Below are 115,343 nucleotides of genomic sequence, written 5' to 3' on the forward strand. Positions count from 1 at the left end.
GTAGCGGAATCGTAATTCAAATGATTAAAGCGCTTACTACATCCGGAATACCTGTAATGGCACATCTTGGACTGACCCCGCAAACTGTCGGTGTATTAGGTGGATATAAAGTTCAAGGCAAAACTGCAGAAGCTGCTAATCAATTAATCGAAGATGCCTTAAAGTGTGAGGAAGCAGGTGCATTTGCCTTAGTTTTAGAATGTGTTCCGAAACAGTTGGCAGATAAAGTAAGCAAGCGTCTTTCAATCCCTGTCATTGGTATTGGGGCAGGTGCCGATGTTGATGGTCAAGTGTTAGTTTTTCATGATTTGGTTAGATTAGGTGTAGATCGAGTGCCGAAATTTGTAAAAACTTATGCAGATGCAAATGAAATGATAAATCAAGGCTTAAAAAAGTATGTTCAAGAAGTGAAATCGTTGCAATTTCCGGAGGAAAAACATAGCTTTACGATGAAACAAGAAGAATTGTCCGCTTTATATGGAGGAAAATAAAATGAACGTAATTACTAACAGAGTAGAAATGAATCAAATTGTGAAAAATTACAAATGTAACGCGAAGACAATTGGATTTATTCCGACAATGGGATTTTTACATGATGGTCATCTCACTTTAGTAAAGAAGGCGAAACTGGAAAATGACATTACAATCATGAGCATTTTTGTAAACCCTACTCAGTTTGGACCGAATGAAGATTTCGAATCATATCCAAGGGATTTTGAACGGGATGAACGTTTAGCGGAAGCAGCGGGCGTTGATTATATATTCGCTCCATCTGTAGAAGAGATGTATCCAAATGAAATGGGGAACCAACTGTCAGTTTTAAAAAGGACAAATGTTCTCTGCGGGAAAAGTCGTGAAGGGCATTTTGATGGAGTCGTAACTGTTTTATCAAAATTATTTCATATCATTACCCCTGATAAGGCTTATTTTGGGATTAAAGATGCACAACAAGTAGCGGTTGTAAAAGGTCTCGTACATGATTACTTTTTTCCGATTGAAATTGTAGCGGTTGAGACTGTAAGAGAATTAGACGGATTGGCGAAAAGTTCAAGAAATGTGTATTTATCAGATAATGAAAGAAAAGAGGTACCGGCATTATATAAAAGTTTATTAATGGCGAAAAGCGAAATAATGAACGGTGAAAAGGCGCCAGAAAAAATAATTGCAAAAGTAAAAGAGTATATTACAAAAAACACAAGTGGGATCATTGATTATATAGAAATATATTCGTATCCTACACTTGAAAGATTAGATAATATGAATGGTAAAATTATCATCGCTATAGCTGTGAAATTTTCCAAGGCTCGGTTAATCGACAACATCATATTGGATGTATAGCAATAAATAAAGGGGGAAACATCATGTTTCGCACAATGATGAATGGAAAAATCCATCGTGCAACCGTTACGGAAGCAAATTTAAATTATGTGGGAAGTATAACAATTGATGAAGATATACTAGATGCAGTTGGCATGGTCGCAAATGAAAAAGTTCAAATTGTTAATAATAACAATGGGGCTAGATTTGAAACATATATCATTCCGGGTATGCGCGGAAGTGGTGTCATATGTTTGAATGGGGCTGCAGCAAGATTAGTTCATGTTGGAGATATTGTCATTATCATCTCATATGCATTCGTCCAAGAGGAAAATGTAAATAAACATCAACCAAAAATTGCTTTACTTGATGAAAGTAATCGGATTACACAAATGATTTCCTATGAACCTGAAGCCACTATTTTATAATTTTGAGAAAGCCGTATCAAAATAATTTTTGATACGGTTTTTAACTTTAATAAAAGTGTATTGTAAAGCCTTTTATGGTAGACTTATAAAATAATGTTTGAGACGTAAGGTGATTTTAATGACAAATCGTTTTGTAATAATAGATATAGAAACAACAGGAAATTCATCAAAAAAAGGCGATAGGATAATTCAAATAGCGGCTGTTATCATTGAAAACGGGCAGATTGTTGATCAGTATAATACTTTTGTCAATCCTTGTACAACGATTCCCGTATTTATTGAGGAGTTAACAGGGATAAATGATGAAATGGTAAGGGATGCTCCTTTATTTGAAGAAATCGCTGATGATTTGTTGAAAATACTAGATGGAAGTATTTTTGTTGCCCATAATGTTTTATTTGATTTATCTTTTTTACAGGAAGAATTTAAAAGGGTTGGGCGTTCGGAGTTTATTGGATTAACTATAGATACAGTGGAGCTGTCGAGGGTATTATTTCCATCTTCTGATAGCTTTAAGCTTTTCGATCTAACAGAAAGTTTTTCAATTCACCATGAAAGGCCACATCAAGCAGATAGTGATGCATTCGTTACGGCGAAGCTTCTTCTGCACTGCATTAATTATGCCAAAAATTTACCGCTCATAACACTTGAACAATTATCATTACTTGCTGTTGGTTTGAAAAGTAATATAGAGGTACTATTTGAAAAAATCCTCCGAAGGAAAAAGAAGCATATTGAAAATTTACCGGAACATTTAGAAGTATATAGAGGCATTGCATTACGCAAAAAAAAGAAAAAACATATTCAAAGAAACTATCGTGAAAAATACGAATATCCGATTACTCCGGATGAAAAAGAAAAATTGATGTCTTCAGCTATAAAGAAATTTGAAGTTAGAGATGGACAGTTTGAGATGATGGATACCGTATATGAGTCTTTGCGTTTAAAAAAAGCAGCATTGATAGAAGCAGGCACTGGAGTAGGAAAATCTCTAGGATATTTACTTCCAAGCCTATATCAAAGCATACGAGAAAATAAGCCGATTCTTATAAGCACTTATACGGTTCAATTACAGGAGCAATTACTGCAAAATGAAGTAAAGAAATTAGAAGAAATGCTTCCATTTGATTTCAAAACTGTTTTATTAAAAGGAAGACAGCATTACATAAATTTATTTTTGTTCGAACAAACGTTACATGATGTGGATACACAATATGATGAAATACTTTCGAAAATGCAAATTTTAGTATGGCTTACAAATACTGAAACGGGCGATATAGATGAGATTAATCTATCCAGCGGGGGCAAGTTATTTTGGAACCGAATTAAACATGATGGTTGGCATTTGAAAGATAAGGATCCATGGATTTCAAGAGATTTTTATTTATACGCAAGGAGAGAGGCGGAAAATGCCGATCTAGTCATTACCAATCATGCCATGATGCTCATAGACTTTAAACAGGAATCATCTCTTTTTCGTACATTTGATTACGTTCTTATTGATGAGGCCCATCATTTTGAAAAAGCTGCAAGAAATTTTTTCGGGAAAAAAATAGAATATATTCCCTGTAAATATTTATGCAGTAAATTGGGTGCCTTTGATAAAAGACAAGTTTTTTTCCGGTTAGAAAAGCTTATTAGTTCAAAAAAAATTACTCCTAAAACACCATCATTTGAACTCGATTTCTCTATAATTGAACTGGAAAGATGTATTGAAGAATTATTTATAGGTATAGCGGATAGATTAACGTTGGAACGAAAAAAACGTGACAATCATCAAAAAACACAACTACGTTTAGTAAATAAGTGGATGGATGATGAAAAGTGGGAGCAAGTTATATATTGTGCAAAGAAAATAATTGAAACAATTATCGAAATAAATTCGTCTATAAATGAGCGCCTATCGAGTTTAAAACAATTAAGTGATAAAAAATTAAATGAAAAAGATAAGGCGTTTGTTGAAGAGTGTTACAGCATTATGAACGAATTTTATGAATTACAGGAAACAATATATATGCTTTTAGTTCAACAATCAGATGATCATGTCTACTGGATTGAAGGAGACGTTAAAGCAATTCCTAATAGTATAACGATCCAATCACAACCAATTTCTGTGAAAAATCAGTTAGGTACTGAATTTTTTTCAAAAAAGAAGAGTGTTATTCTGACATCAGCAACATTAACAGTAAATAATTCATTTAGCTTTTTCGAAAATGAATTAGGGCTAAACCACTTGGAGAATCTTGTGAAAAAGCAAATATCATCTCCATTTCACTATAAGGATATGACCCAGTTGATTATTCCAACTGATATACCAGAGATTCTTCAGGTATCACCAACGGAATATACAGAATCAATCGCAGGTCACTTAATTGGAATTGCACAAGCTACAAAAGGAAGAATGCTTGTCCTATTCACTTCTAATGAAATGTTAAGACAAACCCATAATTTAATGAAGGAAAGTGGGCTGTTAGAAGATTTTATCCTAATTGCACAGGGAATAACGGCAGGAAGTAGAACTAGACTAATCAAGAATTTCCAAAAATTTGAGAAAGCAATTTTATTGGGGACAAATAGTTTTTGGGAAGGTGTAGATATACCCGGAGAGGATTTATCCTGCTTAGTCATCGTAAGATTGCCTTTTTCTCCTCCTGAAGAACCATATATTTGGGCTAAAAGCAAAGCATTAACGGAGGAAGGGAAAAATCCTTTTACAGCTTATTCATTACCAGAAGCCGTCATTCGTTTTAAACAAGGGTTTGGAAGATTAATTAGAAGAGACACTGATAAAGGAATTGTTATCGTTTTTGACCGAAGGATAGAATCAACAAAGTATGGCAAGGCATTTTTGAAATCAATACCAAAAATTCCCGTCAAACACGCCTCGTTAAAGGAAATTATTGAAATTGTTGAAAAGTGGTTTTAAACGGAACAAAAAATACGCTGAAAGACAGCGTAAAAGTGGACTAGAAAAATTTTTTAAAATCGTAAATGTAATGATTTTTACAAGTTATTTATTGATATAATGATCATTAGCGTATTTATATTGTGGCTTTAATCAGCTATGATATTTATAACAATATTTGTTTATTTGTAGGGGGATTTATATGGATAGTAAGATTGAAATATTATCAACGATAAAAATCGATTATCAATCTGATTTATATAAAATTGTTGATGCCTTAAATCGAACATTAAAGCAAAAAGATTTAATGTTTGGTTTAGCCCTCGATTCAGAGGATAAAAGTAAAGCGGTTTTTACAATTTATCGTACATAATAGGGGTTTAAAATGAAAAAATGGATTATAAGTTTCTGTTTATTGCTACTAATCGTTTTAGGATTTTCCGTAAATATTTATTATCAATCAACAAAACCGATCAATAAAGCGGAAAGTTTCGCAAAAAAAACGGCCAAGGAAAAGGCAAACCTTGTTTCAATGGATCAGTTTTATTTATATAATGGTAATGAAAGCTATTATATTACAGTTGGAAAGAAAAAAAATGGTGAAAAGATTGCTGTATGGATTCCTGAAAAAAATAATGACCAAGTTATTGTTGAAAAAATGTCTGATGGACTATCGAAAAAAGATGCAATTAAAAAACTAAAGGAAAAAGAAACACCTGCAAAAATTTTAGGTAGTAGGTTAGGAATGCTAAATAATGAGCCCGTATGGGAAATATCTTATCTTGATCAATCATCTCATTTAAACTACGCCTATATTTACTTTTTAAAGTCAAATAATAAAACACCATATATGATTTATAATATTTAAAAAAGGTGAGGAGAAATTATGGCCATACAACTAGCCAATCGTGTAAGTGCCCTTACACCATCATCTACATTAGCAATTACTGCGAAAGCAAAAGCTATGAAGGCAGAAGGAATCGATGTTATCGGTTTAGGTGCTGGGGAACCAGATTTTAATACGCCACAACATATTATAGATGCTGCAGCAGAATCAATGAATAAAGGATTCACAAAATATACAGCAACAGGTGGATTACCTGAATTAAAGAAAGCAATAATAAATAAATTTAAGCAAGACCAGCATATTGATTATCAAGCTTCTGAAATTATTGTTACTAATGGAGCAAAACACGCTTTATACACCCTTTTTCAAGTTCTATTAAATGCGGGGGATGAAGTAATTATTCCTATTCCATATTGGGTAAGTTACCCGGAACAAGTAAAACTTGCTGGAGGAGAGCCTGTATATATTAATGGTCAAGAAGAAAATAATTTCAAAATTACACCTGAACAACTTACGGCTGCCATTACAAAAAAAACAAAAGCCATTATTATAAATTCACCAAGCAATCCAACAGGAATGCTTTATACGAAAGAAGAATTAACTAAATTAGGTGAAATTTGTTTAGAGTATAATATATTAATTATTTCGGATGAAATATATGAAAAATTAATCTACGACTTCCATCAGCATGTTTCAATAGCCGAAATTTCGCCAGAATTAAAGGATCAAACAATTGTTATTAACGGTGTCTCCAAGTCACATTCAATGACTGGATGGCGAATCGGTTATGCAGCAGGTAACAGTGAAATAATTAAAGCGATGACAGACCTTGCAAGTCACTCTACATCAAATCCAACGACACCATCTCAATATGGAGCAATCGCTGCATATAACGGTACACAAGAAGCCGTTGAAATGATGCGTGAGGCATTTGAGAACCGATTAAATATAATTTATACTAAATTGATTACTATTCCAGGCATTAGCTGTCTTAAACCTCAAGGTGCTTTCTATTTATTTCCAAACGTTATAGAAGCTGCAAGAAAGACGGGGTTTAAAACCGTTGATGAATTTGCAACAGCATTGCTAGAGGAAGCTAATGTTGCAGTTATTCCAGGATCCGGATTTGGGGCTCCTGACTATATTCGTTTATCCTATGCCACTTCATTAGAAAATCTAGAAGAGGCAGTTAAAAGAATTGAACGATATATTAACCAGAAATTAAATTAGCTGGTTAATGCATAGAAAAGCCATGCATATTTATGGCTTTTTTATTTTGATTTTTGTTTAGAACATTTCAGATAAAAGGAAAATCATATGACAGATTTTCCTTATTCCTTTTTTGCTAGGCATGTTTTATACTTGTTATGAGGTGTACGGTATGGAAAAAGAGATTATTTTAGCTTGGATAGAAGAGGGGAGCATTCAGATTCCTCAGTTATTAATGGCTAATTATAAAAAAATTGGTTTGAATGAAACGGAAGTCATGCTAATCCTGCAAGTATATTCCTTTTTAGAAAAAGGAAATGACTTTCCGACCCCAGAAGAACTTTCAGAACGGATGACAATACAAAATAGTATGTGTTCTTCAATCCTGCGAAAACTTGTTCAAAATCAATATATTAGTATTGAAGAAGGTGTCACAGAAGATAATATTCGATTGGAAAAATACTCTTTAACCCCTTTATGGAATAAACTTATTGAAAATATTATTTATGATAAAAAACAATCAGAGCTAGAAAAAAATTTATATGAGGAAAAAAACCTCTATACTATTTTTGAAAATGAGTTTGGCCGACCACTTTCACCACTGGAATGTGAAACATTGGCAATGTGGCTGGATCAAGATCACCAATCTACAACAGTCATTATTGCTGCATTAAGAGAAGCTGTTATTTCAGGAAAATTAAACTTTCGATATATAGATCGTATTTTATTTGAATGGAAGAAAAATGGGGTTCAAACGATAGAACAAGCTAGAGACTTCGGCCAAAAGTTTAGACAACAACAACGCAAAAAAACTCAATCAGTACAAAAAAGCTCGAACACTGTGCCATTTTACAATTGGTTAGAACAATAGGCACTTTTTTTGTTCGAAAACGTAAGGTGGCAATAAAAATGTTAAATTTACAGCAGATTCGATTTTGTTTGGATGAAATGGGAAAATTATTCCCACATGCTCATTGTGAACTAAATCATTCTAATCCCTTTGAATTGGTTATAGCAGTTTCCCTTTCTGCACAATGTACAGATGCACTTGTAAATAAAGTGACGGAAAATCTTTTTAAAAAATATAAAACCCCAGAAGACTTTTTATCTGTTTCTCTTGAGGAATTACAAAATGATATACGATCAATTGGTTTATTTCGTAATAAAGCAAAAAATATTCAAAAGCTATGTCAATTGCTTATTACTGAATATAATGGAGAACTTCCTAGAGATAGGGACGAATTAACGAAACTTCCCGGAGTTGGTAGAAAAACAGCAAATGTCGTTGTTTCAGTCGCTTTTGGAATTCCAGCAATTGCAGTCGATACGCATGTGGAAAGAGTAAGTAAACGTTTGGGAATTTGTAAGTGGAAAGATTCTGTGCTAGATGTGGAAAAAACATTGATGAGAAAAATTCCAGAAGAAGAGTGGTCCATTACACATCATCGAATGATATTTTTCGGAAGGTATCATTGTAAGGCACAAAACCCTAAATGTACTAGTTGTCCTTTACTAAATCTATGTCGAGAAGGTAAAAAGAGAATAAAAAATAGAGGCTGACCATTGGTCAGCCTCTATTTTTTGTATTGCTAAATTTTTATTGTCTATATTAATGATTTGAGCCATCATCGGAATGACCCGGCGTAGTTTGTTCACCACTATCTCCATTATCATTTCCTCCACCGTCGTCATTCCCGTTGTCATTCCCGCTTCCATTATCGTTACCATTGCCATTCCCGTTGTCATTACCATTACCATTCCCGTTGTCATTGCCATTCCCGTTGCCGTTGTCATTACCACTACCATTCCCGTTGTCATTGCCATTATCGTTACCATTGTCTTTGCCATTGCCGTTATTATTTCCATTATCATTGCCGTTCTTATCTTTATCCTTATCTTTTCCTTTGTCCTTATCTTCTTTATCTTTAGACTCGCCTAATTTGATCGTTATGCTCGCAGGTTTACTTCTTTGATTGCCTAGTACAGCTGTTACTTCAATTCGGTATGTGCCGCCTAAGTTTGGATTTGAAATGGATAATGTTGTGTCTTTCGTACTTCCTAACGATTGTTTTGCCTCATCATTAAATGATGCTGATATTTCAAAGGAAACACCTTCTTTTAATTTTGGGTGATACCAATTAATGACAATTTCATTTGAAGCTTGGTTGTATGTTCCTTTAAGTCCAGTTGGTGCTTCTAATTGATCATATTTTTGTGAAACCTGTGACGGTTCTTCATGTCCTCGTACAAATAATTCATACGCAATATTGCCACTAGGTGTATATGGACTTGGTTTTTGAGCAGGATTTGTTCCCGCCTCTACTGGTAATTTAACAACACTTTGCGGCATTTCAAAGTCAGGTGTATCTTTACCTTGAGATACATGTGACATTAAATTTTTAAATATTAGCTGTGATATTTTTTGTTCACTAGATGTTAAATAGTACTTAAATTTGTTATTCTCATCATATTTGCTATCGTATCCCGTCCAAACTGCTGCGGTGTAATTTGTTGTATAACCGACAAACCAGGCATCTTGGCTTGCTCCCTTAGGTATACTGTATTTTTGTACCTCATCAGCAGGGAAGTTAGTTGTTCCTGTTTTACCCGCTGCATGTAAGCCTGGTACATTCGCTGCCCTACCTGTACCAATTGTTAACACGTCTTTAAGCATATCGGTAATCATATAGGCAGTATAGTCTTTCATTGCGATCTTTGGTTCAGGACTTGTTTTAATTACTGTATCACCGTCATGAAGAACAATTTTTCTAACAGTATGCGGTTTTGTATATATCCCATTATTACCAAATGCCGCATAAGCTCCTGCCATTTGAACTGGTGAGACACCAACACCGCCACCTATTGAATAGGCTTCATGCATTTCCTTGAATTTTATTCCAAGATTTTTGGCGAATGCTTTTGCATTGTCTAGACCCGCCTCTTGTAAAGCTTTTAAGGCAGGAATGTTTCTGGAATTATATAACGCTTTTCGAATAGAAATTTGTCCTTGATATCCGAAATCCCAGTTGTTAATAGGTGTTCCATCAAAATATTTATACGGTTCATCTTTAATTTGATGATAAGTAGACCATTGTTTATGTTCAATTACCGGACCATAATCAAGTATTGGTTTAATTGTTGATCCAGGTGAGCGCTCAATATCTGTTGCATAGTTCATGCCGCGTGCTACTTTCGGATTTCTTGCACCGCCGATCGCACGAATTTCGCCCGTTTTTGTATCTAATAATGTAATTCCGGCTCGGAATTTATCATCAGGATACTGAACAATATCATTTGAATTTAAGACTTTTTCCGTATACTCTTGTGCATCTGGATCAATAGTTGTATAAATTTTTAAACCATCAGAGAAAATATTATAGCCCATTGCTTCTACTTCATCGATTACTACATCAACAAATGCATCATATTTATTTTGAGCTGGTTTTTTTCTATCCTTTTTCTTTACAAGACCTTTAGTAACGGATATTTTTTTTGCCTCTTCCATTTCTTGCTTTGTAATTTTTTTATGTTGATACATTAAGCCTAGTACAACATTTTTGCGTTTTTCTGCAAGATCAGGGTGATTAAAGGGATTATAATTATTTGGACTTTGCTGTATTCCAGCTATAAGTGCCATTTGTGGCAAAGTTAATTTATCAAGACTTTTATTATAATAATATTTGGCCGCTGTTGAAATTCCATGAACTCCATCTGACATATAAATTTTATTAACATACATTTCAAAGATTTCTTCTTTTGTATACTGTCTTTCTAATTGTAAAGATAACCATGCTTCTTGCGCTTTACGCTCCAACGTCTTTTTCTCAGTTAGAAAGGACATCTTCACTACTTGTTGGGTGATTGTACTTGCACCCTCAGATCCAAATCCACGTTTAAAGTTTGCTAACACGGCACCACCCAATCGTATCGGATCAATCCCATGATGTTTGAAGAAGCGAATATCTTCAGTAGCTAAGATAGCATCTTTCATCCGATCAGGTATTTTATCATAGGCGATATAATCGCGATTAACTGAACCGACAGTTTCGATTAATTTATTGTTCATTCCATATATTTCTGATGCGATTGGATCTTTTAGCATTTTTTTATCTAACTTAGGTGCTTTACTTGCATAATAGGCGAACGTTCCAGCACCAGCTAAGAAACCAATGATTCCGATAATAACAATTGTCAAAATGATTTTCTTGAAAATTGACTTTTTTTTCTTTTTTTTATTTTGTTTATTTTTTCCGGTTTCTTGCTGTTTCCTACGCTCTTCACGCGTTTGATATTTTTCTGTCATAATAATATTTCCTCTCTTTCCTAAACCAAAGCGAGTGATTTAGAAGTATAACACAACGGTTGAAATTCTTTAACCATTTTTAATGATTTTTTTAATAACTTGTAAATAATCAATTCTGGGATAAAGCCCTATAGGTATAAGATGTCCATATTGTATAATTTCTTCTTTTTTTATCGATTTTCTTCCTCCTGAAGCCATCCTACTCCAAAAGTTAAATAAAAATTGACTCTCTAATAAAAAAATCTCTTCCGATTTAGCAAATCGAAGAATAACAAAGGAAATACCATTTTGTTGAACAACTTTTTTCATATGATCAATTTGATGTTCATGGAAATTTTGTAATGGAAAGGATGTGGTATTATTCGTTTCCTTTGCTTCAAAATCAATATATTTTCCTTGAAACACACCGTTATAATCAGTTGTTGATGGTTGTTTAAAATAAGCCTCTTTAATGACAGCAGTACTTCTAGACTTATAATCAACATGAACAATTTGTACAGGGGTGGGCTTCTTATGAATGACAGCCAAATCATTTTGTAAATAATATTGGTTTGTTATATTTAAGTCTTCTTCTAACGTCATTCCTCTATTACTGTATGAAATACTATTCGATGTTTTTCGTGGATTTTTGTCCTTTTTGTCGAGAATGTACTTTTTCCCATTAGGGTATCTTAATTCCACCCATCCTCACCTCACAAGCTAAATTATATCATAGCAGAAATATATGTTAATTGGGTGAATAAAAAGTCCGATTTCTCGTAATGAACCTTCATGAGTAAGAAAGTAAGCTTGTTTATAGTGGTAAATCAAACTTTTTCAACGACATAATCTCGATTCCTTTAAAATGATAGCGAATGGCTAATTTACCCAAAGTATATTTTTCTTTTAAAAAATATTCTGCAATTATATGACGAAGAATCATCGTCATTAGTTTCAATTATATATACCCAATTCGGTTATACCTAATAGTGGTTAATCAAAAAAAAAAGCAAGGACTAAAATCCTTGCTTTTTTTAAGTAGACGGTCGATTTGGACCTGATAATTTAGGATTACTATTTCCGGCCTTTGTTTTAGCTTTTTCCTCTTTTTCCTTTTGTTTTTTTAGCTCGTTATTCATGTTTGAAACACCTCCTGTATTTATTTTGTACTTGGCTTTATTTCTCATACATTAAAATAACTGTCGAAAAAGGATTGAGTACATGTATTTTTATCACTTTCTTTGCCGAAACCGTACTAGTTTTGTCATGCTTGAAGGTGAATATAAATAAAGCAAGAATAATGTATTTAAGAAACAAAAGGAGGGTAAGTATATGTTATTAAAAGAAGATATTTTATGTAAATTGGGTGAGATAGAGCAATTAGTTGAAAACCTAGAAGATGATCTCGTTTTGCGCTTTAGTAACGAAAGAAAAGAAATTACATCGAAAATACATCAATTACATTTTAAATTGGAGAAAAAAATTAATCTGCTTGAGAAAAAAGCAAATAGTAAAATTGATTCTTCACCTAAAACATTAAATAAATTTACGTATAAATTATCATCCTTAGGTTAATGCATGTTTTTTGACCATATATGGAACAAACCTTATAATTAAAATATTATTTTAATAATTCAGTAGCTTATTAAAGCTGCTTTTTATTTAGGAGGTATATTTTATATGGTTGAAGATCGGCTAATTGAATTAACCAAACACTTAATTACATTAAATGAAGCTGCTTTTCATTCATACAACTCAGTTAGGGAAACAGGGGTACAAGGAGATTTTTTTTCAGAAGTAAAACCATTTGCTGATGAAGTTAAACAAATGTGTGACGAATGGTTACCTCTTGCAACCGAATGGATAAAGCTCGTTCAACCGAAACATCTTCATTCCATACAATTAAAAAATACGAGCGAAAATTTACAAATGGTATCAGTAAAAGCATTTTATCCGGATGCCAGTTTAAAAAAGTTTAAAGAACATGTTCGATCCGTTGATTATGTGTTAAATCGATTACTAGATGAATTGATGAAGGATTAATGATGCGTCCGTTAATATAAAATAAATAGACATATCACCATTTGAAGTCCCCTTCATATTGTAATAATGTGATGACTGTGTAAACGGGAGGAACTGCAAAATGAAGGGAAACCATTCAAATAGTGTAAATCCAATGTTGATACGAAATTTCCAACCTCAAACTCATCAATATTCTGTTCCATTTCAACCATATGTTCAAGGATATCAACCAGCGAATAATTATTATTTTCATCCATATGGAAATCCTCAGCCAGCTCAACTACAGCAACAAGGGCCATTTGGGTCTAACGCTTATTTTCATCAGCAAGGAAATGGATATTCCAACGATGGACAACAAACACATATCTTTCAAAATCCACTACAGTCCGCAGAAGAATATCAAAACCTTAAATCACAAAATATGCAAAATCACTTTCTAAATCCGTATCCACCACAAGCAGGAACGAATGTAAAGCCTCAACAAGGAGGCGTAAATTCGCTAATGAATTCATTTAAATCACAGGATGGGTCACTAGATTTTAATAAAATGGTAAATACTGCCGGCCAGATGATGAATGCCGTCAACCAGGTTTCAACGATGGTTAAAGGGCTAGGAGGTCTCTTTAAGTAATGGGCTCCGAGGCCTTTTATTTTTTTGTTATTTACATAGAAAAAAGGAATCGTTATTAGACTCCTTTCGTATTTCTTGTTTATTCAATTCTTAAACGTTTTCCTTTTTCTTTAGGAATGGTGATCGTTAGTAGTCCATCTTCATAATTTGCATTAATTTTTTCCTCAATTATAGGACCTGGTAGAGGAATTGTTCTCGAAGATCGTTGGACCGTGTTTTTTTTATAGATTGATTTTTGTGAATCATCCTCTTTTGAAATTTTTTCTTTATGTTCAACCGTAATTGTTATATATTTTTCTAAAATATCTATATCTATCTGATCTTTTTTTATGCCGGATAGTTTAGCTGTTATTAGGTAATTTTCACCAGAGTCACTTAATTCTACGGGAAAACCGCCTAATGGAAAAGGTGATGTGAAAAAGTCATCGATACTTTGAAGAACTCCCTTTACTGGCCGTTCCTGAAAAAGCTCATTGATTGATCGAAAAAAATCTTGAAATGGTTCTTGGAATAAGTTTTTCTTTGGTTCTTCCGGTAATTTATTAGACATTCTCTCTATCTACTCCTCTCAAAAACACGCTTTTTAAAATCATTATATGTATTTGTAAAGGAATGAGTGTTTGAAAATTAAGGATATAAATGTCTATGAAAACGAACGTTTATTCGCTAAAATAGAGATGTTGAGGTGAAAATTGATGAAAAGGAAAAAAGACATTCAAGGCATCATACAATTTTTAAAAGAAGATACAAGTTTTAATAAACAAATTGTACATTGGCACACGCTGGAAGCGACACCTGCTAAAACAGTACCGTTTCCTTCAAATATACATCCTAAAATAAAGTGCTCACTTGAAAAAAGGGGAATAACTAGCCTTTACACTCATCAGCGCAGAGCATTTGATTATGCAATAGAAGGAAAAAGCTTTGTGGCTGTAACTCCGACGGCGTCTGGCAAAACTTTATGTTATAATTTGCCCGTTCTCCAAACGATTGTAAATAATCCTTCTTCAAGATCACTTTATTTGTTTCCTACAAAAGCATTGGCCCAAGATCAAAAAAGTGAATTAAATGAATTGATTGAAGAAGCCGGGATACCAATAAATAGTTACACGTATGATGGGGATACACCCGCAAATATTCGACAAAAGGTAAGAAAGGCTGGTCATATTGTCATTACAAACCCAGATATGCTGCATTCTGCTATCTTGCCACATCATACGAAATGGGTGGCCTTTTTTGAGAACCTAAAATATATTATTATCGATGAATTACATATTTATCGTGGTGTGTTTGGAAGTCACGTGGCAAATGTTATTCGCAGGTTGAAACGGATTTGTGAATATTATGGAAGCAATCCAATATTTATTTGTACATCTGCTACTATTGCAAATCCGAAAGAATTAGCGGAAAAGTTAACTGGTGAATTCGTGGAGCTCATTAACAATAATGGTGCTCCAAGTGGAAAAAAGCATTTTGTCTTTTATAATCCACCTATTGTCAATAAGACATTAAATGTCCGCAGGAGTGCAACATTGGAAGTGCGAGATATAGCTAAAGAAATGCTGGAACAAAAAATTCAAACAATCGTATTTGCAAGAAGTAGAGTAAGAGTGGAAATAATTTTAACTTACTTACAGGAAGTGATTAAGCACCAATTTGGGGAGAAATCAATCCAAGGATACCGCGGCGGATATTTGCCTACCCAGAGAAGAATGATTGAAAAAGGGCTAAGAAACGGTGATATTATCGGTGTTGTGAGCACTAATGCGTTAGAGCTAGGGGTCGATATTGGCCAATTACAAGTATGTATTATGACTGGTTACCCCGGTACAATTGCTAGCGCATGGCAGCAAGCTGGTAGAGCGGGGCGGCGCCATGGAGAGTCACTGGTTATTATGGTAGCAAGTTCTGCTCCTTTAGATCAGTATATCATTGAACATCCTGAATATTTTTTTAACCAATCTCCCGAAACAGCAAGGATAAATCCCGATAACTTAGTCATTTTAGTAGATCATATTAAATGTGCCGCATATGAATTGCCTTTTAAAAAAGGTGAATTATTTGGGGAATTGGAAGTTGAAGATGTATTGGAGTTTTTAGTAGATGAAAGAGTGCTGCATTATCGAAGCGAAAAATGGTATTGGATGCAAGATTCATTTCCTGCACATAATATTAGTTTGCGCTCTGCATCGCAAGAAAATGTTGTAATCATCGATATTTCCGATATAGCAAATGTAAAAGTAATCGGTGAAATGGATCAATTCAGTGCAATGACTCTCTTACATGATGAGGCGATTTATTTGCATCAAGGAAATCAATACCAAGTTGAGAAATTAGATTGGGAAGAGAAGAAAGCTTTTATTCGAGAGGTGGAAGCTGATTACTATACGGATGCTAATTTGGCCGTTCAGCTGAAAGTTTTAGAAGAGGATAAACAAAAAACAGTAACAAATGCATATGTTTATTATGGGGATGTTACCGTACAAGCAATGGCAACTATCTTTAAAAAAATTAAATTTAATACTCACGAAAATATCGGTTCAGGTCCTATCCATCTTCCCGAACAGGAATTGCATACAAATGCTGCATGGCTATCGTTTGAAAGTCCATTACCTGAAAAACAATTAGAGGAAGGACTGATGGGACTTTCCACAGCATTAAATTCAATTGTACCTTTATTTGTAATGTGTGATCCTCACGACATCCATGTCGTTCCCCAAATAAAAGCGGTACATAGCGAAATGCCAACGATTTTTTTATATGATCGTTATCCTGGTGGAATAGGATTAAGCGAGAAAGTATATGAAAATATATCCACTATATTGCGCAAAACGATGGAAATGGTTAAAAATTGCCCGTGTAAAAATGGCTGTCCATCATGTATTGGATTAGAAGGCGTCTCTTCAAATACGAAAAAGACCGTGTTAAATTTAATAGAATTTTTACTAGAGGACACAGGCTGCCTCAAAAGGATGAACGTAAATGTCAATGAAAAATAAACTTAAACGTTTTAAAACTCATCTTGGTTTAGAAAGTAACCAAAATACGGAAAATAACCAAGTGGTAATGGAAAGCCAAAAAAAAGAGGATATTCCGTTCAAAGAAATGTGGGATAAAATGGATACTTCTATTTACTATTTCGAGAATGAGTATTGTTTTATTCGAGAAGTCCACTATCCTTTAGACCACTTACATGGAAAATATCGATTTCGTGATTTTTTGACAGCAATGAAAATGTGGAATGAATCTCAAGTACAACATCCACTTTCAGCTTACGGTTTTGAACCGAGCGATTTATTTTTTTTTGATACGGAAACAACCGGTTTGGGAGGGGGCACTGGTAATACTATATTTTTATTAGGTTATGCGAGTGTCAATGATGATGAGATTGTTGTAAGGCAGCACATTTTGCCTGAGCCAGGACTTGAAATACCTCTCTATCAAAGCTTTTTAGAGACTATCGATTATTCAACACTTGTAACCTATAACGGTAAGGCGTTTGATTGGCCACAAGTAAAAACTAGGCATACACTTTTACGTGAACATATTCCGAAACTCCCATCATTTGGACATTTTGATTTATATCATGCATCTAGACGTTTTTGGAAGGACCAGCTACCTTCTGTTAAACTATCAAATATTGAACGGGAAATTTTAGCATTTGAGCGGATTAACGATGTTCCGGGTTATTTAGCTCCTATGATTTATTTTGATTTTGTAGAACGAAAAAACCCCGAGGGAATATTTGAAATACTAAAGCATAATGAATATGATATTCTTTCATTGATCACGCTATATACTCATTTATCTTTTCAAATACTCCAAAAGGATCCTAATCAGACGACTCGTGAAAAGTACCAATTAGGAAAGTGGTTTAACTATATCGGCGAAAAAGACGCAGCAGTCGAAACCTTTGAAAAAGCTGCATTAAGTAATGATATTAATGCAAAGTTTGAATTGGCCTACTTTTTGAAAAAACAAAAACAATTTAACAAAGCAAATACGTATTGGATGGATGTTGTACAATTCGGCAATACAAAAATTAAAAAACAAGCGTGTATAGAAATCGCAAAATTGCAGGAGCATCAATTCAAAAACTATAAACTTGCGAAGGAATATACAGAAAAGGCGTTGTCATTACATGATCAAAGCAAACAACATTTTCACCCTGAAAAGGATAAATTCCTCCAAAATACGCTAAAAAGATTAGCACGACTTGAGAAGAAATAATCCCCCTATTTCCTGGGTAAGCGCAGAATTCGACGAAGGTTTCAAAAAGTTTTACAATATCCGCTAAAAACTAACAAAATGTCATAAAAAGTTTTGAAATCTGTTAAATTTTTATGATTGTGTCGAATGTTTGAAACAGGTAAAATATAAAATTGCAATGACTTAAATAAGTTATTGTGAGCATCTAAAAACAGTAAATTATTGGAGTTGGGGTTGAAGAAATGTATCGAGCTTTGTTTATTTTGTTTTTTGTAGTTATAGGACTAACAGCTTTGCTTTTTACTAGTTTAAAAGAAAGTTTTTACTCATTCTTTTAAATTCAAATTTATTAATGTCACTAAAAATAGGTATTTTCATTAGTACATGTTATAGCCTTTTAACATAGTTTGTTAGTGTATCAAGACAAATTACTGAAGGGAGTTATGACTATGTTTTGTGGAAAGATTTTACCTGCGGTGGTTCATCCAACTAAATGCTGTATAAATAACACTCAAGAGAATTTTATTCAACCACATATTTTTCCTTCTCATACAACGAATGTGAATCATCAAGTAATCGGTCATAAAAATTATTATCCTCATACTGAATCATTTGTAAATGAGGTTACTAATGTGAATCTTGGCCCTGCAGTTGGTCCACCGCCTGTTGGACCTGGAATGGGTGGTTTCGGCCCAGGACCTGGCATGGGCGGATTTGGCGGGGGACCTGGTGTTGGATATCCGGGAACAATGCCATATGGATACCCGCGTTAAAAGAAATACAAAACAAGGATGGAGACCCCATCCTTGTTTTTAAAAAAATCAGATGAAATAAGGTGCTCATAGTGATTAAGGTAATATCCATTTCAGGGTATAAACCATTTGAATTAGGCATTTTTTCAAGTAAACATCCTGCAATTGAAATAATTAAAAAGGCGATAAAAAAGGAACTGATTAGATTAATAGAAGAAGGTCTTGAATGGGTATTAATTTCAGGACAGTTAGGTGTAGAACTTTGGGCAGCTGAAGTTATTTTTGAATTACAAGATGTTTATCCGACGATTAAACTTGCCATTCTTACCCCATTTGAAAATCAAGAAGGCAATTGGAATGAAAGCAATAAAGAATTTTACGAAATGATTCTTTCTCAAGCTGATTTTGTCGATTCTATCTCAAAACAACCTTATACAAATCCTCAGCAATTTCGAAATCGTAATAGAATTTTTCTGCATAAAAGTCAGGCCATGCTCATAGTTTATGATGCACAAAATGAAGGGTCGCCAAAATATATGTATGAAGAGGCTAAAAAATATAAAGAACAAAATAATTTTGAAATCATTTCAATTGATTTTGATCAATTACAAATGTTGATTGAAGATGATGAGTGGGATACATATTAAATTGACAAACATAGTAATTTTTGAAAGAATAATAATAATGGGCATTTGCGATAATTTAAGGTGGTGTGTAAAATGTTATCTGATAAAGTGAAATTAACTGCTAAAGATATTTTAGAGAAAGAATTTAAAACAGCGGTTCGAGGCTATAAACAAGAAGAAGTTGATAAATTTTTAGATTTTATTATTAAAGATTATGAAACGTTTCATCAGGTGATTGAGGATTTACAACAGGAAAATATGCGTTTGAAGAAACAGGCGGATGATTCATTTCGCAGACAACCTTCGCAGCCAACGACAGGTACAACCAATTTTGATATCCTAAAAAGACTTTCAAATTTAGAAAAGCATGTTTTTGGCAGTAAGTTAAGTGAATAATAAAATCCGGAAATAATTTCTTATTGCAAAATAGGAAAAAGTTCAATATAATAGATAAGCGGTCAAGCCGTAAGTAAATAACGTTCGGGTAATCGCTGCAACAGTAAATGTTGTTGAGGAAAGTCCATGCTCGCACGGTGCTGAGATGCACGTAGTGATCGTGCCTAGCGAAGTCATAAGCTAGGGCAGTCCAGATAACTCTGGATTGACGGCAGGGAAAACACCTAAGTCCTAATTGGATATGGAGTGAATACCTTTAAAGTGCCACAGTGACGAAGCCTTGTGAGAAATCACAAGGGTGGAACGAGGTAAACCCCGCGAGCGAGTAACTCAAATTATGGTAGGGGCACCCTTTTTGAGGAAATGAACAAAAAAAGGGACAAGCAATTCTGCTTGTAGATAGATGATTACCACCTGCGTACGAGATCATTACCTGGTCGTTTGTAGTACAACGGTACAGAACATGGCTTACAGAACGTTATTAAGGTAATAAGTAAATAAATTCATGCTCTCCTTTTGGAAGGAGGGCATTATTTATATAAATTACTCGTTCTCTAAAAATAATTTTGATAGAAATAATACATTGTTAAAGGGTGACAGGATGTCAAATTTTTCATTGATTGCTACTGCGGCGATGGGGCTTGAAGCAATCGTAGCAAAGGAAGTAACTAATTTAGGTTACGAATGTAAAGTAGATAACGGTAAAATTGAATATAAAGGGGACGCTAAGGCCATTGCTCGCAGTAATCTTTGGTTACGTACGGCCGACCGAGTTAAAATAAAAGTCGGTGAATTTAAAGCCTTAACATTTGACGAATTATTTGAAAAAACAAAGGCACTTAACTGGGAGAACTTCCTCCCTGAGAATGCGGAATTTCCAGTTCAAGGGAAGTCAGTAAAATCAAAATTATTTAGTGTTTCTGATTGTCAAGCTATTGTAAAAAAGGCGATTGTAGAACGACTTCGTAAGCATTATAAAAAAACTTCGTGGTTTGAGGAAAATGGTCCACTATTTAAAATAGAAATAGCACTCCACAAGGATATAGCGACTTTAACAATTGACACAAGTGGTGTTGGATTACATAAACGGGGCTATCGCGTAAATCAGGGAGAGGCACCTCTCAAGGAAACATTAGCGGCTGCTTTAATTCAATTAACGAATTGGCATCCAGATCGACCTTTTTTGATCCGTTTTGTGGATCAGGGACGATTCCGATTGAAGCTGCTTTAATCGGCCAAAATATTGCACCTGGTTTTAACCGTGATTTTGCTTCAGAATCTTGGCCATGGATTGGTGATAAGGTATGGGAAGATGCGCGTAATGAAGCGGAAGATTTAGCGAAATATGATCAACGATTACAAATTACAGGCACAGATATTGATCATCGAATGATCGAAGTGTCCAAGGAAAATGCGATAGAGGCGGGTTTAGGTGATTTGATTACATTTAAGCAAATGCAGGTATCTGACATTACAACAAAAGACCAATATGGCGTCCTTGTTGGAAATCCTCCATATGGTGAACGCCTTGGTGAACGTAAAGAAGTTGAAAAAATGTATAGGGAAATGGGAAAAGCCTTCGCAACACTCGATACTTGGTCCTTCTATATTTTAACTTCGTATGAACAATTTGAAGAGGTATATGGAAGGAAAGCAACGAAAAAGCGGAAACTATTTAATGGATTTATTCGTACAGATTTGTATCAATATTGGGGACCAAGACCACCCAGGGTATAAATGGGTGACAAAAGGCCATCTAGAGTTTAACGTTGTGGAATAACTTCTTGCATATCGGAATATAATAGAAATATTTCAATGTGAAAGGGAGTTTAATTTGATCTCAACTGATTTTGATAAAATCGCAAAAGCAATTACTAATACATTCGAGCTTATACGATTAGATGAAACAACTTCAGATACTGCTTTTGAAATGTTAAAAGAAGCGGAATTATCGTTAAAAGAAGCAAAAAGTTATGTATTAACAAAATTGCAATCCATTTCATAAGAACGCAAGTGTATGTTGATACACTTGCGTTTTTATGTGAAGGTTGTTTTAAAAACTTTGAATGATGATTATGTAATTATCGCTGGAGGAACAAATATGAAAACCGGACTACCTTTTACTATTACAAAAGAGGAATCGTTTTATGATAAATTAGGAGATTGGATTGGCGATGTCTTTTATGATATTTTGCCTGAAAAAGGTTTTGAATTAAGGGACGAACAAATTTATATGGCTTTTCAGATGGAAAAGGCGTTTAAAGAAAAAAAAGTGATTTTTGCCGAAGCTGGTGTTGGTACGGGAAAAACAATTGTGTATCTTTTATATGCATTATGTTATGCAAGATACACAGGAAAACCAGCAATTATCGCATGTGCTGATGAAACACTAATTGAGCAACTGATGAAAAAAGAGGGAGATATAAAAAAAATAGAAGCTGCACTTGGTTTACAAGCCGATGTTAGACTTGCGAAATCAAGAGATCAGTATCTATGTTTAAAGAAATTAGATTCCCAAATTCAAAAAAATGACATAGATGATATCGCTGCTATATATGATAATCTTCCTGAGTTTGTTCACGCTGAAGGGTCAATGCTTAAATATGAAAAGTATGGCGATCGAAAGGAATATTCAAATTTACCCGAAGACATGTGGAAAACTGTTGCATGGGATTCACTTCAAGATTGTTTTTCTTGTGATGTCCGTCATCGTTGTGGGCAAACGCTTCATCGGGACTATTATCGGAAAGCGGCCGATATTATTGTTTGCTCACATGATTACTATATGGAACATGTGTGGACGAAGGAATCACGGATTAGGGAAGGGCAATTACCACTACTCCCGGAAGCTAGCTGTGTTATTTTTGACGAAGGACATCTACTCGAATATGCTTGTCAAAAGGCATTAACCTATCGCATTCAAACGGAAACATTAGAAACATTATTAACTCGTTTAATGGAAAATGATGTACGTGACGAAACTCTTTATACAATTGAAAACGTTCTGTTTTTAAACGAGAAGTTCTTTGAGACTATGATAAAAGAGGCAACTCCAGTCATTGGATCTGATCGTTTCGAAATTAAAATGTCACCAGAGATTCTTAAATTTGCACATTCACTTCGTTTGCAAATTGACAAGTTATCTGAACAACTTGTTTTTGAAGGCGAAATGTTTGTATTAAATGAATACGATTTACGAATTGTTGAGGAATATTTAGAACAAATTCTTTTCTCATTAAAGTTGTTCTTGGAAGATACTGAGGGAATTGTTTGGTTTGAAATGACAGAATCAGATCATACTCTCGTTATCATGCCTCGATTAGTAGAAGAAGTATTACGGAAAGAAGTATTTTCAAAAAATATCCCATATATATTTTCTTCCGCTACATTGTCAAATAATGGGGACTACTCATATATAGCAAATAGTTTAGGGATTAATTCATATTTGTCCTTAAAAGTCGATTCACCATTTGACTATGAAAGCAATATGGAAGTTTCTATTCATCGGATTAAATCTAGCAAGAACCAGTATGGTGAATTTCTTTCTTTGCTAAAAGAAGCTGGTGGTAGAAGTCTTTTATTATTTAGTTCTAAAGATTCGATGTCTGAATTTAAGCAGTATGTTCTACATCAAGAAGATGTAGGTTTAAATATGTTATTTGAGGGAGATAAGGAAATCAGTCATTTAGTATCTATGTTTCAGCAAAATGAAGAAACAGTTCTTTGTGCATATCATCTGTGGGAAGGGCTAGATATACCCGGTCCAACATTATCAAATGTGATGATTGCGGAATTACCTTTTCCTCCAAAAGATCCTGTTTTCGATGCAAAGAGGAGAGTTAGTGTCAATCCGTTCAATGAAGTCGATGTTCCTTATATGTTATTACGTTTAAAACAAGGAATAGGTAGATTAATTCGGACTTCAACTGACAAAGGGACTATTCACATTTGGACGAAACCTTCTCAAGAGGATGCCATTTTAGATTCTATTTTACCTTTATTACCCGTTAAACCAACCTTTTATAGTTGACTATGAAAGAAAAGGTTAATTGATAAAAAAATCGGTGTGAAACAACGAAGTTTCACACCGATTTTTATTGTTCTCCCTTTTCAGAAGAATATGATAAAATATATTTGATGTTGATTTTTTAGGGAGGTTCAATTTAACAATGTCAGAGCATACAAAAGAAATAGAAAAAGAATTTTTAGAATATGTAAAAAAAATGCAAGCATATAATGAAGCACTCGGGTTGATCTATTGGGATCTTCGCACGGGAGCGCCAAAGAACGGTGTAGATCAACGATCAGAAGTTGTTGGAATGCTTTCATCGGAAGTATTTCAAATGTCAACCTCTGAGGAAATGGCAGCATACATAGCTAGTCTCTCAGGAAGTGAAAATTTATCAGAGATTACGAAAAAGACATTAAATGAATGCAAAAAAGACTATGATCGCAACAAAAAAATTCCGGTTAAGGATTTTAAAGAGTATGTTATCCTACAGTCTAAGGCCGAAAGTGTTTGGGAAGAAGCGAGAGCAAAAGCTGACTTTGAAATGTTCCAGCCTTATTTAGAAAAAATTGTTAAATTCCAAAAAAAGTTTATTGGATATTGGGGATATGAAGGGAATAAATATAATACATTACTTGATATGTACGAGCCGGGTATCACGGTAGATATTTTAGATCAAGTATTTTCAGAAGTGAGAGAGGCAATTATCCCATTAGTCAAAAAGATATCTGAATCCTCAAACAAACCGGATACTTCATTTATTTTTAAACATTTTCCTAAGGATAAACAAAAGGAGTTTAGCTTGAAAATATTAGAGCAAATGGGCTATGATTTTAATTCTGGACGTTTAGATGAAACAGTACATCCATTTGCTACTGGTTTAAACCCGGGAGATGTACGTGTTACGACAAGATATGATGAAGAAGATTGGCGCACAGCTGTATTTGGTACCATCCATGAAGGTGGCCATGCATTATATGAACAAAATATCTCAAAAAGACTAATCGGAACTCCACTTTGTGGTGGTACATCAATGGGAATTCATGAATCACAATCTTTATTTTATGAAAATATTGTTGGTCGTGATTTTTCATTTTGGAAACATAATTATAATGTTCTGAAAGAGTATGGCGATGGACAATTCAAAGATATTGATCTAAATGATTTTTATAATGCTATAAACGAATCTAAGCCTTCTTTAATTCGTATAGAGGCGGATATGCTAACGTATCCACTTCATATTATCATTCGATATGAGATTGAAAAGGGATTATTTAATGATGAAATCGAAGTGAAAGACTTACCAAAGGTTTGGAATGACAAATATGAAGAATATTTAGGCATTCGTCCTGAAAACAATGCTGAAGGAGTACTTCAAGATGTACATTGGTCAGGCGGAAGTTTTGGCTATTTCCCTTCCTACGCACTAGGGTATATGTATGCTGCGCAATTTAAACATGCGATGTTAAAAGACCTTCCAAATTATGATGAGTTATTAGCATCAGGAAACTTAAAGCCGATTCAAGAATGGTTAACAGCGAATATTCATCAATATGGAAAATTGAAAAAACCTTTAGAAATTTTACACGATGTGACAGGAGAAGGATTGAACGCGAAATATTTAATCAATTATTTAACCAATAAATACACAAAGGTTTATAATTTATAATTCATTACTCATGGCAACTGGATTTATTTCGGTTGCCTTCAATTTCATATTGAAGGAGGAATAATTAGAATTGCCACAGCTTTTTATTATTTTGGCTGCGTTGTCATGGGGATTTATTTCGGTTTTTGTTAAAAAGTTATCAGCTTTTGGTTTTACAGAAATGGAAATTGTTACAATTCGCGTTGTTTATGCATTTATTTTGTTACTTCCAATTATTATATTTCAGCGGAAAAGATCAGTCATTCGCATTAAGCTTACACATATACCTTATTTTATAGGAACTGGACTTTGTAGTATTGTCTTTTTTAATTGGTGTTACTTTACTGCAATGAACAAGTTGTCGGTTTCATTTGCTGTAATGCTTTTGTATACTTCTCCGGCATTCGTCGCTATACTCTCCTATTTTTTTCTAAAAGAAAAATTAACGAAAAAGAAGTTATTTGCTGTTTTAATAACGATCTTTGGTTGTTCATTGATTGCGTTAAACGGTGGGGGAGATAATACTTGGGACCAATTAGGTTTTTCTATCGGACTAGGAGCGGGTTTAGGGTATGCATTATATAGTATCTTTGGTAAGCTTGCTACTCGATATTATGATTCTATTACAATAACGTTTTATACATTTCTTGTTGCTTCAATTTGTTTAGTTCCATTTTATCGTTTTTGGGAAAAATTCAATCAGATTCCAACTAATTTACATTTTTATATGATCGGTTTAGCACTTGTACCGACCGTATTAGCATACTTATTATATACGATTGGTTTGAATCGGATTGAAAGCAGTACGGCCGCTATTTTAGCTACAGTTGAACCTGTTGCAGCGATAATTATTGGTATTACACTTTTTAATGAAAAAATAGCGTATGTTCAATTTGCAGGGATCTTATGTATTTTATCATCCGTACTAATTTTAAGCATCAAAAGAAAATATATTAAAAGACATCAAAGTGAAGTAAGCTTTATTAACGAAAAAACCCGCTAATAATTTAGCGGGTTAACTTCATCACCATAGTTTAAATCCTTTTGACCCAGGAGGGGCATTTTGAATCATGTCCATAAACGGAACGGTGTATGCTATCAAGATTAAAGCAGCTAAGATAGTCAACCATATTTTCCAATTTTCAAGAACCATTGGCGTTTTTTCTGCACTTTCTGCAACTTCACCAACCGGAAAATCCTGTTCTCCTTTGGGCGCAAAGAATGCTAAATTAAGAACGATTACTATGATCAGAACGATGCCCAAAAAGAGTATGGAACCACCAATTGCTTGAGCGACTTGGTATGGAATCCAATCAAGTGCTTGTTGTGCATTTCCATAAGTAGTAAATGCCGTACGTCTTGGTGCTCCTAGAAGACCTTCAAGATGCATAGATCCTGACATGAATGCCATTCCGATTGTCCAACAAACCGCTTGAATAATTGCTAAACGATTCATTGCTTTTGTGAATACTCTTCCAGTTAAATGTGGAATTAGCCAATAACTTATACCAAAGAAAGTTAACACAACGGTTGTTGCGACGGTTAAATGGAAATGACCTGTTACCCAAATCGTATTATGGACAACTTGGTCCATTTGGTTAGAAGCATTTATAATCCCACCTGCACCGGCAGGGACGAAAGCAACCATACCGATAAATGGAACAACAAATCTAGCATCCTTCCATGGAAGTTTTTTCAACCACCCGAATAATCCTGTTGCACCTTTGGCTCTCCCGAACATTTCAAATGTTGCAAACATCGAAAAGGCAGTCATTAGGGAAGGTATAATAACCATAAATGTTAGAACAACTTGAACGAATTTCCAACTAGCATCGATGCCAGGTTCTGTTAACTGATGATGGAATCCTACTGGTATGGAAAATAATAAGAAAAGGATAAATACTAATCGTGCAAGTGAATCCGAGAATATTTTGCCGCCTATAATTTTTGGAATAATGACATACCATGCCATATATGCCGGTAGCAGCCAGAAATATACAAGTGGGTGACCAAAGTACCAAAATAGAGTTCGACTTACAAGTACATTCACTGTATCCACTAGACCTAATGACCACGGTAATAGTTGAAATAATACTTCCCCGGCCACACCTAAAGTACACACAATCCATAGTAATGAATTCACAACTACCATAAAACTTAATAATGGACTTGGTTTTCCAGGATTTTGCTTTCTCCATCTAATATAAGTGGCAATCATAGCACCACAAGCAATCCAACTACCGACAATTAGAAGTGTTAATCCTAAGTAGAAAAGAAAATGTGCTTGTAATGGTGCATAGAAGGTGTAAAGAACGGTTGCCTTATTTGTTAATATCATCCAAGTGGCGAAAATGGTTCCAATTACCATTACGATAAAGCCAATCCAACCGGATAATCTAGCTTTACTTGATAAAGTTCCGGAAGTTCGGCTGACTGCGGCAAATTGAAAACCTAATATAAAATATGTTGTAAGTCCTAATCCGAGTAAAACACCGTGGGCGGTTAATATTTCATAATAATTAATTCCACCCGGTAATTCCAACTTTCCAGATCTCACTAGTGTTTGTAGAAGTCCCATTAAACCACCAACTGCTAGTGCTATAAATGCCACTGAAATATATGCCATAGATAATTTTGCATCACGTTTATCCACTTTACTAAATTGTGCGTTCATCATTTTTCCACCACCTTAATTCTAGCTGACATCATATGATGTCCAGTACCACAATACTCATTACATATGATTAGAAATTCACCTGTTTTACTAAAAGTTGTAACATATTCACTTATATAACCCGGTTCTAACATCATATTGACATTTGTTCCAGCAATCTCAAATCCATGAACAACATCCTTAGTAGTAGCGATGATTTTTACTTTAGCACCTTTTGGGATTTCGATTTCCCCCGGTGTAAACGAGAAGGCAGCTGCAACAATTACTAATTCGTAATCCCATTCTTTACCTTGAACCTTGTGTAACCCTGGTTTTGTAAATGGTTCGCTCTCATTGACTCTTTCAGGATCAACGAAAGCTTTTGCACTCGGTGGCTTATGCCCTTGATGAAACGCTTGGATTCCGACAATAGATAAGAAAATAATAAGTGCTGAAATTCCGAAGGTTAACCACCATTTTTCATAGCGATGTAAATGCATAATCGATTCAACTCCAATCATTTATAGACGATTTAAATAAAGGCCAAAGACTGCAAGCCATGAAATAACTAGAAAGGCTCCTACGATAAAAACAGCAATCAAAGTCCCTTTTAAAGATGTTGGTTCTTCTTTTACCTTTTTTTTAGACTGTGGAATAGCCATACTTTATCACTCCATTCTTTTTTAAATATCTTTAACGTGATACTTTTATCATAGTGATGATATGAACATCCATCTGTGACTTTTATCACACTTAGGCGTACATTTTGTGATGAATATGTGAAAATGTGAACAAAAGTTTTATTGAAATAGCTTTTCAAGAACGATTAATGGTGATATAATCGAACCACAATAAAAAAAGCATTCACTCATATAATCGCGGGAATATGGCCTGCAAGTTTCTACCGAGCTACCTTAAATAGCTTGACTATGTGTGAGCAATGTAAATCAATAATTTACTATATTGATTATTTACTATTTCTATTGACATCTAGTTCAATGGACATTGCCACACTCATATAAGATGAGTGCAATGACCATTGGACTTTTTTATTTGTCCCTTTGGTCATAACTATTTGGAGGGAAGAAGAATGGATTTATTAAAACAAAAAATTAACAATGATGGGGTTGTTCTCTCAAATTCTGTACTAAAAGTGGATTCATTTTTAAATCATCAGATTGATCCCGTACTAATGAAAGCAATTGGAGAAGAATTTGCCGAAAGATTTCGGTTAGATAAAGTAACTAAAATTTTGACGATTGAATCGTCAGGGATTTCACCCGCATTGATGGCTGCTTTAACTCTTGGTATTAACGTTGTATTCGCTAGAAAACGAAAATCGCTAACTCTTGTTAAAGATTTGTATTCTGCAAAAGTACATTCGTTTACAAAAAATGAGACAAGCGAAATATCAGTATCAAAAAACTTTATTAATGAAAATGATCGTATTTTGATCATAGACGATTTCCTTGCTAATGGTCAGGCTGCTTTAGGTTTATTAAATATCGTTGAACAAGCTAAAGCGGAAGTAGTTGGAATAGGAATCGTTATCGAGAAATCTTTCCAAGATGGTGGTGAGCTTCTACGCAATAAAGGAATTAGAGTAGAATCCCTTGCACAAATAGCCGCATTAGAAGATGGGGAAGTGAAATTTAAAGAGGAGGTCTTGGCCTAATGCAAAATAAATTTAAAATGGCTACAATTGGAATTCAACACGTACTCGCTATGTATGCGGGTGCGGTTATTATTCCTTTAATTGTTGGCGGTAAGTTAGGAATGACCAGTAAAGAATTAACCTTTTTAGTTTCAATTGATATATTTATGTGTGGAATTGCAACGATCCTCCAAGTATGGAAAAATCGATTTTTCGGAATTGGTTTGCCAGTAGTTTTGGGATGTACTTTTACCGCAGTAGGTCCGATGATAGCGATAGGTTTACAAGATGGAATAACTGCAATATATGGGGCTGTCATCGCATCAGGACTTCTTATCATTATTATTAGTAAGTTTTTTGGGAAGTTAGTTCGCTTTTTTCCGCCAATTGTTACAGGTTCCGTTGTGACAACCATCGGTATTACACTTATCCCTGTTGCAATGAATAATATGGCAGGTGGGGAGGGGAACCCGCAATTTGGTTCTTTAAGCAATGTTGGTTTGGCTTTTGGAACATTAATAATAATTATCCTTTTACAACGATTTTTTAAAGGATTTATTCGGTCTATTTCGATTTTATTAGGACTAGTTATCGGAACAATAGCTGCAGCATTCATGGGGAAAGTAGATTTTACCCCAGTAAGTGATGCTTCTATGTTCCATATGATTACACCGCTTTATTTTGGCATTCCTACGTTTGAATGGTCTGCAATTTTAACGATGTTTCTTGTCGCGATGGTAAGCTTAGTTGAATCTACTGGCGTATACTATGCTTTAAGTGATATTACGAATCAAAAAATTTCCGAGGATGATCTAGCTAGAGGATATCGTTCTGAAGGATTGGCAAGCGTGATTGGCGGAATATTTAATTCATTTCCATATACTACCTTTTCGCAAAATGTGGGACTTGTACAATTATCAGGGATTAAATCGAAAAATGTTATTTACCTTGTTGGTATCTTTTTAATGATTTTAGGCTTAATTCCGAAACTTGGAGCATTAACAACAATTATTCCATCATCCGTCTTAGGTGGAGCAATGGTTGCAATGTTCGGATCTGTTATCGCTTCTGGAATAAAAATGTTAAGTCGAGTAGATTTATCATCCCATGAGAATTTATTAATTATTGCGTGTTCTGTTGGAATGGGAATGGGAGTAACTGTTGTACCTGGCCTTTTTGCTAATCTTCCTGAAAATATTCAAATTCTAACAAGCAATGGAATTGTAACTGGGAGCTTAACAGCCATTGTATTAAATATTTTATTTAATATCGTACCATCTAAGCAAAGGAAGCAGATAGAAGTTATCAGTCAAAAGGCATCATAAGTCTAGACACCTTTTTCCATTATCTTTAATATTATATAGCTATAAATTGTTATAAAGTGAGAGTGCTATGAATGATGGAAAGGTATTACTGTGACCATTGTCGGATCATCAGCGATAAAATTGAAAGATGCAGTAAGTGTGGAAAAGATATTACACAAAAAATCAAAATTCAAGTACAATACCAAACAAATTCAAGGTCAAACCAAAAAGGGTTCTGACCTTTTTTGGTTGGAAAGTTAGGTGAAGAGGCTTACAAAAGTAAGAAGTGAGCAGTTACAAAAACTGCTCTTATTTCTCAAGCATGAGCAAAAGATTTAGCTCACCTATTTGTTCTAATTGAACGGGAAGACATAAGGCTTTATCAAAACCGGAGAAACTTGAGTGTCCGATAATGACGGTTGGAGGGGTTATATCAATTACAAATCCTTTTTGAGAAATATTTGTTGACATATTTCCCGCAATCATGTTACCAAGTTCTCCTGAGAACGACTCAATCATTTCTGCTTGAATCGGCATACCGAACATCTTTTCACCGATTTTTGAAAATAAGTCATATTCACCATCAATAAGGATTCTTCCTTTAATGTCACCGGTAATGCCAACAAGTACCCCAATGGAATGTCCAGTGAAAGAAGCATTGTATAGCTTTGGAGAATCAATAAGGAGTGAAATTGGTAATACAGATTTTAAGGAATCAATTGTTGAATTTAATACTTCTGTTACTATTTTGCTCGCACTCACTGTCGTTTCCTCCCGAAAAATGTCTAACTTTATATTATCATATTTATTTAAATAGAATAAATATTTTTATAAAAAGTTAATATAGGGTGGAAAATATTGAGTGTATTTTCAATTTCAAAAGAAGTGTATAATAAATTTGCACAACAACTCCTTCAAAACATAAACCATTGCTCCCTCAGGGAGCTTTTTTTATACATAAAATTAGCATGATATGGAAAACATAACCTTACATATAGTAAGGGAGATCGATAAGTAATGCCTAAAATAGGTTCGGTTGGATTAGGAATTCCAAAATATAAATATTCACAAATTGATACAATGAACTTTGTTTATCAATTATTTTCTAATAATGTCAAAGACATCAACAGATTAATTAAAGTATTTCAAAATGGAGAAATACAAACGCGTTACTTTGTGAAGGATATGGTCTGGTTTAATGAGAATCATACATTTGCAGAAAAAAACAATGCGTTTATTAATGAAGCAATTGACTTAGGAATAAAAGCTATAGAAAATTGTCTGCCGGATGAAGATTATGGAACAATAGATGCAATTTTTATGGTTTGTACTTCCGGTCTTGCCACGCCAAGTATTGAAGCAAGAATTATGAATAAGTTGCCATTTAAGGAAGATGTAAAACGAATTCCTATCTGGGGATTAGGTTGTGCGGGAGGAGCATCAGGATTATCCCGTGCCTATGAATACTGTCTTGCTTTTCCGCAAGCAAAGGTAATTGTCTTATCAATTGAAATTTGTAGCTTGACATTTCAAAAAAATGATTTTTCTAAAAGTAATCTTATTGGAACATCACTATTTGCCGATGGGGCCGCATGTGCACTGGTTGTAGGCGATGAGTGTGAGCAAATTGAATATATTAATAAACCGATTCCCGCTATATATGGAACGGAATCACGGCTGATGGCCAATTCCCTAGATGTTATGGGCTGGGACTTTCAAGATGATGGAATGCATGTTATTTTTTCTAAAGATATCCCGTCTATCGTTGAACACTGGTTAAAACCGAATGTAGAATCATTTTTAACAAAATATGACTTGAGATTATCAGATATTTCCCAGTTTGTTGCACATCCTGGAGGTAAGAAGGTAGTAAAGGCATATGAAAAGGCTTTACAATTTCCTGCTTCAAAAACAGAGGACGCAAGAGAAGTATTGAATCAATTTGGTAATATGTCCTCACCTACCATTTTTTATGTTTTAAAACGCATTATGGATAGTGATGTAAAGTCAGGAGAATGGGGACTAGCCATTGCGTTAGGTCCCGGTTTTAGCTCAGAACAACTGTTAATGAGGTGGGAATAATGTTTTTTTATTTTCTGCTGATAGTCATCATTTTTCAAAGATGTGTTGAATTGTTTATCGCCAAGAAAAATGAAAAATGTTTAAAAAATCAGGGAGCTAAAGAGTATGGGCAAAAACATTATATTTTTATGGTTATGATGCATGTTTGTTTTTTTGTTTCACTTTTAATTGAGGTACCTTTTTTTGCAAAGTCAATAAGTAGCTTATGGCCAATTTGGATTAGTTTATTTTTATTTACACAAATTGGAAGAATATGGGTCATTCAATCTTTAGGAACATTTTGGAATACCAAAATAATTGTGTTGCCTGAAGCGACCGTCATTTCAAAAGGACCTTATAAATATATAAAACATCCTAATTACCTTATTGTGACAACCGAACTATTGGTCATCCCCCTAATGTTTAAAGCGTATTTTACTTTAATTTGCTTTTTTATTTTAAATCAAATGATTTTAGCAATACGAATCCCTTACGAAGAACGTGTACTTTTAAATGAAACTAATTATCAAACAATAAGCGAATTTCCACGTTTTTTGCCCAAACTTGTGAAACGTTCACGTTTAAAGTGAACGTTTTTTGTTTTTATTCTTGGGATACATGAGAAAATCCGTTAAAATAAGAAGTATTAAATGGTAGGGAGTTATTTTCATCATGACAAAAACGATTAATAAGCAACATACTGAAGAAAGTATTAAGAACTTAATAGGACTAATTGAACGATTTGAACAAAATGGTGATATGGAGAGAGCTGATAAAGCAAAAAGGTTATTAAAAAAGCGAATTGATCATGAATTTATCATCGCTTTTTGTGGTCATTTTTCGGCAGGTAAATCAACAATGATTAATTCATTACTTGGGGACACCGTATTACCGACAAGCCCAATTCCAACAAGCGCTAATTTGGTAAAAGTTCATAAAGCTGCTGAGGATTATGCAAAAGTATTTTATCATGATCAACCGCCATTATTATTTCAAGCACCATATGATTTTAAAAAGGTAAAAGAATTTTGCAAGAACGGCGATGTAAGTGAAGTAGAAATCGGTCAAGCGACATCAGATCTTGCGGAAGGTGTAACAGTGATGGATACACCTGGTGTAGATTCTACTGATGATGCCCATCGGATATCGACTGAATCGGCTATCCATTTGGCGGATATTGTCTTTTATGTGATGGACTACAATCATGTACAGTCTGAATTGAATTTTATGTATACAAAAGATTTGTTGCGCAACGGTGTTGAATTATATTTAATCATTAATCAAATAGATAAGCATAATGACGAAGAGTTATCCTTTAATGATTTTCAGAAATCTGTTAAAGAATCTTTTGCATCATGGGATGTACATCCGAACGGAATATTTTATACCACATTAAAAAAGCCGGATGATTCCAGAAATCAATTTCAAACTGTAAAAAAATTAATACAAAATACAATGAATGAAAGAGAAGCACGTATCGTTTCCTCTACAGAATCATCAGTGCATATTTTGGTCCAAGAGCATTTTAAATGGCTAAGAGAAGAGCAAGATGAAAAAGCGAAACAATATGACGAAATTGTAAGCCAATATCCTCCGGAAAAAAGACCGACCATTTTCAAAGATGAGGAAAAAATGGTTGAACAAATGGATGAGCTTAATGCTCGGGAAGAGAAATGGAAACAAACTTTTAACAAAGAATTAGATAAAATTTTGACCAATGCTTATTTAATGCCATTTCAAACAAGAGAATTAGCAGAAAGCTATTTAGAATCTGTCCAACCGGATTTTAAAGTTGGTTTTTTCGGGAAGAAGACAGGGCTTGTAAGAAGTGAGAGACTCGAAGCATTTTATAAAAATTTAACCACACAAGTAGATACGCAGCTTACTTGGCATCTTCGACAATTTGCAATAAATCAATTAAAGGAAGCAAAAATTGCTTCAGATGAACTGCAAAGACAGGCGCAGCAATTATCTATTGTTTTTGATGAGTCATTAATTACAAATAGTGTAAAGCCTGGTGCGAGATTAACTGGTGAATATGTACTTAATTATTGTGATCAAATTACGGAAAGCCTTCGAAAACAAGCGAGAACGACCTGTCAGACCTTTAGAGAAGAAGTATGGCAAACATTAAATATTGATATTAAGAATCAATATACGATCTTAGAAGATCGAGTCCGTACAATTAATAAAGTAACTAATGCATTACGGGGATTGGATCAACTAGAATTAGAGAGAAACCAAAAGGAAGAAAACGTCTATCTTCCTATTTCAAACGTGGATGAATTATATCTTTCAATACGAAGTGAATGGGAAAATAATGAAAAAGCAATACGAATCTACTCACCAGAAAATGAAAAAGATGAAGAAAAAAGTAATGAAAGCGAAAAAATACCCGAAACAAAAAAGGATAATATATCCGTTAATCCTTCACTTTCTATTGAAAGGACGATAGAAAAACTTAAAAAGGCAGTTTTCCTTTTAAAGGATAAAAAAGGATTTCAACGTGTAACAGATGTTTTGGCCGCAAAATCGAAGAGATTAGAAAATCGTGAATATACAATTGCATTATTCGGGGCATTCAGTGCAGGAAAATCCTCATTTGCTAATGCATTGTTAGGGGAAAAAGTATTACCTGTTTCACCTAATCCAACAACTGCAGCAATAAATCGAATTTGCCCGCCCACAAGGGAGAATAAGCATGGATCAGCCATTGTACATTTAAAATCAAACCAACATGTACTGGAAGATGTGCAAAAATCGCTTAAGTTCTTCGGAACAAACTGCAGTCAACTAGTAGATGCAGAGAATATTATTCAAAAAGTGATTCAAAGTGCATCAGGTAGTGATAAAGAAAAGATTCATTTATCGTTTTTAAAGGCATTTTTATTAGGTTTTCCAAAATATAAGGAAAAGCTTGGAGAAGACATAGTAACGGATTTACAAGAGTTTCGTGGTTTCGTAGCTAATGAATCCCAATCGTGTTTTGTTGAATCAATTGATTTGTATTATGATTCAGAATTGGCTCGAAAAGGTATTACTTTAGTTGATACACCAGGGGCAGATTCGATTAATGCACGTCATACAGGAGTTGCTTTTGAATACATCAAAAACTCGGATGCAATTCTGTTTGTCACATATTATAATCATGCATTCTCAAAGGCTGACCGAGAGTTTCTTATTCAATTGGGAAGGGTAAAGGATGCATTTGAATTAGATAAAATGTTTTTTATCATTAATGCTATAGATCTGGCCAATTCAGAAGACGAACTTAATGAAGTTCAAACCTATGTCCATGATCAATTGACCCAGTATGGGATTCGTTTTCCACGTATTTTTGGTGTCTCCAGTTTATTAGCATTAACAGAAGAGGTAAGTAAGTCAAGGATTAATCTATTTAAAAACGAATTCAATCATTTTCTTGAGACTGATTTAATGAAAATGACTATACAATCTGCAGATATAGAATTCCAAAAAGGAATCCAGATTCTCGATTCCTATATTGCAACGGCATTGGAAGGTAAAGAAGAAAAAGAAAATAAAAAACACGAATTGCTTAAGCGTAAAGAGCAAGTCCACTCACTGCTAACAAGTTTTACGTCCGATTTTGTAATGAATAAATTGCTGCAAGAACAAAAAGAACTCTTATTCTATGTTAAACAAAGAGTGTTTTATCGTTTTCCTGATTTCTTTAAAGAGGCATTCAACCCGGCAGTAATTCAAAAAAATAATAAAAGTGCGTTATCTATTGCATTAGATGATTTACTAGAGAGTATTGGCTATGATTTTTCACAAGAATTGCGTGCCACATCGCTTAGATTAGAGAATATTGTAAAAGAAGCCTTCGCACAGCAATTAAATCAATTTTCTGAGCAAATAGCGAAAATACAAAAAGATATACAGATCTCAAATTTTGAATGTAATCGTATGACAACCCCAACCTATCCGAATGCTTTCGAAAAGGTATCAAAAGTTTCATTTGAAAAAACCTTCAAGCATTTTAAAAATGCTAAATCATTTTTTGAAAAAAATGAAAAACAATTAATGCAAGATGAACTAGAAGAATTACTTCGTCCGTTAGCTGACGAATATATCGAGCAACAGGGAATTGTAATTCAACACAGCTTTACATTATTTATTGAACAACAATTTTCTCGGATGATTGAAGAGTTACTTCAAGATATACTCGAACAATATAATGGTTGGTTTGAAATTTTAGAAGACCATATTGATGTGAATGAATGGGTGGAAATTCGAAATCAATTAGCGATATAGATGAATTACGGAAAGGGAGAGATTTTTGAAACAAAACCGATTTCACGCTTGTGCCACATGCATTCATTTTTCTGCGGTTAGGATCGAACAGGGAATGAAGTATACTTGTAGACGCTTAGGCTATGATACGAAACCACATTACACGTTCGATTGTTGGAGTCCAAAGGAACATATTAAGAAATTGATAGCAAAAGAACAGGAGGAGTGATGATGGAATACATTGTCGATTTAGAATGGCTAAAAGATAATTTATATAATAAAGAGATGAGAATTATCGACTGTCGTTTTTCTTTAAGTGATCCATTAGCAGGTGAATGTGCATATAAGAAAGAACATATTCCCGGAGCAGTTTATTTTGATTTAGAGAAAGATTTATCAGCTACACCAGCCGAGCATGGTGGCAGACATCCTCTACCGCACACACACTCTATTAAAGAAAAACTGGAATTATCCGGAATTAATGAGCAAAGTAAAATAATCGTTTATGATGGCGGAACTGGAGAAAATGCTAGTAGGTTTTGGTGGATACTTAATTATTTAGGCAATGAAAATGTATTTATATTAAATGGGGGATATGATGCTTGGAAACAAGCAAATTACCCAACTGATAATATTATACCCGTCTTTAAAAGGGCTACTTTTAATGTATCTTGTAAGCAGTCAATGCTTGCCACAATTTCAGATGTAAAAAAAGCGATTCAACAAGGTGACGTTATTTTAATTGACTCTCGAGCATACAATCGGTTTATCGGACTGGAAGAACCAATAGATAAAAAGAAGGGGCATATTCCCAGTGCAATAAATAAAGTATGGACTGATGGATTTAAAGATGGATTTTGGAAATCTGTAGATGAGCAAAAAAAACGTTTTTCAGAATGGAACAAATCTGATTCATTTATTGTTTACTGTGGTTCAGGTGTGACTGCAACACCCAATATTATTGCCTTATTAGAAGCAGGTTTTACTAATGTTCGGCTATATGCAGGGAGCTTTTCCGATTGGGTATCTTATGGCGAAAACCCGATTGAAACAGGAGAATAATATGTTAAAGGGGCATTGTGTAAACACAAATTGTCCCTTCATGTTATAATAGTAGTTGTATCATTTTAAAGAAGATTATAGGGTAATTCCCTTTAAATAGAGGTGCAGATATGGAAAACAAACCACATTTATTACTAGTAGATGGAATGGCATTACTTTTTCGCTCATTTTATGCAACAAGTGTAACAGGTCAATTTATGATGAATTCCAAAGGGATGCCCACCAACGCTGTGCAAGGCTTTATGAAGCATTTATTTTATGCGTTGGAGGATATCGAACCATCTCATACAGCAATTTGTTGGGATATGGGTAGTAAAACCTTTCGTAACGAGATGTTTGATGGATACAAAGCCAATCGCTCAGCACCGCCAATTGAGCTTATTCCCCAATTTGACCTTGTCAAAGATGTTGTAGAGGCATTTCAGTTACCCAATCATGGTCTAGTAGGGTATGAGGCGGATGATTGTATTGGAACGATTGCAAAAGCAATGAAAAATATAGCAAATGTTACGATTTTAACGGGTGATAAAGATTTATTACAGCTCTTAGATAAACATATTGAAGTTCGTATTCTGCAAAAAGGATTTGGAAACTATAAAATATACTCCGAAAGCCTATTTCAAGAAGAATTAGGACTTACACCGAAGCAGTTTATTGATGTAAAAGCTCTGATGGGTGATACAAGTGATGGGTACCCAGGGGTTAAAGGCATTGGAGAAAAAACAGCATTGAAATTAATACAAGAGCATGGGTCAATAGAAGAATTACTTGTAAATATTGATCGTTTAACACCAGGACAACGTAAGAAAATTGAAGAAGATTTGGAAATGCTCCACTTATCAAGAAAATTAGCTGAAATTAATTGTCAAGTACCCATTCATTTTTCACTAGAAACGTCATTGCGTAAACAAATTCCTAACTCCTTTATTGAACTAATTGAAGAACTTGAATTGAAAAATATTCGTCGTCATCTTATACAATCTAAATGGGCAGAAAACATTGCATTAGCTTAAAAAGATGAAAAAGCAGACTTTTTTTGAAGACTGCTTTTTCATCTTTTTCGCATTATTATTTTTTATTTAGTTTTTTTGCAGCATTTTCTAGCTTAGACTTTGGCTCTTCTGCAAACTCGACATCATCTTGTCCCCAGCCTTGTGGATTGACACCTGGTGCAATTGCTTTCCCTCTATTATTATTTTTCTTTGCCAAAAAAATCACCTCCACTTATAGAATTTCCAAAATAATAAATATCAACATTAATTCACGAAATAACTTTTCCAAGGAAGTAATAGTCATAAAATCTATTTTACTGTACAATAGAAAAGGATGTTTATTGGGGAGCGAGGAGAAAAATGGAACATAGCAATATTTCACTAGATGAATATCTTCTATTATTAAGAGAAAAAGGTTTTAAATTTGAAGATGATGTAATTGGTTTTATTTATTTTGGTAAACAATATACGAATGCTTCAGATCAAACAATAAAGGCAGCGATAGAAATTACATTAAAAACACAGAAGCATTTCGATGGTAGCTTTTATATGTCATTATTAGAAACATTTAAAAACAAAAATATCGAGTCAAGGAATCAAGCATATACATACGTTCAACAAATAGGTTTGCTGCCTGCATAGAAAAGTGCATTCTCACTAGAATGCACTTTTTTTGTTCGTTTTTTTCATAAGTAATTTTAACTTAAGATTACTCGGTAGTTCTGCAATAATCATACCAATTAAAATAAAAATGCACCCAATTGTAGCTCCTATAGTAAGTCTGTCATCTATCCAAAAATAGGAGGTAATTGCTGCAAAAACTGGCTCCATCGTTAATATAATTGCAACTCTTGTTGGTGAAGTTGATTTTTGGGAGTTTGTTTGAATAAAAAAAGCTGCAGCAGTTCCTAAAATGGCAGTAATCATTATTGCAAACATCAATGGTTTTGAAGATAAGATTTCAGGCTCCAAAATAAGCTTCCAATCTTCAAATAATAGAGAACTTATTGTACAAAGTAATGCTACAGTAAAAATCTGGATTGTTGTGAGTGTAAGTACAGAACTCCTTTTTGCGAATATGTCGGTAAAAATAATATGAAATGCAAAACCAAAGGTACAAAGTAATACGTAAAAATCACCGACTGAAAAAGATGAAGCCCCTTTGACTGCTAATAAATACAATCCAATTGCAGCTATACTTGATCCAAAAATGGCAGATAGTTTTGGTCTGTTTTTTAAAAAAATATATGAAATAATGGGTACCATCACAACACTTAATCCTGTAATAAAACCAGCTTTTGAAGGTGTAGTGTAAAGCAATCCGATCGTTTGAAGGGAGTATCCTATAAATAAGCAACATCCTAAAATAACACCAGGAAATAATGCGGATAATTGAAATTTCATTTTTCCTTTATTTTGAAATAAATAAACGATGAAAATAATAATACCCGCAAGGAAGAAACGGATTGCATTAAACAATATAGGTGGTAAGAGATCAATGGCATTTTGGACAACAACAAATGTCGCACCCCAAATGAAGGCGACAAACAATAAGGATAGTTCAGCTATGACTTTTTTATTCAATAGTTCCCCTCCAATACTTCAAGCTGGATTGCCTTTCTGGCTAAATCATCTGCGGTTTTATTTTCAGAACTTGGAATCCATTTGATAAAAAATAGATCAAAAGATTTTATCAAAGTAAGTATACGATTCAATAATAATTTATATTTTTCTTTTTTTGTATATGCCTTTTCTACTGCGTTAACCACTGCGGAAGAATCAGATCGAACAGATATTGTTTGGAAATTGAGTGATTGACAAATTTCAAGCGCTTTAATTAAAGCAAGGAATTCCGCTTCATGATTATTACATATGCCAAGCGGAATTGAATATCGTTCAACTTGACCTTGATGTTTAATAAAAATTCCTGCTCCACTTTTTCCGGGATCTCCTGCACTTGCCCCATCTATATAAACCTCAATCAAATATGTCCACTCCTAACTTAAACGATGTATAATAGAACACATTATCACTGTAATTCTAACTATATTGTAATATAAATACATAATAATAAAAGGGAAACATTTTAAATGTTAAGGGAAAACTATACATTACAATCATCTAGAAGGGAAAAGGAAGATGAATTATAAAATTAAGTGGCAATATAAAGGCACGAATACAGAGTCAATTTTATTAGAATCAGAATGGGCCTCAAATAGCATAATTGAGTCATTAATGAATGATTTTCTTAAAACGGGGAGAACAGTTGATCTATCTATTGTTGATGAAATGGGCAACGAATGGACAAAAAAGGAATTTTTAAAGTTGAAAAACACGACTGAAAAAGAACCGCAAAATATCGTCATATATTTCGATGGAGGATTTGATTTACAAACAGGATTATCAGGAATAGGAATGGTCATCTATTATGATAAAGATGGTAAATCATATCGGCTTCGTGCCAATGATCAATTATCGGAATTAGAATCTAATAATGAAGCGGAATATGCAGCATTATATAATGCTGTCATGTTATTAGAAGATTTAAACGTTAAGTTTATTCCATGTACGATTCGCGGTGATTCACATGGCCTATTGAAGCAATTAACAGGAGAATGGCCGTGTTTGGAGCAAAATCTAAATCGATGGTTGGATCGGATTGAAGAAAAGATAAATAAACTTGGGCTAAAGCCATTATACGAACCAATTACAAGGAAGCAAAATAAAGAAGCGGATCAACTTGCATCTCAAGCATTAAAAAATACAATAGTGAATAGTCATATTGAACTTTAAGTCGGGTGTGGAAAAAGAAAGGAAGTTTTCGATGGAAAGATCTAAACTACTACTTGAAATAAACGGAATATTATCAACCTATTGCGGAGATTGTCTTGTTAAGTCGACTTTACGAAAAGAGTATAATAAAACATATGCACATCAATTTTGTATTCAAAAATGTACTGTAGGCGAGCAATTAAAAGAACTTGGAAAACAGCTAGCATATTCACATAAACGGTAAAAAACGATGTATCCAAAAAGGCTGACAATTTCTTGTCAGCCTGCATATTTTATATTATTATTTTTTAGTTACATTAGCAGCTTGCGGTCCTCGGTTTCCTTCAACAATTTCAAAAGAAACTTCTTGGCCTTCTTCTAAAGTTTTAAAGCCTTCACTTTGAATAGCAGTGAAATGGACAAATACGTCGTCTCCACCTTCAACTTCGATAAAACCATAGCCTTTTTCGTTATTAAACCATTTAACTTTACCGTTTTGCATAATTCCTATTCCTCCTATATCTTACAGCACGATGTGCCAAGAAAAAATATTGTCCATTAAATAGTCTTTAATATTTTTAATAAAAGAAAAGTTTGAATATTTAATGACAATTTTAATATACACCATAGTCAATAAATGAGTCAAGATTTCATGTGTATATAAGTTAAATGTTATGAATTTTTAAATAAATTATAATGCATTTCATTTAAATCAGCGTTTAAAAAAGGATTTCTTGTTTAATCGTGGCAATTATAGTAAACTTCATATTGAGGAAAAGCCTTAAATCGGTCCTTTATTTAAAAGGTATCAACTTTATAATAAAGGTTATTTTCGACTACATATTTTTTATATTATAAATGGAGGTTTAGGGATGCCTACGCCAAGTATGGAAGATTATATTGAACAAATATATTTATTGATTGAAAATAAAGGTTACGCCCGTGTATCGGATATTGCAGATGCTCTTTCCGTCCATCCCTCCTCGGTTACGAAAATGGTGCAAAAGCTTGATAAGGATGAATATTTAGTTTATGAAAAATATCGTGGCCTTGTTCTTACACAAAAAGGGAAAAAGATAGGGAAACGTCTAGTCGATCGTCATGATTTGTTAGAACAGTTTCTAAAAATTATTGGTGTGAAAGAAGAAAATATATATCAAGATGTTGAAGGAATTGAGCATCACTTAAGTTGGAATTCAATTGATCGCATTGGCGATTTAGTTCAATTTTTTGAAGAGGATCTTGAACGTGCAGAAGCCTTAAAACAATTACAATTAAAAAATGAAGCAGAATAAAAGAACCGTTAAATTACGGTTCTTTTATTTTTTTCATCAGAAAATGGAGGGATAGTAGGAAAAATAACGATCATTTTCATCGTCATTTACTAAAGTAGCAATCCCGTTTTGATTCGAATCGATATTTGCGCCATTTAGTAACCCATCTTTTGTTTCCAATAAAGCTTTTCGATAAGAGATAATTCTGCCGCTGGAAGTTTGGAAGCTGATAATTTCTCCCTCATCATTGCGTTGGACTTTTGAAATATATTCCATATGAATGTTTCTCCTTTCCATTAAAATGTAGTTATTTCTATTTTGAAGCGTATAGTAGAAAAATAAACATATAAAATTATTATTGAATCTTTTTAATGTAGAAAAAGTATATAATGTAGGTAAATAATTTATTTATTTGAATGGGGGCTATACACTTGGGTGAAGATAAATCAGTTAAATCAGATATACTAATTGCTCAAGAAACACAATTAAAACATATAGGAGAAATTGCAGAAAGCATTGGGCTAACCGACGAAGATATTGAATATTACGGTAAATATAAAGCGAAAATTACTTATGATAAAATACATAGTTTTAATGAAAATAAAGATGGTCGATTAATTTTAGTTACTTCAATAAATCCAACTCCAGCTGGCGAAGGAAAATCAACTGTGACTGTAGGATTAGGAGACGCGTTGCACCAGTTAGGAAAGAAAGTTGTTATTGCCCTTCGAGAGCCATCTTTAGGTCCAACTATGGGCATGAAAGGTGGGGCTACTGGTGGAGGATATGCTCAAGTATTACCTATGGAAGATATCAATTTACACTTTACCGGCGATCTTCACGCAATAACCGCTGCAAATAATGCACTTGCAGCGCTAATGGACAATCATATCCATCAAGGCAACCAATTACAAATTGATCAAAGACGAATTGTATGGAAGCGTGCTCTTGATATTAATGACAGGGCATTAAGGCAAATTGTAATTGGTCTTGGTGGTCCAACACAAGGTGTTCCCCGTGAAGACGGTTTTGATATTACCGTAGCTTCAGAAATTATGGCCGTACTTTGTTTATCAGCTAGTATTGAAGATTTAAAGCAAAGATTAGCGAAAATGGTTGTCGGATACGATACATCCAAACAACCTATTACAGTTGGAGATTTAGGTGTAGAAGGTGCTCTTAGCTTATTATTGAAAGATGCATTGAAACCGAATCTTGTTCAAACAATTGAACATACCCCCGCTTTAGTCCACGGTGGACCATTTGCAAATATCGCACATGGATGTAATAGTGTTATGGCAACAAAAACAGCATTAAAAATGGCAGATTATGTTGTAACAGAAGCGGGGTTTGGGGCAGATTTAGGCGCTGAAAAATTTCTAAATATCAAGGCAAGGGCGGCAAAAATAAAACCTGATGCTGTAGTGATAGTTGCAACAATTAGAGCATTAAAAATGCATGGGGGCATGTTAAAGTCGGAGCTGCAACATGAGAATGTTTCAGCAATGAAAAAAGGGCTCGAAAACCTTAAGAAACATATAGAAACAATTAATAACTTTGGTTTACCAATTGTCGTTGGAATCAACCGATTTATTTCTGATACTGATGAAGAAATCAATACGCTGACAAATTGGTGTACTGAACAAAAAGTGCCTGTAGCATTAACTGAAGTATGGGAAAAAGGCGGAAAGGGCGGTTTGCAATTAGCTGAGTTTGTTCTTGAACAAATTGAATCTAATAAGCAAACGTTTAAGTTCCTCTATGAACTGAATCAACCTATTGAAGAAAAAATTAAAACAATTGTACAAAAAGTGTATGGGGGTTCTGATGTAGAATTTTCTATCAAAGCAAAGAAACAATTAAAAGAATTTCAAGAATTTGGGTGGGATAAGTTGCCAGTCTGTATGGCGAAAACACAATATTCATTATCAGATGAACCTTCCAAATTAGGACGTCCGAGAAATTTTACGATACATGTTCGTGAATTAAAACCAAAATTAGGGGCTGGATTTATTGTCGCATTAACCGGTGACGTGATGACCATGCCTGGACTACCGAAAAAACCTGCTGCTTACCAGATGGATGTTGATGAAAATGGAAGAGCAATAGGACTATTTTAAAGCAAAACAGGCGAAAAGCCTGTTTTTTCTTTTATGCATATTATTTGAACACATTTATTTTTCTGAAAAGTATTTACAAATATCTATAGTTATTTTAGTATTACTGAAGGAAGAAAAAACTTCCAATTTAATAGAAGGGAGAAATATATTATGCGTTTACTTACAAAAAGAAATTTAAAAAAGAAAAAGGATGACACTACGTAGAGAAAAGGAAAGAAGAGGAGAATATGATGATAAATCCATTGACAGAAACAATAAAAATCGTAAAGTATCGTGAAGAATTGGCAAAATCAATTGCAGACATGTGGAATGAAAGTCGTGATAGCTGGGGTGGCGATTCAGCGATTATGTCTGAAGAGCAAGTGCTTGAAAAAGAAGCGAATTCTGAGGATTTATTCTTATATCTCGCTTTGGACGGGGAAAAGGTAGTTGGATATTGTGGGATATCTGAATATAAAGAAGATATAGAGGCTCTTTATATTCGATTATTAAACGTGCATCCAGACTATCATGGCAAGAAAATCGGTAAACAACTTGTTTTAAAGGCAGTAGAAAAGACAATTGAATTAGGTTGGCCGCGTATCGACCTTTATACATGGCCGGGGAATGTAAAGGCTGTACCTTTATACAAGAAATGTGGTTTTTTTTGGGAGGATCGGGATGATACGACCCACTTAATGAATTTTATTCCATTAGTTCTACAAAATGAAATAACAAAACCGCTATTTCATTCAATTGATTGGTATGAAGACAATGTGAGAGCGATTGAAGTAAAACCTGATGGGATAAAAGAAAATGGATTCACCTATTACGAATATGTTTGGGAAAATGAACAACATTTTCTTCGTGTTCAAATAGAAAAGAGTGGAAGAGGGATTCGTTTAATTGAAACGAATGATATCAAAATTGAACTTCTAATGGGCCAACATACTCAGATTGAAGGAAGAGAATCCAATCTTCAACTACAAATAGAAAATAAACGGATCGATTCGCTAAATGTAACGGTAGAAGGCTGTAAAAATGAAAGAACTCATGTACAGGGAAAAATAACCGAAGCGATTAAACAAAATAAAATATTCGAATTTCCAGTTCATATAAAAAATGGTGAGGAGCCGAATGAATGGATCACACATCCTAAGGCAGAAGTTCAGATTGTAATTAATGGACGGAAGTCTAAGCTAGCTGTTGGTGTATTTCCAAAAAAGGCGATGAAAGTAAAACCGGTTTATATTCCGAAAAAATTCGACACGAATAAACAACAATATTGTTATATAGAAATTGATAATTTTTTAAAAAATGAAGCTGAAATTTCTATTAAACTTTCACCTAATGCTTTGGTACAGTGGGAGAAGTCTACTTATTCATCGAAAATTACTGAAACGGGTATGATAAAAATCCCTTTCCAAATCAAGAAATATGGCTTTGTACAATCGGAGTGTACAGTGACCGTTCATACTGCTAATGAAATCTTTGAATGGAAGGAAACATTAGCATTTTCAATGCCATATTTTGGGGTGAAAGATGGGGGATTTGATCAAGAATTTTTTTATTTGCAAAATGGATTTTACACGGTAAACATTCGTAAAAGGGATAATGCCATTTCATTTGGAGATGAACAAAAATTTAACCAAAGAACATTCCTTTTTCCACCAAAGTTTGGAAAACCTTATATTGCTGAATTGCCAAAAAAACAAGCATCTTCTTATGAATGGAATTACACTGAGACATCAGCAATTATGAAAATTCACTATGAAATTGAGAAGCCATTCAAGCAAAATGTAGCACTATGTTTTGAATTATTCGGTGAAGGTCTATTAAACTTTTGGCTAGAAATAGAAAATGTATCTGAATCGATTGTAGAAAATTTGTATATTTACCAGCCAATAAGACATGAGTTAAATCAAACTTATCTACCATTAAACAATGAAATCGTTTATTTTAATGATTCAAAAATGACCGATTTAAGCCAATTAAACAGTAAGGATGTTACGAGTAATTGGATATTTTCCGACGATAAAAAGGACCCGCACGGGATAATATGGGACCGCCAAATGAAAATCGGATTTGATGGTTGGGTATTATATTTGGAAGAAAATATCAGGAAGATTACAAAAAATGAAATTAGAAAGTCCAAAATAATTCGCTTTTCATTAGGTGTCATAAAAACCGTGGAGGAATTCCAACTATTTGCTAATGATACTTCGAAACAAACTGTTGTAGATGAAGTAGAAATAAGAACAAAAACACGAAATCCCATAATTTCAACTAATAAGGTAGAATTAATATTAAAAAGAAGTCAAAACCGTTATTTCAATGGTGTATTATCTTTTTTGAATAATGATGAACCACTGAAAAACATTAGTATTGAACAGGTAAATAATGATGCATTTAAATTTATCTATCAAACGAAAGATGACCCATTTGTTTCCCTTCAATATGTACTGGAAAATGAGTCTCAAACGATACAAGGATCATCCTTATTGTTGCGGAAAGCTAATCGTCCGATTCAATCGCGAAAAATAGACGGAAACGGTCAATATATATATGAGATTGAAAATGGAGATTTACAATTTAAAGCTGCTCCCGGATTTTTTCCAACATTATATTCAATTTGTTTCCAGGGGAGAGAATGGCTTGATTCATCTTTTCCTACTCCCGAACCAAAAGCATGGTGGAATCCTTGGACTGGTGGATTCAGTTCCCATCTAAGTGGGATAAGTCTCTTTTCATACATTAAAGAGTCATCACAAACCTCTTTTGTAAAAAAACAGGATCAATATAAAAATGAATGGGAAGGTTTAGCGATTGAAACGGTTATAGAGCATCATGAAAAATGGAAAGGGTTAAAAATTACACAATACTTTTTAACTATTCCCGGGGTGCCGATGATTGCTCATTATACAGAATTAGAACATCGGAATCGTACAATCAACCAATTTGTGTATACTGATATGTTTTTAAAGAATATATCTATGAAAAATACGTCAGTTCATTTGCATAATAAAGGTGGTTCGACTAAATTTAATGCTGGATTTGAAGAACATATTTTTCGTTTAAATAATCCGAGTACTTTCTCAGACAATGATCAGTCCCAGCATTTACAGCTCGTTTCTAGTAAAGATTTATTGGATTCCGAATGTATTTTTAGTGAGGACTTTGCATTAGTTAGTACAATGGAATTCGTAAGGAACAGCCCAGGTCATTCTAAAAAAACAGATCCTATTTTCATGTTATTTCCTCATCTGCCAATTGATAAAGATATGATTAAAAACCTGAAATCAATCAAATTTTAAGGGAGCTAGCCATGAAAATAATTGATGCACATATTCATTTCTCAAATATAGGCTCTTTTCATAAAACGGCAGAGGAACAATCATTTGTCGATTATTCAAAAAAAGGAATAATGAATGAATTTAAAGAGGCTGGGGTCGTTCTAGGTATCGGTATGGGGTTAACGGAAACATTGGAGATCGGTTTTCCTGATCCAAAGTCTAATACACCAATGGGATTAGATTTAGACGCCAGTTTACCAAATAATATTGTTTATTGTGCGGGTGTTAATCCATATACATTAAGTAATGAGACACTCGTTTTACTAGAAAATGAATTACAAAAAGATAATGTAGTAGGAATAAAAATTTACTTAGGTTACTATCCCTTTTATGCATATGATGAAATCTATCATCCGGTTTATGCGTTAGCAGAAAAATATGATGTCCCTGTAGTATTCCATACAGGTGATACCTATTCAGAAAGGGGATTATTAAAATATTCCCATCCATTAACATTGGATGAAGTCGCTGTACGTTTTCGTAATGTTCGTTTTGTGATGGCGCATTTTGGCGACCCATGGGTATTAACTGGTGCAGAAGTGGTATATAAAAATGCGAATATGTTTGCAGATCTTTCTGGATTAATTGTCGGAACGGAGGAAGAACTTACGAGTTATTCAGAAGGAAGATTTTTAGACCATTTACGACACGCATTAGTTTATTGTGATCATTATGATAGATTACTATTCGGGACCGATTGGCCTTTGGCACCAATAAAGCCATATATAAAATTTATACAACAATTGATTCCAGAAAAATATCATAAAGATGTGTTTTACAATAATGCACTAAAGGTTTTTCCAAAAATAAAAAATAAACTATAACAGCAAAAACTCACTCGTATAACCGTGAATACGAGTGAGTTTTTTAATTTTATAATTTAAACGAACTCTTTAATGATACAACACGGTTAAATACGAGTGAATTTGTTGTTGAATGCTTTGGATCAACATTGAAGTATCCATGTCTAAAGAATTGAAACTTGTCATTTGCTTTTGCGTTTTCCATATTAGGTTCGACAAATCCTTTTGCGATCTCAAGAGAATTCGGATTGATATGGTCTAAAAATGTTCCATCTTCCTTAGCCTCGTCATCCAAAATTAAGGAATCGTATAGACGAAATTCAGCCGGTATTGCTTTTGTTGCCTCAACCCAATGAATTGTCCCTTTTACTTTTCTTCCGGTAAATCCTGATCCACTCTTCGTTTCCGGATCATATGTGCAATGTAATTCAATTACTTCTCCATTTTCATCCTTAATAACTTCTTCACATTTAATAAAATACGCATGTTTCAAGCGAACTTCATTCCCAGGGAAGAGACGGAAGTATTTTTTTGGAGGGTTTTCCATGAAATCTTCTTGCTCGATATATATTTCACGTGAAAACGGAATTTGTCTTGTACCCATTTCAGGAACTTCAGGGTTAATTTCAGCATCAAGCATTTCAACTTGTCCTTCTGGATAGTTTGTTATAACTACTTTTAATGGTTTTAACACTGCCATTGTACGAGGTGCTTTTAATTTTAAATCCTCACGAATAAAATGTTCAAGCATTTGAACATCAACAGCACCGCTGCCTTTAGAAATGGCGAGTTCTTCGCAAAAAGTTCGAATAGCTTCAGGTGTATAACCTCTGCGTCTTAAACCAGATATCGTTGGCAAGCGTGGGTCATCCCAGCCATCTACAATATTTTCTTCAACTAATTGTTTTAGCTTCCTTTTACTCATTACAGTGTTTGTTAAATTTAATCGACCAAACTCGATTTGTCTTGGTGTTGATTCCATTTCACATTTTTCTACAACCCAGTTATATAGTGGACGTTGATCTTCAAATTCAACTGTGCATAATGAATGGGTAACCCCCTCAATCGCATCCTCGATTGGATGTGCAAAAGCATACATAGGATAAATACACCATTTATCACCAGTATTATGATGTGTTGCATGTGATATACGATAAAGAACGGGATCCCTTAAATTGATATTAGGTGAGGACATATCAATTTTTGCTCGTAAAACCTTTTCACCGTTAGCGAATTCACCATTTTTCATTCCCGTAAATAAACCAAGATTTTCTTCAATACTTCGATTTCGGGAAGGACTTTCTTTGCCAGGCTCTGTTAAAGTACCGCGGTATTCTCTTATTTCATCCGCTGAAAGATCTTCAACATATGCAAGTCCTTTTTTAATTAATAAAATTGCTTTTTCATACATGACATCAAAGTAATTAGAGGCAAAAAACAAATTTTCCCATTCATAACCTAACCATTTTACATCTTCTTTAATTGATTCAACAAACTCGATATCTTCTTTCAAAGGATTGGTGTCATCAAAACGTAAATTTGTCGTTCCATTGAATTCATCTGCCAAAGAGAAATTGATAAAAATTGATTTCGCATGTCCAATGTGCAAATACCCATTTGGTTCCGGTGGAAAGCGAGTTATAATTGAATCGTGTTTTCCGCTATGTAAATCTTCAAGTATTATGTTTCGAATAAAATTGGATGGCGCTGCTTTTTCTTCCATTAATTGATCACCCTTCTTACATCTTCATTTTGGATATTCTAATATTATAACAAACTAATGAAAACAGTAAACATTTCTCTTGATATTATAGGCTGAACCAACACATTTTTATAAAAAACAAAGAAAACATGGTAAAATATAAAAGTGAGAAATCGGGAGGTACTATGGAGAAAATCATAGAACAGACAGAAGAATTTGTAAAAGCAGAGCTTGGGGAGGATGCAACTGGGCATGATTATTATCATGTTGATCGAGTAAGAAAGCTTGCTTTATATATAGCTATGGAAGAACGAAAAGGGGATCTGTTTACTATTGAAATGGCTGCATTACTACATGATATACCCGACGAAAAATTAAATCAAAGTATAGAAGATGGATATTTTAAACTCCATTCTTTTCTTGAAACTTTACCTTTAACCCAAATACAAAAACAAAGAATCGTTGATATTATAAGCAAAATATCCTATAAAGGTGGAAATGAGGCTGAACTAACAACTTTTGAAGAAAAAGTGGTTCGAGATGCTGACCGAATCGATGCAATGGGTGCGATTGGCATTGCTAGGGCCTTCTCCTACGGAGGAAAAAATGGCCAACTGATTTTTGATCCTAATATAAAAATTCGTACGAATATAACAAATAAACAATATCGAAATGAAAAATCTACTTCAATCCATCATTTTTATGAAAAACTATTAGTATTGAAGGAGCGTATGCATACCAGTACAGCGAAAAGGATTGCTGAAGAACGTCATCAGTGGTTGGAAATGTATTTAGAACAATTTTTTAAAGAATGGAATGGTGACCAGTGAGATCATTCACAATTGAACACTTATCAAAATCATACGGTGAGAAACAACTGTTTAGAGATATATCGCTACAAATAAATGAAAAAGATCGAATTGGTCTAATCGGTGTTAATGGAACAGGAAAATCGAGTCTTCTAAAAATTATAGCAAAAATTGATGATCCTGATTCTGGTGAAATGATTCACCCCAACGATTATTCGATTACATATTTATCGCAAAATCCAGAATTAAACCCTGAATTAACGGTATTGGAACAAGTTTATGCAGGTGATTCTGTAATAATGAAATTATTACGTACATATGAAATTGCACTTCTCAGATTAGAAAAGGAACCATTAAATGTAGGATACCAAGAAGAACTTTTTAAATTGCAGGCAGAAATGGATGCTCTAAATGCATGGGATGCTAGTGCAAATGCAAAAACTATTCTTTCGAAATTGGGGATTAATCATGTTAATAAACAAATTGGAGAATTATCAGGTGGACAGAAAAAAAGAGTTGCACTTGCTCAAGTGCTAATCGACACGCCGGATTTATTAATATTAGATGAACCGACAAATCATCTAGATTATGAATCTGTCAAATGGTTAGAGGACTATTTAACAAGATATCATGGATCCGTATTATTGGTTACACATGATCGGTACTTCTTAGATCATGTAACCAATCGAATCTTTGAATTAGATAATGGACATATCTATTCCTATACCGGAAATTATCAATCATTTATAGAAGCAAAATCATTACGTGAGGAGGAAGCTTTACAAACAGAGTCAAAACGAAGAAATCTTTATCGTAAAGAACTTGCTTGGATGAGGCGTGGTGCGAAAGCGAGATCAACAAAACAAAAAGCAAGAATACAAAGGTTTGAACAATTGGAATCAAATATTGGTCAAATACCATCAAATGAAAATATTGATATTGGACTACAAAGTAGTCGATTAGGAAAACAAGTATTTGAATTTCAACATGCTTATAAGTCCTATGAGAATCGTACAATTCTAAAAGACTTTAATTGGCTAGTAAAGCCTGGTGATCGAATTGGTATCATTGGCAAGAATGGAAGCGGGAAATCCACCTTAATGAACTTAATTGCTGGCAAAATAAAGTTGGATCAGGGGAATATTTCGCTAGGATCTACCGTAAATATCGCCTATTACCAACAAGAAAACGAGGAGTTAGATGAATCGAAGCGAATGATTGAGTACATTCGCGAACAAGGCGATATAGTAACGACATCTGAAGGTGAATCGATTTCAGCTACACAAATGCTTGAACGATTTTTATTTCCACTGAATACTCATGGAACACCAATTAGAAAACTTTCCGGTGGCGAAAAAAGAAGGTTATATCTGCTTAAGCTTCTTATGGGAAAGCCGAATGTATTATTAATGGATGAACCAACGAATGATTTGGACACCCAAACACTAACCGTGTTGGAAGATTACCTGGAGGAGTTTCCGGGTGTAGTAATTACAGTGTCGCATGATCGATATTTCTTGGATAAAACATCGGAGCAATTACTTGTTTTTAATGGCGAAGGGCAAATTGACCGTTATTACGGAATATACAGTGAATATTTGGAACAAAACGCCAAAATAGAGAAGAAAGTTTCGGAAAAAGAAAAAAGTGATGTGCCAGTAGCTGAAAAGAAGCCATTAAAAAAGAAAAAGTTATCCTATAATGAACAAAAAGAATGGGACGAAATTGATGGTGAAATAGAAAAAACAGAAAATGATATTGAGTCCATCCAACATGAACTTAATCAGGTTGGCAGCGATTTTGAAAAAGCACAACAATTAACGGAAGAGTTAGATCAACTAAATATTAGATTAGAACATCTTATTGAACGATGGAGTTATTTATCTGAACTTGTCGAATCGTTTTCCTAACCCTGCATAGGATGCAAGCATAAAAAATTTAATAATATTTAACGTATGTTAAAATAAAGTAATGATTTTTAAATGAAAGGTGGTATGTAGCTATGAAAATTATTTCAATCGAACCTACTCCAAGTCCGAATACGATGAAAGTAATTTTAGATGTAGAACTGCCTGCTGGAAAAAGTAATAATTATAAAAAAGAGCAATTGAGTAGCGCACCGCAATTTATTAAAGAGTTACTGGAAATTGAAGGTGTAAAAGGAATCTACCATGTGGCTGATTTTATTGCTGTAGAGCGAAATGGTAAATACGATTGGCAACAAATTTTGCCAAAGGTTAAAGAACTATTTGGTGATGAGGAATCAGACCAAACACAATCAACTAAGATTGATGAGCATTACGGAGAAGTGAATGTTTCCGTCCAAATGTTTAAAGATATTCCATTACAAGTGAAATTATCTGATGGAGAACAGGAAAAACGTTTTGCATTACCTGAACTATTTATTAAATCCATGAGTAAGGCACAGCTTGAGGGTGATAATTATGTGCTATTACGAAAATGGAAAGAGTTTGGCGTACGCTATGGAGATCTTGAACAAATAGGTCAAGAAGTAGTAGAAGAATTACAAGCCGCTTACCCTGAGACTCGTTTGAATGATTTAGTAGAAGCAGCGAAAAATCCAAAACTGACAAAGGAATTGCAATTAAAGAAATTAATTAAAGTAACTCCAGAAATGTTAAATGATCCAGATTGGCGAAGAAGATATCAGTTACTTGAACAAATGGAAGAACCAACTATAGATGAACTTCCAGTATTAGAAAAGGCGTTACAAGATGAGAATGCATCGATTCGAAGATTAGCCGTCGTCTATCTTGGAATGATAAAAGATAAACAAGTACTCCCATATTTATTTAAAGGCTTAAAAGACAAAGTTGTAACAGTGAGGCGCACTGCCGGTGATGCTTTATCAGATCTCGGTTTTAAAGAAGCAATTGAACCAATGATGGAGGCATTAGCGGATAAGAGTAAAATTGTTCGCTGGAGGGCGGCAATGTTTCTATATGAAGAGGGGGATGAAAGGGCCGTTCCTGCACTTAAAAATGCGGAGAATGATGAAGAATTTGAAGTTCAATTACAAGTGAAAATGGCATTAGAACGAATTGTTGGCGGCGAAGAGGCAAAAGGATCTGTCTGGAAGCAGATGCTGGAAGCTCGCAAAAAAAATTAATTATTTAATCGAATAGGAGGCAGTAAACATGTCAATGGCATATGAGGAATACATGAGAGAGTTAGTAAAACCAATGAGAGAAGAATTGACAGGAGCTAATTTCACAGAGTTGTTAACAGAAGCTGATGTGGAAAATTTTATGGAAACAGTAAATGGTACAACATTAGTTGTTGTTAATTCTGTTTGCGGTTGTGCAGCAGGATTGGCAAGACCAGCGGCTATCCAAGCCGTTCAAACAAACGTAAAAAAACCTGATCAATTAGTTACAGTGTTTGCAGGACAAGATAAGGAAGCGACTGCAAAAATGCGTGAGTATTTTACAGGTTATGAACCTTCATCCCCTTCAATGGCACTTTTAAAAGGAAAAGAAGTAATTCATTTTATTCCAAGAGATGATATAGAAGATTATGATGTGGAAGAAATTGTAGCCAATTTAACCAATGCGTTTAATAAATATTTATAATTATTGGGTGTCTATGACACCCATTTTTTAGGTGATAGGATGATTGTAACAACTGCTGGGCGAACAAACGAACAAATGATTGAAAAAGCCAAAGTAATTGCGAAAGAATTAGATGCAGAATATATTCCACGAAAGAAACAGTCGATTAATAAAATGAAGCAACTTTTAGATGATGATTGTATTATAATCGGAAAAGATAGATTAGAACTACATCCTTTTCAATCAGACGTTCCTTTTTTCTTCCATCCAAATTCTGCAAGCTTTCGAATAAAAAGGTTATTGAGATCGGAACTTGATCCATTTATTAAAGCAACCAATCTTAAAAATGGAAGTACAATTTTAGATTGTACAATGGGATTAGCTTCCGATAGTATTGTTGCTTCCTTTGTTGTTGGAAACCGTGGAAAAGTCTATTCATTAGAAGGGAATAAATATCTGCATTACATTGTCAAAAAAGGATTGGAAACATGGAGCTCGGATATTGAAGAAATGAATCTTGCAATGAAGAGAATTCAAACAAGAAACTTGGATTTTAAGGATGTCTTAAAAAGACTGCCAGATCAATTTGTAGATGTCATATATTTTGACCCTATGTTTGAAGATCAAATTTTAACTTCAGATGGTATTGCAGCATTAAGAAAATTTGCATTGTATACAGGTATAAATGATGACATTATCTATGAGGCTACAAGAGTAGCTAAAAAGCGCATTGTACTTAAAGATCATTTTCGTTCTGAAAGATTTGCTAAATATGGCTTTCAAGTAATTGAACGAAAATCTGCAAAGTTTCACTTTGGCATTTTGAAAGTATGAAAATTGATTAACGTAAAAAGGCCGACACTCGCTTTCAATCCTAAAGTAAGTCGGCCATTCATTCAATTTCATTAATCAGTAATCGTTAAATAAACAAAGTACGCTAATAAAATAAAGATACCAATGTAAGTTAATGCTGTTTCCACGAAATCACTCCTCAAAAATAATATTCAACAGATCCTCAGTGGATATGTATTTTAAATAAAGTTAGCATATACATATTATTATAAAAATACTCCTTTTATATAAATAAATATTGCGCTACAATAATAGTATAAACCGAATGAATATTTAGAAAACGTATAAATATCATATACTACTATATAACTTTTTTGGGAATATTGAAACCTTTTTGTTTTCTAATCGTCAATATAAGTATAGAATAATAGTAAACTAGAGTTCATATTTAATAGGAAGGCTTTTACATCAGAAAGGATTTTGGCACATGAAACAGTGGCTTAGAAAATCAGTTGTCGTACTCGTCTCCATATTAACATTTGGATTAGTAACACCGGCCCATGCATTTTGGAATGAAAATCAAGAGGTAGATAAAGTAAAACACGAATCGGCCAATTCAAGCTATCAACAAACCTCTACAAATGAGAATGTATTTATAACTGATAAAGAGAATGTTGATAGGCAACAATTGATTAATCGGTTGATGATTGAAGCAGAAAAACAATCATATGAGAAATTTGGCAGCAAAATCACCCCAGTTATTGAAGATGAATTTCGGGAAGTTATTCTTCCGAAAATACAAGAAGCAATTGAAATGACTATTGCTCAATATCCGAATGAGGAATTATCTTCATTGGCAATCACGGAAACACCAAGTGCAGGCGTTGGTGAAAAAATATTTCATATTTATAATGCAAAAACTAGAGAAGACATTATTCGTTTCCATGTAAGAAGAGATCACCCGCCAATGGATGGATATTATTTTAACTTTCATTATCATACACGTTTTGATGAATACCAAGCCCACCATGACTTAGGAAAAATCTATTGGGATAAAAATACTCCACCGAAATGGATGGCTATGTAAAAAATGAATAGATTTATGAAAAATCAGCGATCTAGCTGGTTTTTTTATGCTGCTCGCAACTTGTAACTTATGATATAATTTAAAAGAAAAATACTAGTTTTTGAGGAAGTGCAACGAGAAATGCGCAGATTACAACTAGTACTATTAGCTGTCATTATCGTTTTTTTGCTTCAAGGCAACTCAAAACCAACTATAGATGGAGTGCTGTTAAAAAATTCTGTAGTCTTTAAAACGATGAAACTTGAATCTAGTGATACTTTAAAAAATATCATTATATTACCTAATTCTACTAAATATAATCGGAACGAAGTGACAAATATCATTTTACGCTTGGATCATTTACCTACATCCATTTTGCAAAAGGTTGCTCTATCAGGAATTAAAGTAAAGCTATTTCAAGGTAAACTTACTGATAACCCATCCGCATCCTATTTAAAAGGAATTACACCACGAGGATACTCCAATCATGCCATTACGTGGGATGACATTCCCGGTGTCGGCGGTTCAAAAATAGTGTTAGTGAAAATAGGCTATAGCGAAAAGGGAAAGGGCCATGGTTCAATAAATTTAGAATTACATGAACTGGCACACTCTTTGGACAAATATCTTTTTCATGCCGAAAATAAGAATGGTAACTATCTGTCGATTTGGAAAGAGGAAGCCCAAAAGCTGTTTCCAAATCAAAACTATTTAATGAAATATCCCGAAGAATATTTTGCTGAAAGTTTTGCGATGTATTATTATACAAATGACTCAAAAAAACAATTAAAATATTATGCGCCAAAAACGTATGCATATATTTCAAGTCTCAAATAGAATAGGATGGATTACACCGATGAAACAATATTTGAATCTCTGTAAGCATGTACTAGAATATGGAGCGAAAAAAGAGGACCGTACAGGTACTGGAACATACAGTATATTTGGTTATCAAATGCGTTTTGACTTGCAAAAGGGCTTCCCGCTATTAACAACAAAAAAGCTGCACATGAAGTCAATTATCCATGAATTACTTTGGATGTTAAATGGGGATACGAATGTCCGTTATCTCCAAGAAAATGGGGTAAGAATTTGGAACGAATGGGCAGATGATAATGGAAACTTAGGTCCGGTCTATGGGCATCAATGGCGTTCTTGGCCTGCTCAAAACGGAGAAACTATAGACCAAATTACCAATGTTATTAATCAAATTAAAACAAATCCCGATTCCCGCAGGCTGATTGTAAATGCATGGAATGTTGCTGAGATAGAAAATATGGCGCTTCCTCCATGTCATTGCTTCTTCCAATTTTATGTAGCAGACGGTAGGCTGTCATGTCAATTGTATCAACGTTCTGCAGATATCTTTCTTGGAGTGCCTTTTAATATTGCTTCATATGCATTGTTAACTATGATGATTGCACAAGTTTGCGGACTGGAGCCAGGGGAATTCGTACACACTTTAGGCGACGCTCATATATATATGAACCATATTGAACAAGTGAAACTACAATTAACACGCGAACCGAAAGATTTGCCCAAAATGTTGATTAATCCGGAAGTTAAGGATATATTTAATTTTACATTTACCGATTTTGAACTACATGATTACAACCCACATCCACATATTAAAGGAGTGGTAAGCGTATGATCTCTTTTTTATGGGCTCAAGATGAAAAAGGAGTAATAGGTCGAAACAACCAACTTCCATGGTATATTCCTGAAGATCTAAAATATTTCAAAAAAACCACGATGGGACATCCAATCGTAATGGGAAGAAAAACGTTTGAATCAATCGGTAAACCTTTACCGGGAAGACAAAATATTATCATAACACGAGATGAAAACTTTCATGTGAAAGATTGTCTTGTGTTTCAATCGAAGCATCAATTATTAAAATGGGCTGATCAACAAGATGAAGAAGTTTTCATTACTGGTGGTGCAGAAATCTTCGGTCTACTCATGGATACAGTTGACCGCCTATACGTAACAAAGATATTTGCAAATATTGAAGGAGATACCTATTTTCCAATTATTGATTGGTCGGAATGGGAATTAGTATCTAGTGAAAAAGGCCCCACGAATGAAGAAAATCCTTACGACTACGAATTTCAAGTCTACGAAAGAAAATAAACGATATTTACGATTTATGAAGAAATCCTTGCTCCTATAATGGAGCTTTTTTTTATGGACAAACTTTAAATGTTGCTCTCCTTACATAAATGTAAGTAAGGAGATGATGAAATGGTAAAAAAGAAAAAAATCCTCTTTTTTAGTGATTTTGGTGTAGATGATATGGTTGCAGGGTTATTTAGCTTTTATAGTAAAGAATTAGAGCTTGTCGGAGTCGTTGCAGATTATGGAAATATTTCTAAAGAAGATGCATTACGAAACGTTGAGTTTTTTAAAAAATTAACGGGAATTTACGATATACCAGTATTCGGTGGTGCTGAAATTCCCCTAACTGGTGATCTTCCAACATATTATCCCGAAATTCATGGTCCGTCTGGTTTGGGCCCTATTATTCCCGAATTTTATTCGAATGGTACATTAGAAAATTTTAATAATATTAATGATTTAATTAAAAAATATGAGAATGAAATTATTATTTTTAGTGCTGGGAGATTAACATCTTTAGCAACTATGTTTATCTTGTATCCCGAAATGATGAAAAAAGTAAAGGACATCTATTTAATGGGAGGAGCATTTCTAACAGCTGGTAATGTAACTCCGGTTGCCGAGGCGAATTTCTTCAGTGATCCTTATGCGACTAATCTTGTAATGCAATTGTCACCAAAAAAAATTCATATTGTTCCATTAGATGTAACAAAAGAGGCCATTTTAACACCAGATTTCGTGAATAAACTAAATGAGCATTATTTGAAAACAAATGATAAAGTAGGTCAAGTTATTAAACCGATGATTGATTTTTATTATAAATTCTATAAAAAAATGAATCCAAATTTAATAGGGAGTCCCATTCACGATTTACTTGCTATGTGGGCAGTTAGTGAACAAAGTAATATGGAATATATTGAAGTACCTGTAAAAATTTCAGTTGAAAAAGGTGCTTCGTTTGGACAGAGTATGGCGGATTTCCGAACAACGATTATGAAGGCACCATGGCCGGTTCATCGTATTGCATACCAATTTGATTATTCATTGTTCATCAATCAAATATATACGATACTTACTAGTAAAATAGAAAGAGGATAGTTTTTTTTCGAAGTAAAAAAATGTTTGCCTCATAAAATACGTGTTATAATAAAAAGAATGTAAAAGCGGGGTGACAATAAATGAAGAAAATCCTCACTTTACTTTTGGGAATTTTGCTTTTCTGCAGCGGTTGTTCGTTCGGAATAAAAGAACATGCAATGAAAGATTTGAATGTTACAAATAAACCTGTTCCTAAGGATTTAGCGATCGTATCTGTTGGTGATTCATTAACACAAGGCATTGGAGACAGTACAAATACAGGAGGATATATTCCTTATTTAAAAAAAGAGCTTGAAACAATGCGTATGATAAAGAAAGTAAATTTTCAAAATTTCGGAGTAAGAGGAAATAGAACAGACCAATTACTAGAAAGACTTCAGCAAAAAAAGCTAAGTGCATCAATTTCTAAAGCAGATTTAGTCATTATTACAATCGGTGGCAATGATATTATGAAAGTATTTAAGGATAACTTTTCTGAATTAGAAATTTCGAAATTTAACCATGCATTAATTGGCTATAAACAAAGGTTGAACAAAATAATCAAAACGATTCGACAGAAAAGTCCAAATGCTGGAATCGTCTTAATAGGGTTATACAATCCATTTATTAAATGGTTTTCCGACATTAAAGAAGTGGATGAAATTATTTATGAATGGAATAATACGAGTAAACAATTAATAAATAATTACAAAAAAACACTGTTTGTACCTGTTGCTGATATATTTGCAAATCAAGAAGAGAACTTGCTATACTCAGATAATTTTCATCCAAACAATCACGGGTATGAGCTCATTGCAAAAAGGGTTTATAGCTTTTTAAATAATGAGAGAAAACTAAAAAATTTAATTGATTTAAATGCAATGGGAGAAGAGCGGCAATGAAAAAACAACATTGGAAAATAGCATTTTTTAGTCTGTTAACAATAAACATTATAATAGTAGGTACAATAGGTTACTTTATATTTTCACCTGGAACCTCGACCATTCATAACAAATCTCCAAAAGGTGAAAAAGTTAATTTTAAAATAAATACGAGTAAAAACGACTTAACAAAATTAATTAATCATTATATTCATAAGGAAGGATTAAATGGTCCAATTGACTATAGTGTACAATTAACCGATGAAGTGGAATTGTATGGGCTCATAAAGATTTTTTCTCAAGATGTCCAATTAAAAATGACTTTTGAACCGGAAGCACAAAAAAATGGGGATTTACTGTTAAAACAAAAATCGATTTTAATTGGAAATCTGAATCTTCCTGTAGAATATGTTTTAAAGTTTATCCAAAAGTCATATAAATTTCCGGATTGGGTAACAATTCAACCCAATAAAAAAACCATCTATGTCGCTTTACAAAGCATGAAAGTAAATAATGAAATGATTGTTCATGCAGATCGTTTCGATTTAAAAAACGATGATATATCTTTCACTTTACAAATTCCAACTAAATAATACAGTAAGGATACCTTTATTAGGTATCCTTTTCAATGTTGGAGTGTTAATGAATGCATTTTAACTCATTAATAATAGTGAGCCATCAATTAATACGATATTGTATGCAAGGTTCGGTTTAAGTGTAATGTTATCAAAGGATTTTATTAAATCATTTGTTAGTGAATCCTTAATTTCAATCGTACCTGTCATAGGGGTTAATGATTTATAATCAGTTGCTTGCTTATATGCAATGTTAGTAAAAAGAGTTTCGTTATTTTTAATACTGACATCGATATTTTGAGGCGGTCTGCGAAGATTAATTATACGAACAGAAGTAGTAGGAGATTGGACGGCTTTACTATCAATATAATGTATAAGTTGAAATGTATTATTTATACAGATAATAGCTAAAGTATAATAATTATTCGGTTCAAAATCGATAGTTTTATTAATAATCGGTGATAGCTTAGTTCCTGCCGGATAAATTTCAATACGATATTTTCCTGTTGGCAATGTAATATAGTGACTTATTTCTTTGAATTCAACATCTTTTAAGACCTTTTTTCCGTTCAAATAAATATCAATTTTGCCTATATAATCCGTTGCATATAGAAAACGTACATAAGAAGGTTGTTTATATATTTGTTCTCTTGCAATTTGATTAGCTAAGTTTAAATAATGTGTGTGTTTTTGAAAACATTGTAGATGTTTGTTTGGATCGGTATATTTATAATAATTAGATAATAACTCATATTTTGCTGCCTTTTGGTAATACCTCCATATATCTTTCATATTTTTCGCTCCCTTTATCAATAAACTTCATCATTATATGTGTCCGACTAGTGGTTTGTGAGATAATGTATTAAAATACTTTAATAAAGCGAATAAGGAAGTGAGTATATGAAAGCAGAAAAGGCAACATTTGCAGGTGGGTGTTTTTGGTGTATGGTTAAACCTTTTGATGAGCAGCCTGGTATTGAAAGTGTGATTTCCGGATACATTGGTGGGACTAAAGAAAATCCGACTTATGAAGAAGTCTGTTCGGGTACAACAGGACATACAGAGGCAGTACAAATTACTTTCAATCCGGAAATTTATCCTTATGAGCAATTATTAAACGTTTTTTGGCAACAAATCGATCCAACGGATGCTAACGGACAATTCTTTGATAGAGGGGTATCGTATCAACCGGCCATTTATTATCATAATGAAAATCAGCACCAGGAAGCATTAAAATCGAAAAAACAATTACAAGAAAGTGGACGTTTCCAAAAACCAATTGTTGTAAAAATAATTCCGGCTAAGACCTTTTATCCAGCTGAAGATTATCATCAACATTATTACAAAAAAAATCCTAGTCATTATAATGCCTATAGCGAAGGGTCAGGTAGGGCTTCGTTTATAAGAAAACATTGGAGTGATATAAATGAAAAATGATGAATTGAAAATAAAATTAAATCCTTTACAATATGAAGTAACTCAAAATAATGCCACAGAGCCGCCATTTCATAATGAGTATTGGAATCAATTTGCAGAAGGTATATATGTTGATATTGTGTCCGGTAAACCATTATTTAGTTCAAAGGATAAATTTGATGCTGGCTGTGGATGGCCAAGCTTTTCTAAACCAATCGATGACAGGGAGATAGTAGAAAATACTGATACTAGTCATGGGATGGTACGAACAGAAGTACGGAGTCATACAGCTAATTCCCATTTAGGCCATGTATTTGAGGACGGTCCTGGTCCTTCAAAGCTACGTTATTGTATCAATTCTGCATCATTGAGATTTATTCCTAAATTTAAAATGGAAGAAGAAGGGTATAGTAATTTATTGTCCATATTTAACGAAAAAGATAATGAAAAGTAATTTTCTTCATGATAAAAAGGGTGGGAAAAATCCACCCTTTTATATTTTAAAGTTTGATATTAGCTCTCTTAAATTTTCGGCTTGTTTCGACAGTTCGGATGCTGAGGCCGTAACTTCCTCCATTGCGGCAGATCCTTCTTCTGATGCGGCAGCGGTCGTTTCTGTATGTGCTGCAGTAATCTCCGCAATTTCACTTACTGAAGTGAAAGAGGATGTTACCTCATTACTAAGCAATAAAGTTTGTTCAATCTGCGAAACCATTTCTGCGATAACATTATTTGTATCGTTAGATTGTTGAACAATGTTTTGAAGAGATTGATTCGTTTCATTTGATATTTCAACTCCGGATAATATTGCTTGAACACCTTGTTTGTTTTGTTCAATAATTTTCCGAACCTCTTCTTGCATGGAATGAATAATTTTTGTTACTTCCTTAGCTGCTGTCTGGGATTGCTCTGCCAGTTTTCGAACCTCATCTGCAACGACAGCAAAACCCCTGCCATGTTCACCAGCACGTGCGGCTTCAATAGCAGCATTTAAAGCTAATAAATTCGTTTGTTCGGAAATACCAGTAATTGTGTTGATGATTTTTGTAATATCATCTGATTTTTGTCCTAATGCAGTAACAGTGGTGCTAGTATTTGCCATTGTTTTTTCAATACCCATAATTTCATTGGATGCGTCCAAAACCGATAAGCTTCCTTCTTCGGCAGCACGTTGCATATTTAAGGCGGATGCCTTCACTTTATCAGCGTGAGCATTTAAGGTTCTTACAACACTTTCTAAAGATTTCATTTTTACTAATGATTCATCCATTTGTGTTGAAGTTTGCTCACTTCCTGTTGCAATTTCACTTGAAGTTTCAGCAATTGACATAATTGTTTTGGATGTTTCCTCAGCAGATGCCAATAATTCCTCACTACTTGCGGAAACATTTTCCGACATCATTGAAACTTTTTTGACTAAATTCGCTATACCTTCGATTAATATATTTGTGTCACGAGCAAGACCTGAAAGTTCATCATTTGCTTTTACATCAATTCGTTTCGTTAAGTCTCCACCTGCATTAGCGATATCAAGAATGGATGTACTAATTTTCCTAACACTAGTTTTGATATTTTTAGATAAGATGATTGCAAGTAGGATCGATAAGATAAGAGCAAATAGTGACAAGCCGATTGTTACTGATTTAGCTATAGTAGCTTGAACATGTAAATTTTTAATTCTTTCATTCGTTGAAGCAGTTTCTGAATCAACTAATAACTGAATATTATCGGTCATTTGTTTTATATAATCTTGGCCTCTTGCAGATTGGATTTCTTTACCAGCTTCAGAAATAGACCAAAAATCCCTAATCTCCACTACCTTTTTAATCCACCCGACCCAAAAATGATATGCATTTTCGATACCATCCAATTTTTTTAATTGTGCATCGTTCCCTTTAAGTAACATTTGCAATTCTTTCACCGTTTGATCGACATGATCTGTCTCTTTATCCAACGATTTTAGGAATGACTTATCTGCAGTAACGACATAACTTAGTTCTGCGTTTTCGATCATATTCGAAGAATTTTTTATATTATTCACTTTTTCATGCACAACTAAATCTTGCTTTACAACCCTATTAATTTCTGATTCTAATTTTGTCATATTAACATAGGACGTAATTGTTAAGCTGATTAATAATACAGTAAGTATACCAAAAGAAATAACTACTTTTCCCCTAATCGTTTGAAAATAAACAAGGATCTTACCTTTTGACTTTTGATTATTTGACTTTTGAAAAAGGTCCGTTTTCTTTGCTTTTTCTTTTTTTGATTTAGGAGTTTTTATTTTCTTGGTAGTATTCTTTCCTTTTATCAAACCTTTTCCCCCTTTTATTTATGTACAGAATTATGTAATTATTACTAATTATTATTCTAACCGTACTTGGCAGAATTATCTACAAATATTTAAATTTTTTGTCGAAAAAATAGAAGTTTTATACGATAAAAGTAATAGAACCTTTAGCATGTATTCCATTAAAATAAGAGTTGAAATATAATTAATAGATAAAGTTGATGATTAACTAGTAGAAAGGCGTGAGTAATATGAATAAATCCTTTTACCATTACCTAATGAAATTTCGTGATTCTAAGCCAAAAGATAGTATTTCTGAATTCGCAAATCACGCATATAAAGATCATTCCTTTCCAAAAGGACTATCGACTTATAACGAAATAAGTACTTATTTAGAACTTAATGGTGACTATTTATCCTCAATGACCGTCTTCGACCAAGTTTGGGAATTATATATAGAAGAGAAAAAACTATGATAATTGATAAAATTGTAATGTAAGCTATTTTGATTACAAACTATTCGAAAACAGCATTTTAATCAAAACCCTTCTCCATGAAATTGCATATACTAACTAATAATACTTAGGTTGCGTTTCAAGGAGACGGGAGGAAATGAAAAATCACAAGAATCCAAAGTATGGAATAGGTGATATTGTTGTAGTAACGAAGTATGGGTCCGTAGGTAAAATTACAAATATTAAACTTATTGATGGACAATATTTATATGAAGTAAATGAGAGCGGTGGACTGTTTAAAGAAAATGGAATTATGTTGCTAACTGATTACAAAGGTGAATTGTTTGATAAAGAACAAATTGATATTGAGTATAAATTCTTTTTTGGTGATTTAGTTCAAGTTAAAGGCTATAAGGATGAATTATTTAAAGTTGTAGGGTTTCGGACCGAAATATGGCGTTATCAAGAGGATGCATGGGAAGATATCATTTATGAACTTACAAGGATACATGACGGAGAATGGCTAGAGGCTGATGAAGGGGAACTCATATTAATAGCAGATTCCGAGCATGCAGAGGCTTTCTTAAGAAAATTCGGATTCGTTTATCCGGTGATAAAAACAAACAAACCATTATTAATTCCACCACCAAAAGAACAGTTAAGTCATAAAATAGATGTCCTGCTAGATAAATATAATGATTACAAAACATTATACTTATTGTTTCACGATGAAAAATACGAGTCAAACCTTCAAACAATTGAAAGACAACTGTTAAATCTATCGTATTTTATGAATGACAATTTAAAAAAAGACTAAATAGATCCCTAGGATGATAAAAGAAATAATAAAGGTTGTAAATAAGATAGATAAGATGTTTTCCATTGCATGTAGAATTTTTTGTTCAAATAGATCTGAATGTAACCATGTTTTCAATCCATTTATACGGCTCATAAGCATATCTCCCTTCAAGTTAATAGTTATTAATACATCAATATGCTTGTCCGACAAAAATGATGACATGAAATATCAAGTGCATAATATTTATATAAATAACATACATTTTTAAACTAAGGAGGCGATTTTGATGAAAGAAATTGAAGTGTTTATTGACACTGAAGAGATAGCTGAATTTTTCTTTCAAGAGTTAATTAAAAGAGGGTATGCTCCGAATGAAGAAGAGGTTGAAGAAATCGCCGACATAACATTTGATTACTTAATTGCAAAATCAATTATTGATGAAGAACCGGAGGAAGACACATATTAAACTTAAAAAGAGGCTGGGACATAACTAGCCTCGAATAGTGAGAAAGGAGAATTTGAGTATCCTCAAATTCCCCTTTCTCTATTTTTATCTGTAATTTCTTCTATTACTTTAGTTGTTGGCAGTGAATTTTCTTAAATTCACTGCCATTAATGCAAGGCCCATTTCGTTTTCTACCTTCGATTTTCCTCGTACAGAAAATCGAGTGAAACGCAAATTAGCCTTCAAGAATCCAAAAACTGGTTCCACATCGATTTTGCGTTTTCGATAGATGGCACTCGTTTTCTCTTCTGAAAGCTTCGCTCTCACATATTCTTTTTGCTGTTCCCATTTTTCATTCACCATTAGTTTTCGATTGTTGCCTTCTTTAGCTTTTGTACATGATGAACGGAATGGACAACCCGAACAGTCCTCGCATTCGTAAATTTTGAGATTCCGTTGGAATCCTGTACGGTCGTTTCGGACAGAATGACATTGAAATTCAAGACGTCTCTGATGGGGGCATATATATGTATCCGTTTCTTCATCATACCGCCAGTTGTCGGGATTAAATGTGTTTTGTTTATACTTTTTCTTTTGTTCCTTCAAAAATAGGTTATACGTAATAAGTGCTTCTCGTTTTCTGTTCGAAAGGATATCATTGTAGTTTTGTTCACTACCATACCCCGCATCTGCGACAATATGTTTCGGTAACTCGAAATAATGCTGCTCGATTTCATCTAAAAATGGAATTAACGTACGTGTATCTGTTGGGTTTGGAAATAAACTAAAGGCAAGTGCGTATTGACCTTCTGTTGCGATTTGTACATTATAACCAGCTTTCAATTGTCCGTTTTTCATATAATCATCTTTCATTCGCATAAATGTGGCATCCAGATCTGTTTTTGAATAGCTATTACGCGTGCCAAAGATTTCAAAGTCTTGTTGGTATTTCTGTTTTCGTAAGACAAAATCAATCAACTGTTTACGGGCTTGTTTCGGGTATTTGCGTTCGTTTCTTAAGGCTTTTCGTTCAGTAACGTCCGATGAAGCCTCGATTTGTTTATCGAACTCGGTTACGACATCATCCACTTTTTGAACCAATTGAGAAAGCTCTTCCAATGATAATTGTTCATCACTTTCACGTTCCATTTCAGGTATGATTTCGTTCTTAAGTAGCTCATCGTATAGCTGGTTTGACTTTTCAATTAAACTTTGATGATATTTTTCAATCGATTTCTTCCAAACAAACGTAAATTTATTCGCATTTGCTTCAATCTTTGTACCATCGATAAAAATCGCTTCTTGATCAATTAGTTTTTCTTCGATTAATTGACAACGAAATCGGACGAAACATTGGCGAATTAAATCTTTCACTTCCGGTTGAACACGGAATCGGTTGATTGTTCGGTAGCTTGGTTCATACCCTTGAGCTAGCCACATCATACGGATGCTGTCTTTTAATAGGGCTTCAATTTTTCGCCCTGAAAAGACAGATTGCGTGTAGGCACATAAGATAATTTTAAGCATCATGCGTGGATGGTAGGCAGGACAGCCATCATTTCGCAGAAATGGTTCGAACGCTTCATGAGGGATACTTTCAACTAAATGATGAACATGGAAGGCAATATCATTTTTTTGTAACTTTACTTCTAAATCTAAAGGCAAAACTAATTGATTCATGGTATAATTTTTAAACATAAGGATCCTTCTTTCTGATTATATTTTGTGTGGTAACTTAATTTTATCAGAAGTGGTCCTTATTTTATTGTAAAAAAACCAAAAGCCGGTGAAAATTTACTTGTCGTAAATTTCCACCGGCTTTTTCATCTCAGAGGTGGGTTATGTCCCAGCCTCTTTTTATATAAATTTTGAGACGCGTTATCTTTTTCGTTCTTTAGCTGAAAATTCCTTTTCATGAGCTACTTGTTCGGCAATAATTTGGTCTTTGGGAATATGATTATTTTTCTTTTGTCCATTGATTCGATTGCGATTCTTTTTACCCACAGAGTATCCCTCCTTAATATGTTTATAATATATTGTGTCCAAAAACAGATTAGTCATTACTTACAAGAATTTATTTGCATCCTGATAAGGAAAACAGTAAAATAAAAATACTGGATTTTGGAGGAGGATAAAAATGAGTGTACATATTAATGCAAAAGAAAATGCAATCGCTGAAACCGTACTGCTACCAGGAGATCCGCTGCGTGCTAAATACATTGCAGAAACATTTTTAGAAGATGTAACCTGTTATAACGAAGTACGTAATATGTATGGATTTACTGGAACATATAATGGAAAGAAAGTTTCTGTACAGGGTACAGGAATGGGGGTTCCTTCCATATCTATTTATATAAATGAACTAATGCAAAGTTATAATGTACAAAATCTAATTCGAGTTGGTACGTGTGGTGCTATTCAAAAAGACGTGAAAGTGCGTGATGTTATATTAGCTATGACTGCCTCAACTGATTCACAAATGAATCGTCTCACATTTGGTGGTATTGATTATGCACCAACTGCTAACTTCGATTTATTAAAAAAGGCATATGATGGTGGAGTCGCTAAAGGCCTTAACTTAAAAGTTGGAAATGTGTTTACTGCAGATATGTTTTATAATGATAATGCTGAACACGAGAAATGGGCCAATTATGGTATTTTAGCAATTGAAATGGAAACTGCAGCATTATATACTCTTGCAGCTAAATTTGGCCGAAAAGCATTGTCGGTATTAACAGTTAGTGATCACCTATTAACAGGTGAAGAAACCTCTGCAGAAGAAAGACAAACAACGTTCAATGAAATGATAGAAGTTGCTTTATCTACTTTGGTTTAATAGCTATTTATTATAGTGAATGATAGAGGCTAGCACCATGTTAGTCTCTATTTTATTTTGCCGCTACGTTGATTGAAGAAAGGTGAAAATATGAAGCGAATTATTACGATAACATCAGTGCTCCTCCTACTTAGTGGTTGTAGCTGGGGACAGAACGACAATATAGTAACAAAAGACAAAAAAGATTCTGCACAATCTGAAAATAACTCTAAAGTAAAGAATCATCAAAATGTTGATAGTGATTTGTTGCTGGAATCAAAATACTTTAATCAAATAAAAGATGTAAATGGACAGAAATTAATAGAAAACAGTTCGAACATCTTAGCTCTTGTTAACAAGACTTACTCAATTGGTAGTTATATTCCCAATGATTTAGTTCGTCCAAATGTTCAATTTTCTTTTGGAGACCAAGATATTGAAAAAAGCTATATGAGAAAAGAAGCAGCAAATGCTTTAGAAAAAATGTTCCAAAATGCCAAATCAGACGGAATTGAATTGTATGCTTCCTCTGGATACCGATCATATAAACGGCAAAAAGAAGTACTGAATGCTGAGATTGCAAATGTAGGAAAAGAAAAAGCAGTTCAGGCTGTAGCTACTCCGGGTCAAAGTGAACACCAAACTGGTTTAGCGATGGATATTACAAGTCAAAGCGAAAATTTTCTTCTAACGGAATCGTTTGAAAAGCAAAAAGAGGGAATATGGCTTCGAAAGCATGCTCATGAATACGGTTTTATACTTAGATATCCGAAAGGTAAGGAGAAGATTACTGGATATGAATATGAACCGTGGCATTTCAGATATGTTGGTAAAAAGTGCGCTTCAATAATTTATACAAATAATTGGACATTAGAAGATTACTTTAAACATGTAAAGAAAGTATAAAGCAGGCATAGCCTGCTTTTTTTGTAATGCATCTCGAAAAAAGCTTTTCTTTCTTAAAAAGGAAAAAGCTGATAAAATAAAGAAGTTAGTATTTCGTTACATGTAAACCTCGTAATGTAAATGGGTATGAAAGTGGTGAAGCTCCTTGGATAAAGAAGAAAATAAAGACTTTGAATCAAAAGAAGAACAAACGAATGGTTACATAAGAATTAGAAAATTTAAATTTGTTATGCTTATTTTTGTGCTTATTTTTGCAACAGCAGGTATTACCACCTTTGCCTTAGCATTTGGGGATGAAAAAGCAGTAAAGGTGGGTGTTAACCAAAGAACGGAGTTTAATAAATTATATGATACGTATGATCAATTAAACAAAAATTATTATAAGGATATAGATAAAGAAAAATTAATTAACGGTGCAATAAATGGAATGCTAGATTCACTAGATGATCCATATTCTGACTATATGACGAAAGCGGAAGCATCTAAATTTCATGAAAGCATTTCATCATCTTTTCAAGGAATTGGTGCTGAAATACAAGAGAAAGATGGAACGATAGTAGTTGTATCCCCTATAAAAGGTTCTCCCGCTGAGAAAGTGGGCATTAAGCCTAATGATAAAATATTAGCGGTCGACGGTAAAAATATTCGTGGGATGAGTGCGAATGAAGCTGTTCTTTTAATACGTGGGAAAAAGGGAACAAAAGTAACCTTAACGATTCAAAGAGCAGGATCCCATGATACGACCCAAATGACTATCACAAGGGATGAAATTCCATTAAATACTGTATATGCTGATATGCTGAAAGACGGTATTGCAAAGATTCAAATTACTAGCTTTTCCGAGAATACATATAATGAGCTATTAACTGCATTGAATGATATGGATTCAAAAGGCATGAAATCACTCATTATTGATCTTCGTCAAAATCCTGGAGGTCTTCTCGACCAAGCGATTAAAATTTCTAATCTTTTTATTCCGGAAGGAAAGAAAATACTTCAGGTAGAAGATAAAAATGGTAAGCGCGAAGTTGTAACGGCAGAAGACGGGAAAAAAATAAAGGTGCCAGTAGCAGTCATTATCGATAAAGGAAGTGCTAGTGCTTCGGAAATATTGGCGGCTGCAGTAAGTGAATCTGCAGGAATACCTTTAGTTGGTGAAAAATCCTTCGGGAAAGGTACTGTTCAAACAGCTAGTGATTTTAAAGACGGATCCAACATGAAATTCACAACGGCAAAATGGCTAACTCCAAACGCCAATTGGATACATCAAAAAGGAATTGAACCAAATTATAAAGTAAATATGCCGAAATATGCTGAATTGCCATTAATTAATCCCGATTCTAAGTATAAGGTTTCGTCATTATCGAATGAAGTGAAAGCTGCTGAAGAAATGCTGAAAGTACTAAAATACAATCCAGGAAAAGTAGATGGATATTTCGATGAAGATACTAAAAGAGCAGTAATTAACTTCCAAAAAGATGCGAAATTAAAAGCCAATGGAATTTTACAAGGGAATACTACGATTCAATTAATGAATAAGATTAGAGAAAAAATTATTAAAAACGATACTCAAGTAAATAAAGCAATAGAATTATTAAAAAAATAAAAAGGAAAGAGACCGACATTAAATGATATGTCAGTCTCTTTTTATTTACAGCGGTTTCAATTAATTTTTATTTATAGTAGAATAAAATGAATGGGGGAAAAGAAAGGAACGCAAATGGATGGATAATGAACTATATAAACTTGAATTAATATTCCGAAATATATATAGAAAGATGAAGGAGCAATTTAATTCAAGAATGAATGAGTATGTAACGACAAATGAATATATGGTTTTAAAACTAATGTATAAAGGTAAAATGCGTGTAACTGATCTTTCTAAAACTTTAGAAGTATCGGCAAGTCATATTACAAGCATAACTGACTCATTAGTACAAAAAAAATTAATTGAAAGAAGTCGTTCAAGTAAGGATCGCAGGGTTGTGGATTTAGAATTAACAACAGAAGGAAAGGCACTAATTAAAAATCTAAATCAAATCACCTCGAATTATATGCAAGAAATGTTCGGTGTATTTTCAGATGATGAAAAAAAGAAATTGATCGCTCTATTACATAAGTTTGAAAATCAATTATTCAACGAAACGAAAGAATAATTTCTTAACGGAATGTTAAAGGATATTCCAAAAAGGAAAATGCAAACCATCTTTGTTGATGGAAATTCTCATCATTCGACACTTTTGGAACATCCTTTGTTTTTATTATTGGTTTTCACCAAACTTTAAAAATGTCATCTCATCTTCTACAAGACCACATGCCCCACATTGTACTCTGTATTCCGGACCTTTATAAGAAATGTGAAAAAGATCGGCTGCATGACTTCCGTAATCCTCAATGATTTCTCCGGATTTCGGATCCATTTTTATAGCTTGTGGGACCTGTTGTATGATATTAAATCTTGTCCGGTTTGTTTTGCAATTTGGACAGCAATATGGACCATGCATATTTACTACCTCCAATATTATATTTTATAAGTTCAAATGATCTTCAACAATATTATAACCAATTTGCAATCTATTTATGTCCATGATTAAAGGGTGAGAATTAGTGAATGACTCGAAACTATTAGAAAATTATTTAAGCATTTGGAATAACAGAAGCTATCACTTCAATACACATACTGCTAAAGAAAAGCTTAAGGAATTAATAATAATAGAGCTGCAGGATGAACAGACGCATCCTCGAACAAGGAAAACAAAGGAAATAAAATTTTACTTTGCGATTAAAAGACTGTTGAATTCATCATTAACTGACTCCGAAAAGGTTGCATTAATTCAATATTATAGTGAAGTAATGGAAGAAATCAGCCATTGGTAATCCTAATGGCTTTTTTTAAATGATATAAAAACTTTTGAAATCTATTTGAAATAATTGATATAAAGACACGTCAATGGAATTTTTGTCAATAGCAAATTCGTGTTATAATATGGAAACTACTAAGTAAATATGGAAATTCAGCTAATGAAAGTCAGTTCTATATTTAATCTAGAAAAACCAATAAAACAAGGAGATTAGTAGAATACTTGTTTTGAAAATGAATTAGATGTAACTAAACTCTACGATTTTAGTATTCTCTTCCATAATTATTACAAAAAACATATGATATGATTTTCTTGCAAGACAAAATCAGATATCGTAGAAATCAAGGAGGAGACATACATCCATGAAAAAAACACTTATTACTACAGCAACTGCATTGACACTTCTTGCAGCACCATTAATGAATAAAGCAGATGCGGCAACACTTCAAAATGATTCAAATAAATCTATTAAAATTCAACAATATCAATATAAAGTAAATAATATGGAAGATGCACAAAAAGTAATTAATCAACTATTGGCTAAATACAATGTTAATGGCAATACTACAAGTAAAAATGTAGAAAAGAAGGCAGCACAATCTAATCATTCAACAACTAAAAAAACTACCGAAAAAACAAAACCTGTTAAACAAAAGAAACCAACAGTTACACAAAATAAGCCAAGCACTGGGCAAACAAGCAAGACAACCCCTGAAAAATCAACAACACCTACTACGTCTGCTACAACAAAAACTAATTACAGTTTAAATGCGTTCGAAAAACAAGTAGTAGATTTAACAAATAAAGAACGTGCGAAAAATGGTCTTCCTGCCCTTAAGATTGATAATGAATTAAGTAAAGTGGCTCGAACAAAATCTAATGATATGGCAAAAAACAAGTACTTTGATCACACAAGTCCAACATATGGTTCACCATTTGATATGATGAAAAAATTTGGTATTTCTTACCGTTCAGCAGGTGAAAATATTGCGATGGGTCAACGTTCACCTGAAGAGGTTGTTAATGCTTGGATGAACAGTGAAGGTCACCGTGCAAATATTTTAAATAAAAATTATACACATATTGGTGTTGGATATGTAGAAAACGGAAACTATTGGACTCAAGAATTTATTGGAAAATAATAGTCAATTTTAAAAAACCTTCTTTCGGGAAGGTTTTTTTGTCTTTTGAATTATAGCTAGGGAACATATTTCGTAAAATTAGTGCATATAGATTAGGGACAAGTACTAATTTTGGGGGATTTATCTTAATGGCCTATAAGTATTCTAAAGGATGGTATGTTCAAAAGTTAAAAGAAAAAGGAATCCGTTATCACCCAATAGGAAGAAAAAAGTTAGAGTTATACAAAACATGGGTTGTACGAAATCTTTATAATGAGCAACAAATCAAAGAATAGTATGAAAAAAAGAACTCGCATTTTTGCGAGTTCTTTATGCTTCAAGAGCATGTGTTTCATCGTTAACGGATTGCTGCCGCATAATATATAGTGAATAAAGATCTTTTGAAATTTCATATAAGTCATATATATATTCTTTTTCATTTAATTGATCAAATACAACTTTCCGAGATTCATTCGCTTTTATGACATATGGAAGTTTTTCTGCAGCTTTTATAGAACGAATATTTTCCTTCCGAATTCGCATGAAAATTGTTTCAATACCTAATTCATAAAAAACCTCGTTAAAAAATGCCTCTTTTGCATGTTTATTATACCCTTTCCCGTGATAGGGTTTTCCGATCCATGTACCTAAAAATCCAGCACCATTTTCAATATCGTATAAATTAATTGTGCCGATTGGATTTCCCCATTCATCCATTATTGTGCGCGAAATGAGTTCTCCTTTTTCTTCAGCTTCTATTGTATGTTTCGTTAAAAATAGAAACTCGTCATGGGAATTTGCCTTATGACGAACAAAAGGAAAGACATCCGGGTGCACCATCAAATCGAATAGAATATGGCTTTCTTGACCAATTAATTCGCGTTTCTTGAGCATGACGATCCCTCCAATGAGGGCAGTTTTCCCCTAAGTAGGAAGATCCACCCTCGAAATTTTTTAAAGTTGCGTAAAAAATTTCGGGGTGGGAATCGAACCCACTAGGACCAGTCAAGAAACTTTTCTGGTGGCGCACCATTTGCCTTCCCTAATTGCTGTATATAAACTTTTGTAATTATTTTCTGATTGTATATTACAATAAATTTTTAGAATTGAAAATAGGTTTTTTGTTAATTTTTTTTGACTATTTTTCCCTTGTTTCGACAAATTACTTTTTTTTCTTTTTTTTAATGAAGTAGTGGTAACTAAAATAAAACAAAAGCGATAGAATGGCTATTAAGATAATCGGTTTTAAATAGGTCGAAGCAACTACACTTATCGAATTCCAATGTTGATTTAACTGCATCCCAATTAAAAGAAAAAGAATAGTCCATGGCAGCATGGCGGCAATTGTATAAATTAAAAATTGATGAAACGGCATTCTAGCAATACCTGCTGGAATTGAAATCGCATGTCGAACGATAGGGATAAATCTTGCTGTGAAAATAACAATTGTACCATATTTATTAAACCACGATTCTGCTGCATTTAAATGACTAACTTTAATTAACATAAATTTACCGTATTTTTCGAAAAATGGGCGACCGCCATAGACACCTAGCCAATAAAGAAAAAGTTGAGCAATCGTTCCTCCAAGTATTCCTGCAAGTAAGGCAGAAAAAAATGATAAATTTCCACTAGAAATTAAATAACCGCCATATCCTAAAACGATTTCACTCGGTATAACTTCAATCATTAATGCAATAGTGATACCGAAAAAACCATATTGACCAAGCATTTCAAGCATAGTTGTGATCCAATCAGCTGCCATATTATTCAACTCCAATTAAAAAATTCCAATAGTTTGTAAAAGAATAATTGAGATTCCAAGAATCCAAACATAATAGGCGAAGATTTTAAGAGAACGTTTCTTTAAATAATTGACCATACCAACAATTGCAAAATAACCAAAAATTGCCGAAGCAACAGTACCGAAAAGAAGACCGGTAAACGTTACAGATTCAACTTGTCCCGAAAAAATATCTTTTCCTTGTAACACGATTCCACCTAAAATGGCAGGAGTAGATAATAAAAATGAAAAATATGCTGCCGTTTCCCTATCTAATTTTCTAAATAATCCTGCAGCTATTGTTAACCCTGAACGAGACAATGCGGGAAAGATAGCTGCTGCTTGAAATGACCCAATGATAAGTGCATCTGAAAGACGGATATTTTCCAGTTTTTTATCCCCTTTTCTTGCCTTTTCTGCAAACCAAAGGACTAGTCCAGTAGCTAGAAATTCCCAACCTATTGTAGTACCAGTCTTCGATATTTCTTCAAAATAATCTTTAAATAAAAGACCGATTATAACTGCTGGAATAGTACCGACTATCATTATCAGGGTCAACTTACTAAATGGGTTGCGGATCATTTTCCAAAGTTCATTTTTATATACAACAATTATTGCTAATAGTGTCCCAACATGGAGCATCGTATCAAGGAAAAGTCCTGCCTCGTCTAATCCAAATAAATGTCTGCCAATATACAAATGCCCAGTACTTGAAATTGGCAAAAACTCTGTTAAACCTTGAATAATTCCTAATATGAACGCTTGAATATTCGATAACAAAAAAATCACCTACTTTATGTAATTGATAAATATGGACAACTATTAAATACATATGCTAAATATCCTTAGAAAATAATGAAAAAAAATATTTTGAAAAGAAACTAAGAAGTTGTTTAAATGTGAATAAACTCTATCAATTTTCATATAATAGATTGATACTTCTTGGATAGGGTGAAGAGAAATGAATATTAAAGAGTATTATTCCTTTTTGAAGAACATGTATTTTATTCAGGTAATCATTATCGGCATTTCAGCAACAATTTCCATATTTATTATGATTCATTTTGAAATAACTATTATTCATAAGCTGATATTTTGTTTGATAGGTTTATTACTAGTCTGTTTTTACAGCAGATACTATTATTTTTCATATCGAGAATCAAAAGCAGTGTATCTATTAAACTCAAAAGAAAAGGTATTCGAACACAATCAATTTTTATTGTTACAGGAAACAAACCCACGCTTTCAATTGAAATTTTTTAAAAGTAATGGAATATGTGAATGGGAAATTTCAGAGGTAAAGATGAGCTCAGTAATAAAATTTCCATACCAAACACATTTATTCGAATTAAGAAAACGAGACGGTAGCATGCTAGCACTTTATAAAATCCCTCGTTTTCAAAAATCAGTACTGGAAATAATTGCTGCAGGGAAAAAAATGAAACTTATTCTAGTTTCAAGGGAGAAAGGAAAAGAAATATTTTCTTTAAATCAACATCAATTTTTAATTGATAAAAATTCTTCTAAAATTCAACTGTTAAAAGATAAATCTTTCCTAATGAAAAGTGAAATTGGGATAATGCCACTAAATTGGCAGAAGCAGTTTGCTCCTAATACGCCAATTATTGAAGTAAACGAAAAAATTGAAATGCAAGACTTTTATATTGCCGTTTGTCTACTCATCTATTGCCAACAAAAGTATAAAAAGTTATAACACCTTTTCTATAGGTTGCCATTTCACCTATAGATTTTTTTATGGACTTTAGACTTGGTTCTTTGGTATTATTTTTATGTGAATTCACATTAATTGGAATGATTTACAATGAACAAGGGGAGAAATTCATGGAAGTTTTTGTTGCTCGACAACCGATTTTTAACGAAAATGAAAAAGTAATATCATATGAATTGCTTTATCGTAATAATAAAGTCAATGCATTTCCTAATATTGATGGCGATCAAGCAACCGCAGATGTCATCATTAATAGTTTTTTAAATATAGGTATTGATAATCTTTCATCAGGATTACCGTGTTTTATAAATTTTACGGAAAATCTACTTCAACAAAGAGTTCCTACCTATTTTCCCCCAAGAGAAATTGTTGTTGAAATACTCGAAAATATATTACCGTCACCGGAACTTCTTAATATTTGTTTGGAACTAAGAAATCAAGGTTATCGAATAGCATTGGATGATTACATATTTCATGAAAGAAATATATATTCATTGCAATTATTAAAAGTGGTTGATATTGTGAAAGTAGATTTTTTGAATACGGATGAAGTGGAACGCAAGAAAATTGAAACGATAGTTAAACAGTTTAATATAAAATTACTAGCTGAAAAGGTTGAGAATCGAGAACAATTTGAACTTGCAAAAAAAAGCGGATACAGCTTTTTTCAAGGGTATTTTTTTAGTAAGCCTGTAATAGTTTCGACATTTGATATTCCCGCTTCATTTAATTCTTATTTTCAAATCATAAATAAATTATCTTATGAAGATGTAAGTTTTGAATCTGTAAGCCAAATAATTGAACAAGATTTATCTTTATCATATAAATTGTTAAAATTAATTAACTCTCCTGCATATCGCCCGAAACATAAAATTCATTCCATCCCCCAAGCAATTATTTTATTAGGTTTAATTGAGATAAAAAGGTGGATATATGTGCTAGCTGTAAGAGAAAATGCTGGGTGGCGTCAACAACTTTCAGATGAAATAAAAACATTATGTTTAACAAGAGCAAAATGTTGTGAAATTATTGCTGAAAAATATATTGGAAGAGGGCAGTCGCCAAGCTATTTTTTATTGGGACTTTTTTCTTTAATGGATACAATTTTATCCATTCCAATGGAAACAATATTAGACAATCTTCCGCTCGAAGACACGATTTATAATGCTTTATGTGGAGAGGAAAATGAAATGAGAGTAGTACTAGAATTGGTTATCGCAATCGAAAAAGGTGAGTGGGATCTCATGGATCGATTATTAAATAAAAGTGGAATAGATTCTAGTAAACTGCCGTCTATTTATCAACAAGCATTGCAGTGGAGTATGAACGTGTTAAATGAAGATTATTTAGATTGAATCTTGATTGAGATCTTTTTTTGTGGCACGCTTAATAAATAAGAAGAAAAGTACTGTGATGGTGGAGGATTAAATATGAATATATTATTACGAAAATGCCACGGGTCTGGAAATGATTTCTTACTAATTGATGAAATTTCCTCTCAATATCATTTTACCGAGAAAGACCGACAAAATTTAGCTATTGCTTTATGTAATAGAAAGTCATTTTTAGGTGCAGATGGTATTCTTTTTACTATGAAAAGTGTTCATGCAGATGCAAAAATGCGTGTATTTAATGCAGATGGCTCCGAAGCCTCCATGTGTGGAAATGGTTTGCGCTGTGTGGGAAGGTACGTTTGCGAGCTCCTTGAAAAAGATGAGATTGTTATTGAAACAATGAAAGCAACACTTTCAGTAAATAAGGCGGAATCAATATTTAATGAAATTCCAACCTATTGTGTAGAGATTTCTCCAATTGTATTTTCTTTGTCTGCACTACCTATGACTTTGGATAAAGATCATCTAATTAATGAGAAAGTTCCTGAACTATCTGATCAATTATTATTTTCTGCAGTAGCTGTCCCTAATCCACACTTAATTACTTTTGTGGATAAAGAAAAGCTGTATGATAATACGCAAGAAACAATCGCTAAATATGTAAATGGTCCAAATCCATTATTTCCAGATGGAGTCAATGTGAGTTTTGTTAAAGAGTTGGATAAAGGAGAAATATTTGTTCGAACATATGAAAGAGGTGTGGGTTTTACTAATGCATGCGGAACTGCTATGTCTTCCTCCTCACTTATTTCTTGTCTTCTTTCAATGAATGAATTTGAAAGTAGTATAGAAGTTTATAATAATGGTGGAAAAGTACGATGTGTTGTTCATAAGTATGAAGACGAATACAAAATTGATTTAATTGGGAATGCGACATATATTTATGAAGCTGAAATTAAATTAGACCTTATAAAACCTGAACTATTTCAAGTGATCCAGAAATCAAGTTTTGATGAGCAGAAGCATTATGAGGAACTTGAAAGATATGCTAATCAACGAATAAAAAAAGAACTATGTGTATAAATAAAAACATCGACGCTGTGTCGATGTTTTTCATTTGCTTTGTTTCAAAAAGTTTAAAATTGGTTCAAATGGCTGATTATTCTTTATCGAAAAGAAGTTTTCAAACGGGCAAGAGAATTTATTCATTCGATGTAAAACTGCTTTCATTGTAAATTGTTCCGGATGAAGTTGCTCATTCACTTCGTTCCAAAACAACGGTGTTGCAATTAATGCATCTTCATGTCCACGCATTGAATAAGGCGCAATAATTGTTTTTCCTTCCGCATGTTGTACAAAATCGACATACAGTCTGCCTTTTCGATTTTTTTTAAGTCGTTCGATTGTAAATAAGTCTGGTTTTTCCGTAACAAGGTAGTTTGCAATAAATTCAGTAAATAAGCGTGTATCATCCCAGCTAAATTGTTTTTCAGGTAAAGGGATATAAACTTGTAGGCCTTTATTTCCTGATGTTTTTATGAAACTAACTAATTCCAACTGGTCAAATATTTTTTTCATCATTTGACTTGCTTTTACTGCTAAGTGGAATTCATTGCGCGACGGCGGATCAAGATCAAACACAATCTCACTTACATATCGATCTGAAATAGTATGAAAAGGTATATGGAATTCAATGGATAATTGATTAGCGAGCCACATTAGCGTTTTTAGATCATTGCAAACAATATAGTGTATTCCGTCTTTTAGATGTGTTTGAATAAAACCGGGTGCATAATCAGGACAATTTTTTTGATAAAAGGGCTCTCCAAATATTCCATGCGGGTATCGGATGACAGTTAATGTTCGATTTTGTAAAAAGGGAAGCATAAATGAAGAAATCTTTCTCATATAGCGAATAAAATCCAACTTGGAAATCGCATCTTTTTCCCATAATGGTTTGTCCGGATGAGTAATTGATATATCTATTGGAATTTGTGCTTCGTCTATTAAAAATTGTTCATAGGTACATTCTTCAGGGGATAAATCAAATCGAAAAGCATGAAAATGTGGCTCTCTTAGTTTATTTTCAAACCATTCCAGGTAATATATATCAACACAAATAGATGGATGAATATTTAGCAGTCCATGATTACTGGCATATGCATTCTCTTTAATAACTTTGTTTAAAGCTCGTTTTTTATCAGCATCAATGCTAAATAAAAACAATCCTAAAGGATAAACAATCTTATCCTTGTATACACCAATATGATAATATCCGTTAGAAGAATCCAAGCCTATTATAAAGCATGATACTTTTTTCCAATTTTTAAGTTTAACCCATGTTTCAGTTCGTTTCCCTTCCTCCCATTTGCTGTCAATCGTTTTCGCCACAATGCCTTCCCCATCAAAGGATTTAACCCGCTTCCATACTTTGTTAAAATCCTTTTCACTCAAAATTTGTTGAATTAAATTTTGGCTCGCATTTGTAGGATTCGTGGGTAATTCCATCCTGTTAATGAAGTTATTTAGCTGATATTTCCTTTCCGCTAATGATTGGCTAATTAGTGATTGCCCTTTAATTTTTAACAAATCAAATACTAATAATTTACATTGGCGTTTTTTCGCATATTCAGAAATTTTATCCTCTGATTTCAATCGTCCTCTTATTTGTAATTCTCCAAAATTTGCTTTCCCGGAATTTTCTAACACTACTATTTCGCCATCTAATATTAATGGTAAAAAATCCTTTACACGTTCATTTATGCTCATTAAGTACGTTTCAATTTCCGGAAATTGTGGAAGCAGGTCTTTTTCATTTCTACTCCACAAATGCATAACATTGTGATTCCATTCTAATATCGCACGAAATCCATCATATTTAATTTCGTATATCCAATTACTATCTAAAGGAGGATCGGTTTTCAGTGTCGGAAGCATTGGTTTCATTCATTATCACCACACATTTTTTTCTTATAGTGCCCGACTATGTTTATAGTAGTATTTCCAATAAATTTTAAGTATGAAAATCTTATTAAATAAAATGCTTATAATAAGAAGAAAAATAGGAAGGATGTATTAGATGCATACGATATGGAAGGGAAGCATTAGCTTTGGTTTAGTAAATATACCGATTAAATTGCATGCAGCAACGGAAGATAAAGATATTAAGTTGAGATCGCTTCATAAAAAATGTCATACACCGATAAAATATGAAAAAATATGTCCAGTTTGCGAAACTGAATTGTCTATGGATGATATCGTTAAGGGTTATGAGGTAGCAAAGGGGAAATTTATCGTATTGGACGAGACTGAATTAAATGAACTAAAAAAGGTTGCGGAAGAAAAAGCCGTTGAAATAATAGACTTTATAAAAATTGAAGAAATCGATCCCATTTATTTTAATCGAAGTTATTATATGTCACCAAATGAAGGTGGAATGAAAGCCTATGGTTTACTAAGAAAAGCTCTGGCGGAAACAGATAAAGCGGGATTGGCTAAAATCGTTATGCGTTCAAAGGAACAGTTAGCAATTATAAGGGTGTATGAAAATACTTTATTAATGGAAACAATCCATTTTCCAGATGAAGTTAGAAACGTTGGGGATGTACCGAATGTTCCAGCAGATGATCAAGTATCAAAAAAAGAAATTGACACGGCAATTTTGTTAATTGAACAATTAACGACTTTTTTTGAACCGGAAAAATATACTGACGAATATCGCACAAAACTAATGGATTTAATTAACAATAAGCAAGTAAGTAAACAAACTGTAACACCGAAGGAAAAAATATCAAGTACAAATGTAACTGACTTGATGGCAGCTCTCCAAGCATCCATTGATAAAACAAAACCAAAGGAAGAAAAGAAAGCGCCAGCAAGAAGAAAAAAAGCACCTTCAAAAGCTAAAAAAGTTCAATAAGGGACATCGATAAGGGAGGAAACAACCTCTAGGTATATGCTAATATAAAAGGGAGATGCAGGAGGTTAAGTATGAATAAACGGTCTTTATCGTTGGGAATTAGTGTCATTTTTTTTATTGCTCTTTTTATTTGGGGTTTTGTAGAAATTTCAAGTGGTTTAAACGGTTCAGAAATTAGAGGCTTTGATAACCGAATTATTTCCTTCGTTCAAGGAAAAATATCCGATAGACTAACATCAGTTATGTTGGTAATTACTTTTTTTGGCTCGGTTAAAGGTGTAGCCATCATCACAATCATTGTTATCTTAATACTATTTTTTTCTCGCCACCGATTATTATGTTTATTTTTAGCAGTAACGATTGGTATTGGGGCAGGAGTATTTAATCGTATATTAAAATTGTATTTTAAACGTGAGCGACCCGATATCCATCCTATTATTCAGGAAAATGGTTTTAGTTTTCCGAGTGGACATTCAATGGGATCGATGATCTTATATGGGAGTCTCGCTTTTATATTGGTAAAGTTGGCCAAGCATAATTGGTCAAAAGGTATTGGCATATTAGTGGGGATTATTATTATTTTTGTTGTAGGCTTAAGCCGAATATATTTAGGTGTTCATTATCCAAGTGATGTAGTAGGGGGATATATTGCAGGTGCTTTTTGGCTGTTAATTTGTATAACTATATTTGAAATTATTGGAAAATGGCATCAGCGGAAGAAAACAAACTAAACGTGAATATCAAGCATTATTGAAGGGAATATAAATAGGCGTCCGTCCATTTTTGCCCAAATTTAAAATTAAATATTCCCAAATACCTATAGATGAATATGATGCTAGGGAAGTTTTAAATAAGGGAGGAATGACCAGATGAGTGGTGCAGTTGGTGGTGTTGGTTACGGTGGCGGCTTTGCCTTTATTGTCGTCTTGTTTATTCTTTTAGTTATCGTTGGTGCAGCGTATGTTGGCGGCGGTGGTTACGGCGGCGGATACGGAGTTGGACCAGGGTACGGGTATGGATACGGTTGCGTTTGTTAATAACCAATTTCATTTTGTATAGAGAATTGTCTATTGAATAATTTTAAGGCACCTTTTCCGAGGTGCTTTTTTTGTACTTAGATGTATTTAATTATGAATTAAAATGGTAATTATCCCTTATTTTCCTTGATTTTTTTTTGGCCCTGTTTTAATATAATAAATAAATAAATTAATTTTTTCAAAAACAATTATTATTTTAAGGATGCAAATACGCCGTTAGATTCACATGTTATAAAGAGTGTCTACTTTTTTGTGTGGATATTCCTTATAATATGTGAATTTTTATTTACTTCGTAAATATGAGTAACATATTAAAAAATTTTTGGAGGTTGTCTATACATGGCACAAGGTACAGTTAAATGGTTCAACAGTGAAAAAGGCTTTGGTTTCATTGAAGTTGAAGGCGGAAATGACGTATTTGTACATTTCAGCGCAATTGTTGGCGAAGGCTACAAAACTTTAGAAGAAGGTCAACGTGTAGAATTCAATATTGTTGAAGGTCAACGTGGACCTCAAGCTGACAACGTAGTAAAACTTTAATCTTATAACAAAAAAACTGCCAGATTGGCAGTTTTTTTATTTATAAGATTAATATAGTTTTCGCCAATATTTGACAAGGAAATCATTTGAATATAACATGTATAAATATTGTGTTATAATGAACTTATCAATGAAATCTAAGAATAGAAAAAGAAATAAATGATTAAAATGTCGATTAATCAAAAAATTAATCGATTTTTTTATGTAGTGCGGAAATACCGATTTAGATAAAAATACTTGATTTTTTTTTAGAAAGTAATAAAATAATTGAGTATCAAATATTCTAGGGAATATAATTCTTAAAAAAAACGTCACCTTAGGTCAGCAAATGACTATTAGGAGGTATACAATGGGAAATATTAAATCAAAATTTCATAGTTTGTTAAATAAAAAGTATTCATTATTCTATTTAATTGTAGTACTGTTTTGGTTAAAGTCTTATGCTGTGTATCAAAGTGAATTTAATCTTGATATTAAGAATAGCATGCAAGAGTTTTTACTATTTTTTAATCCGATAAGTTCCGCATTATTCTTTTTTGCGTTTGCATTGTTCTTTAAAGGACGTGCCCGATCTATAGCTTTAGTTGTTATAGATTTAGTGTTATCGATTCTGCTGTATGCAAATGTGTGTTATTACCGCTTCTTTAATGACTTTATTACTATTCCTGTTCTTTTCCAAACGAAAAACTTCGGTGATTTGGGCGGTAGTGCAGCAGCATTGATGAAACCATATGATGTTCTTTATTTTCTAGACACAATTATTTTAGTAGGTTTGCTTGTCTTTAAAGTAGTTAAATCTCAATCAGAAAAAATGAATCGTCGTTCTATTTTTGCTGTATTTGCAGCAGCAATAGCTTTTTTTATCATTAATTTAGGTCTTGCAGAAGCAGACAGACCCGAATTGTTAACACGAACTTTTGATAGAAATTATATTGTAAAGTATCTTGGTGCATATAATTATACAATTTATGATGCTATCCAAACGACTAAATCATCAGCGCAAAGGGCATTTGCTGATAGTAGTGATGTTGTTGATATTGAAAACTATGTAAAAGCAAATCATGCAGAACCTAATAAAAAATATTTTGGTGCAGCAAAAGGAAGAAATGTAATTTATATTTCTTTGGAGTCTTTTCAAAACTTCCTTATTAATTACAAACTTGATGGTCAAGAGGTTACACCGTTTTTAAACAAATTAACTCATGACCAAAACACATTTTATTTTGACAACTTCTTCCATCAAACTGGACAAGGAAAGACATCTGATGCTGAATTTATGATGGAAAATTCATTATTCCCACTGCCAAAAGGTGCGGTATTTACAACGAAAGCAGCAAACACATATCAAGCAGCACCGGCTATTTTGGGACAAAAAGGATATACATCTGCTGTATTCCACGGAAATTATAAAACATTCTGGAATCGTGATGAAATGTACAAATCCTTAGGGTATGATAAATTTTTTGATGCAAATTATTACGATATGAGTCCGGAAAATACAATTAACTACGGTATGGAAGATAAGCCGTTTTTTAAAGAGTCAATGCCTTATCTTGAAAAGCTTCCACAACCGTTCTATACAAAATTTATCTCTTTATCAAACCATTTTCCGTTTGAGTTAAATAATGATCCTAATTTCCCTGAAGGAGATTTTGGAGATAATATTGTTAATAAATATTTCCAAACAGCGCATTATTTAGATCAGTCAATAGAACAATTCTTTAATGACTTAAAGGCTTCAGGTTTATATGATAACTCGATTATTGTGATGTACGGTGACCACTATGGTTTATCTGAAAATCATAATAAGGCAATGGCAAAAGTTATGGGTGTAGATGAGATCACACCATATATTAATGCTCAATTACAAAGAGTACCATTGTTTATCCATGTACCGGGTGTAAAAGGGAAAATTGATCATACGTATGGTGGAGAAGTTGATGTACGTCCTACATTAATGCATTTACTTGGCGTCAATACAAAGGAATATATAACTTTTGGTAATGATTTATTATCAAAAGAACATCATGAGCTAGTTCCATTTAGAAATGGTGATTATGTTTCAAAAGAATATACGCAAATAAGTGGTGAATGTTATAGTAATCCTTCTGGAGAAAAAGTAGATAACAAACTTTGCCGGGATAATGACAAAGTTGCAAAGACTGTGCTTGAACTTTCTGATAAAGTAGTTTATGATGATTTACTTCGTTTCTATACACCAAAAGGGTTTACACCAGTAAAACGTGAAAATTATGATTATACAAAAGATCAAACGGTTAATGATACAAACATTAATAATAGTAAATAAAAAAATCCCCTTCAATGGGGATTTTTTTTATTTGTTAGCATGAATACTTAATTTTAACCAATTATATTAGTTATATGGAAAATGAACAGTGTTTTTAATTATCATTTTTCTCTTTTTTAATCGGTGTAATTTCTTCAGAAGATTCCATAGCATAATTCATAACCGATATCCTTCGTTTACTTGTTTTTTCTTGCGGATAAAATCTTCTATACAAATAAATGTGAAAAAAGTACTCACATAAAGCGACACCCAATCCGCCAACAATTGAGGCCCAGAATAACGTACGATAGTTGTCTAGGTTTCCGTAAGAGACTATTGACCATATAATTAGAAAGGACAAACCAAAATCGACAGAAGTTGCCACTACATTATTGGTGCGGGGTAATAGCAATTTATCCCCAATTATATATGAAATAACACCGATAACAGCAGTAATTAAAATTACACTTTGAATAGACATGCCATAGATTAACCCGAGTATGACAAACAAGGCGATAAAGGAAGCAATGAACTTAATAGCTAATGCAGTTAGTGTCTTCATTGTATGAACTCCTTTTAGGAAGATGTTATTATTTTCTTATTAAATCGTTTATTTTATTCATAAAAAAAGCTACTTAACCAAAATGATTAAGTAGCGCTCCAGTCAAATAAAGTACTGAAGAAAACTAGTTATTTACATCCTCAGATATATTGTATTTTAAATAATTATAATTCTCAGTAGGGATGGTTTTATAAATCGTCCCATTTTTATCCTTATATATTTCAAATTCCCTATATGTTTCAACCACATAACCTTGCTCTTTATCTTTTTTTGAATTGACTAGCTTATATTCCAAAACTGGATTTAAGTCATTGGTTATTGTTTTTTCATTTTCCATTGTACTTACAGGTAAACTCATATGAACATTACTTAACTCATTTTCAGTAATCGTATTAATATAAGCAAGAAATACGAATATTCCTATTAAAATAATTGATGTAAGTACTTTATATTTTTTGCTTTTCAAGTTTTTCACTCCAAACTTGTAAATTTACCGAGTAGTAATTATTTTGTTTTCCCTTGTTACTACATTTTCTAAGTAAGTTAAAAGTTGTTCTCTCATTTCGGGTCTTTTCAAGCCAATTTCGGTCATTGCTTTTAAATAGCCTAGTTTATCACCTATATCATAGCGATCGCCTTTTAATTGTAATGCGAAAGTTATTTCTTCCTGACAAATAATCCTTAAAGCATCGGTTAATTGAAACTCATTACCCACCCCTTTTTCAATGTTGCTTAAAACCGGAAAAATAGATGGCTTGAGAATATATCTTCCCATTATAGCTAGATTTGAAGGTGCCTCATTCACGCTTGGTTTTTCAAATAGATCCTCAATTTGATATAAATCGTCATGCTGTTGTCCCGGACTGATAATACCATATTTACTTACCTCACTTATTTCTACTGGTTGTACACCAATAACATTTGAATCATACTTTTCATATATGTCAATTATTTGCTTAAGTGCAGGCTGTTGCGACATCATAATATCATCGCCTAATAGAACTGCGAAAGGATCATCTCCTATAAAATGCCTTGCACATAATATTGCATGACCTAAACCTAATGGTTCTTTTTGTCGTATATAATGAATATTTGCCATATTGGTGATTTTCTTGATTTCTTTTAGCGTATCATATTTCTGTTTTTCATTAAGCACCTGTTCAAGTTCAATGGATTTATCAAAATGGTCTTCAATGGAACGTTTATTTCGGCCTGTAACAATCATAATGTTCTCAATTCCGGATTTTACTGCTTCTTCTACGATATATTGAATGGCAGGTTTATCAACTATTGGCAACATTTCCTTTGGCTGAGCTTTCGTAGCTGGTAAAAATCTAGTCCCTAAACCAGCAGCTGGAATAATCGCTTTATTAATTTTCACTGATATAACCTCCAATTTGTTTTTCTTTGAGAAATTCCGTTCGAAGGGTTTGTACATTTTAGGTACATAATAATTTGAGAGTTAATTTAATTGTATTCAGAATAAAATTTGGATAGACCTTGACATTTTTATAAAATATTTTATTTTATAGACAGTTGTATACTTCATTCTAGGAATTGCTTTTTTAATATTTCAATCAAATTTGTAAAAACTAGCTGTAAAACTATGAAGAGGAGCAAAATATGCCAATTGCTAAATGTGGTAATTTAAACTTATTTTATGAAGATTATGGAGTAGGACCCGCTATTATATTTATTCATCCACCCGGAATGGGAAGAAAAACATTTTTGAAGCAATTACCTCTTCAAAACGATTTTCGATTACTAATACCTGATTTCTCAGGTCATGGAGATAGTATCTCACATGATGGAGAAATGACAATTTCACTTTATATGAAAGAAATAGAGGCAATACGAAAACATGCTGAAGTAAGTGAATTGTTTTTATTTGGGTATTCAGCAGGAAGTATAATTGTACAAGAATATGCAATTAAATACCCAATGAATGTAAAAGGTGTTATATTATCAGGTGGGTATCCTAAAATCGTAAATGAAATGCTGAAAATTGAACACCAAATAGGGATTAATATGGTTATGTTTGCGCCAAAAGTACTAGCCAAAGTATTATCAGTCAGCCATTTTTATGAAAAAACATTGCAATTAGAGTTGTATGAACATATTTTGAAATCAAATCGATATACTTGGAGACAGTTTTATATTGAATCATTGCATTTTAATTGTTTAGGGCGGTTATCTTTATTAAATGCTCCATTGATGCTTTTATATGGAACAATGTCAGATATTATTAATCAGCATGTAAAATTATATCCGAAAATTATTGATACTGAAATCCACTTTATTAAAGGTGCAGGACATCAATTGCCAACGAAAAATGATAAAAAAGTAAATGATTTAATCGCTCAGTTTATTAATAAACAAGTATATAATAATTTGATTATGTAAACTTCGCTATGTAAATTTTTATTAAAGATGTTTTACATTTTTACTTGGAAAAGTTTAAATGGTATCAAAGGAGGGACAAAAATGAATGATCAAAGATTTTCAATTGCTCATAAGGAGGCATGGATTGGTGTTGGTATCGCAATCATCCATTTCCTATGGTGGTTTGGTTTTGCTTACGGGCTTGGAAGGGGGAAAGTAGAAGATTATACATATATTTTAGGGTTACCTGCATGGTTTTTTTATAGTTGTATTATTGGGTTTATCGTTATTGTGTTTTTAGTATTTATTGCTGTTAAGTTCTTTTTTAAAGAAGTACCTTTTGGAAATGAGGAAAGTGGTGGACAATGAATATTCAAGTAATTATTCCTCTAGTAATATTTTTACTATTATTTTTTATTGTAGGTTTATTAGCATCGCGATATATAAAAAGTTCTGATTCTTTTATCCAAGAATATTTTTTAGGTAGTAGACAAATGGGCGGTTTTATTTTAGCGATGACCATGGTTGCAACATATGGAAGTGGTAGCAGCTTTATCGGTGGTCCTGGGGCTGCATATAATTATGGATTAGCATGGGTGTTATTGGCGATGACACAAGTTGTAACTGGTTATTTTGTTTTAATGGTTTTAGGTAAGAAGTTTGCAATTATTTCTCGCAAATATGATGCAATTACATTGATTGATTTTTTAAAAGCAAGATATCAATCAAATTGGGTTACAATAATTGCTGCCGTTAGTATCGTTATCTTTTTGTTCTCTTCTATGATCGCTCAATGGGTTGGCGGAGCTAGATTAATGGAATCGATTTTAGGAGTTTCTTATACAACGGCATTATTTATTTTTGCCGTTTCCGTACTCATTTATGTTATTATTGGAGGGTTTCGGGCAGTTGCAATAACTGACACGATCCAAGGAATAGTTATGCTCGGAGGTACAATATTATTATTGATTGCTACACTTATTGCAGGTGGCGGTATTGAAAATATTATGACTGATTTAAAACAACAGAATCCCAATTTATTGAGTCCTTATGGAGCAGATCGTTCATTAACACCACTGTACATATCTAGTTTTTGGATTCTTGTTGGAGTAGGGGTTGTAGGTTTACCGCAAATTGCTGTTAGAGCAATGTCTTATAAAAATGCGAAGGCAATGCATCGGGCAATACTTATAGGAACCATTGTTATTGGAATCATTATGTTTGGTATGCATTTAATTGGAGTTCTCGCAAGAGCAATTGTGCCTGGAATTGAAAATGCAGACACCGTTATGCCAATTGTGACAATGAAAGTATTACCTGCATGGGCCGCTGGAATAGTCCTTGCTGCACCTATGGCGGCTATTATGTCAACGGTGAATTCAGTTTTAATTCTTGTTTCATCGGCTATAGTAAAGGATTTATACATAGGTTTTATCAATAAGGAGCCGACTATAAAAAAAGTAAAACAAATAAGCTTTTTTACGACTTCAATTATCGGGGTTGCTATCCTTTTTCTGGCGATTCATCCGCCGGATCTACTAATATGGTTGAATTTATTTTCTTTTGGTGGGTTAGAAGCTGTATTTATTTGGCCAATCATCATGGGTCTTTATTGGAAAAACGGTAATAAATATGGTGCCATCGCCTCTATGATAACTGGTATGGGATTATATATTTATTTTGACCGTTTTTATCCTAATCCATTCGGAATGCATACTGTCGTGATACCGATACTATGTTCGTTATTGATTTTTATAATTGTATCTTTGTTCACAAAAAACAAAGCCATCAAATAGGTGGCTTTGTTTTTATTAAACCGGAGAATGCACCGGATCTTTTTTTGTTTCGTTTTCTTTGTTAGGTTTAACAGCAATAAATGCTAATGAAGCTGCGATTATACTTAAAAAGGCTAATATTACAAACATAAATGTTAAATTATGGTTCATAAAGTATGCCATTATAGGCGGTCCTGCTGCTACTCCAATAAAGCGCATAGAACTATAAATTGCTGTGATTGTCCCACGGATAGATTTTTCAATTGATTGAGTAATAATCGCATCAAGACATGGGAGACTTGCTCCAATACCAATGCCACTAACAAGAAAAACAATTAATAAATACAAAAATTGATTGGAAAAGCTGACAGCAATAACCGATACTCCAGTGACAATAATGCTAGAAAAGATAATCCATTTCATTATAATCAAGTTTTCTTTTATAACTTTTCCAGCTATATAAGATGCAAGGCAAAGAGCAGCTAATGGAATAGCAAGAATAAACCCTTTTTTGACTCCATGAAAATTGTATTGATCTTCAAGAACACTGGAAAGATAGAATAATACAGCAAATAAAATAAACATAAGAATGGCTCCAATGGCAAAAACCGCAATAAGCCAACGACTGTGTTCTTTAAATACACCTCTTGTATTGCGCATAAACTCTTTAAATTCAAGGCCCTTTTTGTCTTCCTTAGGCTTTTTTACGAAAATAACTATTGATATGAGTGATAATAAACAAAATATTGGTATCGAGAAAAAAGGTAAAAACCATAAGACACCGGCAAGGAGACTACCGAGAATTGGGCTTAAAACTTTTCCGAAAGTATTGGAAGTCTCGATTATACCTAATGTTGCACTCACATCTTTTTCGCGACGGAACATATCACCTACTAATGGAAGTACGATTGGCGCGCCACCGGCTGCTCCAACTCCTTGTAGTATACGACCGATGAGAATCATCATAAACGGATCATTTAATTTCCATGCAGCCCATCCGGAAACGATCCCTCCAATACCCGAAAGAATGAGAGATGGAATAATCACCATTTTGCGGCCATAACGATCTGAAAGGTAACCAGCAATAGGGATTAAAAATATTGCGACAATAGAATAAACCGTTATAATATAGCTAGATTGCATTTTAGAAATATCTAATTTTTTTTCAAGCATTGGTAGAACTGGGATTAACATAGAATTGCCAAGTGTCATAATTAATGGAATGGAGGATATAGATACAATTGCCCAACGCTTATCTTGAATTTCATTTTGACCCAAAGTCGCTGCGTGATTGTTCAGCTTGTTCATCTGTAATTTCCTTTCATGGTTATCTATTACATACTATTTACTGATTTAATTTTTTTATTTCATAAATTTTTTCATGGGGGAGAAATATGAAAATAATTAGCTTAAATATCGGAAAACCAAAAACATCTTTATACAATAATAAAGAATATATTTCTGGAATTGGAAAACATCGTGTGAAAAATGTCCTATTAACGAAAGAACAATTTGTCGGGGATGACGTTGCAAATCCTCAATTTCACGGGGGGCCAGACCGATCTGTTTGTTTTTATCCGCACGAACATTATGAACAATGGGAGCAGGAGTTTGATACTTCATTAATGGTTCCAGCTTTCGGAGAAAATTTAACTGTCAGTGGTATGTTAGAAAAGGATGTATGCATAGGGGATATTTTCCAAATAGGCGAAGCGGTTGTTCAAATTACTCAAGGTCGTATTCCGTGTTCAACTATTTCCAAGTATAATCATATTGATCCGTTATTAAAGAGAACGATTGAAACCTGTTACACAGGCTACTTTGCTAGAGTCTTAAATGAAGGTGTCATTATGGATAATTCAGAGATCGTATTAATCGATAAACATCCATTACTGATAAATGTGTTTCATACGATGTATACATATTTCCATTCTAATGACACTGATTCAATTCAACAGATTATTGAAGTAAATGAGCTGGCGTCTGATATGAAAAATAAATTTATTAAAAAGTTAAAGAAAAACACCCAGCAATAAATGAGTAATCATTATATCTAAAAAATATTATTTGATCGTTCAATGTAAAAAAAAGATATAATTAATATGTTAAAAAAAGGATGTTTTATGCATCCCTTTTTTATTTACACAAAACTTTCTGAAAATATTTTATAAAAACTATTTTCAAATATATTAAAAGAAGGTAGAATATTTAAAAATGATATTATATTTACAATATTTAAATAGGACTAGCTTATTTAAAAGATTTTCTGAAATTTAAGCTATCTTTATACAACGATGAAAACCAATTGGTGGAAAGGAGCGAAATAGTGGAAAATCCAGTCCTAGAAGTAAAGGCTTTACGCACCACTTTTTCTACAGATGATGGAATAATCCCTGTTGTAAACGATATTGATTTCCAAGTACAATCACAGGAAATTTTAGGAATAGTAGGGGAGTCAGGATGCGGGAAAAGTGTAACTTCATTGTCAATTATGGGATTAATCCCAACGGGTAATGGAAAAGTTGAAGGTGAAATCCTTTTTAATAAGGAAAATATTGCTAAGGCTTCAGAAAAGAGAATGAGAAGTATACGCGGAAATGATATTGCAATGATTTTCCAGGAGCCAATGACTAGCTTAAATCCTGTATTTACAATCGGTGAACAATTGATAGAAGCCGTACAGATTCATTGGAAATGGCCAAAGAAAAAGGCAAAAGAGCATGCTGTACAAATGCTTAAAAAGGTTGGTCTTCCAAGGGCTGAGCAACTTATAAAAGAATACCCTCATCAGCTATCCGGTGGGATGAGGCAGCGTGTAATGATTGCGATGGCACTGGCATGTGAACCGATGCTTTTAATTGCAGACGAACCAACAACAGCGTTAGATGTAACGATTCAAGCTCAAATATTAGATTTGATGAAAAAATTGAATAAAGAAACGAATACAGCCATTATCATGATTACTCATGATTTAGGGGTAGTTGCAGAAATGTGCCAACGGATTATCGTTATGTATAGCGGGAAAATTGTTGAAGAAGCAGATGTTCGTACGATTTTTAAGGATCCGAAGCATCCGTATACGGTTGGATTAATACAATCCGTACCCGATATGAGAGTAAAAAAGGAACAATTGTACTCGATCCCAGGAAATGTACCTAAGCCCGGTTCAATTGATGTTGGTTGCCATTTTGCCCCACGCTGTCCGCACGCTCACTCACGTTGCTATGATGAAACACCGCATTTAAAAGTACTTGAAAATGGACAGAAAGTAAGGTGTTGGTTATATGAGGAAGGGAAGGATGGCGTCGTAAATGAATGAACCACTTTTAAAAATCGAAAAATTAAAAAAGAACTTCCCTATTCGAGGCGGCGTATTCGGTAAAAAGGTTGGAGAGGTAAAAGCTGTTGATGATATTTCTTTTGTGATACAAAAGGGAGAAACATTGGGACTTGTTGGTGAAAGTGGCTGTGGGAAGTCGACAACTGGCAGAATGCTATTAAGATTACTTGAACCAAGTGAAGGGAAAATTATTTTTGAAGGCAACGATATTACGAATCTTTCTAAACATGAGCTAAGAAAGATTCGTGGTCAAATGCAAATGATTTTTCAGGATCCATACGCCTCTTTAAACCCAAGACATTCAATTGAACGTATTTTAGAAGAACCGCTAATCGTACATGGGATAAAAGATAAAGCTGCACGAAGAAAAAAGGTTCGTGAGTTGTTGGAAATTGTTGGCTTAAATAGTTATCATGCCAATCGTTATCCCCATCAATTTAGTGGTGGTCAACGTCAGAGGATTGGAATTGCCAGGGCATTGAGTCTTAACCCTAAACTAATCATTGCAGATGAACCAGTATCAGCATTGGATGTATCCATTCAAGCTCAGGTTCTTAACTTGCTTAAAGATCTTCAGAAGAAGTATGAACTAACTTATTTATTTATTGCCCATGATTTAGGGGTGGTAAGGCATATTAGTGATCGAGTTGGGGTTATGTATCTTGGTAGGCTTGTAGAGCTAGCCGAAAGCGAAGAATTATACCAAAATCCTAAACATCCATACACACAAGCTTTGCTTTCAGCAGTCCCTATTGCCGATGTGGATTATAAAAAGGAAAGAATTGTTCTACAGGGCGATGTTCCAAGTCCCGCAAATCCACCAAAAGGGTGTTCTTTCCATACGAGATGTCCACTTGCTATGGATAAGTGCTCTGTTGAAAGGCCAATATTTAAAGAAGTAAATCCAGGTCACTTTGCAGCATGTCATCTACATGGATGATTTTGCATATAAATTTTTAGATAGCTATTAAAAATTGGGGGGAAGAAGATGAAGAAAAAGCTGACAGGATTAGTCATTTTTGTCCTGGTACTTTCACTTGCCTTGATGGGATGTTCATCATCAAAATCAAATGGTGAAAAAGGAAAAGATGACGGCAAGGAAAAATCAGGTGGTGTATTAGTGTATGCACGTGGTGGAGATGCGGTTAAGCTGGATCCTGCTGCAGTAACTGATGGGGAATCATTAATTGTTGCAGAACAAATATTTGATACTCTAGTAAGCTATAAAAAAGAAACAACAGAAATTGAACCAGGCTTAGCAAAATCTTGGAAAGTATCTGAAGATGGTTTAACATACACATTCGAGTTACAAGAAGGTGTGAAATTCCACGATGGAACTGATTTTAATGCAGAAGCTGTAGTAAAAAACTTTGATCGATGGGCAAACGGTAACGTTGAAAAATTCCCATATTACCAATCACAATTCGGCGGGTATAAAGGTGAAAAAGCAGCTGTTATTAAAGAAGTAAAAGCAGTCGATCCAAAAACTGTTGAATTCACTTTATTCAGACCACAAGCTCCATTTTTGAAAAACTTAGCGATGACACCATTTGGTATTTCAAGTCCTACAGCAATTGAGAAATATGGTGATAAATATATCGAAAACCCAGTAGGTACTGGTCCGTTTAAATTCAAAGAATGGAAAAGAAACGATACAATTACTGTTGTTAAAAACGAAAATTACTGGAAAAAAGGATTACCAAAGCTTGATACAGTTATTTTGAAAGTAATAAAAGATAACTCTGCACGTTTAAACGCGTTAATTAAAGGCGATGTCGATTTAATTGATGGGTTAAATCCAAGTGATATCGAAAAAGTAAAATCGGATAAAAATCTACAGATTTTTGAAAGACCATCTATGAATCTAGGATATCTTGGATTTAACGTTACGAAAAAACCATTTGATAATGTTAAAGTCCGTCAAGCATTAAGTCATGCAGTAAACAAAGAAGCACTAATTAAAAACTTCTATGAAGGAACGGCTGAACCAGCTAAAAATCCAATGCCGCCTTCTGTAAGTGGCTATAACGACGATATTGTTGATTATGATTATGACCTTGATAAAGCGAAAAAGTTATTGGAGGAAGCAGGCTATAAAGATGGATTTAGTGTAGATTTCTGGACAATGCCTGTTGTTCGTCCTTATATGCCTAATGGACAAAAAGTAGCAGAAGCCATCCAAGCGGATTTTGCAAAAATCGGTGTAAAAACAAAAATCGTTACGATGGAATGGGGAACATATTTAGAAAAATTAGCTAAAGGTGAAGCACCGATGTATATCGTTGGTTGGACTGGTGACAATGGTGATGCAGATAACTTCTTGTATGCATTACTTGATAAAGATGCAATTGGATCTAATAACAACTCCCAGTATTCTAACGACGAAGTTCACGATCTTTTAATTAAAGCTCAAACAGAAACAGATGAAGCGAAAAGAAATGATTACTATAAAAAAGCACAAGAAATCATCCATAATGATGCACCTTGGGTTCCACTTGCTCACTCAGTACCACAGTTAGCTGGTAAGAGTACGATTGATGGGTTTTTCCCACATCCTACAGGTTCTCAAAGCTTTGCTGATACTTCTGTAAAATAATTATCGGGGGAGTGTTTACTCCCCTTTTTAATTCAAAAAAGTTACATAACTTATTAAAAGGGGTGAAGGTGGTAATGGTTGCCTATACAATACGCCGTTTATTACTACTTATACCAGTTCTACTTGGAATGGTAATCATTGTTTTTTCATTAATTCACGCCATACCTGGAGACCCGGCTAGAACGATTTTAGGACAGCTGGCAACAAAAGAAGCTGTTGCCGATTTAACGAAACAATTAGGGCTCGATAAACCTCTCTTTGTACAATTTTTTGATTATATTAAGGATTTGTTAACCGGTAATTTAGGGACCTCTTTAAAAACGCAATCACCAATAAGTCATGAAATTTGGCCATATTTTGGTGCTACTGTCGAGTTAGCTGTCGTTGCGATGATAATAGCAATCATCATCGGTGTAAATGCAGGAATTATTTCCGCATGGTTTCAAAATTCTTGGTTTGATTATATCGTTATGTTAATTGCGTTAATTGGGGTATCGATTCCAATCTTTTGGCTTGGATTAATGGAGCAATATGTATTTTCCATTAAGCTGGATTTATTGCCGACAACCGGACGGGATGATATACGTAATCCTGTCGAAGCAATTACCCACTTATATATGTTGGATACATTATTACAAGGAAGATTTGATCAATTTATTGAAGTTATTAAGCATTTAATCCTTCCAAGTCTAGCTTTGGCAACGATTCCAATGGCGATTATTGCTCGTATAACTAGATCGAGCATGCTTGAGGTTATGCGCTCGGATTATATTCGAACAGCACGTGCTAAAGGGATGAAAATGTTTTGGGTTGTTTACAAGCACTCATTAAAAAATGCGTTTATTCCAGTATTAACAATTATCGGTTTGCAAACAGGTCTTTTATTAGGTGGAGCAATATTAACTGAAACGATTTTTGGTTGGCCTGGAATGGGGACCTATATTTATGAAGCAATTGAGTTTCGTGATTACCCTGTCATTCAATCAGGTATTTTGATACTTGCACTAGTGTTTGTACTAATAAACTTAATCGTGGACTTATTATATGCAGCAATTGATCCACGTATCAAGTATTGATAGGGGGGACATCAATGCCAGAACTTTCAACAAATGTAAAGCAGACAACAGTGGTCGAAGAGCCATTGATATCTCCGTGGAAAGAAGGCTGGAGAAATTTCAAGAAAAATAAAGTAGCTTTACTAGGCTTGGGTTTAGTTATCTTTTTTATTCTTATTGCATTGTTCGCTAACTTTTTAGCGCCTTATGGATTTAATGATCAGCGACTAGGGGACAAGCATCTTCCACCCTCAAGTAAGCATTGGTTTGGAACAGATGACTTCGGCCGAGATATTCTAAGCAGAGTAATCTTTGGGGCTCGTATCTCATTAACTGTCGGATTCTTCTCAGTAATTGGATCAGCCATCGTGGGAACAACTTTAGGGATTGTTGCAGGTTATTATGGTCGATGGATTGACGGTGTTATATCCCGAATCTTCGATATTTTATTAGCGTTTCCAAGTATTTTACTTGCTATTGCTGTTGTTGCTATGCTAGGACCATCATTACAAAATGCACTAATCGCAATCGCTATTATTAATGTACCGACTTTTGGGCGTTTAGTACGTTCAAGAGTGCTGTCTGTAAAGGAAGAAGAATACATTACAGCAGCGAAAGCTATTGGAATGGGAGACGCTCGTATTTTATTTCATCATATATTTCCTAATAGCATGGCACCAATTATTGTACAGGGATCTTTAGCGATTGCAACGGCAATTATCGAAGCAGCTGCATTAGGTTTCTTAGGTTTAGGTGCACAACCGCCAACACCTGAATGGGGAAAAATGCTTGCGGATTCTAAAGATTTTATCATACAAGCACCATGGACAGTATTTTTTCCGGGAATTGCCATCATGTTAACTGTACTTGGATTTAACCTTATGGGTGATGGCCTACGGGATGCACTAGATCCACGGATGAAAAATTAAAAACAGCAGGAAAAAATCCCCTGCTGTTTTTCTTATTATGTATCAAAACTATTATCAAAAGTTTTTCTCATGAATTTTTAATGTTTCTTTCATGTATCTTTAGGATTCATAAGATAATATTAGCTAAGTCTTATAAGGATAAGCCGAATAGTTGTTACCCATTATATTTAACTATTGCGGAATTCTTATTAATTTACTCATTATAAAGTTCTTTCTTTAAACCCGGCCCTTGTGCCGGTTATTTTTTTATCAGAGATTTATATAATTTTAATCGAATTTTCATTTATTGTTGGTAGGATTATAGTAATAATAAAGGAGGCGCATATTCATGATGTGGGTTCGATTTATTCCGATTGTATTCTTTAGTATGACAGCCATAACTCTGTTTGCCTTCCAATCAATTGAAATTGTTCATGCAGCACTTGATTTAATTTTATCTAAATCTAGGTTAAAATAAGAACATAAATAAAATGAACGATGAATTTTGAAGCAGGTGTGAATGTGAAACGTATATTAATTATAGAAGATGAAAAAAATTTAGCACGATTTATTGAACTTGAACTTAAATATGAAGGATACGAAGTAAGTGTTTCATATGATGGGCGTGAAGGCCTTCAGCTGTCCCTTCAAGAGGAATGGGATGTAATTTTGCTTGATTTGATGTTGCCTAGTTTAAATGGATTAGAAGTTTGCCGTAGATTGCGACAAGAAAAAGATACCCCAGTTATTATGATTACCGCTAGGGATAGTGTGATGGATCGAGTATCCGGTTTAGATCATGGTGCAGACGACTATATTGTAAAGCCGTTTGCCATTGAGGAACTTTTAGCAAGGCTTCGCTCAATTTTTAGAAGAATAGATATACAAGAACCAAAGTCACAACTTACATCGTATACTTTTCGTGATCTTTTTGTAGAGAAGGAAAGCAGAATTGTAAAAAAGGGAGATAAAATAATTGATGTGACGAAACGAGAATACGATTTGTTATTGACCTTATTGGAAAATAAAAATATTGTGATGACTCGTGAAGTTTTATTAAATAAAGTTTGGGGCTATGAAACGGAAGTAGAGACGAACGTAGTCGATGTGTATATTCGATATTTAAGAAATAAAATTGATAATCATGGTGAGGATAGTTATATTCAAACTGTTCGCGGAACAGGGTATGTGATGCGTGAATGAAGTTTCTTCGCAATTGGTATCATACATCATCCTTAAAGGTGAAATGGTCGGTTGGAACAAGTGCGGCTATTTTCTTTACCTTCTTTCTTTTTAGTTTTAGTCAATACCATGTCATTAATAAATGGATGTTATATGAAGAGAAAAACAATATTTTACAAGCGCTAAATGAAATCACCATTTTTGTGAAGCAGGCTGGTTCACTAGATGATAACCTTGCGGAAAATAAAGAATTGCAAAACCAAATTTATGAAAAGAATCAGATTATTAGGATATTATATCCGAATGGGGATGAATATAGAGTCTACAATGCTGATACGGATACTCCAAAATATTATATTCCTTTTCAACCTGTTCATCAAAAAACAGTTACTTTATTAGAAACTGATAATAAAAAAATTTATTTAGGTCGTGCTCCCTTTCATATAAATGGGTTTACTGGCTATATAGAAATTATTCAGCCATTAACAAGATACCATCAAATGATGGGAAGTTTGTTTTTTATCATGTCAATATTCGGCGGATTTGCTTTCATACTTAGTGGATTATTCGGTTTTTTAATGGCAAAAAGCTTTTTAATGCCATTACAAAAGTTGTCTAACACGATGAAAAAAATTCGCAAAAAAGGTTTCCACGAACGAATGGAACCAAGTAATTCCAAAGATGAAATGGGGGAATTAACAAATATTTTTAATGATATGATGGATCAAATTGAGCATTCATTTAATCAACAAAAACGATTTGTTGAGGATGCTTCCCATGAATTACGAACCCCTGTCCAAATTATGGAAGGTCATTTAAAGTTATTGAATCGATGGGGAAAAAACGACCCCATTATTTTAGATGAGTCATTACAGGCATCCATTCAGGAACTGGATCGAATGAAAAAATTAGTTCAAGAGCTTTTAGAATTATCGAGAGCCGAACAAATTGAATCAAAAGGTACTGACAGTAGTGCTTTATTATTAAAAACAATATCACAAGTAATCAAAAACTTTGAATTGATTCATGAGGATTTTACCTTTGAATTAAAAGTGGATAGTGATAACCAAGATAACCCTATAGTGCAAATTAGTGAAAATCATTTAGAGCAAATATTAATTATCATTTTAGATAATGCTGTTAAATATTCTGATCAAATTCACAAAATCGATATTTGTCTTGAAGAAGAAAATAGTATGGTGAAAGTTACAGTTAGAGATTATGGCGTTGGTATACCAGATGAAGATTTATCAAAAATCTTTCACCGATTCTATCGTGTCGATAAAGCAAGGAGTCGAGCAAGAGGTGGTAATGGATTAGGATTATCGATTGCTAAACAATTAGTGGAAGGTTATACAGGAGAAATTTACGCATCTAGTACGCTTGGGAAAGGCACGAGTATAACATTTACACTGCCATTAATCGAAAACCGATGATCCTTTTCATCGGTTTTCTTTTTTTACAACTTTTCCGCTACATCTACCTCGGTAAATTGCATATCCGCATTTTTTGTCATTTTTATTTCTAACATTTCATCTTTATATTGGGCGACTGTTCCTTTTTTCTTTATTAAAGAAGGTAATGTAATGACATGTCTTTGGCCAACTTCGGGTATATTTTCAATAATCACTTGGTTTGATGTGTGATAAATTTTTACACGTTTTAACCACTCTTCGTCTTTAATGGGTGTACGCACATAAATGTCATCAAAAGTTTCGAAAACACTTACGTCAAATTCTGTTGGAGTTGATTGTGGTTGCTGGTCTTGTGTTGCTGTATTTGTTTCCGAATTAGTTGTATTTTGATCAGTATTTTGTTGAAACATTGATGTTGCACGTTTTAGCATATCTTCGTGATTAAACATGCCTTCCCATTTTCCTGGCATAAATTGGGATAACATATTTTGGACTTGCTTTTCTATATCTTGAGGATTTATTTGTTTCATTATGTTATTTTTATTAAAAGGAAACATATTCCAAGGAAACATAAGATTGTAACCTCCCGAACTTTCAGGTTATATAATAATGTATTCAATCGTTGTGGCGATGTTATTACAGAATAAATATTGTTTAGAAACATTAAGCGAATAATAACAATAAACGGTTGAATAATTTATAAATCGTAGTATTATGGTAGATGAAATTGGACATTTATATAAGGGAAGAACAGTCAATAGTAATTATTAGAATTTTCTTTGTTTGTAAATACACACCGTTTTGTTTTAAACAGAATATTATTCTTTAAAATTGTGTTTTTTAAGAATGAATTAGTACTCATTTTAATTTTAAAAAAATTGATTTTTATTCTTTATATTATTACTTTACAGTGATAGAATTGTGTCTGTAAGCGTTTTGGCTTATTGAATTTTTTATTACATACACGTTTTCTTATCTTAATAAAAATTATTAGGCTTAATTGCTGGAGGTTTTTCGAAATGAAACAACAAGCATCAAAAGGATTTTGGGAAAGTTTCTCAGGCCCAAACCTTGGTTATGTTATGGAAGTTTACGAAAAATACGTAAACGATCCGGAAAGTGTAGATCCGGAAATGAGAGCACTTTTTGAAGAGTGGGGAGCACCTGCTATTTCTGAAGAAGGCTTATCAACACATGGGCAGGCTGATATATCGTTCCAATTGCCAACTAACCCTACAGTATTTAGTAAAATGGTTGCTGCTGTAAAATTAGCTGACAATATTCGTACCTATGGACATTTAGCAGCAGACATTAATCCGTTAAACGATCGTAATAAGGATACACGTAGAATTGAATTATCAGAGTTCGATTTAACTGAGGAAGATCTAATCAATATTCCTGCATCGTTTATTTGTCCGGATGCACCTTCTAGTGTGAAGAATGGTTTAGATGCTATAAATCATTTGAAAACGGTTTATACAAATAAAATGGCTTTTGAATTTTATCAAGTCCATGATTTAGAGGAAAAAAATTGGTTACAACGTACAGTTGAATCTGGCAAAATACTTTTAAACCTTTCGAAAGACCAAAAAATCAATATCTTAAAAAGATTATCTGAAGTAGAAGGATTTGAGAAATTCCTTCATCGCACATTTGTTGGGCAAAAGCGTTTCTCAATTGAAGGATTAGATACATTAGTCCCAATGATGGATCAAATTATTAGTTCTTCTGTTCAGACAGGAGCGAGAACTGTAAATATAGGAATGGCGCATAGAGGACGCTTAAATGTTTTAGCGCATATTCTTGAAAAACCATATGAACTTATTTTTGCAGAATTCCAGCATGCACCTAATAAAGATTTAATCCCATCCGAGGGTTCTATTGGAATTACTTATGGTTGGACAGGAGATGTAAAATACCACCTTGGAGCTGATCGCCGTGTTAAGGCTGAAAGCACAGCAAGCACACGTATTGTTCTAGCAAATAATCCAAGTCACTTAGAAGTAGCTAGCCCAATTGTAGAAGGATATACGAGAGCAGCTCAGGAACAACGAGATACTTCAGGATATCCTAAACAGGATCATGATAATTCTTATGCAATATTAGTACATGGTGATGCAGCATTTCCTGGACAAGGAATTGTACCTGAAACGTTAAATATGAGCAGACTTAAAGGATTTAATACTGGCGGTTCAATTCATATTATCGCTAACAATATGATCGGGTTTACTACTGAAAGCTATGACTCACGTTCAACAACATATGCGTCAGATACAGCAAAAGGGTTTGAAATCCCAATTATCCATGTTAATGCTGATGATCCGGAAGCTGTAGTTGCTGCTGCTTCATTTGCGTATGAATATCGCAGAAGATTCCATAAAGACTTCTTAATCGATTTAGTCGGTTATCGTAGATTTGGTCACAATGAAATGGATGAACCAATGACTACAAACCCAATGATGTATCATATCGTTCATAAACATCCGACTGTTCTCGCTATGTATGCAGATCAACTGGTTAATGAAGGTGTAGTTACTAAAGAAGAAGTAGCTTCAATTGAACAAGAAGTTCAAGATAAATTGAAAGCTGCGTATGATAAAGTTCCGAAAAAAGAAGAGGATCCAGATATTGTTATGAATCCACCGGAATTTGTAGCAAACGGATTTCCTAAAATAGCGACGGCTGTTGAAAAAGAAGAACTTAAGGCTTTAAATTCAGAGTTATTAAATTGGCCTGAAGATTTTCATGCATTTAAAAAGCTGGCAAAAATTTTAAAACGTCGTGAAAATGTATTTGAAGGTGAAGGTAAAATTGATTGGGCACACGCAGAAACATTAGCCTTTGCATCCATTCTTAAGGACGGAACACCAATCCGTTTCACGGGCCAAGATTCGCAGCGCGGTACATTTGCTCAACGTAACTTAGTATTACATGATGAAAAAACTGGGGAAGAATATATTCCTCTTCATCATATTAAAGAAGCTAAGTCATCATTTGTTGTTTATAACAGTCCATTAACTGAAGCAGCAGTTGTTGGTTATGAATACGGATATAATGTATTTTCACCGGAGACTCTCGTGTTATGGGAAGCCCAATTTGGTGACTTTGCTAATATGGCACAAGTAATGTTTGACCAGTTTATCACTGCGGGTAGAGCGAAATGGGGACAAAAGTCTGGTCTAGTAATGCTTTTACCACATGGATATGAAGGTCAGGGACCTGAACATTCAAGTGCACGATTAGAAAGGTTCTTACAATTAGCTGCTGAAAATAACTGGACAGTCGCTAATCTTTCAACAGCAGGCCAGTACTTCCACATTCTACGTCGTCAGGCAGCAATGTTGGAGAAAAATGAAATTCGCCCACTAGTAATTGTGACACCTAAGAGCTTGCTACGTCATCCACTGGCATCAGTAGATGGAGAAGAACTAACTAATGGCAAATTTATGCCAGTTCTTGAGCAAAAAGGATTAGATCATAAACCAGAAAAAGTGGAAAGAATTATTTTATGCAGCGGTAAAATTGCCATTGATTTCGAAGAACGCATTAAAGATGAGGAAATAGATTGGGCACACATTTTACGTGTAGAGGAGCTCTATCCTTTCCCTGAAACTGAAATCAAGGAAATAATTGGTAAACACAAAAACCTAAAAGAACTTGTTTGGGTTCAAGAAGAGCCTAAAAATATGGGTGGTTGGACATTTGCTGATCCATATTTAAGAGATCTTGCTCCAAAAGGGGTAAATGTTAAATATGTTGGACGTCCAAGACGTTCAAGTCCTTCTGAGGGAGATCCAATCGTTCATAAGAAAGAGCAAAATCGTATTTTAAACGAAGCATTAACAAAATAGAAAAATAGAAAAGTTAAACACATATAAAGGGAGGACAACATTGTGGCTGAAATAAAAGTGCCAGAGTTAGCTGAATCTATTACAGAAGGAACCATCGCAGGATGGTTAAAACAACCAGGAGACCGCGTCGAAAAAGGCGAATATATTGTTGAATTAGAAACAGATAAGGTCAATGTTGAGGTAATTTCTGAAGAAGCAGGAGTTATCCAAGAACTAAAAGCAGAAGAAGGAGATACAGTTCAGGTTGGACAAGTTATTGCCATTGTATCTGAATCTGGTGAAGCGGCAGCTCCAGCTCCTGCAAAGGAAGAAAAAGCACCAGAAGCAAAAACTGAAGCACCGAAACAGGAAAGTGCAAAGGTTGAAGTTTCAGATTCCGATAAGAAAGAACGTACAATTGCTTCACCTGCTGCACGCAAGCTTGCACGTGAAAAAGGAATTGATTTAAGTGCAGTTTCTACAATTGATCCTATGGGTCGTGTACGTGTACAAGATGTGGAAGCACATTCAAATCAACCAAAGGCTGAAGCTAAATCTGCTGCGCCTAAACAAGCTGCACCAGTATCACAGGAAGATGGGAAGCCAGTAGAAGTGGTTCGTATGTCTCGTCGCCGTCAAACAATTGCAAAACGTTTATTGGAAGTTAAACAAAATACAGCAATGTTAACAACTTTTAATGAAATTGATATGACTGCAGTTATGGAGCTTCGTAAACGTAAAAAAGATAAATTCCAAGAAGATCATAATGGAACTCGACTTGGTTTCATGTCATTCTTTACTAAAGCAGTAGTTGCTGCATTGAAGAAATATCCAGCTGTAAATTCAGAAATCATTGGAACAGATTTAGTATTAAAAAAATACTATGACATTGGTGTAGCGGTTTCAACTGATGAAGGACTTGTTGTACCAGTTGTTCGAGATTGCGATCGCAAGAATTTCGCTGAAATCGAAGCAGATATTGCTGGATTTGCCAAAAAAGCAAGAGACAATAAATTATCCCTTGGAGATTTGCAAGGAGGCACATTTACAATCACAAATGGTGGTGTGTTTGGTTCATTGTTCTCAACACCAATTATTAATGGTACTCAAGTAGGTATCCTTGGTATGCACACAATTCAAAAACGCCCAGTTGCAGTAGGAGATAATGTTGAAATTCGTCCAATGATGTATATTGCATTATCTTATGACCACCGTGTTATTGATGGTAGTGAAGCTGTTGGATTCTTAGTAACTGTTAAAAAATTACTCGAAAATCCAGAAGACTTATTATTAGAAGTTTAATTATTTCTTGTTAAACCCTTTCCATTAGGAAAGGGTTTTTTAATGTGAATTTTAGGGACAGTGGACCTGGTCCCATGTCCCACCCAGTTTCAAAAAAAGAAGTGCATTCAAATATTTGAATGCACTCTACAAGTTTTCTATTATTTATAAGGTGTTAATCCTCGCTTTAATAATTCATTTTTCAAAACCTTTATCCACTCACGTTCTTGACCTTTTTTTTCAGCGTCTCGATAGGCAGCTACCAACATTTCATTACTCATGATTTTCATGTTATAACCTCCTAGTGGAATTTAATACTTTCTATATTTTCTAACCATTTTAACTCTTTTTAAACTACTTGAAAAGTGTTTTTTAAAAATATTTAATTATATTTTCTTAATTGAATATTCCGAAAAAAGTGATAACATATATTATATGAGTAGAGATTCCAGTAACATCATGATTATCCTCTTTGGCTAAAGTATCAACATCTACTCGTAATATGCTGAAAAGGAGGATTTTATTATGTCATCTTTATTAAACATTACAGTTGGTGAGCTACTTAAGCAAAAGGCAGAATTGCATCCAGACCATGAAGCAGTCATATATGCTGATAGGGATTTACGGTTATCTTATAAAGAGTTTGACGATCAGTGTAATTTAGTTGCAAAAGGGTTAATGAATTTAGGGATAAATAAAAATGATCATATAGCCATTTGGGCAACTAATACACCAGAGTGGCTGACCTGTCAATTTGCTACCGGAAAAATGGGTGGAGTACTCGTAACAGTAAATACAAACTATCGTACATCAGAACTGGAATATTTATTGCGTCAATCCGATTCTGAAACAATAATTTTAATGGAAAAATACCGTACAGCTTCGTATATTGATATGATTTATGAGATATGCCCTGAACTTAAAGATTCAGAGGCGGGAAAATTAAATAGTGCACGTCTTCCAAAATTGAAAAATGTTATTGTGATGGGTGATAATCATTATCCGGGTACATATAATTGGAAGGAGTTATTATCGTTTGGACGTGAGGTATCTAATGAAGAATTAGAACAGCGCTTGCAGTCATTAGACCCAAATGATGTAATAAATATGCAATACACTTCAGGGACTACAGGTTTTCCGAAGGGTGTTATGTTAAGCCACAATAACATTGTAAATAATGGATACAATATTGCCAACTGTATGAAACTAACTAAAGCAGACAGGCTTTGTATTCCTGTACCATTTTTCCATTGTTTCGGTTGTGTCCTAGGTACGATGGCTTGCGTATCAGTGGGAGCAACGATGGTACCGATCCAAGAATTTAATCCTAAAGAGGTTTTACAAACTGTCCAAGATGAGAAATGTACCGGATTACATGGGGTACCCACAATGTTTATCAATGAGTTGAATTTGGCAGATTTTGATAATTATGATTTATCTTCTTTGCGAACTGGAATCATGGCAGGATCAAATTGTCCAATTGAGGTCATGAAAGGCGTAATTGAAAAAATGGGGGCAACCGAAATAACGATTGCTTATGGACAAACTGAATCTTCACCTGTAATTACTCAAACTAGAACGAATGATCCGATAGAGCTAAGAGTGGAATCAGTAGGTAGAGCATTGCCTAATGTAGAAGTGAAAATTGTTGACCCACTTACAAATAATGTAGTAAATGATGGAGAACAAGGTGAATTATGTACGAGGGGTTATCATGTAATGAAAGGATATTATAAAAATCCTGATGCAACGAAAGAGGCAATAGACGAAGATGGATGGCTTCATACTGGTGATTTGGCGGTTATGGATGAAAATGGTTATTGTAGAATTACAGGTAGATTAAAGGATATGATCATTAGGGGTGGGGAAAATATTTACCCAAGAGAAATCGAAGAATTTCTTTACACTCATCCCAAAATTTTAGATGTCCAAGTTATTGGTGTCCCTAATGAAAAATACGGGGAAGAAATAATGGCCTGGATTATTCCTAAAGAAGGAGAAAGCCTTTCATATGGAGAGGTTATTGAATACTGCAAGGATAAAATATCACACCATAAAATTCCACGATATGTTAAACTGACAGATCAGTATCCAATGACTGCATCTGGTAAAATTCAAAAATATCTTTTACGTAAACAAGCTATAGAACTTGTTGATCAGGACTTAGGGTAATTTTACAAACTTATTATAGTTTTAAAATAAAGATTGATCATTTATTTTAAAGTTGTGATTAAAATCCTGTTTTTACAGGATTTTTTTCTTTAACTATAGGAGCAGTTTAACTTAATAAAGATGGAAATAAGAGATAAAAGTAAAATAATTAGTAGTTTTTTAAAAGGGGATTAAGACATTTGAGTAATTTATCATTTTTTGATTTAGAAAAGAAGCTTAAAAGAATTAGAATAGAAGGCTTTGTAATTCATAAAGGGAATACACGATTCTTCGAATACGTGAAGAATAAAAAGGTGCTAGAAAAGCCTACAAAGGTTTATTCCATTACTAAGACCATTGTTTCTATATTAATTGGAATTATGGTAGATAAAGGGTTATTAAAAAATATTCACGAACCTATTCAAAATTATTTTCCAGAAATATTAGAGTCTAATGATCCGCAAAAGAAAGAAATTACAATATTTCATTTGCTAACCATGACGTCGGGGTTGCAGGTAGGAAATTTCGAAGGATCAAAAAATTGGGTTAAATTCATACTTGGACAACCAATAATACATAAACCAGGTTCAACCTTTCAGTATAATTCAGGAGACTCTCATTTACTAAGTGCGATAATACAAAAAATTTCTGGAATTCCCACCGCTTTATTTGCTGAAAAATATCTATTTCGACCATTAGGAGACTCATTTTCGAGGAGCTATTAGGTAATTGGCTGGATGAGTAAGACATTTGAGCAAGTCAAACTGTTTTTCTTCTCTTCTGGTATCATAAAAATTATTTTATTATCTGTTCTGTTTCAGATGGATGAACTGAATAGAAAAATCAGCGGGGGTTTGCCACCGCTTTTTTTTTTGAAAGATAAGTGTATAAAATAGGTGAATTAATTATTTTTTCTAAAAATAGTTGACGTAAAAATAAAATACATGTATAGTTAGTTACATAACTAACTAACCAAAGAACCAACTAGGCGGTGAGGGAATGAAATCTTTAATCGATGATAATCGTCCTATCTTTATGCAAATTGCTGAGAAAATTGAGGATGACATCATTAATGGAGGGTTACTTGAAGAATCCCAAGTGCCATCCACTAATCAATTTGCTTCCTTTTACCAGATCAATCCGGCAACTGCAGCAAAAGGTGTGAATTTGTTAGTCGATCAAGGAATATTGTACAAAAAACGCGGCATTGGGATGTTTGTCGTGAAGGGGGCTCGTACAAAGCTAATGGAAAAAAGAAAAGAACAGTTTTTTGAGGAGTATGTATCCAAAATGATTCACGAGGCAAAAAAACTAGGAATAACTTCAAAAGAACTGATGGATATGATTAAAAAGGGGGAAGGGTGAAATGAGTAATGTTATAGAGGTTAATCAACTAACAAAAGCATATGGAAATTTAACTGCAGTTAATGACGTTACATTCTCAATCGAAGCAAACAAAATTTATGGGCTTCTTGGGAGAAATGGAGCAGGAAAAACGACTATTATGCATATGATTACCGCACAACTATTTCAAACTAGCGGAGAAATAAAGGTTTTTGGAGATACTCCATATGAAAACAAAAATGTGTTAAGTAAAATATGTTTCATAAAAGAAAGCCAAAAGTATCCATCTACATTCACCGTTAAAAATGTGTTGGATGTAGCTGCGCTCCTTTTTCCGAATTGGGATCAGCAGTACGCTGAGTTACTGATAGGGGATTTTCGACTTCCATTAAAACGAAGAGTGAAGAGGCTATCAAGAGGGATGCTTTCTTCGGTCGGAATTGTAATCGGCCTAGCCAGTCGCGCACCACTTACAATATTTGATGAGCCTTATTTAGGGCTTGATGCTGTGGCAAGGAGCTTGTTTTATAATCACTTGATTGAAGATTATGCAGAGCATCCGCGTACGATTATCCTCTCTACACATTTGATTGATGAAGTAAACAAAATTTTAGAGCATGTAATAGTGATTGATAATGGAAAACTGCTCATTAACGAGGATGCAGATGTACTGCGAGGAAGTGCCACTACTGTTACAGGATTAGCAAAAAAAGTGGAAGCATTTACAGTCGGTAAAAAGGTTATCAATAATAACCCTTTAGGCGGATTCCATTCTGCTATTGTGATGGGAAGGCTTGAAGAAGAGGACATAAAACAAGCGGAGGCGTTTGAGCTGGAACTTAGTCCAGTTTCATTACAACAGCTGATTGTTCATCTAACTAGTGGAATATCAAAAGACAAGGTGGTGGAATTCTAATGAATAGTATCACGCATGTCATGAAAATTCATACTAAGGAAAAATGGGGATGGTTTTATATCTCATGGGTTATATTACTTTTTAGTTTCTTAATAAATCTTATTATCGGAATTGTTACTGGTGGTACGGAGCCGATATATACAGGTGGAATGGCCTCAATCTTTATTTACATGTTAGCTGCAGGTATTGGAACGATGCAAATTTTTCAGTTTGCCGTTGGGTTGAGTGTGAGAAGAAAAGATTTCTATTTAGGAACGACGGGAATGTTTATTGCTGTAAGTGCAGGAAATTCGATTGTATTGTTAATTTTTTCTATGGTAGAAAAAATATCTGGATCATGGGGTGTTGGTCTTCATTATTTTAACCTACCCTATCTAAACGATGGTTCCTTGATCGAACAGTTTTTCATTTACTTTATATTTATGATGAATATGTTATTTTTAGGATTTGTCATTGCAAGTATATTTCTACGATTTGGCAGAAGCGGATTACTCGTCTTTTTTGGAGTATTATTCGTCATTATTACCGCTGTATCATTTATTCTTACCTATTTTGAAAAATGGGGTACCTTCTTCCATTGGGTAGCAGGGCATTCTGCTTTCGGAATCTCACTATGGATGATACCTGTTGTTTTATTGTATATGATTGTATCATATTTGCTTCTTAAAAGAGCAATCGTTTAAAAAAGCTGTTTCATACAATTTACCAATGACTCATGAAAAAATGTTTCTGGTGTATAAAAAAGAACTGATGGTATAGAGGACAAAATATGATGATTTCCAAACAAAAAAACCGGGCATTTTTATTTTTGCCCGGTTATCTTAATATCCAAATGTTTGTTAAGAAAATACACCAAAATTAAACCAGCTATTGGAAAGTTTTATTGTTTTTTTAGGACTCCCGTCATTCTTTTATAATCGCTTTTTTGATTTTGGAATACCCCAACATTTCATTAATTGGTGAATCCCATTTTCAATTTGCTCCAATGGAATACCGCCAAAGCCAAATAGAAAAGTTGGATTTTTAGATTCAATTGGACTTAAGAGATAATCGCTTACCGGATAGATGGCAATATTGTTTTTTTCCGCAATCTCTTTTAACTGTCCTTCACTTTTGGCATGGGGTACAGAAATTAATATGTGCATTCCTGCTATGTCCCCAGTGAATGAGATAAGCGGGTAATACGTATCAAATATTTCTGTTAATTTTTCATGTTTTTTTCGATAAATTTTGCGCATCCTGTTTAGATGTTTTGAAAAATAGCCATCTCTCATAAAGTCAGCTAAAATGTGTTGATCAAATCTTGGTACGGTTGCTGAGTAAAAACTAAATGTCTGTTTGTATTTTTGTACCAATGTTATAGGTAATACAAAATAAGCAACTCGTAATGAAGGCATTAAAGATTTGGTAAATGTGCTTATATAAATGACATTATTGTTTTGGTCCATACCTTGTAATGCAGGAATGGGTTTTCCTTTATATCGAAACTCACTGTCGTAATCGTCTTCAATAATATAGCGATTTTCATTTTTTGCTGCCCAGTTTAATAGCTGCGTTCTTCTTGTTGCCGATAAAACAGCACCCGTTGGGAATTGGTGAGAAGGGGTAATGTAAACAACATTGGCGTTTGTTTTTTCAAGTTCATCCACAATTAAACCATCTTCGTCAACCGGAATAGGAAGAGCTCTATTTTCCAATTGTATTCTTGGGATTGCTGAATAGCCGGGATTTTCAAGGGCAAATTTTAATTTATCTCCTAGTAATTTTAGAATCATTGGAAGGAGTTGTTCCGTTCCTGAACCGATAACAATCTGTTCCGGCTTGCAAATAATCCCCCTTGATTGATATAGATAGTTGGAAATTTCCGTTCTTAATGCATATTCTCCTTGCGGGTCTCCATTTTGCAAAAGCTCTCTCGAATCAAAATCATATAGATTTTTGGCATATTTCCTCCATATTGAAAACGGGAATGAACCGGCATCAATTTTTCCGGGATGGAAATCAAATTGATAATTTTTCTTCACGGCCTGCTCAATCGGCATAGCTAAAGGCTCTTTTTCAATATACGGTAATTCATCGAATTCTTCGACAAAAAAACCAATGCGAGGTTGCGATCTTATATAGCCTTCCTCCATAAGCTGTGCATAGGCAATTTCAATGGTTGTTTGGCTGATATTTAAAAACTCTGCTAATTTTTTTTTAGAAGGCAATTTGGTTCCGACTTCAATTTGTTTATGGATAATGGCATCTTTAATTCCGATATATAGCTGTTCATACAATGGCTTTACCGTACTTTTATCCAAATTAAACATAAGCATGTCCATCTGTATTTCCTCCTACTGACCATGTAGAATTTTGAAAAATTGAACCTTTTCATAAAGTCAATTTCTATTATACTAGTAATCATCAAATGAATGGAGGTTTTTTTTATGAATCAAGTTGGAACTGAAAGAGTAAAACGTGGCATGGCAGAAATGCAAAAAGGCGGTGTCATTATGGATGTCGTGAATGCGGAACAAGCAAGAATTGCAGAGGCTGCTGGTGCCGTTGCGGTTATGGCTTTAGAGCGGGTGCCATCCGATATTCGTGCAGCTGGGGGAGTAGCGCGTATGGCAGATCCTCGCATTGTAGAGGAAGTGATGAACGCTGTAACCATTCCGGTAATGGCAAAAGCCCGTATTGGCCACATTGTCGAAGCGCGGGTATTAGAAT

120 protein-coding genes, 1 other RNA gene and 1 riboswitch (2 of these 122 only partly in view) are annotated in these 115,343 nt (G+C 33.8%); of the genes, 90 read left to right on the forward strand and 31 right to left on the reverse strand.

The window, feature by feature from the left end; translation table 11 throughout:
- From panB to nth, 9 genes are all read left to right on the forward strand, one after another.
- Window positions 1-491: the 3' portion of a 3-methyl-2-oxobutanoate hydroxymethyltransferase gene (panB, locus tag I5776_RS09250; RefSeq protein WP_202780327.1), read on the forward strand. Its footprint begins 343 nt before the window's first position; only the last 491 of its 834 coding nucleotides appear in the window; the start codon falls outside the window, past its left edge; its stop codon occupies window positions 489-491.
- Between the two features lies 1 nt (window position 492).
- Complete coding sequence (gene panC / locus I5776_RS09255; protein WP_202780328.1) at window positions 493-1,338, forward strand: pantoate--beta-alanine ligase; 846 nt, start codon at window positions 493-495, stop codon at window positions 1,336-1,338.
- Window positions 1,339-1,361: 23 nt separating this feature from the next.
- Window positions 1,362-1,745, forward strand: a complete 384-nt coding sequence (gene panD / locus I5776_RS09260; RefSeq protein WP_202780329.1) for an aspartate 1-decarboxylase — start codon at window positions 1,362-1,364, stop codon at window positions 1,743-1,745.
- Window positions 1,746-1,863: 118 nt separating this feature from the next.
- A complete protein-coding gene (gene dinG, locus I5776_RS09265) occupies window positions 1,864-4,671 on the forward strand; it encodes an ATP-dependent DNA helicase DinG (RefSeq protein ID WP_202780330.1) in 2,808 nt (935 codons plus the stop codon).
- 181 nt (window positions 4,672-4,852) lie between these two features.
- Complete coding sequence (locus tag I5776_RS09270) at window positions 4,853-5,023, forward strand: YpmA family protein (RefSeq protein WP_202780331.1); 171 nt, start codon at window positions 4,853-4,855, stop codon at window positions 5,021-5,023.
- Between the two features lie 12 nt (window positions 5,024-5,035).
- Window positions 5,036-5,518: a cell wall elongation regulator TseB-like domain-containing protein gene (locus tag I5776_RS09275; protein ID WP_202780332.1), complete on the forward strand. Its 483-nt coding sequence runs from the start codon at window positions 5,036-5,038 to the stop codon at window positions 5,516-5,518.
- A gap of 18 nt (window positions 5,519-5,536) precedes the next feature.
- Window positions 5,537-6,727, forward strand: coding sequence for a pyridoxal phosphate-dependent aminotransferase (locus I5776_RS09280; protein ID WP_281397297.1), 1,191 nt, complete (start codon window positions 5,537-5,539; stop codon window positions 6,725-6,727).
- A gap of 151 nt (window positions 6,728-6,878) precedes the next feature.
- Window positions 6,879-7,577, forward strand: a complete 699-nt coding sequence (locus tag I5776_RS09285) for a DnaD domain-containing protein (RefSeq protein ID WP_202780333.1) — start codon at window positions 6,879-6,881, stop codon at window positions 7,575-7,577.
- Window positions 7,578-7,615: 38 nt separating this feature from the next.
- On the forward strand, window positions 7,616-8,266 hold the full coding sequence (nth, locus tag I5776_RS09290; RefSeq protein ID WP_202780334.1) for an endonuclease III: 651 nt from the start codon (window positions 7,616-7,618) through the stop codon (window positions 8,264-8,266).
- Window positions 8,267-8,315: 49 nt separating this feature from the next.
- Here the strand turns inward: nth and I5776_RS09295 are convergent, their stop codons facing one another.
- The 3 genes from I5776_RS09295 to I5776_RS21585 form a co-directional block, all read right to left on the reverse strand.
- Window positions 8,316-11,009 carry a transglycosylase domain-containing protein gene (locus tag I5776_RS09295; protein ID WP_202780335.1) on the reverse strand — a complete coding sequence of 898 codons (2,694 nt, stop codon included), beginning with the start codon at window positions 11,007-11,009 and terminating at the stop codon, window positions 8,316-8,318.
- Between the two features lie 69 nt (window positions 11,010-11,078).
- Entirely contained in the window at window positions 11,079-11,690 is a 612-nt protein-coding gene (gene recU, locus I5776_RS09300; RefSeq protein WP_202780336.1) for a Holliday junction resolvase RecU, read from the reverse strand.
- Between the two features lie 112 nt (window positions 11,691-11,802).
- Complete coding sequence (locus I5776_RS21585; RefSeq protein ID WP_281397298.1) at window positions 11,803-11,931, reverse strand: hypothetical protein; 129 nt, start codon at window positions 11,929-11,931, stop codon at window positions 11,803-11,805.
- A 389-nt stretch (window positions 11,932-12,320) separates the two neighbouring features.
- Here I5776_RS21585 and I5776_RS09305 point away from each other — a divergent pair, with 389 nt between their 5' ends.
- From I5776_RS09305 to I5776_RS09315, 3 genes are all read left to right on the forward strand, one after another.
- Entirely contained in the window at window positions 12,321-12,563 is a 243-nt protein-coding gene (locus I5776_RS09305) for a hypothetical protein (protein WP_202780337.1), read from the forward strand.
- A gap of 105 nt (window positions 12,564-12,668) precedes the next feature.
- On the forward strand, window positions 12,669-13,031 hold the full coding sequence (locus tag I5776_RS09310; protein WP_202780338.1) for a YppE family protein: 363 nt from the start codon (window positions 12,669-12,671) through the stop codon (window positions 13,029-13,031).
- Between the two features lie 100 nt (window positions 13,032-13,131).
- A complete protein-coding gene (locus tag I5776_RS09315) occupies window positions 13,132-13,641 on the forward strand; it encodes a YppG family protein (RefSeq protein ID WP_246483960.1) in 510 nt (169 codons plus the stop codon).
- A 79-nt stretch (window positions 13,642-13,720) separates the two neighbouring features.
- Here the strand turns inward: I5776_RS09315 and I5776_RS09320 are convergent, their stop codons facing one another.
- Window positions 13,721-14,191, reverse strand: coding sequence for an Hsp20/alpha crystallin family protein (locus tag I5776_RS09320; RefSeq protein WP_202780339.1), 471 nt, complete (start codon window positions 14,189-14,191; stop codon window positions 13,721-13,723).
- Window positions 14,192-14,336: 145 nt separating this feature from the next.
- On the opposite strand from I5776_RS09320, the gene I5776_RS09325 reads away from it, so the two are divergent.
- From I5776_RS09325 to I5776_RS09375, 12 genes are all read left to right on the forward strand, one after another.
- Window positions 14,337-16,640, forward strand: a complete 2,304-nt coding sequence (locus I5776_RS09325; RefSeq protein WP_202780340.1) for a DEAD/DEAH box helicase — start codon at window positions 14,337-14,339, stop codon at window positions 16,638-16,640.
- Window positions 16,624-17,871 carry a ribonuclease H-like domain-containing protein gene (locus I5776_RS09330; RefSeq protein ID WP_202780341.1) on the forward strand — a complete coding sequence of 416 codons (1,248 nt, stop codon included), beginning with the start codon at window positions 16,624-16,626 and terminating at the stop codon, window positions 17,869-17,871. The genes I5776_RS09325 and I5776_RS09330 overlap by 17 nt, the downstream gene beginning before the upstream one ends.
- Before the next feature lie 428 nt (window positions 17,872-18,299).
- On the forward strand, window positions 18,300-18,623 hold the full coding sequence (locus I5776_RS09335) for a CotD family spore coat protein (RefSeq protein ID WP_202780342.1): 324 nt from the start codon (window positions 18,300-18,302) through the stop codon (window positions 18,621-18,623).
- 74 nt (window positions 18,624-18,697) lie between these two features.
- Window positions 18,698-19,249, forward strand: a complete 552-nt coding sequence (locus tag I5776_RS09340; RefSeq protein ID WP_202780752.1) for an SLOG family protein — start codon at window positions 18,698-18,700, stop codon at window positions 19,247-19,249.
- 72 nt (window positions 19,250-19,321) lie between these two features.
- Window positions 19,322-19,624 (forward strand): cell division regulator GpsB, encoded by a 303-nt coding sequence (gpsB, locus tag I5776_RS09345; RefSeq protein WP_066228522.1) that lies wholly within the window; start codon window positions 19,322-19,324, stop codon window positions 19,622-19,624.
- 80 nt (window positions 19,625-19,704) lie between these two features.
- An RNA gene (rnpB, locus tag I5776_RS09350) (RNase P RNA component class B) lies at window positions 19,705-20,100 on the forward strand.
- A 125-nt stretch (window positions 20,101-20,225) separates the two neighbouring features.
- Window positions 20,226-20,855, forward strand: a complete 630-nt coding sequence (locus I5776_RS21385; RefSeq protein WP_246483961.1) for a THUMP domain-containing class I SAM-dependent RNA methyltransferase — start codon at window positions 20,226-20,228, stop codon at window positions 20,853-20,855.
- On the forward strand, window positions 20,756-21,361 hold the full coding sequence (locus tag I5776_RS21390) for a THUMP domain-containing class I SAM-dependent RNA methyltransferase (RefSeq protein WP_246483998.1): 606 nt from the start codon (window positions 20,756-20,758) through the stop codon (window positions 21,359-21,361). The genes I5776_RS21385 and I5776_RS21390 overlap by 100 nt, the downstream gene beginning before the upstream one ends.
- A gap of 97 nt (window positions 21,362-21,458) precedes the next feature.
- The gene (locus tag I5776_RS09360) at window positions 21,459-21,629 is read left to right on the forward strand and encodes a hypothetical protein (RefSeq protein WP_202780343.1); all 171 of its coding nucleotides are present in this window, start codon (window positions 21,459-21,461) and stop codon (window positions 21,627-21,629) included.
- 96 nt (window positions 21,630-21,725) lie between these two features.
- Window positions 21,726-23,654 carry an ATP-dependent DNA helicase gene (locus I5776_RS09365; RefSeq protein WP_202780344.1) on the forward strand — a complete coding sequence of 643 codons (1,929 nt, stop codon included), beginning with the start codon at window positions 21,726-21,728 and terminating at the stop codon, window positions 23,652-23,654.
- A gap of 139 nt (window positions 23,655-23,793) precedes the next feature.
- Window positions 23,794-25,302: a carboxypeptidase M32 gene (locus I5776_RS09370; RefSeq protein WP_202780345.1), complete on the forward strand. Its 1,509-nt coding sequence runs from the start codon at window positions 23,794-23,796 to the stop codon at window positions 25,300-25,302.
- Window positions 25,303-25,372: 70 nt separating this feature from the next.
- On the forward strand, window positions 25,373-26,284 hold the full coding sequence (locus I5776_RS09375) for a DMT family transporter (RefSeq protein WP_202780346.1): 912 nt from the start codon (window positions 25,373-25,375) through the stop codon (window positions 26,282-26,284).
- A 21-nt stretch (window positions 26,285-26,305) separates the two neighbouring features.
- Here the strand turns inward: I5776_RS09375 and I5776_RS09380 are convergent, their stop codons facing one another.
- Genes I5776_RS09380 through I5776_RS09390 form a run of 3 tightly spaced genes read right to left on the reverse strand, consistent with a single transcriptional unit; the run spans window position 26,306 to window position 28,596 of the window.
- The gene (locus I5776_RS09380; protein WP_202780347.1) at window positions 26,306-27,958 is read right to left on the reverse strand and encodes a b(o/a)3-type cytochrome-c oxidase subunit 1; all 1,653 of its coding nucleotides are present in this window, start codon (window positions 27,956-27,958) and stop codon (window positions 26,306-26,308) included.
- Complete coding sequence (locus tag I5776_RS09385) at window positions 27,955-28,434, reverse strand: cytochrome c oxidase subunit II (RefSeq protein WP_202780753.1); 480 nt, start codon at window positions 28,432-28,434, stop codon at window positions 27,955-27,957. The genes I5776_RS09380 and I5776_RS09385 overlap by 4 nt, the downstream gene beginning before the upstream one ends.
- A gap of 21 nt (window positions 28,435-28,455) precedes the next feature.
- Window positions 28,456-28,596, reverse strand: a complete 141-nt coding sequence (locus I5776_RS09390) for a subunit I/II of b(o/a)3-type cytochrome C oxidase (RefSeq protein ID WP_066228507.1) — start codon at window positions 28,594-28,596, stop codon at window positions 28,456-28,458.
- Between the two features lie 186 nt (window positions 28,597-28,782).
- Window positions 28,783-28,884: riboswitch (purine riboswitch) on the forward strand.
- Between the two features lie 140 nt (window positions 28,885-29,024).
- On the opposite strand from I5776_RS09390, the gene I5776_RS09395 reads away from it, so the two are divergent.
- Both I5776_RS09395 and I5776_RS09400 read left to right on the forward strand, forming a co-directional pair.
- Window positions 29,025-29,609, forward strand: coding sequence for a xanthine phosphoribosyltransferase (locus I5776_RS09395; protein ID WP_202780348.1), 585 nt, complete (start codon window positions 29,025-29,027; stop codon window positions 29,607-29,609).
- On the forward strand, window positions 29,609-30,913 hold the full coding sequence (locus I5776_RS09400) for a nucleobase:cation symporter-2 family protein (protein ID WP_202780349.1): 1,305 nt from the start codon (window positions 29,609-29,611) through the stop codon (window positions 30,911-30,913). Before I5776_RS09395 ends, I5776_RS09400 begins: the two co-directional genes overlap by 1 nt.
- Window positions 30,914-31,201: 288 nt before the next feature.
- On the opposite strand, the gene I5776_RS09405 is transcribed toward I5776_RS09400, so the two are convergent.
- Window positions 31,202-31,654, reverse strand: coding sequence for a chemotaxis protein CheX (locus I5776_RS09405; protein ID WP_202780350.1), 453 nt, complete (start codon window positions 31,652-31,654; stop codon window positions 31,202-31,204).
- A gap of 255 nt (window positions 31,655-31,909) precedes the next feature.
- On the opposite strand from I5776_RS09405, the gene I5776_RS09410 reads away from it, so the two are divergent.
- From I5776_RS09410 to I5776_RS09430, 5 genes are all read left to right on the forward strand, one after another.
- Window positions 31,910-32,974: a type III polyketide synthase gene (locus I5776_RS09410; RefSeq protein ID WP_202780351.1), complete on the forward strand. Its 1,065-nt coding sequence runs from the start codon at window positions 31,910-31,912 to the stop codon at window positions 32,972-32,974.
- Window positions 32,974-33,543, forward strand: a complete 570-nt coding sequence (locus tag I5776_RS09415; protein ID WP_202780352.1) for an isoprenylcysteine carboxyl methyltransferase family protein — start codon at window positions 32,974-32,976, stop codon at window positions 33,541-33,543. Before I5776_RS09410 ends, I5776_RS09415 begins: the two co-directional genes overlap by 1 nt.
- 82 nt (window positions 33,544-33,625) lie before the next feature.
- The gene (locus I5776_RS09420) at window positions 33,626-37,228 is read left to right on the forward strand and encodes a dynamin family protein (RefSeq protein ID WP_202780353.1); all 3,603 of its coding nucleotides are present in this window, start codon (window positions 33,626-33,628) and stop codon (window positions 37,226-37,228) included.
- Between the two features lie 210 nt (window positions 37,229-37,438).
- Window positions 37,439-38,269 (forward strand): sulfurtransferase, encoded by an 831-nt coding sequence (locus tag I5776_RS09425; protein ID WP_202780354.1) that lies wholly within the window; start codon window positions 37,439-37,441, stop codon window positions 38,267-38,269.
- Window positions 38,270-38,379: 110 nt separating this feature from the next.
- Window positions 38,380-39,282, forward strand: a complete 903-nt coding sequence (locus I5776_RS09430) for a 5'-3' exonuclease (RefSeq protein WP_202780355.1) — start codon at window positions 38,380-38,382, stop codon at window positions 39,280-39,282.
- A gap of 55 nt (window positions 39,283-39,337) precedes the next feature.
- Here I5776_RS09430 and sspL read toward each other — a convergent pair whose 3' ends face one another.
- Window positions 39,338-39,478: a small, acid-soluble spore protein L gene (gene sspL / locus I5776_RS09435; protein ID WP_202780356.1), complete on the reverse strand. Its 141-nt coding sequence runs from the start codon at window positions 39,476-39,478 to the stop codon at window positions 39,338-39,340.
- A gap of 143 nt (window positions 39,479-39,621) precedes the next feature.
- Between sspL and I5776_RS09440 the strand changes: the two genes are divergently transcribed.
- Window positions 39,622-39,903, forward strand: coding sequence for a DUF6123 family protein (locus I5776_RS09440; protein ID WP_202780357.1), 282 nt, complete (start codon window positions 39,622-39,624; stop codon window positions 39,901-39,903).
- A gap of 15 nt (window positions 39,904-39,918) precedes the next feature.
- Here I5776_RS09440 and I5776_RS09445 read toward each other — a convergent pair whose 3' ends face one another.
- Complete coding sequence (locus I5776_RS09445; RefSeq protein ID WP_202780358.1) at window positions 39,919-40,845, reverse strand: DMT family transporter; 927 nt, start codon at window positions 40,843-40,845, stop codon at window positions 39,919-39,921.
- On the reverse strand, window positions 40,842-41,246 hold the full coding sequence (locus I5776_RS09450) for a reverse transcriptase-like protein (RefSeq protein WP_202780359.1): 405 nt from the start codon (window positions 41,244-41,246) through the stop codon (window positions 40,842-40,844). The genes I5776_RS09445 and I5776_RS09450 overlap by 4 nt, the downstream gene beginning before the upstream one ends.
- Window positions 41,247-41,400: 154 nt before the next feature.
- On the opposite strand from I5776_RS09450, the gene I5776_RS09455 reads away from it, so the two are divergent.
- Both I5776_RS09455 and I5776_RS09460 read left to right on the forward strand, forming a co-directional pair.
- Window positions 41,401-42,054, forward strand: a complete 654-nt coding sequence (locus I5776_RS09455; protein WP_202780360.1) for a reverse transcriptase-like protein — start codon at window positions 41,401-41,403, stop codon at window positions 42,052-42,054.
- A gap of 31 nt (window positions 42,055-42,085) precedes the next feature.
- Window positions 42,086-42,277, forward strand: a complete 192-nt coding sequence (locus I5776_RS09460) for a zinc-finger domain-containing protein (protein ID WP_202780361.1) — start codon at window positions 42,086-42,088, stop codon at window positions 42,275-42,277.
- 57 nt (window positions 42,278-42,334) lie between these two features.
- On the opposite strand, the gene cspD is transcribed toward I5776_RS09460, so the two are convergent.
- On the reverse strand, window positions 42,335-42,535 hold the full coding sequence (gene cspD, locus I5776_RS09465) for a cold-shock protein CspD (RefSeq protein ID WP_066232576.1): 201 nt from the start codon (window positions 42,533-42,535) through the stop codon (window positions 42,335-42,337).
- A 370-nt stretch (window positions 42,536-42,905) separates the two neighbouring features.
- Here cspD and mntR point away from each other — a divergent pair, with 370 nt between their 5' ends.
- Window positions 42,906-43,328, forward strand: coding sequence for a transcriptional regulator MntR (mntR, locus tag I5776_RS09470; protein ID WP_202780362.1), 423 nt, complete (start codon window positions 42,906-42,908; stop codon window positions 43,326-43,328).
- A gap of 36 nt (window positions 43,329-43,364) precedes the next feature.
- On the opposite strand, the gene I5776_RS09475 is transcribed toward mntR, so the two are convergent.
- Complete coding sequence (locus I5776_RS09475; protein WP_202780363.1) at window positions 43,365-43,583, reverse strand: DUF3892 domain-containing protein; 219 nt, start codon at window positions 43,581-43,583, stop codon at window positions 43,365-43,367.
- Window positions 43,584-43,723: 140 nt separating this feature from the next.
- Between I5776_RS09475 and I5776_RS09480 the strand changes: the two genes are divergently transcribed.
- The 3 genes from I5776_RS09480 (at window position 43,724) to I5776_RS09490 (ending at window position 49,583) form a co-directional block, all read left to right on the forward strand.
- Window positions 43,724-45,427: a formate--tetrahydrofolate ligase gene (locus I5776_RS09480; RefSeq protein WP_202780364.1), complete on the forward strand. Its 1,704-nt coding sequence runs from the start codon at window positions 43,724-43,726 to the stop codon at window positions 45,425-45,427.
- Window positions 45,428-45,657: 230 nt separating this feature from the next.
- Window positions 45,658-48,720: a GNAT family N-acetyltransferase gene (locus tag I5776_RS09485; RefSeq protein ID WP_202780365.1), complete on the forward strand. Its 3,063-nt coding sequence runs from the start codon at window positions 45,658-45,660 to the stop codon at window positions 48,718-48,720.
- 11 nt (window positions 48,721-48,731) lie between these two features.
- Window positions 48,732-49,583 carry an amidohydrolase family protein gene (locus I5776_RS09490; protein WP_202780366.1) on the forward strand — a complete coding sequence of 284 codons (852 nt, stop codon included), beginning with the start codon at window positions 48,732-48,734 and terminating at the stop codon, window positions 49,581-49,583.
- Window positions 49,584-49,632: 49 nt separating this feature from the next.
- Here I5776_RS09490 and I5776_RS09495 read toward each other — a convergent pair whose 3' ends face one another.
- Complete coding sequence (locus tag I5776_RS09495; RefSeq protein WP_202780367.1) at window positions 49,633-51,285, reverse strand: glutamine--tRNA ligase/YqeY domain fusion protein; 1,653 nt, start codon at window positions 51,283-51,285, stop codon at window positions 49,633-49,635.
- Window positions 51,286-51,449: 164 nt separating this feature from the next.
- On the opposite strand from I5776_RS09495, the gene I5776_RS09500 reads away from it, so the two are divergent.
- From I5776_RS09500 to I5776_RS09555, 12 genes are all read left to right on the forward strand, one after another.
- The gene (locus tag I5776_RS09500) at window positions 51,450-52,094 is read left to right on the forward strand and encodes an HD domain-containing protein (protein ID WP_202780368.1); all 645 of its coding nucleotides are present in this window, start codon (window positions 51,450-51,452) and stop codon (window positions 52,092-52,094) included.
- On the forward strand, window positions 52,091-53,983 hold the full coding sequence (locus I5776_RS09505) for an ABC-F family ATP-binding cassette domain-containing protein (protein WP_202780369.1): 1,893 nt from the start codon (window positions 52,091-52,093) through the stop codon (window positions 53,981-53,983). Before I5776_RS09500 ends, I5776_RS09505 begins: the two co-directional genes overlap by 4 nt.
- A gap of 92 nt (window positions 53,984-54,075) precedes the next feature.
- A complete protein-coding gene (locus tag I5776_RS09510; protein ID WP_202780370.1) occupies window positions 54,076-55,203 on the forward strand; it encodes a conserved virulence factor C family protein in 1,128 nt (375 codons plus the stop codon).
- Window positions 55,204-55,231: 28 nt separating this feature from the next.
- Window positions 55,232-55,666: a BrxA/BrxB family bacilliredoxin gene (locus I5776_RS09515; protein ID WP_202780371.1), complete on the forward strand. Its 435-nt coding sequence runs from the start codon at window positions 55,232-55,234 to the stop codon at window positions 55,664-55,666.
- Window positions 55,667-55,705: 39 nt separating this feature from the next.
- Window positions 55,706-56,479: a class I SAM-dependent methyltransferase gene (locus I5776_RS09520; protein WP_202780372.1), complete on the forward strand. Its 774-nt coding sequence runs from the start codon at window positions 55,706-55,708 to the stop codon at window positions 56,477-56,479.
- 445 nt (window positions 56,480-56,924) lie between these two features.
- Complete coding sequence (locus tag I5776_RS09525; RefSeq protein WP_202780373.1) at window positions 56,925-57,524, forward strand: YpjP family protein; 600 nt, start codon at window positions 56,925-56,927, stop codon at window positions 57,522-57,524.
- 120 nt (window positions 57,525-57,644) lie between these two features.
- Window positions 57,645-58,340: an anthrax toxin lethal factor-related metalloendopeptidase gene (locus I5776_RS09530; RefSeq protein WP_202780374.1), complete on the forward strand. Its 696-nt coding sequence runs from the start codon at window positions 57,645-57,647 to the stop codon at window positions 58,338-58,340.
- 19 nt (window positions 58,341-58,359) lie between these two features.
- A complete protein-coding gene (locus I5776_RS09535) occupies window positions 58,360-59,154 on the forward strand; it encodes a thymidylate synthase (protein ID WP_202780375.1) in 795 nt (264 codons plus the stop codon).
- Complete coding sequence (locus I5776_RS09540; protein ID WP_202780376.1) at window positions 59,151-59,636, forward strand: dihydrofolate reductase; 486 nt, start codon at window positions 59,151-59,153, stop codon at window positions 59,634-59,636. Before I5776_RS09535 ends, I5776_RS09540 begins: the two co-directional genes overlap by 4 nt.
- A 111-nt stretch (window positions 59,637-59,747) precedes the next feature.
- A complete protein-coding gene (locus I5776_RS09545) occupies window positions 59,748-60,719 on the forward strand; it encodes a nucleoside hydrolase (RefSeq protein WP_202780377.1) in 972 nt (323 codons plus the stop codon).
- 80 nt (window positions 60,720-60,799) lie between these two features.
- On the forward strand, window positions 60,800-61,600 hold the full coding sequence (locus tag I5776_RS09550) for an SGNH/GDSL hydrolase family protein (protein ID WP_202780378.1): 801 nt from the start codon (window positions 60,800-60,802) through the stop codon (window positions 61,598-61,600).
- Window positions 61,597-62,172, forward strand: a complete 576-nt coding sequence (locus I5776_RS09555) for a YpmS family protein (RefSeq protein WP_202780379.1) — start codon at window positions 61,597-61,599, stop codon at window positions 62,170-62,172. The genes I5776_RS09550 and I5776_RS09555 overlap by 4 nt, the downstream gene beginning before the upstream one ends.
- 60 nt (window positions 62,173-62,232) lie before the next feature.
- On the opposite strand, the gene I5776_RS09560 is transcribed toward I5776_RS09555, so the two are convergent.
- Complete coding sequence (locus I5776_RS09560) at window positions 62,233-62,946, reverse strand: DUF4397 domain-containing protein (RefSeq protein WP_202780380.1); 714 nt, start codon at window positions 62,944-62,946, stop codon at window positions 62,233-62,235.
- 108 nt (window positions 62,947-63,054) lie between these two features.
- Here I5776_RS09560 and msrA point away from each other — a divergent pair, with 108 nt between their 5' ends.
- Window positions 63,055-63,591, forward strand: coding sequence for a peptide-methionine (S)-S-oxide reductase MsrA (gene msrA, locus I5776_RS09565; protein ID WP_202780381.1), 537 nt, complete (start codon window positions 63,055-63,057; stop codon window positions 63,589-63,591).
- Complete coding sequence (gene msrB, locus I5776_RS09570) at window positions 63,581-64,024, forward strand: peptide-methionine (R)-S-oxide reductase MsrB (protein ID WP_202780382.1); 444 nt, start codon at window positions 63,581-63,583, stop codon at window positions 64,022-64,024. Before msrA ends, msrB begins: the two co-directional genes overlap by 11 nt.
- Window positions 64,025-64,063: 39 nt before the next feature.
- Here the strand turns inward: msrB and I5776_RS09575 are convergent, their stop codons facing one another.
- Window positions 64,064-65,887, reverse strand: coding sequence for a methyl-accepting chemotaxis protein (locus I5776_RS09575; protein WP_202780383.1), 1,824 nt, complete (start codon window positions 65,885-65,887; stop codon window positions 64,064-64,066).
- A 227-nt stretch (window positions 65,888-66,114) separates the two neighbouring features.
- On the opposite strand from I5776_RS09575, the gene I5776_RS09580 reads away from it, so the two are divergent.
- Both I5776_RS09580 and I5776_RS09585 read left to right on the forward strand, forming a co-directional pair.
- A complete protein-coding gene (locus I5776_RS09580) occupies window positions 66,115-66,339 on the forward strand; it encodes a YozE family protein (protein WP_202780384.1) in 225 nt (74 codons plus the stop codon).
- Window positions 66,340-66,475: 136 nt separating this feature from the next.
- Window positions 66,476-67,135 (forward strand): hypothetical protein, encoded by a 660-nt coding sequence (locus I5776_RS09585; protein WP_202780385.1) that lies wholly within the window; start codon window positions 66,476-66,478, stop codon window positions 67,133-67,135.
- Here the strand turns inward: I5776_RS09585 and I5776_RS09590 are convergent.
- A complete protein-coding gene (locus I5776_RS09590) occupies window positions 67,121-67,270 on the reverse strand; it encodes a hypothetical protein (protein WP_202780386.1) in 150 nt (49 codons plus the stop codon). The two genes, I5776_RS09585 and I5776_RS09590, sit on opposite strands and share 15 nt — an antisense overlap.
- 133 nt (window positions 67,271-67,403) lie before the next feature.
- On the opposite strand from I5776_RS09590, the gene I5776_RS09595 reads away from it, so the two are divergent.
- On the forward strand, window positions 67,404-67,583 hold the full coding sequence (locus tag I5776_RS09595) for a YozD family protein (RefSeq protein WP_066229854.1): 180 nt from the start codon (window positions 67,404-67,406) through the stop codon (window positions 67,581-67,583).
- Between the two features lie 108 nt (window positions 67,584-67,691).
- Here I5776_RS09595 and I5776_RS09600 read toward each other — a convergent pair whose 3' ends face one another.
- Both I5776_RS09600 and I5776_RS21400 read right to left on the reverse strand, forming a co-directional pair.
- Window positions 67,692-69,260, reverse strand: a complete 1,569-nt coding sequence (locus tag I5776_RS09600) for an IS1182 family transposase (protein WP_202777515.1) — start codon at window positions 69,258-69,260, stop codon at window positions 67,692-67,694.
- A gap of 180 nt (window positions 69,261-69,440) precedes the next feature.
- Window positions 69,441-69,566: a hypothetical protein gene (locus I5776_RS21400; protein ID WP_246483964.1), complete on the reverse strand. Its 126-nt coding sequence runs from the start codon at window positions 69,564-69,566 to the stop codon at window positions 69,441-69,443.
- Window positions 69,567-69,699: 133 nt separating this feature from the next.
- Here I5776_RS21400 and deoD point away from each other — a divergent pair, with 133 nt between their 5' ends.
- The 4 genes from deoD (at window position 69,700) to I5776_RS09620 (ending at window position 73,439) form a co-directional block, all read left to right on the forward strand.
- Window positions 69,700-70,398, forward strand: a complete 699-nt coding sequence (gene deoD / locus I5776_RS09605) for a purine-nucleoside phosphorylase (RefSeq protein WP_202780387.1) — start codon at window positions 69,700-69,702, stop codon at window positions 70,396-70,398.
- A 90-nt stretch (window positions 70,399-70,488) separates the two neighbouring features.
- The gene (locus I5776_RS09610) at window positions 70,489-71,283 is read left to right on the forward strand and encodes a M15 family metallopeptidase (protein WP_202780388.1); all 795 of its coding nucleotides are present in this window, start codon (window positions 70,489-70,491) and stop codon (window positions 71,281-71,283) included.
- A gap of 145 nt (window positions 71,284-71,428) precedes the next feature.
- The gene (locus I5776_RS09615) at window positions 71,429-72,889 is read left to right on the forward strand and encodes a lmo1851 family serine protease (RefSeq protein WP_246483965.1); all 1,461 of its coding nucleotides are present in this window, start codon (window positions 71,429-71,431) and stop codon (window positions 72,887-72,889) included.
- 172 nt (window positions 72,890-73,061) lie between these two features.
- Window positions 73,062-73,439, forward strand: coding sequence for a MarR family winged helix-turn-helix transcriptional regulator (locus I5776_RS09620; RefSeq protein ID WP_246483966.1), 378 nt, complete (start codon window positions 73,062-73,064; stop codon window positions 73,437-73,439).
- 105 nt (window positions 73,440-73,544) lie between these two features.
- Here I5776_RS09620 and I5776_RS09625 read toward each other — a convergent pair whose 3' ends face one another.
- On the reverse strand, window positions 73,545-73,787 hold the full coding sequence (locus tag I5776_RS09625) for a DNA alkylation repair protein (RefSeq protein ID WP_202780390.1): 243 nt from the start codon (window positions 73,785-73,787) through the stop codon (window positions 73,545-73,547).
- A gap of 103 nt (window positions 73,788-73,890) precedes the next feature.
- On the opposite strand from I5776_RS09625, the gene I5776_RS09630 reads away from it, so the two are divergent.
- From I5776_RS09630 to I5776_RS09640, 3 genes are all read left to right on the forward strand, one after another.
- Window positions 73,891-74,160 (forward strand): hypothetical protein, encoded by a 270-nt coding sequence (locus I5776_RS09630; RefSeq protein ID WP_202780391.1) that lies wholly within the window; start codon window positions 73,891-73,893, stop codon window positions 74,158-74,160.
- 346 nt (window positions 74,161-74,506) lie between these two features.
- Window positions 74,507-75,286, forward strand: a complete 780-nt coding sequence (locus I5776_RS09635) for a CAP domain-containing protein (RefSeq protein WP_202780392.1) — start codon at window positions 74,507-74,509, stop codon at window positions 75,284-75,286.
- A gap of 128 nt (window positions 75,287-75,414) precedes the next feature.
- Window positions 75,415-75,561 (forward strand): DUF2639 domain-containing protein, encoded by a 147-nt coding sequence (locus I5776_RS09640; protein WP_202780393.1) that lies wholly within the window; start codon window positions 75,415-75,417, stop codon window positions 75,559-75,561.
- Between the two features lie 34 nt (window positions 75,562-75,595).
- Here the strand turns inward: I5776_RS09640 and I5776_RS09645 are convergent, their stop codons facing one another.
- From I5776_RS09645 to I5776_RS09655, 3 genes are all read right to left on the reverse strand, one after another.
- Entirely contained in the window at window positions 75,596-76,159 is a 564-nt protein-coding gene (locus I5776_RS09645; RefSeq protein ID WP_202780394.1) for a GNAT family N-acetyltransferase, read from the reverse strand.
- A 268-nt stretch (window positions 76,160-76,427) separates the two neighbouring features.
- Window positions 76,428-77,030 carry an undecaprenyl phosphate transporter UptA gene (uptA, locus tag I5776_RS09650; protein ID WP_202780395.1) on the reverse strand — a complete coding sequence of 201 codons (603 nt, stop codon included), beginning with the start codon at window positions 77,028-77,030 and terminating at the stop codon, window positions 76,428-76,430.
- Window positions 77,031-77,045: 15 nt separating this feature from the next.
- Window positions 77,046-77,828: an undecaprenyl-diphosphate phosphatase gene (locus tag I5776_RS09655; RefSeq protein ID WP_202780396.1), complete on the reverse strand. Its 783-nt coding sequence runs from the start codon at window positions 77,826-77,828 to the stop codon at window positions 77,046-77,048.
- Window positions 77,829-78,009: 181 nt separating this feature from the next.
- Here I5776_RS09655 and I5776_RS09660 point away from each other — a divergent pair, with 181 nt between their 5' ends.
- The 3 genes from I5776_RS09660 (at window position 78,010) to dapF (ending at window position 81,194) form a co-directional block, all read left to right on the forward strand.
- Complete coding sequence (locus I5776_RS09660; protein WP_202780397.1) at window positions 78,010-78,762, forward strand: hypothetical protein; 753 nt, start codon at window positions 78,010-78,012, stop codon at window positions 78,760-78,762.
- Between the two features lie 128 nt (window positions 78,763-78,890).
- The gene (locus tag I5776_RS09665; RefSeq protein ID WP_202780398.1) at window positions 78,891-80,132 is read left to right on the forward strand and encodes an EAL and HDOD domain-containing protein; all 1,242 of its coding nucleotides are present in this window, start codon (window positions 78,891-78,893) and stop codon (window positions 80,130-80,132) included.
- A 75-nt stretch (window positions 80,133-80,207) separates the two neighbouring features.
- Window positions 80,208-81,194: a diaminopimelate epimerase gene (dapF, locus tag I5776_RS09670; RefSeq protein WP_202780399.1), complete on the forward strand. Its 987-nt coding sequence runs from the start codon at window positions 80,208-80,210 to the stop codon at window positions 81,192-81,194.
- A gap of 30 nt (window positions 81,195-81,224) precedes the next feature.
- On the opposite strand, the gene I5776_RS09675 is transcribed toward dapF, so the two are convergent.
- Entirely contained in the window at window positions 81,225-83,057 is a 1,833-nt protein-coding gene (locus I5776_RS09675; protein ID WP_202780400.1) for a DNA ligase D, read from the reverse strand.
- A 133-nt stretch (window positions 83,058-83,190) separates the two neighbouring features.
- Here I5776_RS09675 and ku point away from each other — a divergent pair, with 133 nt between their 5' ends.
- From ku to ltaS, 5 genes are all read left to right on the forward strand, one after another.
- Window positions 83,191-84,030 (forward strand): non-homologous end joining protein Ku, encoded by an 840-nt coding sequence (gene ku / locus I5776_RS09680; protein WP_202780401.1) that lies wholly within the window; start codon window positions 83,191-83,193, stop codon window positions 84,028-84,030.
- 71 nt (window positions 84,031-84,101) lie between these two features.
- Window positions 84,102-84,761, forward strand: coding sequence for a phosphatase PAP2 family protein (locus I5776_RS09685; protein WP_202780402.1), 660 nt, complete (start codon window positions 84,102-84,104; stop codon window positions 84,759-84,761).
- A gap of 138 nt (window positions 84,762-84,899) precedes the next feature.
- Window positions 84,900-85,067 (forward strand): YjcZ family sporulation protein, encoded by a 168-nt coding sequence (locus tag I5776_RS09690; RefSeq protein ID WP_202780403.1) that lies wholly within the window; start codon window positions 84,900-84,902, stop codon window positions 85,065-85,067.
- A 339-nt stretch (window positions 85,068-85,406) separates the two neighbouring features.
- Window positions 85,407-85,607, forward strand: a complete 201-nt coding sequence (locus I5776_RS09695) for a cold-shock protein (RefSeq protein ID WP_202780404.1) — start codon at window positions 85,407-85,409, stop codon at window positions 85,605-85,607.
- A gap of 349 nt (window positions 85,608-85,956) precedes the next feature.
- Window positions 85,957-87,915, forward strand: a complete 1,959-nt coding sequence (ltaS, locus tag I5776_RS09700) for a lipoteichoic acid synthase (RefSeq protein ID WP_202780405.1) — start codon at window positions 85,957-85,959, stop codon at window positions 87,913-87,915.
- 94 nt (window positions 87,916-88,009) lie between these two features.
- Here the strand turns inward: ltaS and I5776_RS09705 are convergent, their stop codons facing one another.
- The 3 genes from I5776_RS09705 to galU form a co-directional block, all read right to left on the reverse strand.
- Window positions 88,010-88,456 (reverse strand): YndM family protein, encoded by a 447-nt coding sequence (locus tag I5776_RS09705; protein WP_202780406.1) that lies wholly within the window; start codon window positions 88,454-88,456, stop codon window positions 88,010-88,012.
- 124 nt (window positions 88,457-88,580) lie between these two features.
- Window positions 88,581-88,931, reverse strand: coding sequence for a hypothetical protein (locus tag I5776_RS09710; RefSeq protein ID WP_213085696.1), 351 nt, complete (start codon window positions 88,929-88,931; stop codon window positions 88,581-88,583).
- Window positions 88,932-88,946: 15 nt separating this feature from the next.
- Window positions 88,947-89,894, reverse strand: a complete 948-nt coding sequence (galU, locus tag I5776_RS09715) for a UTP--glucose-1-phosphate uridylyltransferase GalU (RefSeq protein WP_202780408.1) — start codon at window positions 89,892-89,894, stop codon at window positions 88,947-88,949.
- 185 nt (window positions 89,895-90,079) lie between these two features.
- On the opposite strand from galU, the gene I5776_RS09720 reads away from it, so the two are divergent.
- The 3 genes from I5776_RS09720 to panF all read left to right on the forward strand — a co-directional run bounded on the left by I5776_RS09720 (window position 90,080) and on the right by panF (window position 92,634).
- Window positions 90,080-90,859 carry an alpha/beta fold hydrolase gene (locus I5776_RS09720; protein ID WP_202780409.1) on the forward strand — a complete coding sequence of 260 codons (780 nt, stop codon included), beginning with the start codon at window positions 90,080-90,082 and terminating at the stop codon, window positions 90,857-90,859.
- An 81-nt stretch (window positions 90,860-90,940) separates the two neighbouring features.
- Window positions 90,941-91,207: a YhdT family protein gene (locus I5776_RS09725; protein ID WP_202780410.1), complete on the forward strand. Its 267-nt coding sequence runs from the start codon at window positions 90,941-90,943 to the stop codon at window positions 91,205-91,207.
- Window positions 91,204-92,634 carry a sodium/pantothenate symporter gene (gene panF / locus I5776_RS09730; protein WP_202780411.1) on the forward strand — a complete coding sequence of 477 codons (1,431 nt, stop codon included), beginning with the start codon at window positions 91,204-91,206 and terminating at the stop codon, window positions 92,632-92,634. The genes I5776_RS09725 and panF overlap by 4 nt, the downstream gene beginning before the upstream one ends.
- A 15-nt stretch (window positions 92,635-92,649) precedes the next feature.
- Here the strand turns inward: panF and I5776_RS09735 are convergent, their stop codons facing one another.
- Window positions 92,650-93,921 (reverse strand): MFS transporter, encoded by a 1,272-nt coding sequence (locus tag I5776_RS09735; protein ID WP_202780412.1) that lies wholly within the window; start codon window positions 93,919-93,921, stop codon window positions 92,650-92,652.
- A gap of 86 nt (window positions 93,922-94,007) precedes the next feature.
- Here I5776_RS09735 and I5776_RS09740 point away from each other — a divergent pair, with 86 nt between their 5' ends.
- The 9 genes from I5776_RS09740 to I5776_RS09775 all read left to right on the forward strand — a co-directional run bounded on the left by I5776_RS09740 (window position 94,008) and on the right by I5776_RS09775 (window position 103,130).
- Window positions 94,008-94,649: an MOSC domain-containing protein gene (locus I5776_RS09740; RefSeq protein WP_202780413.1), complete on the forward strand. Its 642-nt coding sequence runs from the start codon at window positions 94,008-94,010 to the stop codon at window positions 94,647-94,649.
- 287 nt (window positions 94,650-94,936) lie between these two features.
- A complete protein-coding gene (locus tag I5776_RS09745; protein ID WP_202780755.1) occupies window positions 94,937-95,932 on the forward strand; it encodes an ABC transporter ATP-binding protein in 996 nt (331 codons plus the stop codon).
- Entirely contained in the window at window positions 95,925-96,893 is a 969-nt protein-coding gene (locus I5776_RS09750) for an ABC transporter ATP-binding protein (RefSeq protein ID WP_202780414.1), read from the forward strand. The genes I5776_RS09745 and I5776_RS09750 overlap by 8 nt, the downstream gene beginning before the upstream one ends.
- 48 nt (window positions 96,894-96,941) lie before the next feature.
- Window positions 96,942-98,549, forward strand: a complete 1,608-nt coding sequence (locus tag I5776_RS09755; RefSeq protein WP_202780415.1) for an ABC transporter substrate-binding protein — start codon at window positions 96,942-96,944, stop codon at window positions 98,547-98,549.
- Between the two features lie 74 nt (window positions 98,550-98,623).
- The gene (locus I5776_RS09760) at window positions 98,624-99,625 is read left to right on the forward strand and encodes an ABC transporter permease (protein ID WP_202780416.1); all 1,002 of its coding nucleotides are present in this window, start codon (window positions 98,624-98,626) and stop codon (window positions 99,623-99,625) included.
- Window positions 99,626-99,639: 14 nt separating this feature from the next.
- Window positions 99,640-100,533, forward strand: coding sequence for an ABC transporter permease (locus I5776_RS09765; protein WP_202780417.1), 894 nt, complete (start codon window positions 99,640-99,642; stop codon window positions 100,531-100,533).
- Between the two features lie 328 nt (window positions 100,534-100,861).
- Entirely contained in the window at window positions 100,862-100,990 is a 129-nt protein-coding gene (locus tag I5776_RS21590; RefSeq protein ID WP_281397315.1) for a hypothetical protein, read from the forward strand.
- 44 nt (window positions 100,991-101,034) lie between these two features.
- A complete protein-coding gene (locus I5776_RS09770; RefSeq protein ID WP_202780418.1) occupies window positions 101,035-101,715 on the forward strand; it encodes a response regulator transcription factor in 681 nt (226 codons plus the stop codon).
- Window positions 101,712-103,130: a HAMP domain-containing histidine kinase gene (locus I5776_RS09775; protein ID WP_202780419.1), complete on the forward strand. Its 1,419-nt coding sequence runs from the start codon at window positions 101,712-101,714 to the stop codon at window positions 103,128-103,130. Before I5776_RS09770 ends, I5776_RS09775 begins: the two co-directional genes overlap by 4 nt.
- 23 nt (window positions 103,131-103,153) lie before the next feature.
- Here the strand turns inward: I5776_RS09775 and I5776_RS09780 are convergent, their stop codons facing one another.
- Window positions 103,154-103,639, reverse strand: a complete 486-nt coding sequence (locus tag I5776_RS09780) for an Hsp20/alpha crystallin family protein (RefSeq protein WP_246483967.1) — start codon at window positions 103,637-103,639, stop codon at window positions 103,154-103,156.
- Window positions 103,640-104,128: 489 nt separating this feature from the next.
- Between I5776_RS09780 and sucA the strand changes: the two genes are divergently transcribed.
- Window positions 104,129-106,960 carry a 2-oxoglutarate dehydrogenase E1 component gene (gene sucA / locus I5776_RS09785; RefSeq protein WP_202780421.1) on the forward strand — a complete coding sequence of 944 codons (2,832 nt, stop codon included), beginning with the start codon at window positions 104,129-104,131 and terminating at the stop codon, window positions 106,958-106,960.
- Between the two features lie 42 nt (window positions 106,961-107,002).
- Window positions 107,003-108,241, forward strand: a complete 1,239-nt coding sequence (odhB, locus tag I5776_RS09790) for a 2-oxoglutarate dehydrogenase complex dihydrolipoyllysine-residue succinyltransferase (protein ID WP_202780422.1) — start codon at window positions 107,003-107,005, stop codon at window positions 108,239-108,241.
- A gap of 140 nt (window positions 108,242-108,381) precedes the next feature.
- Here odhB and sda read toward each other — a convergent pair whose 3' ends face one another.
- The gene (gene sda / locus I5776_RS09795) at window positions 108,382-108,510 is read right to left on the reverse strand and encodes a sporulation histidine kinase inhibitor Sda (protein ID WP_202780423.1); all 129 of its coding nucleotides are present in this window, start codon (window positions 108,508-108,510) and stop codon (window positions 108,382-108,384) included.
- A gap of 235 nt (window positions 108,511-108,745) precedes the next feature.
- Between sda and I5776_RS09800 the strand changes: the two genes are divergently transcribed.
- The 5 genes from I5776_RS09800 to I5776_RS09820 all read left to right on the forward strand — a co-directional run bounded on the left by I5776_RS09800 (window position 108,746) and on the right by I5776_RS09820 (window position 113,314).
- A complete protein-coding gene (locus I5776_RS09800; protein WP_202780424.1) occupies window positions 108,746-110,392 on the forward strand; it encodes an AMP-binding protein in 1,647 nt (548 codons plus the stop codon).
- 179 nt (window positions 110,393-110,571) lie between these two features.
- Window positions 110,572-111,096: a serine hydrolase domain-containing protein gene (locus I5776_RS09805; RefSeq protein WP_202780425.1), complete on the forward strand. Its 525-nt coding sequence runs from the start codon at window positions 110,572-110,574 to the stop codon at window positions 111,094-111,096.
- A gap of 274 nt (window positions 111,097-111,370) precedes the next feature.
- Complete coding sequence (locus tag I5776_RS09810; protein ID WP_202780426.1) at window positions 111,371-111,736, forward strand: GntR family transcriptional regulator; 366 nt, start codon at window positions 111,371-111,373, stop codon at window positions 111,734-111,736.
- Window position 111,737: 1 nt separating this feature from the next.
- A complete protein-coding gene (locus tag I5776_RS09815; RefSeq protein WP_202780427.1) occupies window positions 111,738-112,631 on the forward strand; it encodes an ABC transporter ATP-binding protein in 894 nt (297 codons plus the stop codon).
- The gene (locus I5776_RS09820; RefSeq protein WP_202780428.1) at window positions 112,631-113,314 is read left to right on the forward strand and encodes a hypothetical protein; all 684 of its coding nucleotides are present in this window, start codon (window positions 112,631-112,633) and stop codon (window positions 113,312-113,314) included. Before I5776_RS09815 ends, I5776_RS09820 begins: the two co-directional genes overlap by 1 nt.
- Before the next feature lie 228 nt (window positions 113,315-113,542).
- On the opposite strand, the gene pdxR is transcribed toward I5776_RS09820, so the two are convergent.
- A complete protein-coding gene (pdxR, locus tag I5776_RS09825; protein WP_202780429.1) occupies window positions 113,543-114,955 on the reverse strand; it encodes a MocR-like pyridoxine biosynthesis transcription factor PdxR in 1,413 nt (470 codons plus the stop codon).
- A gap of 105 nt (window positions 114,956-115,060) precedes the next feature.
- On the opposite strand from pdxR, the gene pdxS reads away from it, so the two are divergent.
- Window positions 115,061-115,343 carry the beginning of a pyridoxal 5'-phosphate synthase lyase subunit PdxS gene (gene pdxS, locus I5776_RS09830; protein WP_202780430.1) on the forward strand. The gene runs 602 nt beyond the window's last position, so the window shows 283 of its 885 coding nt (coding positions 1-283); the start codon lies at window positions 115,061-115,063; the stop codon falls past the right edge of the window.

This window comes from Heyndrickxia vini (assembly GCF_016772275.1).
GTDB lineage: Bacteria > Bacillota > Bacilli > Bacillales > Bacillaceae_C > Heyndrickxia > Heyndrickxia vini.

Coding starts and splice junctions, on each gene's coding strand:
- I5776_RS09780 (WP_246483967.1), bottom strand. CDS start 103,639: ATGAAACAAATAAATCCTCAAGATATAGAAAAGCAAGTCCAAAATATG.
- I5776_RS09665 (WP_202780398.1), top strand. CDS start 78,891: ATGGAAGTTTTTGTTGCTCGACAACCGATTTTTAACGAAAATGAAAAA.
- I5776_RS21590 (WP_281397315.1), top strand. CDS start 100,862: ATGATGTGGGTTCGATTTATTCCGATTGTATTCTTTAGTATGACAGCC.
- I5776_RS09815 (WP_202780427.1), top strand. CDS start 111,738: ATGAGTAATGTTATAGAGGTTAATCAACTAACAAAAGCATATGGAAAT.
- I5776_RS09335 (WP_202780342.1), top strand. CDS start 18,300: ATGTTTTGTGGAAAGATTTTACCTGCGGTGGTTCATCCAACTAAATGC.
- I5776_RS09595 (WP_066229854.1), top strand. CDS start 67,404: ATGAAAGAAATTGAAGTGTTTATTGACACTGAAGAGATAGCTGAATTT.
- I5776_RS09735 (WP_202780412.1), bottom strand. CDS start 93,921: ATGAACAAGCTGAACAATCACGCAGCGACTTTGGGTCAAAATGAAATT.
- I5776_RS09475 (WP_202780363.1), bottom strand. CDS start 43,583: ATGGAATATATTTCAAAAGTCCAACGCAATGATGAGGGAGAAATTATC.
- I5776_RS09740 (WP_202780413.1), top strand. CDS start 94,008: ATGAAAATAATTAGCTTAAATATCGGAAAACCAAAAACATCTTTATAC.
- msrA (WP_202780381.1), top strand. CDS start 63,055: ATGAAAGCAGAAAAGGCAACATTTGCAGGTGGGTGTTTTTGGTGTATG.
- I5776_RS09555 (WP_202780379.1), top strand. CDS start 61,597: ATGAAAAAACAACATTGGAAAATAGCATTTTTTAGTCTGTTAACAATA.
- I5776_RS09695 (WP_202780404.1), top strand. CDS start 85,407: ATGGCACAAGGTACAGTTAAATGGTTCAACAGTGAAAAAGGCTTTGGT.
- I5776_RS09635 (WP_202780392.1), top strand. CDS start 74,507: ATGAAAAAAACACTTATTACTACAGCAACTGCATTGACACTTCTTGCA.
- I5776_RS09660 (WP_202780397.1), top strand. CDS start 78,010: ATGAATATTAAAGAGTATTATTCCTTTTTGAAGAACATGTATTTTATT.
- I5776_RS09400 (WP_202780349.1), top strand. CDS start 29,609: ATGCAAAATAAATTTAAAATGGCTACAATTGGAATTCAACACGTACTC.
- ltaS (WP_202780405.1), top strand. CDS start 85,957: ATGGGAAATATTAAATCAAAATTTCATAGTTTGTTAAATAAAAAGTAT.
- I5776_RS09590 (WP_202780386.1), bottom strand. CDS start 67,270: ATGAGCCGTATAAATGGATTGAAAACATGGTTACATTCAGATCTATTT.
- I5776_RS09285 (WP_202780333.1), top strand. CDS start 6,879: ATGGAAAAAGAGATTATTTTAGCTTGGATAGAAGAGGGGAGCATTCAG.
- gpsB (WP_066228522.1), top strand. CDS start 19,322: ATGTTATCTGATAAAGTGAAATTAACTGCTAAAGATATTTTAGAGAAA.
- I5776_RS09720 (WP_202780409.1), top strand. CDS start 90,080: ATGCCAATTGCTAAATGTGGTAATTTAAACTTATTTTATGAAGATTAT.
- I5776_RS09305 (WP_202780337.1), top strand. CDS start 12,321: ATGTTATTAAAAGAAGATATTTTATGTAAATTGGGTGAGATAGAGCAA.
- I5776_RS09415 (WP_202780352.1), top strand. CDS start 32,974: ATGTTTTTTTATTTTCTGCTGATAGTCATCATTTTTCAAAGATGTGTT.
- I5776_RS09455 (WP_202780360.1), top strand. CDS start 41,401: ATGAATTATAAAATTAAGTGGCAATATAAAGGCACGAATACAGAGTCA.
- I5776_RS09765 (WP_202780417.1), top strand. CDS start 99,640: ATGCCAGAACTTTCAACAAATGTAAAGCAGACAACAGTGGTCGAAGAG.
- mntR (WP_202780362.1), top strand. CDS start 42,906: ATGCCTACGCCAAGTATGGAAGATTATATTGAACAAATATATTTATTG.
- I5776_RS09490 (WP_202780366.1), top strand. CDS start 48,732: ATGAAAATAATTGATGCACATATTCATTTCTCAAATATAGGCTCTTTT.
- I5776_RS09580 (WP_202780384.1), top strand. CDS start 66,115: ATGAATAAATCCTTTTACCATTACCTAATGAAATTTCGTGATTCTAAG.
- I5776_RS09460 (WP_202780361.1), top strand. CDS start 42,086: ATGGAAAGATCTAAACTACTACTTGAAATAAACGGAATATTATCAACC.
- I5776_RS09500 (WP_202780368.1), top strand. CDS start 51,450: ATGGAGAAAATCATAGAACAGACAGAAGAATTTGTAAAAGCAGAGCTT.
- I5776_RS09325 (WP_202780340.1), top strand. CDS start 14,337: ATGAAAAGGAAAAAAGACATTCAAGGCATCATACAATTTTTAAAAGAA.
- I5776_RS09330 (WP_202780341.1), top strand. CDS start 16,624: ATGTCAATGAAAAATAAACTTAAACGTTTTAAAACTCATCTTGGTTTA.
- dinG (WP_202780330.1), top strand. CDS start 1,864: ATGACAAATCGTTTTGTAATAATAGATATAGAAACAACAGGAAATTCA.
- I5776_RS09385 (WP_202780753.1), bottom strand. CDS start 28,434: ATGCATTTACATCGCTATGAAAAATGGTGGTTAACCTTCGGAATTTCA.
- pdxR (WP_202780429.1), bottom strand. CDS start 114,955: ATGGACATGCTTATGTTTAATTTGGATAAAAGTACGGTAAAGCCATTG.
- I5776_RS09440 (WP_202780357.1), top strand. CDS start 39,622: ATGGAACATAGCAATATTTCACTAGATGAATATCTTCTATTATTAAGA.
- I5776_RS09520 (WP_202780372.1), top strand. CDS start 55,706: ATGATTGTAACAACTGCTGGGCGAACAAACGAACAAATGATTGAAAAA.
- sda (WP_202780423.1), bottom strand. CDS start 108,510: ATGAAAATCATGAGTAATGAAATGTTGGTAGCTGCCTATCGAGACGCT.
- panD (WP_202780329.1), top strand. CDS start 1,362: ATGTTTCGCACAATGATGAATGGAAAAATCCATCGTGCAACCGTTACG.
- I5776_RS09365 (WP_202780344.1), top strand. CDS start 21,726: ATGAAAACCGGACTACCTTTTACTATTACAAAAGAGGAATCGTTTTAT.
- I5776_RS09390 (WP_066228507.1), bottom strand. CDS start 28,596: ATGGCTATTCCACAGTCTAAAAAAAAGGTAAAAGAAGAACCAACATCT.
- I5776_RS21585 (WP_281397298.1), bottom strand. CDS start 11,931: ATGATTCTTCGTCATATAATTGCAGAATATTTTTTAAAAGAAAAATAT.
- ku (WP_202780401.1), top strand. CDS start 83,191: ATGCATACGATATGGAAGGGAAGCATTAGCTTTGGTTTAGTAAATATA.
- I5776_RS09510 (WP_202780370.1), top strand. CDS start 54,076: ATGAAAATTATTTCAATCGAACCTACTCCAAGTCCGAATACGATGAAA.
- I5776_RS09295 (WP_202780335.1), bottom strand. CDS start 11,009: ATGACAGAAAAATATCAAACGCGTGAAGAGCGTAGGAAACAGCAAGAA.
- I5776_RS09420 (WP_202780353.1), top strand. CDS start 33,626: ATGACAAAAACGATTAATAAGCAACATACTGAAGAAAGTATTAAGAAC.
- I5776_RS09820 (WP_202780428.1), top strand. CDS start 112,631: ATGAATAGTATCACGCATGTCATGAAAATTCATACTAAGGAAAAATGG.
- galU (WP_202780408.1), bottom strand. CDS start 89,894: ATGTACAAACCCTTCGAACGGAATTTCTCAAAGAAAAACAAATTGGAG.
- I5776_RS09585 (WP_202780385.1), top strand. CDS start 66,476: ATGAAAAATCACAAGAATCCAAAGTATGGAATAGGTGATATTGTTGTA.
- I5776_RS09530 (WP_202780374.1), top strand. CDS start 57,645: ATGCGCAGATTACAACTAGTACTATTAGCTGTCATTATCGTTTTTTTG.
- deoD (WP_202780387.1), top strand. CDS start 69,700: ATGAGTGTACATATTAATGCAAAAGAAAATGCAATCGCTGAAACCGTA.
- I5776_RS09760 (WP_202780416.1), top strand. CDS start 98,624: ATGGTTGCCTATACAATACGCCGTTTATTACTACTTATACCAGTTCTA.
- I5776_RS09800 (WP_202780424.1), top strand. CDS start 108,746: ATGTCATCTTTATTAAACATTACAGTTGGTGAGCTACTTAAGCAAAAG.
- I5776_RS09775 (WP_202780419.1), top strand. CDS start 101,712: ATGAAGTTTCTTCGCAATTGGTATCATACATCATCCTTAAAGGTGAAA.
- I5776_RS09550 (WP_202780378.1), top strand. CDS start 60,800: ATGAAGAAAATCCTCACTTTACTTTTGGGAATTTTGCTTTTCTGCAGC.
- I5776_RS09320 (WP_202780339.1), bottom strand. CDS start 14,191: ATGTCTAATAAATTACCGGAAGAACCAAAGAAAAACTTATTCCAAGAA.
- I5776_RS09525 (WP_202780373.1), top strand. CDS start 56,925: ATGAAACAGTGGCTTAGAAAATCAGTTGTCGTACTCGTCTCCATATTA.
- I5776_RS09625 (WP_202780390.1), bottom strand. CDS start 73,787: ATGCATGGTCCATATTGCTGTCCAAATTGCAAAACAAACCGGACAAGA.
- I5776_RS09810 (WP_202780426.1), top strand. CDS start 111,371: ATGAAATCTTTAATCGATGATAATCGTCCTATCTTTATGCAAATTGCT.
- I5776_RS09645 (WP_202780394.1), bottom strand. CDS start 76,159: ATGCTCAAGAAACGCGAATTAATTGGTCAAGAAAGCCATATTCTATTC.
- I5776_RS09600 (WP_202777515.1), bottom strand. CDS start 69,260: ATGTTTAAAAATTATACCATGAATCAATTAGTTTTGCCTTTAGATTTA.
- uptA (WP_202780395.1), bottom strand. CDS start 77,030: ATGGCAGCTGATTGGATCACAACTATGCTTGAAATGCTTGGTCAATAT.
- I5776_RS09270 (WP_202780331.1), top strand. CDS start 4,853: ATGGATAGTAAGATTGAAATATTATCAACGATAAAAATCGATTATCAA.
- I5776_RS09690 (WP_202780403.1), top strand. CDS start 84,900: ATGAGTGGTGCAGTTGGTGGTGTTGGTTACGGTGGCGGCTTTGCCTTT.
- I5776_RS09685 (WP_202780402.1), top strand. CDS start 84,102: ATGAATAAACGGTCTTTATCGTTGGGAATTAGTGTCATTTTTTTTATT.
- I5776_RS09560 (WP_202780380.1), bottom strand. CDS start 62,946: ATGAAAGATATATGGAGGTATTACCAAAAGGCAGCAAAATATGAGTTA.
- I5776_RS09705 (WP_202780406.1), bottom strand. CDS start 88,456: ATGAAGACACTAACTGCATTAGCTATTAAGTTCATTGCTTCCTTTATC.
- I5776_RS09535 (WP_202780375.1), top strand. CDS start 58,360: ATGAAACAATATTTGAATCTCTGTAAGCATGTACTAGAATATGGAGCG.
- sucA (WP_202780421.1), top strand. CDS start 104,129: ATGAAACAACAAGCATCAAAAGGATTTTGGGAAAGTTTCTCAGGCCCA.
- I5776_RS09315 (WP_246483960.1), top strand. CDS start 13,132: ATGAAGGGAAACCATTCAAATAGTGTAAATCCAATGTTGATACGAAAT.
- I5776_RS09430 (WP_202780355.1), top strand. CDS start 38,380: ATGGAAAACAAACCACATTTATTACTAGTAGATGGAATGGCATTACTT.
- I5776_RS09310 (WP_202780338.1), top strand. CDS start 12,669: ATGGTTGAAGATCGGCTAATTGAATTAACCAAACACTTAATTACATTA.
- I5776_RS09410 (WP_202780351.1), top strand. CDS start 31,910: ATGCCTAAAATAGGTTCGGTTGGATTAGGAATTCCAAAATATAAATAT.
- I5776_RS09495 (WP_202780367.1), bottom strand. CDS start 51,285: ATGGAAGAAAAAGCAGCGCCATCCAATTTTATTCGAAACATAATACTT.
- cspD (WP_066232576.1), bottom strand. CDS start 42,535: ATGCAAAACGGTAAAGTTAAATGGTTTAATAACGAAAAAGGCTATGGT.
- I5776_RS09540 (WP_202780376.1), top strand. CDS start 59,151: ATGATCTCTTTTTTATGGGCTCAAGATGAAAAAGGAGTAATAGGTCGA.
- I5776_RS09380 (WP_202780347.1), bottom strand. CDS start 27,958: ATGATGAACGCACAATTTAGTAAAGTGGATAAACGTGATGCAAAATTA.
- panF (WP_202780411.1), top strand. CDS start 91,204: ATGAATATTCAAGTAATTATTCCTCTAGTAATATTTTTACTATTATTT.
- I5776_RS09480 (WP_202780364.1), top strand. CDS start 43,724: ATGGGGGCTATACACTTGGGTGAAGATAAATCAGTTAAATCAGATATA.
- I5776_RS09725 (WP_202780410.1), top strand. CDS start 90,941: ATGAATGATCAAAGATTTTCAATTGCTCATAAGGAGGCATGGATTGGT.
- I5776_RS09275 (WP_202780332.1), top strand. CDS start 5,036: ATGAAAAAATGGATTATAAGTTTCTGTTTATTGCTACTAATCGTTTTA.
- I5776_RS09750 (WP_202780414.1), top strand. CDS start 95,925: ATGAATGAACCACTTTTAAAAATCGAAAAATTAAAAAAGAACTTCCCT.
- I5776_RS09620 (WP_246483966.1), top strand. CDS start 73,062: ATGAAGGAGCAATTTAATTCAAGAATGAATGAGTATGTAACGACAAAT.
- I5776_RS09395 (WP_202780348.1), top strand. CDS start 29,025: ATGGATTTATTAAAACAAAAAATTAACAATGATGGGGTTGTTCTCTCA.
- I5776_RS09755 (WP_202780415.1), top strand. CDS start 96,942: ATGAAGAAAAAGCTGACAGGATTAGTCATTTTTGTCCTGGTACTTTCA.
- panC (WP_202780328.1), top strand. CDS start 493: ATGAACGTAATTACTAACAGAGTAGAAATGAATCAAATTGTGAAAAAT.
- nth (WP_202780334.1), top strand. CDS start 7,616: ATGTTAAATTTACAGCAGATTCGATTTTGTTTGGATGAAATGGGAAAA.
- I5776_RS09370 (WP_202780345.1), top strand. CDS start 23,794: ATGTCAGAGCATACAAAAGAAATAGAAAAAGAATTTTTAGAATATGTA.
- I5776_RS09515 (WP_202780371.1), top strand. CDS start 55,232: ATGTCAATGGCATATGAGGAATACATGAGAGAGTTAGTAAAACCAATG.
- I5776_RS09675 (WP_202780400.1), bottom strand. CDS start 83,057: ATGAAACCAATGCTTCCGACACTGAAAACCGATCCTCCTTTAGATAGT.
- I5776_RS09425 (WP_202780354.1), top strand. CDS start 37,439: ATGGAATACATTGTCGATTTAGAATGGCTAAAAGATAATTTATATAAT.
- I5776_RS09610 (WP_202780388.1), top strand. CDS start 70,489: ATGAAGCGAATTATTACGATAACATCAGTGCTCCTCCTACTTAGTGGT.
- I5776_RS09280 (WP_281397297.1), top strand. CDS start 5,537: ATGGCCATACAACTAGCCAATCGTGTAAGTGCCCTTACACCATCATCT.
- msrB (WP_202780382.1), top strand. CDS start 63,581: ATGAAAAATGATGAATTGAAAATAAAATTAAATCCTTTACAATATGAA.
- I5776_RS09640 (WP_202780393.1), top strand. CDS start 75,415: ATGGCCTATAAGTATTCTAAAGGATGGTATGTTCAAAAGTTAAAAGAA.
- I5776_RS09485 (WP_202780365.1), top strand. CDS start 45,658: ATGATAAATCCATTGACAGAAACAATAAAAATCGTAAAGTATCGTGAA.
- I5776_RS21385 (WP_246483961.1), top strand. CDS start 20,226: ATGTCAAATTTTTCATTGATTGCTACTGCGGCGATGGGGCTTGAAGCA.
- I5776_RS09545 (WP_202780377.1), top strand. CDS start 59,748: ATGGTAAAAAAGAAAAAAATCCTCTTTTTTAGTGATTTTGGTGTAGAT.
- dapF (WP_202780399.1), top strand. CDS start 80,208: ATGAATATATTATTACGAAAATGCCACGGGTCTGGAAATGATTTCTTA.